101 protein-coding genes, 1 tRNA gene and 2 pseudogenes (1 of these 104 running past the window's edge) are annotated in these 115,343 nt (G+C 60.1%); 63 read left to right on the top strand and 41 right to left on the bottom strand.

Features of this window, described 5'->3' with window-relative positions:
- Positions 1-490, top strand: partial view of a hypothetical protein gene (locus tag QSK43_RS00520; RefSeq protein WP_332301929.1) — the final stretch only. Its footprint begins 1,256 nt before the window's first position; 490 of the gene's 1,746 nt are visible here — the last part of the coding sequence; its start codon lies off the left edge, out of view; the stop codon is at positions 488-490.
- Positions 491-567: 77 nt separating this feature from the next.
- A complete protein-coding gene (folD, locus tag QSK43_RS00515) occupies positions 568-1,467 on the top strand; it encodes a bifunctional methylenetetrahydrofolate dehydrogenase/methenyltetrahydrofolate cyclohydrolase FolD (protein ID WP_045021969.1) in 900 nt (299 codons plus the stop codon).
- A 6-nt stretch (positions 1,468-1,473) separates the two neighbouring features.
- Here the strand turns inward: folD and QSK43_RS00510 are convergent, their stop codons facing one another.
- Positions 1,474-2,499 carry a LacI family DNA-binding transcriptional regulator gene (locus QSK43_RS00510; protein WP_045021968.1) on the bottom strand — a complete coding sequence of 342 codons (1,026 nt, stop codon included), beginning with the start codon at positions 2,497-2,499 and terminating at the stop codon, positions 1,474-1,476.
- 275 nt (positions 2,500-2,774) lie between these two features.
- On the opposite strand from QSK43_RS00510, the gene QSK43_RS00505 reads away from it, so the two are divergent.
- The 8 genes and pseudogenes from QSK43_RS00505 to QSK43_RS00470 all read left to right on the top strand — a co-directional run bounded on the left by QSK43_RS00505 (position 2,775) and on the right by QSK43_RS00470 (position 10,503).
- Complete coding sequence (locus QSK43_RS00505; RefSeq protein ID WP_332301928.1) at positions 2,775-4,136, top strand: ABC transporter substrate-binding protein; 1,362 nt, start codon at positions 2,775-2,777, stop codon at positions 4,134-4,136.
- Positions 4,137-4,243: 107 nt separating this feature from the next.
- Positions 4,244-5,257, top strand: coding sequence for a carbohydrate ABC transporter permease (locus tag QSK43_RS00500; RefSeq protein WP_045021966.1), 1,014 nt, complete (start codon positions 4,244-4,246; stop codon positions 5,255-5,257).
- A 1-nt stretch (position 5,258) separates the two neighbouring features.
- A complete protein-coding gene (locus tag QSK43_RS00495; RefSeq protein ID WP_332301927.1) occupies positions 5,259-6,419 on the top strand; it encodes a carbohydrate ABC transporter permease in 1,161 nt (386 codons plus the stop codon).
- A gap of 37 nt (positions 6,420-6,456) precedes the next feature.
- On the top strand, positions 6,457-8,112 hold the full coding sequence (gene bglA, locus QSK43_RS00490) for a beta-galactosidase BglA (protein ID WP_332301926.1): 1,656 nt from the start codon (positions 6,457-6,459) through the stop codon (positions 8,110-8,112).
- A gap of 21 nt (positions 8,113-8,133) precedes the next feature.
- Complete coding sequence (locus tag QSK43_RS00485; protein WP_332301925.1) at positions 8,134-9,222, top strand: ABC transporter ATP-binding protein; 1,089 nt, start codon at positions 8,134-8,136, stop codon at positions 9,220-9,222.
- A gap of 244 nt (positions 9,223-9,466) precedes the next feature.
- The gene (locus QSK43_RS00480) at positions 9,467-9,823 is read left to right on the top strand and encodes a hypothetical protein (RefSeq protein ID WP_045021963.1); all 357 of its coding nucleotides are present in this window, start codon (positions 9,467-9,469) and stop codon (positions 9,821-9,823) included.
- A gap of 121 nt (positions 9,824-9,944) precedes the next feature.
- Positions 9,945-10,208 carry a type II toxin-antitoxin system ParD family antitoxin gene (locus QSK43_RS00475; protein ID WP_332301924.1) on the top strand — a complete coding sequence of 88 codons (264 nt, stop codon included), beginning with the start codon at positions 9,945-9,947 and terminating at the stop codon, positions 10,206-10,208.
- Positions 10,205-10,503: pseudogene (locus QSK43_RS00470) on the top strand (type II toxin-antitoxin system RelE/ParE family toxin). Before QSK43_RS00475 ends, QSK43_RS00470 begins: the two are co-directional and overlap by 4 nt.
- A gap of 61 nt (positions 10,504-10,564) precedes the next feature.
- Here QSK43_RS00470 and QSK43_RS00465 read toward each other — a convergent pair.
- The 7 genes from QSK43_RS00465 to QSK43_RS00435 form a co-directional block, all read right to left on the bottom strand.
- Positions 10,565-11,929 carry a metallophosphoesterase gene (locus tag QSK43_RS00465; RefSeq protein ID WP_332301923.1) on the bottom strand — a complete coding sequence of 455 codons (1,365 nt, stop codon included), beginning with the start codon at positions 11,927-11,929 and terminating at the stop codon, positions 10,565-10,567.
- Between the two features lie 193 nt (positions 11,930-12,122).
- Complete coding sequence (edd, locus tag QSK43_RS00460) at positions 12,123-13,943, bottom strand: phosphogluconate dehydratase (RefSeq protein ID WP_332301922.1); 1,821 nt, start codon at positions 13,941-13,943, stop codon at positions 12,123-12,125.
- Between the two features lie 123 nt (positions 13,944-14,066).
- Positions 14,067-14,765 (bottom strand): 6-phosphogluconolactonase, encoded by a 699-nt coding sequence (pgl, locus tag QSK43_RS00455; protein WP_332301921.1) that lies wholly within the window; start codon positions 14,763-14,765, stop codon positions 14,067-14,069.
- A gap of 10 nt (positions 14,766-14,775) precedes the next feature.
- Positions 14,776-16,251, bottom strand: coding sequence for a glucose-6-phosphate dehydrogenase (gene zwf, locus QSK43_RS00450; protein WP_045021959.1), 1,476 nt, complete (start codon positions 16,249-16,251; stop codon positions 14,776-14,778).
- 129 nt (positions 16,252-16,380) lie between these two features.
- A complete protein-coding gene (locus QSK43_RS00445; RefSeq protein ID WP_332301920.1) occupies positions 16,381-16,692 on the bottom strand; it encodes a hypothetical protein in 312 nt (103 codons plus the stop codon).
- A gap of 74 nt (positions 16,693-16,766) precedes the next feature.
- Positions 16,767-18,053: an NAD(P)/FAD-dependent oxidoreductase gene (locus tag QSK43_RS00440; RefSeq protein WP_332301919.1), complete on the bottom strand. Its 1,287-nt coding sequence runs from the start codon at positions 18,051-18,053 to the stop codon at positions 16,767-16,769.
- Positions 18,054-18,065: 12 nt separating this feature from the next.
- A complete protein-coding gene (locus QSK43_RS00435) occupies positions 18,066-19,502 on the bottom strand; it encodes a glutamine synthetase family protein (RefSeq protein ID WP_045021956.1) in 1,437 nt (478 codons plus the stop codon).
- A 129-nt stretch (positions 19,503-19,631) separates the two neighbouring features.
- Here QSK43_RS00435 and QSK43_RS00430 point away from each other — a divergent pair, with 129 nt between their 5' ends.
- Complete coding sequence (locus QSK43_RS00430) at positions 19,632-20,813, top strand: NAD(P)/FAD-dependent oxidoreductase (RefSeq protein ID WP_332301918.1); 1,182 nt, start codon at positions 19,632-19,634, stop codon at positions 20,811-20,813.
- Positions 20,814-20,951: 138 nt separating this feature from the next.
- On the opposite strand, the gene QSK43_RS00425 is transcribed toward QSK43_RS00430, so the two are convergent.
- On the bottom strand, positions 20,952-21,272 hold the full coding sequence (locus QSK43_RS00425) for a hypothetical protein (protein WP_332302227.1): 321 nt from the start codon (positions 21,270-21,272) through the stop codon (positions 20,952-20,954).
- 92 nt (positions 21,273-21,364) lie between these two features.
- Between QSK43_RS00425 and QSK43_RS00420 the strand changes: the two genes are divergently transcribed.
- Positions 21,365-22,237, top strand: a complete 873-nt coding sequence (locus QSK43_RS00420; RefSeq protein ID WP_332301917.1) for a LysR family transcriptional regulator — start codon at positions 21,365-21,367, stop codon at positions 22,235-22,237.
- A gap of 12 nt (positions 22,238-22,249) precedes the next feature.
- Here QSK43_RS00420 and QSK43_RS00415 read toward each other — a convergent pair whose 3' ends face one another.
- Together QSK43_RS00415 and aceA are read right to left on the bottom strand one after the other, a co-directional pair.
- Positions 22,250-22,507: an SMc00767 family acetate metabolism repressor gene (locus QSK43_RS00415; RefSeq protein WP_003515151.1), complete on the bottom strand. Its 258-nt coding sequence runs from the start codon at positions 22,505-22,507 to the stop codon at positions 22,250-22,252.
- Positions 22,508-22,590: 83 nt separating this feature from the next.
- Positions 22,591-23,880: an isocitrate lyase gene (gene aceA, locus QSK43_RS00410; protein WP_045021952.1), complete on the bottom strand. Its 1,290-nt coding sequence runs from the start codon at positions 23,878-23,880 to the stop codon at positions 22,591-22,593.
- Positions 23,881-24,133: 253 nt separating this feature from the next.
- On the opposite strand from aceA, the gene QSK43_RS00405 reads away from it, so the two are divergent.
- From QSK43_RS00405 to QSK43_RS00385, 5 genes are all read left to right on the top strand, one after another.
- A complete protein-coding gene (locus tag QSK43_RS00405; RefSeq protein ID WP_332301916.1) occupies positions 24,134-25,549 on the top strand; it encodes a helix-turn-helix domain-containing protein in 1,416 nt (471 codons plus the stop codon).
- Between the two features lie 152 nt (positions 25,550-25,701).
- A complete protein-coding gene (locus tag QSK43_RS00400) occupies positions 25,702-26,799 on the top strand; it encodes a polyamine ABC transporter substrate-binding protein (protein ID WP_332301915.1) in 1,098 nt (365 codons plus the stop codon).
- A gap of 124 nt (positions 26,800-26,923) precedes the next feature.
- Positions 26,924-28,081 (top strand): ABC transporter ATP-binding protein, encoded by a 1,158-nt coding sequence (locus QSK43_RS00395; protein ID WP_332301914.1) that lies wholly within the window; start codon positions 26,924-26,926, stop codon positions 28,079-28,081.
- A gap of 11 nt (positions 28,082-28,092) precedes the next feature.
- Positions 28,093-29,001, top strand: a complete 909-nt coding sequence (locus QSK43_RS00390; protein ID WP_332301913.1) for an ABC transporter permease subunit — start codon at positions 28,093-28,095, stop codon at positions 28,999-29,001.
- 4 nt (positions 29,002-29,005) lie between these two features.
- The gene (locus tag QSK43_RS00385) at positions 29,006-29,818 is read left to right on the top strand and encodes an ABC transporter permease (RefSeq protein ID WP_332301912.1); all 813 of its coding nucleotides are present in this window, start codon (positions 29,006-29,008) and stop codon (positions 29,816-29,818) included.
- Between the two features lie 312 nt (positions 29,819-30,130).
- Here QSK43_RS00385 and QSK43_RS00380 read toward each other — a convergent pair whose 3' ends face one another.
- Together QSK43_RS00380 and QSK43_RS00375 are read right to left on the bottom strand one after the other, a co-directional pair.
- Entirely contained in the window at positions 30,131-31,795 is a 1,665-nt protein-coding gene (locus QSK43_RS00380; protein ID WP_332301911.1) for an ABC transporter permease, read from the bottom strand.
- Positions 31,796-32,069: 274 nt separating this feature from the next.
- Entirely contained in the window at positions 32,070-35,837 is a 3,768-nt protein-coding gene (locus QSK43_RS00375) for an ATP-binding protein (RefSeq protein ID WP_332301910.1), read from the bottom strand.
- 371 nt (positions 35,838-36,208) lie between these two features.
- Between QSK43_RS00375 and QSK43_RS00370 the strand changes: the two genes are divergently transcribed.
- The 3 genes from QSK43_RS00370 to QSK43_RS00360 all read left to right on the top strand — a co-directional run bounded on the left by QSK43_RS00370 (position 36,209) and on the right by QSK43_RS00360 (position 38,826).
- Positions 36,209-36,285, top strand: a tRNA-His gene (locus QSK43_RS00370).
- A 169-nt stretch (positions 36,286-36,454) separates the two neighbouring features.
- On the top strand, positions 36,455-38,089 hold the full coding sequence (locus QSK43_RS00365) for a Ppx/GppA phosphatase family protein (RefSeq protein ID WP_332301909.1): 1,635 nt from the start codon (positions 36,455-36,457) through the stop codon (positions 38,087-38,089).
- Entirely contained in the window at positions 38,086-38,826 is a 741-nt protein-coding gene (locus QSK43_RS00360; RefSeq protein ID WP_045021943.1) for an RlmE family RNA methyltransferase, read from the top strand. The genes QSK43_RS00365 and QSK43_RS00360 overlap by 4 nt, the downstream gene beginning before the upstream one ends.
- A 99-nt stretch (positions 38,827-38,925) precedes the next feature.
- On the opposite strand, the gene QSK43_RS00355 is transcribed toward QSK43_RS00360, so the two are convergent.
- Complete coding sequence (locus tag QSK43_RS00355; protein ID WP_442967769.1) at positions 38,926-40,323, bottom strand: MDR family MFS transporter; 1,398 nt, start codon at positions 40,321-40,323, stop codon at positions 38,926-38,928.
- 192 nt (positions 40,324-40,515) lie between these two features.
- Here QSK43_RS00355 and QSK43_RS00350 point away from each other — a divergent pair.
- The 4 genes and pseudogenes from QSK43_RS00350 (at position 40,516) to QSK43_RS00335 (ending at position 44,742) form a co-directional block, all read left to right on the top strand.
- A pseudogene (locus tag QSK43_RS00350) lies at positions 40,516-41,516 on the top strand (MBL fold metallo-hydrolase).
- A 179-nt stretch (positions 41,517-41,695) separates the two neighbouring features.
- Positions 41,696-43,201, top strand: a complete 1,506-nt coding sequence (gene guaB / locus QSK43_RS00345) for an IMP dehydrogenase (protein WP_045021941.1) — start codon at positions 41,696-41,698, stop codon at positions 43,199-43,201.
- A 113-nt stretch (positions 43,202-43,314) separates the two neighbouring features.
- Positions 43,315-43,716 carry an MAPEG family protein gene (locus tag QSK43_RS00340; protein ID WP_332302226.1) on the top strand — a complete coding sequence of 134 codons (402 nt, stop codon included), beginning with the start codon at positions 43,315-43,317 and terminating at the stop codon, positions 43,714-43,716.
- A gap of 150 nt (positions 43,717-43,866) precedes the next feature.
- Positions 43,867-44,742, top strand: a complete 876-nt coding sequence (locus QSK43_RS00335; RefSeq protein WP_045021940.1) for a dienelactone hydrolase family protein — start codon at positions 43,867-43,869, stop codon at positions 44,740-44,742.
- Between the two features lie 172 nt (positions 44,743-44,914).
- Here QSK43_RS00335 and moaB read toward each other — a convergent pair whose 3' ends face one another.
- From moaB to QSK43_RS00315, 4 genes are all read right to left on the bottom strand, one after another.
- Complete coding sequence (moaB, locus tag QSK43_RS00330) at positions 44,915-45,460, bottom strand: molybdenum cofactor biosynthesis protein B (RefSeq protein WP_045021939.1); 546 nt, start codon at positions 45,458-45,460, stop codon at positions 44,915-44,917.
- Positions 45,461-45,486: 26 nt separating this feature from the next.
- A complete protein-coding gene (locus QSK43_RS00325) occupies positions 45,487-46,371 on the bottom strand; it encodes a 4-(cytidine 5'-diphospho)-2-C-methyl-D-erythritol kinase (RefSeq protein ID WP_332301907.1) in 885 nt (294 codons plus the stop codon).
- A 6-nt stretch (positions 46,372-46,377) separates the two neighbouring features.
- Entirely contained in the window at positions 46,378-48,222 is a 1,845-nt protein-coding gene (locus QSK43_RS00320) for a tetratricopeptide repeat protein (RefSeq protein ID WP_045022048.1), read from the bottom strand.
- A gap of 190 nt (positions 48,223-48,412) precedes the next feature.
- Positions 48,413-49,429 (bottom strand): polyprenyl synthetase family protein, encoded by a 1,017-nt coding sequence (locus tag QSK43_RS00315; RefSeq protein ID WP_332301906.1) that lies wholly within the window; start codon positions 49,427-49,429, stop codon positions 48,413-48,415.
- Between the two features lie 111 nt (positions 49,430-49,540).
- On the opposite strand from QSK43_RS00315, the gene QSK43_RS00310 reads away from it, so the two are divergent.
- From QSK43_RS00310 to QSK43_RS00245, 14 genes are all read left to right on the top strand, one after another.
- A complete protein-coding gene (locus QSK43_RS00310) occupies positions 49,541-49,771 on the top strand; it encodes a putative signal transducing protein (RefSeq protein ID WP_045021937.1) in 231 nt (76 codons plus the stop codon).
- Between the two features lie 6 nt (positions 49,772-49,777).
- Positions 49,778-50,578, top strand: a complete 801-nt coding sequence (locus QSK43_RS00305) for a tRNA1(Val) (adenine(37)-N6)-methyltransferase (RefSeq protein ID WP_332301905.1) — start codon at positions 49,778-49,780, stop codon at positions 50,576-50,578.
- Positions 50,579-50,704: 126 nt separating this feature from the next.
- Positions 50,705-51,571: a S49 family peptidase gene (locus tag QSK43_RS00300; protein ID WP_045021935.1), complete on the top strand. Its 867-nt coding sequence runs from the start codon at positions 50,705-50,707 to the stop codon at positions 51,569-51,571.
- A 20-nt stretch (positions 51,572-51,591) separates the two neighbouring features.
- Entirely contained in the window at positions 51,592-51,786 is a 195-nt protein-coding gene (locus QSK43_RS00295) for an NfeD family protein (RefSeq protein ID WP_004432742.1), read from the top strand.
- A 219-nt stretch (positions 51,787-52,005) separates the two neighbouring features.
- Positions 52,006-52,989 carry an acyltransferase family protein gene (locus tag QSK43_RS00290; protein WP_332301904.1) on the top strand — a complete coding sequence of 328 codons (984 nt, stop codon included), beginning with the start codon at positions 52,006-52,008 and terminating at the stop codon, positions 52,987-52,989.
- A gap of 117 nt (positions 52,990-53,106) precedes the next feature.
- The gene (locus QSK43_RS00285; RefSeq protein WP_045021933.1) at positions 53,107-54,069 is read left to right on the top strand and encodes a glycine--tRNA ligase subunit alpha; all 963 of its coding nucleotides are present in this window, start codon (positions 53,107-53,109) and stop codon (positions 54,067-54,069) included.
- Between the two features lie 107 nt (positions 54,070-54,176).
- Positions 54,177-54,560: a hypothetical protein gene (locus QSK43_RS00280; RefSeq protein WP_332301903.1), complete on the top strand. Its 384-nt coding sequence runs from the start codon at positions 54,177-54,179 to the stop codon at positions 54,558-54,560.
- Between the two features lie 121 nt (positions 54,561-54,681).
- The gene (locus tag QSK43_RS00275) at positions 54,682-55,233 is read left to right on the top strand and encodes a LemA family protein (RefSeq protein ID WP_332301902.1); all 552 of its coding nucleotides are present in this window, start codon (positions 54,682-54,684) and stop codon (positions 55,231-55,233) included.
- Between the two features lie 84 nt (positions 55,234-55,317).
- Positions 55,318-56,595: a 3-phosphoshikimate 1-carboxyvinyltransferase gene (locus QSK43_RS00270; protein WP_332301901.1), complete on the top strand. Its 1,278-nt coding sequence runs from the start codon at positions 55,318-55,320 to the stop codon at positions 56,593-56,595.
- 22 nt (positions 56,596-56,617) lie between these two features.
- Entirely contained in the window at positions 56,618-58,555 is a 1,938-nt protein-coding gene (locus QSK43_RS00265) for a DUF2207 domain-containing protein (protein ID WP_332301900.1), read from the top strand.
- A 98-nt stretch (positions 58,556-58,653) separates the two neighbouring features.
- Positions 58,654-60,807 (top strand): glycine--tRNA ligase subunit beta, encoded by a 2,154-nt coding sequence (gene glyS, locus QSK43_RS00260; protein ID WP_332301899.1) that lies wholly within the window; start codon positions 58,654-58,656, stop codon positions 60,805-60,807.
- A gap of 41 nt (positions 60,808-60,848) precedes the next feature.
- Positions 60,849-61,193 (top strand): type II toxin-antitoxin system RelE/ParE family toxin, encoded by a 345-nt coding sequence (locus QSK43_RS00255; protein ID WP_442967760.1) that lies wholly within the window; start codon positions 60,849-60,851, stop codon positions 61,191-61,193.
- Position 61,194: 1 nt separating this feature from the next.
- Entirely contained in the window at positions 61,195-61,509 is a 315-nt protein-coding gene (locus QSK43_RS00250) for a helix-turn-helix domain-containing transcriptional regulator (protein ID WP_332301898.1), read from the top strand.
- Complete coding sequence (locus QSK43_RS00245; protein ID WP_332301897.1) at positions 61,509-61,994, top strand: DUF523 domain-containing protein; 486 nt, start codon at positions 61,509-61,511, stop codon at positions 61,992-61,994. The genes QSK43_RS00250 and QSK43_RS00245 overlap by 1 nt, the downstream gene beginning before the upstream one ends.
- A 181-nt stretch (positions 61,995-62,175) precedes the next feature.
- On the opposite strand, the gene QSK43_RS00240 is transcribed toward QSK43_RS00245, so the two are convergent.
- Positions 62,176-62,688, bottom strand: a complete 513-nt coding sequence (locus QSK43_RS00240; RefSeq protein ID WP_332301896.1) for a plant virulence effector HPE1-like domain-containing protein — start codon at positions 62,686-62,688, stop codon at positions 62,176-62,178.
- Between the two features lie 155 nt (positions 62,689-62,843).
- Positions 62,844-64,115: a phosphoribosylamine--glycine ligase gene (gene purD / locus QSK43_RS00235; protein ID WP_332301895.1), complete on the bottom strand. Its 1,272-nt coding sequence runs from the start codon at positions 64,113-64,115 to the stop codon at positions 62,844-62,846.
- Between the two features lie 201 nt (positions 64,116-64,316).
- Here purD and QSK43_RS00230 point away from each other — a divergent pair, with 201 nt between their 5' ends.
- From QSK43_RS00230 to ubiA, 4 genes are all read left to right on the top strand, one after another.
- Positions 64,317-66,641 (top strand): Tex family protein, encoded by a 2,325-nt coding sequence (locus QSK43_RS00230; protein ID WP_332301894.1) that lies wholly within the window; start codon positions 64,317-64,319, stop codon positions 66,639-66,641.
- Positions 66,642-66,808: 167 nt separating this feature from the next.
- Entirely contained in the window at positions 66,809-68,065 is a 1,257-nt protein-coding gene (locus tag QSK43_RS00225; RefSeq protein WP_332301893.1) for a cyclopropane-fatty-acyl-phospholipid synthase family protein, read from the top strand.
- Positions 68,066-68,343: 278 nt separating this feature from the next.
- A complete protein-coding gene (locus QSK43_RS00220) occupies positions 68,344-69,144 on the top strand; it encodes a MipA/OmpV family protein (protein ID WP_045024133.1) in 801 nt (266 codons plus the stop codon).
- 118 nt (positions 69,145-69,262) lie between these two features.
- A complete protein-coding gene (ubiA, locus tag QSK43_RS00215; RefSeq protein ID WP_332301892.1) occupies positions 69,263-70,213 on the top strand; it encodes a 4-hydroxybenzoate octaprenyltransferase in 951 nt (316 codons plus the stop codon).
- 77 nt (positions 70,214-70,290) lie between these two features.
- On the opposite strand, the gene QSK43_RS00210 is transcribed toward ubiA, so the two are convergent.
- On the bottom strand, positions 70,291-70,857 hold the full coding sequence (locus QSK43_RS00210; RefSeq protein WP_045024112.1) for a DUF6101 family protein: 567 nt from the start codon (positions 70,855-70,857) through the stop codon (positions 70,291-70,293).
- Between the two features lie 367 nt (positions 70,858-71,224).
- Here QSK43_RS00210 and QSK43_RS00205 point away from each other — a divergent pair, with 367 nt between their 5' ends.
- Positions 71,225-73,660 carry a DUF1217 domain-containing protein gene (locus QSK43_RS00205; RefSeq protein ID WP_332301891.1) on the top strand — a complete coding sequence of 812 codons (2,436 nt, stop codon included), beginning with the start codon at positions 71,225-71,227 and terminating at the stop codon, positions 73,658-73,660.
- Positions 73,661-73,898: 238 nt separating this feature from the next.
- On the opposite strand, the gene QSK43_RS00200 is transcribed toward QSK43_RS00205, so the two are convergent.
- The gene (locus tag QSK43_RS00200; protein WP_045024108.1) at positions 73,899-74,849 is read right to left on the bottom strand and encodes a LysR substrate-binding domain-containing protein; all 951 of its coding nucleotides are present in this window, start codon (positions 74,847-74,849) and stop codon (positions 73,899-73,901) included.
- 202 nt (positions 74,850-75,051) lie between these two features.
- Here QSK43_RS00200 and QSK43_RS00195 point away from each other — a divergent pair, with 202 nt between their 5' ends.
- The gene (locus QSK43_RS00195; RefSeq protein WP_332301890.1) at positions 75,052-75,345 is read left to right on the top strand and encodes a DUF1127 domain-containing protein; all 294 of its coding nucleotides are present in this window, start codon (positions 75,052-75,054) and stop codon (positions 75,343-75,345) included.
- A 180-nt stretch (positions 75,346-75,525) separates the two neighbouring features.
- On the opposite strand, the gene QSK43_RS00190 is transcribed toward QSK43_RS00195, so the two are convergent.
- From QSK43_RS00190 to QSK43_RS00160, 7 genes are all read right to left on the bottom strand, one after another.
- Entirely contained in the window at positions 75,526-76,899 is a 1,374-nt protein-coding gene (locus tag QSK43_RS00190) for a glutamate--cysteine ligase (RefSeq protein WP_332301889.1), read from the bottom strand.
- A gap of 118 nt (positions 76,900-77,017) precedes the next feature.
- A complete protein-coding gene (locus QSK43_RS00185; RefSeq protein WP_332301888.1) occupies positions 77,018-77,755 on the bottom strand; it encodes a 16S rRNA (uracil(1498)-N(3))-methyltransferase in 738 nt (245 codons plus the stop codon).
- Positions 77,756-77,774: 19 nt separating this feature from the next.
- Positions 77,775-79,277: an inorganic phosphate transporter gene (locus tag QSK43_RS00180; RefSeq protein WP_332301887.1), complete on the bottom strand. Its 1,503-nt coding sequence runs from the start codon at positions 79,275-79,277 to the stop codon at positions 77,775-77,777.
- A gap of 160 nt (positions 79,278-79,437) precedes the next feature.
- Positions 79,438-79,878, bottom strand: coding sequence for an NUDIX hydrolase (locus QSK43_RS00175; protein WP_045024098.1), 441 nt, complete (start codon positions 79,876-79,878; stop codon positions 79,438-79,440).
- A gap of 280 nt (positions 79,879-80,158) precedes the next feature.
- Positions 80,159-80,932 (bottom strand): HAD family hydrolase, encoded by a 774-nt coding sequence (locus QSK43_RS00170; protein WP_332301886.1) that lies wholly within the window; start codon positions 80,930-80,932, stop codon positions 80,159-80,161.
- On the bottom strand, positions 80,929-82,275 hold the full coding sequence (locus QSK43_RS00165) for a glycosyltransferase family 4 protein (RefSeq protein ID WP_162484817.1): 1,347 nt from the start codon (positions 82,273-82,275) through the stop codon (positions 80,929-80,931). The genes QSK43_RS00170 and QSK43_RS00165 overlap by 4 nt, the downstream gene beginning before the upstream one ends.
- Positions 82,276-82,377: 102 nt before the next feature.
- Positions 82,378-83,151, bottom strand: a complete 774-nt coding sequence (locus QSK43_RS00160; RefSeq protein ID WP_332301885.1) for a FadR/GntR family transcriptional regulator — start codon at positions 83,149-83,151, stop codon at positions 82,378-82,380.
- A gap of 294 nt (positions 83,152-83,445) precedes the next feature.
- Between QSK43_RS00160 and QSK43_RS00155 the strand changes: the two genes are divergently transcribed.
- A complete protein-coding gene (locus tag QSK43_RS00155; protein ID WP_332301884.1) occupies positions 83,446-84,720 on the top strand; it encodes a DUF3422 family protein in 1,275 nt (424 codons plus the stop codon).
- Positions 84,721-84,747: 27 nt separating this feature from the next.
- Here QSK43_RS00155 and QSK43_RS00150 read toward each other — a convergent pair whose 3' ends face one another.
- The gene (locus QSK43_RS00150) at positions 84,748-85,647 is read right to left on the bottom strand and encodes a LysR family transcriptional regulator (RefSeq protein WP_332301883.1); all 900 of its coding nucleotides are present in this window, start codon (positions 85,645-85,647) and stop codon (positions 84,748-84,750) included.
- 105 nt (positions 85,648-85,752) lie between these two features.
- On the opposite strand from QSK43_RS00150, the gene QSK43_RS00145 reads away from it, so the two are divergent.
- The 4 genes from QSK43_RS00145 to QSK43_RS00130 all read left to right on the top strand — a co-directional run bounded on the left by QSK43_RS00145 (position 85,753) and on the right by QSK43_RS00130 (position 90,420).
- Positions 85,753-87,195 (top strand): FAD-linked oxidase C-terminal domain-containing protein, encoded by a 1,443-nt coding sequence (locus QSK43_RS00145; RefSeq protein WP_442967757.1) that lies wholly within the window; start codon positions 85,753-85,755, stop codon positions 87,193-87,195.
- 103 nt (positions 87,196-87,298) lie between these two features.
- The gene (glcE, locus tag QSK43_RS00140) at positions 87,299-88,513 is read left to right on the top strand and encodes a glycolate oxidase subunit GlcE (RefSeq protein WP_332301881.1); all 1,215 of its coding nucleotides are present in this window, start codon (positions 87,299-87,301) and stop codon (positions 88,511-88,513) included.
- 3 nt (positions 88,514-88,516) lie between these two features.
- Positions 88,517-89,833: a glycolate oxidase subunit GlcF gene (gene glcF, locus QSK43_RS00135; protein ID WP_332301880.1), complete on the top strand. Its 1,317-nt coding sequence runs from the start codon at positions 88,517-88,519 to the stop codon at positions 89,831-89,833.
- A 50-nt stretch (positions 89,834-89,883) separates the two neighbouring features.
- The gene (locus tag QSK43_RS00130) at positions 89,884-90,420 is read left to right on the top strand and encodes an RES domain-containing protein (protein ID WP_332301879.1); all 537 of its coding nucleotides are present in this window, start codon (positions 89,884-89,886) and stop codon (positions 90,418-90,420) included.
- Positions 90,421-90,466: 46 nt separating this feature from the next.
- Here QSK43_RS00130 and QSK43_RS00125 read toward each other — a convergent pair whose 3' ends face one another.
- On the bottom strand, positions 90,467-91,126 hold the full coding sequence (locus QSK43_RS00125; RefSeq protein WP_045024129.1) for an outer membrane beta-barrel protein: 660 nt from the start codon (positions 91,124-91,126) through the stop codon (positions 90,467-90,469).
- A 262-nt stretch (positions 91,127-91,388) separates the two neighbouring features.
- Complete coding sequence (locus tag QSK43_RS00120) at positions 91,389-92,165, bottom strand: L,D-transpeptidase (protein WP_332301878.1); 777 nt, start codon at positions 92,163-92,165, stop codon at positions 91,389-91,391.
- 236 nt (positions 92,166-92,401) lie between these two features.
- Here QSK43_RS00120 and QSK43_RS00115 point away from each other — a divergent pair, with 236 nt between their 5' ends.
- Complete coding sequence (locus QSK43_RS00115; protein WP_045024082.1) at positions 92,402-93,031, top strand: DNA-3-methyladenine glycosylase I; 630 nt, start codon at positions 92,402-92,404, stop codon at positions 93,029-93,031.
- Complete coding sequence (locus QSK43_RS00110) at positions 93,028-93,471, top strand: hypothetical protein (protein ID WP_332301877.1); 444 nt, start codon at positions 93,028-93,030, stop codon at positions 93,469-93,471. Before QSK43_RS00115 ends, QSK43_RS00110 begins: the two co-directional genes overlap by 4 nt.
- Positions 93,472-93,485: 14 nt before the next feature.
- Here the strand turns inward: QSK43_RS00110 and QSK43_RS00105 are convergent, their stop codons facing one another.
- The gene (locus QSK43_RS00105; RefSeq protein WP_332301876.1) at positions 93,486-94,529 is read right to left on the bottom strand and encodes a YeiH family protein; all 1,044 of its coding nucleotides are present in this window, start codon (positions 94,527-94,529) and stop codon (positions 93,486-93,488) included.
- A gap of 81 nt (positions 94,530-94,610) precedes the next feature.
- Here QSK43_RS00105 and QSK43_RS00100 point away from each other — a divergent pair, with 81 nt between their 5' ends.
- On the top strand, positions 94,611-95,528 hold the full coding sequence (locus tag QSK43_RS00100; RefSeq protein ID WP_332301875.1) for a LysR substrate-binding domain-containing protein: 918 nt from the start codon (positions 94,611-94,613) through the stop codon (positions 95,526-95,528).
- Between the two features lie 52 nt (positions 95,529-95,580).
- Here QSK43_RS00100 and QSK43_RS00095 read toward each other — a convergent pair whose 3' ends face one another.
- From QSK43_RS00095 to relB, 3 genes are read right to left on the bottom strand one after another with little or no spacing between them, the layout of a single operon-like run.
- Positions 95,581-96,345, bottom strand: coding sequence for a hypothetical protein (locus QSK43_RS00095; protein ID WP_332301874.1), 765 nt, complete (start codon positions 96,343-96,345; stop codon positions 95,581-95,583).
- 6 nt (positions 96,346-96,351) lie between these two features.
- Positions 96,352-96,621, bottom strand: coding sequence for a type II toxin-antitoxin system RelE family toxin (locus QSK43_RS00090; RefSeq protein ID WP_045024071.1), 270 nt, complete (start codon positions 96,619-96,621; stop codon positions 96,352-96,354).
- Complete coding sequence (relB, locus tag QSK43_RS00085) at positions 96,605-96,838, bottom strand: type II toxin-antitoxin system RelB family antitoxin (protein WP_045024069.1); 234 nt, start codon at positions 96,836-96,838, stop codon at positions 96,605-96,607. The genes QSK43_RS00090 and relB overlap by 17 nt, the downstream gene beginning before the upstream one ends.
- 156 nt (positions 96,839-96,994) lie before the next feature.
- Between relB and hisS the strand changes: the two genes are divergently transcribed.
- From hisS to hisG, 4 genes are all read left to right on the top strand, one after another.
- Positions 96,995-98,515: a histidine--tRNA ligase gene (hisS, locus tag QSK43_RS00080; protein ID WP_332301873.1), complete on the top strand. Its 1,521-nt coding sequence runs from the start codon at positions 96,995-96,997 to the stop codon at positions 98,513-98,515.
- Between the two features lie 278 nt (positions 98,516-98,793).
- Positions 98,794-99,162 carry a VOC family protein gene (locus QSK43_RS00075; protein ID WP_332301872.1) on the top strand — a complete coding sequence of 123 codons (369 nt, stop codon included), beginning with the start codon at positions 98,794-98,796 and terminating at the stop codon, positions 99,160-99,162.
- Positions 99,163-99,178: 16 nt separating this feature from the next.
- Positions 99,179-100,306, top strand: coding sequence for an ATP phosphoribosyltransferase regulatory subunit (locus QSK43_RS00070; RefSeq protein ID WP_332301871.1), 1,128 nt, complete (start codon positions 99,179-99,181; stop codon positions 100,304-100,306).
- Entirely contained in the window at positions 100,303-100,995 is a 693-nt protein-coding gene (hisG, locus tag QSK43_RS00065; protein ID WP_332301870.1) for an ATP phosphoribosyltransferase, read from the top strand. The genes QSK43_RS00070 and hisG overlap by 4 nt, the downstream gene beginning before the upstream one ends.
- Positions 100,996-101,058: 63 nt before the next feature.
- On the opposite strand, the gene QSK43_RS00060 is transcribed toward hisG, so the two are convergent.
- From QSK43_RS00060 to groES, 4 genes are all read right to left on the bottom strand, one after another.
- On the bottom strand, positions 101,059-101,505 hold the full coding sequence (locus QSK43_RS00060) for a DoxX family protein (RefSeq protein ID WP_332301869.1): 447 nt from the start codon (positions 101,503-101,505) through the stop codon (positions 101,059-101,061).
- Between the two features lie 142 nt (positions 101,506-101,647).
- On the bottom strand, positions 101,648-102,082 hold the full coding sequence (locus tag QSK43_RS00055) for a hypothetical protein (RefSeq protein ID WP_332302224.1): 435 nt from the start codon (positions 102,080-102,082) through the stop codon (positions 101,648-101,650).
- Between the two features lie 572 nt (positions 102,083-102,654).
- Positions 102,655-104,289: a chaperonin GroEL gene (groL, locus tag QSK43_RS00050; RefSeq protein WP_045024057.1), complete on the bottom strand. Its 1,635-nt coding sequence runs from the start codon at positions 104,287-104,289 to the stop codon at positions 102,655-102,657.
- A gap of 74 nt (positions 104,290-104,363) precedes the next feature.
- Complete coding sequence (gene groES, locus QSK43_RS00045) at positions 104,364-104,660, bottom strand: co-chaperone GroES (protein ID WP_045024055.1); 297 nt, start codon at positions 104,658-104,660, stop codon at positions 104,364-104,366.
- A 368-nt stretch (positions 104,661-105,028) separates the two neighbouring features.
- On the opposite strand from groES, the gene QSK43_RS00040 reads away from it, so the two are divergent.
- From QSK43_RS00040 to QSK43_RS00025, 4 genes are all read left to right on the top strand, one after another.
- Positions 105,029-105,877 carry a TIGR01459 family HAD-type hydrolase gene (locus tag QSK43_RS00040; RefSeq protein WP_332301868.1) on the top strand — a complete coding sequence of 283 codons (849 nt, stop codon included), beginning with the start codon at positions 105,029-105,031 and terminating at the stop codon, positions 105,875-105,877.
- 43 nt (positions 105,878-105,920) lie between these two features.
- On the top strand, positions 105,921-106,901 hold the full coding sequence (locus tag QSK43_RS00035) for a bifunctional riboflavin kinase/FAD synthetase (protein WP_332301867.1): 981 nt from the start codon (positions 105,921-105,923) through the stop codon (positions 106,899-106,901).
- A gap of 268 nt (positions 106,902-107,169) precedes the next feature.
- Complete coding sequence (gene ileS, locus QSK43_RS00030) at positions 107,170-110,142, top strand: isoleucine--tRNA ligase (RefSeq protein ID WP_332301866.1); 2,973 nt, start codon at positions 107,170-107,172, stop codon at positions 110,140-110,142.
- A 142-nt stretch (positions 110,143-110,284) separates the two neighbouring features.
- Positions 110,285-110,935: a hypothetical protein gene (locus tag QSK43_RS00025; RefSeq protein ID WP_332301865.1), complete on the top strand. Its 651-nt coding sequence runs from the start codon at positions 110,285-110,287 to the stop codon at positions 110,933-110,935.
- 52 nt (positions 110,936-110,987) lie between these two features.
- Here the strand turns inward: QSK43_RS00025 and QSK43_RS00020 are convergent, their stop codons facing one another.
- Positions 110,988-111,446 carry a nucleoside deaminase gene (locus QSK43_RS00020; protein ID WP_332301864.1) on the bottom strand — a complete coding sequence of 153 codons (459 nt, stop codon included), beginning with the start codon at positions 111,444-111,446 and terminating at the stop codon, positions 110,988-110,990.
- A gap of 71 nt (positions 111,447-111,517) precedes the next feature.
- Here QSK43_RS00020 and QSK43_RS00015 point away from each other — a divergent pair, with 71 nt between their 5' ends.
- The 3 genes from QSK43_RS00015 (at position 111,518) to QSK43_RS00005 (ending at position 115,064) form a co-directional block, all read left to right on the top strand.
- Positions 111,518-113,512: a pseudouridine synthase gene (locus tag QSK43_RS00015; protein WP_332301863.1), complete on the top strand. Its 1,995-nt coding sequence runs from the start codon at positions 111,518-111,520 to the stop codon at positions 113,510-113,512.
- Positions 113,493-114,050 (top strand): 16S rRNA (guanine(966)-N(2))-methyltransferase RsmD, encoded by a 558-nt coding sequence (gene rsmD, locus QSK43_RS00010; protein WP_045024041.1) that lies wholly within the window; start codon positions 113,493-113,495, stop codon positions 114,048-114,050. The genes QSK43_RS00015 and rsmD overlap by 20 nt, the downstream gene beginning before the upstream one ends.
- Before the next feature lie 87 nt (positions 114,051-114,137).
- Complete coding sequence (locus QSK43_RS00005) at positions 114,138-115,064, top strand: patatin-like phospholipase family protein (protein ID WP_332301862.1); 927 nt, start codon at positions 114,138-114,140, stop codon at positions 115,062-115,064.
- Positions 115,065-115,343: the final 279 nt, after the last annotated feature.

Here is a 115,343-nt window from a genome sequence, read left to right as displayed (position 1 = left end):
GATGATGGCGGGCGGCGGCGCGTTGATCGGCCTGCTGGGCAGCCTTTATCTTCTGAGCTACCGCCGTCATGACGAGGAAGAGGAAGCCGCATCCCTCTTCGAGGAAGATCTGGCACAGTCTCCGCAGTTCTCCGAATTCGAGCAGATCGCGCCGGATGTGTTCCATGATCTGGAGGAAATGGCCGCAAGCAGCGATTTCGGTCCGGAGAATGAGTTCGCCGATTATTATGCCGAGGCGGCAAATGATGCCGGAGACATGCCGCTGGACGAGCGCGTTCGGCAGGTGCTTATGGGCAACCGCAGCCTCAGGAATGCTGCTCAAACGTCGTCCGAGCTTCCGCCCTTGATCAATGAAGCCCTTGCCGGACACTTCGACCACGAGCAGGCCGAGGCCGAGGAATTGGCGGAATTAAGACGCGAGTTGGCGCTCGTGAGGGAGCGTCTCGCCGATTACGCCGAGCACTACGAAGACTACCGTAAAACTGCCTGACGACGCTGTGTTTTTGCTTGCATTCCTGCAAAGTCGGCACCATACGGGGCCAACGTAACCCAGCAGGAGCAGGACGCATGGCAGTTGTGATTGACGGGAAGGCGAAGGCGGCTTCGGTAACGGAGGCGGTCCGCAAATCGGCAGAAACGCTTGAGGCGGAACGGGGCGTGAAGCCCGGTCTCGCGGTTGTCATTGTCGGCAACGATCCGGCCAGCCACGCTTACGTGAACTCCAAAAGCAAGACGGCCAAGCAATGCGGTTTCAATTCCGTTCAGCACACGTTGCCGGAAGAAACGACGCAAGATCAACTGCTGAAGCTGGTCGGCGACTTGAACGCCGATGCGTCCATCCACGGCATTCTGGTGCAGCTGCCTTTGCCGAAACACTTCAATTCCGATGAGATCATCCAGTCGATCCTGCCTGAGAAGGATGTGGATGGCCTGAGCGTGCTGAACGCCGGCAAGTTGGCGACCGGCGATCTAGCCACTGGCCTCATCTCCTGCACGCCCGCCGGCGCCATGCTTCTGGTGCGCGGCATTCACGGCGATGATCTTTCCGGTCTCAATGCCGTTGTCATCGGCCGCTCGAACCTGTTCGGAAAACCGATGGGCCAGCTTCTGCTGAACGCCAATGCCACGGTAACGATGGCGCATTCACGTACCAAGGATCTCGCCACCGTCTGTAAGACGGCCGATATTCTCGTGGCGGCGGTCGGCCGCGCGGCGATGGTGAAGGGCGATTGGGTAAAGCCCGGCGCGACGGTCATCGATGTCGGGATCAACCGCATTCCCGCACCGGAAAAAGGCGAAGGCAAATCGAAGCTGGTCGGCGATGTCGCCTTTGACGAGGCAAGCGCGGTTGCCGCCGCCATTACGCCCGTTCCCGGTGGTGTCGGTCCGATGACGATCGCGATGCTGATGGCCAACACCGTCATCGCCGCCTATCGTGCGCTCGGGCAGACCGCGCCGAAATTCTGAAACCGGCTACTCTTTCGGCGCCGGTCCTGTCGAGGCGCGGACCACAAGTTCCGCCTTCCACAGTTCCTGTTGGGGTTCTGTCTGGTTGAACTTGATCCGGTTGATCAGGCGTTGCCCCACGCGTACGCCCGCCGCCCTGAGCGATGAGCGGGTGGTGGTGAGCGGCACGGAAAAATTGTCGGGCTTCAGCAGCGGCAGCACGTCGTCATGGGCGATCAGCGAAATATCCTTGCCTGGTTTCAAGCCGCGCTGGTTGAGCGAGCGGATGACGCCGAGTGCTAGTGCTGTACTGGCGCAAACGATGGCGGTCGGCCTTTCCGGCTGTGACAGCAGCGCCTCCATGCCGAGATAACCCTCCTCGTCGGTCATGCTGCCGTGTCTTGTGTTTTCCGCACGCAATGTCAGGCCGTTTGCCGCCAGCGCTTTTTGCACCCCGAGACAGCGCCGGAAGGTGAAGTCGTAACCTTCGGGGCCGTTCAGAAGCCCGATCCGCTTGTGGCCGAGCTGGAGCAGCAGCAGGGTCGCGTCGCGAAAGGCGCCCTCATTGTCCACGTCGAGATAAGGATAGTCCTCTTCCACGCCAAAGGAGCGGCCATGGACGAGGAAGGGCAACGAGAGCGACTGCATCATGGCGATACGGGCGTCGTTCTTTTTCATATAGGCGAGATAAATACCATCGACGCTGCCGCTGGCCGCCAGCCCGCGCAGGGCTTCCTGTTCCTTCTCCGGCTCCGTGGGCATGATGACGAGATGAAATCCGCTGCGGGACGCTTCTTCGCCGAGACCGCTCAGGAATTCGCCGAAATGCACATCGGACCGATGGTGCTCGCCGATCGGCATGACAAGGCCGATGGAGCCGACCTTACCGGTCGCCAGCCGCTGTGCCGCTGCATTCGGGCGATAGCCCGTCTTTTCGGCGGCTTCCATGACACGACGGCGCGTTTCGGCGTTGACCTCGGGATATCCGTTGAGCGCCCTGCTGATGGTCGTCTGCGAAATCCCCAGCAGTTGCGACAACTGTTTCAGGTTCATGTCTCTAATTTCCTCCGAGCATGCGCATCGGGAAAAGCAAAAGCCTCTCCTCAGCTCCCAAAGCGCTTTAGATTTTTACCAGTGCGCGCTGATTTTCTCAATCGAAAACGATAGCCGCCTTTCTAAATAAATATGACTATTCGCAAGCCGGTGCAGGAGGTCCAGCGAAAGAGCCTCTTGACTCTCTCTCGATGTCAATGAGATGAATAGGCAGCCAAAGCGCTTTGATTTATGGGGGGTGCTTTGAGCCGTTTATGTGATGGGAGGTAAATCACATGCAGAAGACCTTTTTGGCGACGGCGGCCTCGATAGTGCTGCTGTCGGGTGCGGCCTTTGCTGCCGATCTGAAATTCGCGCCGGGTGAGGACGCCAAGTTCAACTGGAAAAGCTACGAAGACTTCAAGGCGGCTCATGCCGACCTCAAAGGTCAGACGCTGACGATTTTCGGGCCCTGGCGCGGTGAGGATGAGGCGCTGTTCCAGACGGTGCTGGCCTATTTCTCCGATGCGACCGGCGTGAATGTCCGTTACTCCTCGTCGGAAAATTACGAGCAGCAGATCGTCATCGACACGCAGGCGGGTTCGCCGCCCAATATCGCAATCCTGCCGCAGCCTGGCCTTCTGGCCGATCTCGCCGCCAAGGGTTTTCTGGTGCCGCTCGGCGATGAGACCGCAAACTGGGTCAAGGACAATTACGGCGCCGGCCAGTCCTGGGTCGATCTCGGCAGCTACAAGGGCAAGGACGGCAACAAGGCTTACTTTGCATTTCCCTTCAAGGCCGACGTGAAGTCGCTCGTCTGGTACGTGCCTGAGAACTTCGAGGAAGCGGGCTATAAAGTGCCCGAGAGCATGGAAGACCTGTTCAAACTGACGGACCAGATCGTTGCCGATGGCGGCACGCCCTGGTGCATCGGCCTCGGGTCCGGCGGTGCGACCGGCTGGCCGGCAACCGACTGGGTCGAAGACCTGATGCTGCGCACGCAGCCGCTCGACGTCTACCAGAAATGGACGACCAACGAGGTCAAGTTCACCGATCCGGCCGTGGTTGCGGCAATCAACGAGTTCGGCAAATTCGCCAAGAACGAAAAATACGTCAGCGGCGGCGTCGCGGCCGTGGCCTCCACCGACTTCCGCGACAGCCCCAAGGGCCTCTTCGACATTCCGCCGAAGTGCTACCTGCACCATCAGGCGTCTTTCGTGCCGTCCTTCTTCCCTGATGGTACCAAGGTCGGAACGGACGTGGATTTCTTCTACATGCCGGCCTATGCCGCGAAGCCTGAACTCGGCAAGCCGGTTCTGGGCGCTGGCACGCTGGTCACCGTCACCAAGGAAGCGCCCGCCGCCAAGGCTTTCGTCGACTTCCTGAAAACCCCGATCGCCCATGAAGTGTGGATGGCGCAATCCAGCTTCCTGACGCCGTATAAGGGTGTGAATGTCGATGCCTATGCCAATGCGCAGATGAAGCGCCAGGGTGAAATCCTCACCTCCGCGACGACCTTCGGCTTTGATGGTTCCGACCTGATGCCGGGCAAGATCGGTGCCGGTGCATTCTGGACCGGCATGATCGATTTCGTCGGCGGCAAGTCCGCAGATCAGGTCGCCGCCGATATCCAGAAGGCCTGGGACGGCCTGAAGTAACGTCAATCCGGCTTGGCCCGGCGGTGATACCGCCGGGCCTTTGCCAACGGAACGACCCGACGACCGCATAAAATCAGCGCGGCGCGGAGAGGATCAAGGGAGGGAACATGGCTCAACAACTCGTTTCTGCCATAGGCGTCATGGTGGCCGGCGTTTTTGCCTGCGCCGCCTATTATTGGCTATCCGACAAACTGTTGCAGGTGATCTTTCCCGTCCGCTCGGGAGACGTGTTGCAGGCGTCGCGCAACCTCAATCGCCGCGCGGCGGTCCGGCCCTGGCTGTTCGTCGGCCCGGCCCTTCTCCTTCTTTTGGTCTATCTGGTCTATCCCGTCATCGCCACGCTGATCCTGTCGTTTTATGACCGGACCGGTGCCGAATTCGTCGGCCTTGCCAATTACCGCTGGGCGTTTTTCGATGCGGGTTTCCGCCAGTCGATCTTCAACAACATTCTCTGGCTGGCCGTGGTGCCGGCCGCCTGCACCTTCTTCGGTCTCGTCATCGCCGTCATGACCGACCGCATCTGGTGGGGCAACATCGCCAAATCCATCGTCTTCATGCCGATGGCCATCTCCTTCGTCGGCGCATCGGTCATCTGGAAATTCATCTACGAATACCGCGCCGAAGGGCAGGTGCAGATAGGTCTTCTGAATGCCGTCGTCGAGTTTTTCGGCGGCAATCCGGAGGTGTGGATTTCCATGCCGTTCTGGAACAACTTCTTCCTGATGGTTATCCTGATCTGGATTCAGACCGGTTTCGCCATGGTCATCCTGTCTGCGGCGCTGCGCGGCATTCCGGAGGAAACCATCGAGGCTGCGGTCATCGACGGCGCCAATGGCTGGCAGATCTTCTGGAAGATCATGGTCCCGCAAATCTGGGGCACCATCGCCGTCGTCTGGACAACGATCACCATTCTCGTTCTCAAGGTTTTCGATATCGTGCTGACCATGACCAACGGCCAGTGGAACACCATGGTTCTCGCCAACCTCATGTTCGACTGGATGTTCCGCGGTGGCGGCGATAGCGGCCGAAGTGCTGTCATCGCGCTCATCATCATGGCAGCCGTCACCCCGATCATGGTCTGGAATATCCGCCAGGCCAACCGCGAGATGGAGGGCCGCTGAGATGGATATCGTAAAACGTCTGCGCCGCGTCGGTCTGCCGCGCCTCATCGTCCACGCCAGCGTTCTGGTCGTCGTGCTTCTCTGGCTCCTGCCCACCCTCGGCATCCTCGTCAGCTCGCTGCGCGACAAGGACCAGATCACGGTGTCGGGCTGGTGGACGGCTTTCTCCAGCTCCGAACAGACGGCGGCGGTTCGCCTCGCCGATGCTGCCGTGCAGAAGCAGGACGGAAACCGCTATGTCATATCAGGCAACGTCTTCGAAAGCGGGCAGGGCGGCAAGATTGCGGCCTTCGGTGTCCGCGTGCAGGAGCCGACAGCCTTCAAGGCGGGTGAGGCGGCCGATATCGGCGACGGCGAGACGCTTCTCGTCAATGTCGACGGCACCTATGAATACAGCAAGGCCTCCAGCTTCGAAGGTGCGCGCGGCAAGCGGGTCTATCTATCCGTTGCGACGCCGCCGGTCTTCACGCTTGACAATTATCGCACGGTCCTGACCTCGGAAGGCATCGGCCAGTCCTTCGTCAACTCCTTGACGGTGGCCGTGCCCGCAACCGTCATCCCCATCCTCATCGCCGCCTTTGCCGCTTACGCCCTGTCATGGATGAACTTTTCCGGCCGCAATCTTCTGATTGCGATGGTGGTGGGCCTGATCGTCGTGCCGTTGCAGATGTCGCTGATCCCGCTTCTGAAACTCTACAACGAAATCGGCAATATCTTCGGCGTGCCGTCCAAGACCTATGCCGGCATCTGGCTGGCGCACACCGCCTTCGGTCTGCCGCTCGCCATCTACCTGCTGCGCAATTACATTTCCGGCCTGCCGAAAGAGATCATCGAAAGTGCTCGCGTCGATGGTGCGAGCGATTTCGAAATCTTCGTCAAGATCATCCTGCCGCTGTCCTTCCCGGCTCTCGCCTCCTTCGCCATCTTCCAGTTCCTGTGGACCTGGAACGACCTGCTCGTCGCCATGGTCTTCCTCGGCACGCAAAAGGACGAGCTGGTGCTGACCGGTGCGCTCAACGCGCTGCTTGGCTCGCGCGGCGGCAACTGGGAAATCCTCACCGCCTCGGCCTTCGTCACCATTGTCGTGCCGCTTGGCGTCTTCTTCGCCCTTCAACGTTATCTCGTGCGCGGCCTGCTCTCAGGCTCCGTCAAGGGAGGCTAATTATTCCATGAACGCCCATACCAGACAGGATGAGACAATGACCGCTCCGGTGACTTCCGCTTTGACGCCCAACAGGGATTGGTGGCGCGGCGCCGTGATCTACCAGATCTACCCGCGCTCCTATCAGGACTCCAACGGCGACGGCATCGGCGACCTCAAGGGCATCACCGACCGGCTGGCGCATATTGCCGGTCTCGGTGCGGATGCGATCTGGATTTCGCCCTTCTTCACCTCACCAATGAAGGATTTTGGTTACGACGTCTCTAACTATGTCGATGTCGATCCGATGTTCGGCACGCTTGCCGATTTCGACGGGCTGATTGCAGAGGCCCATCGCCTCGGCGTCCGCGTGATGATCGATCTGGTCCTGTCGCACACTTCGGATCAGCACCCGTGGTTCGTGGAAAGCCGTGCCAGCCGCAACAATGCGAAATCGGACTGGTATGTCTGGTCGGACAGCAAGCCTGATGGCACGCCGCCCAACAACTGGCTGTCGATCTTCGGCGGCTCCGGCTGGCAGTGGGATCCGACCCGCATGCAATATTACATGCACAATTTCCTGACCTCGCAGCCGGATCTCAATCTGCATAATCCGGAAGTGCAGGAGGAGCTGTTGAATGTCACCCGCTTCTGGTTGAAGCGCGGCGTCGATGGCTTCCGCCTCGATACGATCAACTTCTATTTCCACGACCTGCAACTGCGCGACAACCCGGCGCTGGCGCCGGAGCGCCGCAACGCCTCCACGGCGCCTGCGGTCAACCCGTATAACTTCCAGGAGCATCTCTACGACAAGAACCGCCCGGAAAACATCGCGTTCCTGAAGCGCTTCCGCGCGGTGCTCGACGAGTTCCCTGACATCGCCGCCGTCGGCGAAGTGGGCGACAGCCAGCGCGGTCTTGAAATCGTCGGCGAATATACCTCCGGCGATGACAAGATGCAGATGTGCTACGCCTTCGAATTCCTGGCGCCGGATGCGCTCACCCCGCAGCGTGTTGCCGATGTGCAGGCGGATTTCGCCAAAGCCGCACCGGAAGGCTGGGCCTGCTGGGCTTTCTCCAACCATGATGTCGTGCGCCATGTCAGCCGCTGGGGTGACCATGTCGAAGACAAGGATGCTTTCGCAAAGGTGCTTTCGGCGCTGTTGATGACGCAGCGTGGTTCCGTCTGCATCTATGAGGGTGAAGAACTGGGCCTGACCGAAGCCGATATCGCTTTCGAGGATTTGCAGGATCCCTACGGCATCCAGTTCTGGCCGGAATTCAAGGGCCGCGACGGCTGCCGCACGCCGATGGTGTGGGATGCGGGCCACGCTCAGGCCGGTTTCTCGACCGCCGACAAGACCTGGCTACCTATTCCTGCTGAACACAAGCAGCGCGCCGTCAGTGCCCAGCGGGGCAACGAGGCATCCGTGCTGGAGCACTACCGCCGGTTCCTCGCCTTCCGCAAAAAGCACCCGGCTTTCGCCAAGGGCGGCATCGAATTCCAGCCGGTGGAGGGTGACGTGCTGAGCTATACCCGCACGCTCGGCAACGAAACCGTTCTTTGCCTTTTCAATCTGTCCGCGACACCTGCAAAAGCGACGCTGCCGGAAGGGAGCTGGGAGGTTCTCGATGGCCATGGCTTTGCAAGCGGCCTTGAGGGTAAAACCGTAGAACTTCCGGCATGGGGCGCTTTCTTCGCCCGTTACGCCTGAAAAAATTGGGAGGAACGCCACATGACAAGTCTCGTTCTCAAGGATATCCGCAAATCATACGGGCAGGTAAAGGTTCTGCACGGCATTGATCTGGAGATAGAACAGGGCGAATTCATCGTTTTCGTCGGCCCCTCGGGCTGCGGAAAATCGACGCTTCTGCGGATGATCGCCGGTCTGGAGGAAATCACTGGCGGCGAGATGTATATTGATGGGCAACTGGTCAATGAAATCCCGCCTTCGCGCCGCGGCATCGCCATGGTGTTCCAGTCCTATGCGCTTTATCCGCATATGACGGTTTACGACAACATGGCCTTCGGCATGAAGATAGCCAGGGAAAGCCGCCAGGAGATCGACCGCCGCGTTCGCGCCGCCGCCGAAATCCTGCAACTGACTCAATATCTGGAGCGCCTGCCCAAAGCCCTGTCCGGCGGCCAGCGGCAACGCGTCGCCATCGGCCGGGCGATTTGCCGCAATCCCAAGGTCTTCCTGTTCGATGAGCCTCTGTCGAACCTCGATGCGGCACTGCGTGTCGCAACGCGCATCGAGATCGCCAAGCTCAACGAGCAGATGGCCGATACGACGATGATCTACGTCACCCACGATCAGGTGGAGGCGATGACGCTCGCGGACCGTATCGTCGTTTTGAATGCGGGCCGCGTAGAACAGGTCGGCCCACCGCTTGAGCTTTACGAAAACCCGGCCAACCTCTTCGTGGCGCGGTTCATCGGCTCGCCCGCGATGAACATCCTCGCGGCAAAAATCGTCGGAACCGGAGAGTGGACCTCCATCGAACTTGCCGGCGGCAAGACGCTCGCCGTCAATGTTCCCACACCTGCATCCGAGCAGGGCAAGGCTGCGAGCTTCGGTGTCAGGCCGGAAGATCTGAGCATCGTCACCGGCGATGATTATCTCTTCGAGGGCAAAGTCTCGATCGTGGAGGCTCTCGGTGAAGTGACCCTGCTTTATCTCGAGGCGCCCAAGGGGCAGGAGCCGATCATCGTCAAGGTGCCGGGCATCGTTTCCGTCGGCAAGGGCGAGACCCTTCGTTTTGCGGCTCCGCAGAAAAAGCTTCATCTCTTCAACGCCGAAGGCAAGACCTACCGCCTGTAATTGTCCCCGAGCACCCCAAGAGTCGGCCCCGGAACGGAAGACGTTCCGGGGTTTTTTCATGATTTTTTGTAGCTGTGGAAAAACGCCGGGAATGTGCCGCTTCCGGTCTGTTTAAGGCGACACTGATATAAATTGTTAAAGACTATGACCTAATCTTGGAGGCGTTTTAGAGCATGGGAGTCCGGGCGTGCAGAGCGGTGCAGGTGTTATCAAGAACAGTTACCTGACAAGGGAAGAATCCTTCATGTACGACCGCGAAGGCCGGTTTCGCATGGAAGATACCATGAATGCGGCGCGCATCGAATATACCGAGAAGGCCGTCATGCACATGGCCGCCCGCCGTTGCGACGTCACCCGCATCTCGCAGACCGAAGCGGTGCTGGCGCTGCTGACGAAATACAACCTGCCCGACCAGTTTTATCTGGATATCCCCGACGCCCGCGTCACCAAGATCGGCTGTGTGCTGTTGCGCGTCAATGTCAACAACACCATCCATGTTCGCTTCCTGCGCATGCTGACGCAAAAGGAACTGGACCGCATTTTCGTGTTCAGCACGCACCCTGCCCACAAGGACCGGAAGCTCGATGTTCGGTCGTTCTGAGTAACTCTCCAGCTATTGGCAAAACGGCTCGATCGGTGGTGTCCGTTGCTCACGTCGTCGTGTCCCATCATTGCTAACTATTATCACCAGATGGTATAAGGGGAGCGAAGAGGATATTGGCATGGCAAGCAGCGCTAATCTCGGTCATCACCTTGAAACCTATGTCTCCGATCTTGTGAAGTCGGGGCGGTATAACTCACGGAGCGAAGTGCTGCGGGAGGGCGTTCGGTTGGTGGAAGAGCGTGAAAAGAAACTGGCGGCTCTCGATGCAGCCATTGCACGGGGCATTGCCGATGCAGATGCGGACCGCGTCACACCGGTCGAAGATGTCGCATCGGAACTGGGTGCCAAATACCGGAAGATGGTGGAAGAACGCGGCTTGTGATTGTCGTTCTGACCGACGAGGCCAAAGTAGACTTCGAGCGCATCGGCGATTTTATTGCATCCGACAATCCCCGGCGGGCTGAAACATTCGTCGGCGAATTGCTTGACCGATGTTTAAGGCTTGCGGAAATGCCTCGGGCGTTCCCATTTGTGCCCCGTTACGAGAAAACCGGCATTCGCCGCCGCCCTTACGAAAATTATCTCGTTTTTATCGCATTGCCGAGACGCGCGTGGAAATTTTGCACATCTTGAACGGTGCCCAGGATTACGAATCCATTCTTTTCCCAAAAGACTAGCGGCAGACAGTCCCGCAATGATTGCCCCTGCGTTTGCGCCTTACCCGGCTAGGTCGCAGGTTCAAGAAAGCCCGCCCAGAACCGTTTGCTTCAGCTTCACATCCGGCACTTCGGCAAAGACAAGATCGCTGCGGCCGAAATAGGATTTCTGGTTGGTGGCGGACCAGTCGTTGCAGACGAGTTTGTAGCGCTCTCTCGTTTCCGGTTTTTCCGGCATGGCGTAAAGATAGTCGCCGGTGCGGTCGGCAAGCGGAATGTCACCATCCTGATTGCAACGCTTGAGGATTTGCGCAAGGATCTCGGCATCCACTTCCGTCACCATCAGCTTGCCGTCGAAACGCAGGGAAGCGTTGAAATCGTAGCGGCTGATATCACCCTGCGGCAGACCTGCGCCGAAGGAGGTGTGGCCGATGAAGCCGACATCCGCACCGGTTTTTGCGGCGATGAACTGCGCCACATGGCGTCCGGCCTCATCCACGGTCATCGCCTTTTCGGTTTTGCCGACGATCGCCCGTTCTTCTACCGTGAGATGTTCTTCGAGTGTCTGTTCGATCAGTCCTTTGAGCGCCGGAGAGGCGGGGACGCTGCTGTCGATGGCGACGGTCTCGATGGTCGGAGCCTTGCCGGAGGCAGCGATCGTCGCGATGGCCATGGAGGTGCACCATGAGCCGGTGTGGATATAGCGTGTGGCGCCCTGCGCATGGACGAAGTTCAGGTGATCGTGGCCACCGACCAGCAGGGTGCCATCCGGCAGCAATGGCAGGATGTCGCGGTCGGCAACGACGCCGGCGTGGCTGAGAACGATGTTGATCGCATCCCGCTTGACGATATCAGGTAGATTTTCCTTCGCCCATTCCACGGGCTGGGGAACATCCAGCATTTCGCGCGTCGCCTTCGGATAGGTGTTGATCGCGTTGGTGGCGAGGCCCGCAACGACGATCTGCCGTCCGCCCACACTCACCTCGGCGCTCGCCGGTGCGTAGGCAGCGCCGGTCCGCTTGTCGATGATGTTGGAAAGCACGGTGATGCCGAGCGCTTGGGCGCGGCTGACGAAATTGGCGAGATCATTGTCGATATCGGCCTCATGGTTGCCGATATTGATGACGGTGGGAGCGAGTTTTGCGAGTGCCGCCAGGAACGTCCACTCGATTTCGCCGCCCGAACGTGTCGCCACGGCATTACCGGTTTCGAACAGGTCACCGTTCAGAAGAATAATATGGGGCGCCCTGTCGGCGGCGATGCGGGTTTCTATTGCCGCGAGAAGCTGCCCGATGCGCTCATAGGCCGAATGCAGGTCGGCGATCACGATCGCGCGCAGGGCCACATCCTGTGCCGCAGCCGGCGCCGTCGCCACCATCAGTGGCAGCACGGCGGTGCCGGCCATGAGCTTCAGCACATCGCGGCGCTTGCTTGAGAAAATCGTCATATTCGGCCCCATCATCTTCAATTGCGCCATCGTCCCGCGGCTGGCTGAGAAGGCCCTATAGGGCGATCGTCACAGCCGCATGACAAGTTTGACGTTTAAGAGACGGGAAATAAAGCGGTTTCAACACCGGTTCTGCCGGGCAGAACAAAAGGATCGGAGGCGAAGGCCGGATCGGGCCTTCGCCTCCGGGCGATCAATGGAACAGAACGCTGGCGCCCTGATCGGCCGGGCCGACATTACGGCGGAAGGGGGCGAAAAGTTCGCGGCCCATGCCCCATTCGTTGCCGGAAAGATCGGCGCGCGCCGGTTCGCGCTTTGCCAGTTCCGCTGCGGAAACCAGCACTTCCAGCGAGCCGGAAACGGCGTCGAGGCGGATGATATCGCCGTCACGGATGAGCGAGATCGGGCCGCATTCGGAAGCTTCCGGCGTGACGTGGATTGCGGCCGGTACCTTGCCGGAAGCGCCGGACATGCGCCCGTCCGTCACCAGCGCGACTTTGAACCCACGGTCCTGAAGCACGCCGAGCGGCGGGGTCAGGCGGTGCAGTTCCGGCATGCCGTTGGCCTTCGGGCCCTGGAAGCGGACGACGGCGATGAAATCGCGGTTGAGCTTGCCGTCCTTGAACGCATCCTGAAGTTCCTGCTGGTCGTTGAAGACGATCGCGGGCGCCTCGATGATGTGGCGTTCGGGTTTGACAGCGGAAATCTTGATGACCGATTTGCCGAGATTGCCCGTCAGCATTTTCAGGCCGCCGGTTGGCTGGAATGGTGTTTCGATGCTGGAGAGAACCTTGGGATCGTGGCTCTGCTCGGGGGAGGGCTCGCGGGTTACCGCACCCTTTTCGTCAAGCTTGGCATCCACGGTGTAGGCTTCAAGACCATGTCCGAAGACGGTGCGCACATCGTCATGCACGAAGCCCTGCTTCAAAAGCTGCTTGATGAGGAAGCCCATGCCGCCGGCGGCGTGGAAGTGGTTCACATCCGCAAGTCCGTTGGGGTAGACGCGGGCGAGCAGCGGCACGATATCCGAGAGATCGGAAATATCCTGCCAGGTTAGAATAATGCCGGCAGCGCGCGCCATGGCGATCAGATGCATGGTGTGGTTGGTGGAGCCGCCCGTGGCATGCAGGCCGACGACACCGTTGACGATTGATCTTTCGTCGATCATCTCGCCCGCCGGGGTAAATTCATTGCCCTGTGCGGTGATGGCGAGCGCCCGCTTGGCGGCTTCGCGCGTCAGTGCTTCTCGCAGCGGCGTGCCGGGATTGATGAAGGAGGAGCCGGGCATATGGAAGCCCATGATCTCCATCAGCATCTGGTTGGAATTGGCCGTACCGTAGAAGGTGCAGGTGCCGGGACCATGATAGGATTTGGACTCGGCTTCCAGCAGTTCGGCGCGGCCGACCTTGCCTTCGGCATAAAGCTGGCGGATGCGAGACTTCTCGTCATTCGGCAGGCCTGTCGTCATCGGGCCGGCGGGAATGAAGACGGAGGGCAGGTGGCCGAAGGAAAGTGCTGCAATGACGAGGCCGGGCACGATCTTGTCGCAGATGCCGAGATAGACGGCCGCGTCGAACATGTTGTGCGATAGGCCGATGCCGGCGGCCATGGCGATGGCATCGCGGGAAAACAGCGAAAGCTCCATGCCCGGCTGGCCCTGGGTCACGCCGTCGCACATGGCTGGCACGGCACCTGCCACCTGCGCCACGCCGCCCGCTTGCGCGGCAGCCTCGCGGATGATCGCCGGAAAGGTCTCGTAGGGCTGGTGCGCCGACAGCATGTCGTTATAGGCGGTGATGATGCCGAGATTGCCAACCCGGTCGCCGGCAAGGAGGTCCTTGTCGGCGGGGGAACAGACCGCAAATCCATGCGCGAGATTGCCGCAGGAAAGAGTGGAGCGATGAACGCCTTTCGAAACCTGCAGCCGCAGCCGCTCGAGATAGGTCTCGCGGTAGGGCTTGGAACGTTCGACGATGCGGGCGGTAATGGCCTGAATGCGGGAATCGGCGGACATGAGCGTTCATCCTGTTCGTTGGTCGAGAACCGGCGTTCCGGGAGATGAAGGACCGGTTATCGTGTTTTCGTCTTCTTGTCGTCGGGCGCTGTCGCGGGCCGCTTGCGCGGCAACCGCGTCGGCTTATGGCGCCCAGTAAATATCCACGGCGGTTTCCGCCCGGTTCAGCACGGCGCGGATCGGCATTTCGTCCTCATCCTCGCCTGCCTGCGCTTTTTCGAGCGTCGCTTTTTTGGTGGCGCCTTCGATATGCAGCACCAGAAAGCCCGCATCGTGAAGGCTGGAGAAGTTGAACGTCAGTCGCTCTTCTCCCGCATTTTCCGCTGCCATGGTCAAAACGCCGCGCGGTTCGTCAAGGTCGAGCGCCTCGTAGAGATTGTCGCCACCGGGAAAGAACGACGCCGTGTGGCCATCTGTTCCCATGCCGAGCACAACGACATCGAACGGGTCGCAGATCGCCTCGGTCTTGACGGTCGCAAGCGTCGCCGCATCTTCAGGCGAGGCCGCCGGCTGGAACAGCGGCACGAAATAGGCCGCCTTCGCCTTGTTCTGCAAAAGGTTCTCGCCGACCAGACGATGGTTCGAGCGCTCGCTTTCCGGCGGCACGAAACGTTCGTCCACCAGCGTCACGCTGATGTTGCTCCAGTCGAGATCGTGGCGGGAAAGCGCCTGAAAGAACAGCTTGGGTGTGGAACCGCCGGAAACGGCAATGCTTGCCGTCCCATATTCTTTCGTTGCCGCGTCCAGGCGCTGGGCGACATCGGCCGCCAGGGCGTTCGCCAGTTCAGCGGCAGTGTCGAAGACATGCATTGTTTCGCTCATCTCCGCGCCCTCAATCAGCGTCATGCCAGGTGCGGCCATCGCGCTCGATCAGCGCGATCGAGCCGCTCGGACCCCAGGTCCCGGCAGTGTAGCCCTGTACGCCCTGCGCCAGATCTTCCCAGCTCTTGAGAATGGGGTCGACCCAGTCCCATGCCGCTTCCACTTCGTCGCGGCGCATGAACAGCGTCTGGTTGGAGCGGATGGTATCCATCAAAAGCCGTTCATAGGCGTCGGGGCTGCGCACGTTGAAGGCTTCGGCAAAGCTCATATCCAGCGAGACCTGACGCAGGCGCATGCCGCCCGGGCCGGGGTCCTTGATGAGGAGCGATTGCTTGACGCCTTCGTCCGGCTGCAGGCGAATGACCAGCTTGTTGGCCTCGATCTTGCCAGCCGCATCGTCGAAGATCGAATGCGGGATCTGCTTGAAGGTGACGACGATCTCGGAAACGCGGGTCGCAAGACGTTTGCCGGTGCGGATGTAGAAGGGAACGCCGGCCCAGCGCCAGTTGGCGATCTCGGCCTTGATGGCGACGAAGGTTTCCGTGTTGGAAACGCCGCCCTCAAGCTCCTCCAGATAACCCTTGACCGGTCCGCCTGCGGAAGCGCCGGCGCGGTACTGGCCGCGAACGGTGAGCTTCTCGACATTGCTGGTATCGATCCGCTTCAGCGAGCGCAGAACCTTCAGTTTCTCGTCACGCACGGCTTCCGCATTCATCGATGCGGGCGGCTCCATGGCAACGAGGCAGAGCAATTGCAGGATATGGTTCTGCACCATGTCGCGCAGCGCGCCGGCCTTGTCGTAATAACCCGCACGGCCCTCGAGCCCGACCGCTTCTGCGACCGTGATCTGCACATGGTCGATATGGGCCGAATTCCACAGCGGCTCGTAAAGAGCGTTGGCGAAACGCAGCGCCATCAGGTTCTGCACTGTCTCCTTGCCGAGATAGTGGTCGATACGGAAGATCTGTTCTTCCTTGAAGACATGGCCGATCGTGTCGTTGAGAATCTGAGCGGAAGCAAGGTCGCGACCGATCGGCTTTTCGACGACGATGCGGGTCGAGCGGGTGATCAGCTTGTGTTCGCGGATCTTGTCGGCGATATCGCCGAAAATGCCCGGCGCGACAGCCAGATAAAATGCGCGTATGCGCTCCTTGCCCTCATCGAGCAGTTTTTTCAGCAGGTCCCATCCATTGCCGGACTTGGCGTCGACGGGCACATAGAAAATCCGGTTGAGAAACAGCGCGACCTGCGCATCGTCATATTCGCCCGCCTTCAGATGCTCCTTCAGCGCGTCCTGCGCGAATTTGCGATATTCCTCGTGGGTCATGACCGAACGCGACGCGCCGATGATGCGGGTAGGCTCCGTGAACTGGCCTTCGACCTGACGGTGATAAAGGGCCGGCAGAAGCTTGCGCTCCGCCAGATCGCCGGTGCCGCCGAAAACGACACAATCAAAAGCTTCAACAGGAATAATCTGACTGCTCATATCGATTCTCTCGATCTTCAAGGGTTGGGGCATCCATAATCTAATCGATTTAAAAATGCCAGTCTCAGTTATGTGAAATTATGATTTTTGGCTTTCGCGGGATGAAACCGGTGCCGATATCGTCATTTGTTATGCCGGCTGGAAGGCAGTTTTTTTGAACATGCCCCTTGCCGGCGGTGGAACGGAAAAAAAGAAGAAAACGATAATCGCTGCAATTTTCACCATCCATGATCGCGGTGTCGGTTCATCGGCGTTGCATGACGCATCGACACTGTCCAGCAGCAGTTTCGCATCATGTCGTTGCCATTCGGGCACGCGGATTTCCATGCCTCCGAAAGCGACAGCCAAATGCCAGTTTACGGAAACAATATGCGCTGCCGGGACCGTGATGTGGATGCCGTAGGCGCGCAGAAACGAGCATGTCACCGCAGTTTCCGCCATCCCGTAACCGGTCGCAATCGTTATAAGCCTGTCGCTGGGTCTTTGCATCTGATCTCCGGAAGTAGGCAGCTTTCCTAAAACCTGTCCCGCAACGCATACCATGACAACGCCAGGAACAGCAGCGGCGCCCGCAGCGAAGCCCCGCCCGGAAAGGACGGTACCTTCAGCCGGGCAAAGGGCGCCAGCATGTCCTTTTTGCCGAGAACGAGATCGGCATAGAGCTTGCCGCAATAGTTCGAGAGCATCACCCCATGGCCGGAATAGCCACCGATGGAGGTGACACCGGGCATCACTTCCCGCACGAAGACCTGTCGCGGCAGGGTGATGCCGACGGAACCGCCCCATGAATGGGTGACATCGACATTTTCAAGCTCAGGATAGATTTCCGCGATCTGACGGCGGATATGGCTGGAAATATCGCGTGGCGTATCGGCGGTGTAGGCTTCGCGCCCGCCAAACAGCAGCCGGTTGTCGGCCGTCTTGCGGAAGTAGCGCACCACGAAACGGGAATCGGCGACGGCTTGCCTGCCGGGAATGATGTCGGGATAAGCGTCGAGCGGCGCGGTCGCGCCGATGAAAGAGCGGATCGGCATGATATGGGCGGCCGTCACCGGTTCCAGATTGCCGATATAGGCATTGGTCGCGATAAGCACCCGCGTCGCCGTCAGCGTACCGCTGGGCGTTTCGATGATCGTCTTGCCGCCGGACTGGTGGATGGATCTGGCGGGCGTCATTTCGTGAATATCCGCGCCTGCGGCTTTTGCCGCTTTGGCAAGGCCGACCAGCAGCTTCAGCGGATGGATATGGCCGGTGCCGGTGTCGTGGGTACCGCCGAAATAATGGGTGGAGCCGACACGTTTGCGCGCCTCCGCCCGCTCCATGTAGGAAATATGCGGATAGCCGTAGCGATTGTTCATCGCATCGACGCTTTTGCGGTAGTCGTCTTCGTAAGCTGCCTTGTGCGCCACATAGAGCTGCCCCGGCAGATATTCCATGTCTATGCCGTGGTCGCGGGCGAAGTCGAGGACGTAATGTTTGGCATTCTCGGCAATGTCGAATAGCACCTTCGATTGCTCGAAGCCGATCTGCTCTTCCATCTCGTCGGGAAACGAGCGCTGGCCGGTGCCGAACTGTCCGCCGTTGCGGCCTGACGCGCCGTCACCGAAACGATGCGCCTCGATGAGGGCGACGGAAACGCCGTTGGCTGCGAGATTGCAGGCAGCCTGAAGGCCGGTGTAACCGCCGCCGATAATCGCGACGTCCACCTGTTTTGACCCGTCAAGCGCCGGATATTCCGGCCGCTCGCCAACGGTTGCCTGATACCAGGAAATTCCCGGCGCAATCGGGCTTTGCCATGTCATGCTGCGAACACCTCACACGTTGAGAAGCAGGAATTCCCGCTCCCAGGGGCTGATGACCTGCATGAAGGTCTCGAATTCCCCGCGTTTCAGGCCCGCATAAAGGCCAACGAATTCATGGCCGAACACCCGCTCGAACTGTTCTTCGCCCTCAAGCAGCGCCACGGCTTCCAGAAGGCCGCGCGGCAGGTCGATGGAGCCTTCGTTTGCCGTCTCGGCGGTCGGCTCGGTCGGTTCGATATTGTTGACGATGCCCAGCCAGCCGCAGGCAAGCGAAGCGGCAAGCGCGAGATAGGGATTGGCATCCGAACTCGGCAGGCGGTTTTCGACGCGCCGCGCCTGCGGGCTTGAAATCGGCACCCGGAAGGCTGTGGTACGGTTGTCGTAACCCCAGGCATTGTTGACCGGGCAGGCCATGTCGGGCGTCAGGCGGCGATAGGAGTTCACGTAGGGCGCAAGCATCACCAGCGCATTTGGAACGTAACGCTGCATGCCGCCCACGAAGGAGAAGAACTCCTTGGAAGGGCCGCCGTCCTTGTTCGTGAAAATATTGCGACCGCCGTCGATTTCCACCACCGACTGGTGGATATGCATGGCCGAACCGGGTTGGCCCTGCATGGGCTTGGCCATGAAGGTGGCGTAGATGCCATGCTTCAGGGCAGCCTCGCGGATGGTCCGTTTGAATAGGAACACCTGGTCGGCAAGTTCGATCGGATCGCCGTGACGCAGGTTGATTTCAAGCTGGGCCGGGCCTTCCTCGTGGATCAGCGTGTCGATCTCGAGGCCCTGTTTTTCGGAGAAATGATAGATGTCGTCGATCAACTCGTCGAATTCGTTGATGCCGGCGATCGAATAGCTCTGTCCGCCGACGATCGAACGGCCGGAGCGGCCCTTCGGCGGATGCAGCGGATAATCCGGGTCGTCGTTCATGGCGACCAGATAGAACTCGATCTCCGGAGCCACGACCGGCTTCCAGCCCTTTTCACTGTAGAGCGAAAGAACGTTCCTCAACACGTTGCGTGGCGTGTAAGGAACGAAATTGCCCTCGACATCCACCACGTCGCAGATTACCTGCGCGGTCGGGTCGCTTTCCCACGGCACGACGGAGAGCGTGGAAAGGTCCGGCACCAGCTTCAGGTCGCTATCGCGCGGCTCGTAGCGGAAGTTTGCGGTCTCATCGGGATATTCGCCTGAGATCGTGTGGCGGTAGAGCGCGGAGGGCAGGGCGAGCGAGGTGTCGCCCGTGAATTTCGCCGTCGGCATCATCTTGCCACGCGCAACTCCGGCAAGATCGGGTGTTATGCACTCGATATCCTCGATACCACGCGCCCTCAACCATTGCGAAGCTTCGCGCCAGGAGGAAACGCCACGGGTGGAGGAGAGGTCGAGAGGAGGTTTTTTTGCCATGGTTGCCTGTTTTTTCGGGCGGAGCATGGTTTTCTTCGAGGGCATGTATCACCGGGTCTGTGTTTCGACTGGCGCCATCATAACCGGAGTTTGGCAATTGGCGAGGGGGAAAGCGCCATTGACAATGGGCGGCACTTCGAAAAGAGGAAAGGGAGAAGCAAACGGAAAACAACCATGGCAGACAAATGTGACGTGCTGATTTTGGGGGCGGGGGCCGCCGGCATGATGTGCGCCATCCGCGCCGGCCAGCGCGGCCGCTCCGTCATCATCCTCGACCATGCCAAGGCGCCGGGCGAGAAAATCCGCATCTCCGGCGGCGGCCGCTGCAATTTCACCAACATCCATGCCGGGCCGAAGAATTACCTCTCCGCCAACGCGCATTTCGCCAAATCCGCACTCGCCCGTTACACGCCGCGCGATTTCATCGCTCTGGTCGAGAAACACCGCATCGCCTGGCATGAAAAGACGCTCGGGCAGCTCTTTTGCGACGACAGCGCCAAGGACATCATCCGTATGCTGCTTGGCGAAATGCAGGCCGCGAAGGTGAAATTGAGGCTGGAAACCGCCGTCTCTGATGTCGCCCATGATGGCGGACGTTTTCGCGTGACGACCTCCGGTGGCGTTATCGAGGCGGAAAGCCTCGTCGTCGCAACGGGCGGCAAGTCGATTCCGAAAATGGGCGCGACCGGTTTCGCCTACCAGATCGCCGAGCAATTCGGCCTGTCGCTTCTCGAGACGCGCCCAGGCCTCGTGCCGCTGACGCTTGATCCTGCCGCGCTGGAAAAGTTGAGCCCGCTCGCCGGTGTCGCGGTCCCGGCTGAAATTTCCCACGGCAAGACGGCTTTCAACGAGGCGCTTTTGTTCACCCATCGCGGTTTGAGCGGCCCGTCCATCCTGCAAATCTCCTCCTATTGGAGGGAGGGCGATACGATCCGCCTGAAACTTGAGCCGGCGCGCGATATCCTCGCTTTGCTCAAAGAAGCGAAGCAGATGAACGGTCGCCAGTCGCCTCAGACCGCGCTCTCGGAAATCCTGCCGAAGCGGCTCGCCCAGCATGTGGTCGAAAAATCCGGCCTGACTGGCAATCTCGCCGATATGTCCGACAAGATCCTGGCGAAGTTGGCGAATGAGGTGCAGGACTGGCAGATCAAGCCGGCTGGCTCCGAGGGTTATCGCACGGCGGAAGTCACGCTCGGCGGCGTGGACACGACCGGCCTTGATTCCCGCAGCATGGCGGCGAAATCACTGGCCGGTCTCTTTTTCATCGGCGAATGCGTTGATGTGACCGGCTGGCTCGGCGGTTATAATTTCCAGTGGGCCTGGGCCTCCGGCCAGGCGGCAGGCGATTTCGCCTGAGACGGGCCGCCTTAACACCTTGTTAATAGGCGCGGAGTCATCCTGACCGAATGCCAGCAAAGCCGGAATAGCATTATGGTCCGGTTGCACATGATGTCATGCTGGAGGCTCTTTACAGGGCATGGGTCGGTTGAGTTTTTAGTCAGGAGCCCGCGCATGAACAGATCCGCACATCGCCGCCCTCGCGCCATTGCCATCGCCCGCGCCGAAAGCGAGAGCAGGCAGTTTATCTTTCGCCTCACCGCAATCGCAGCCGGTGCTTTGGCTGCCCTGATAGCTCTTTTTTACTGAGGCTCGGCTCCACTTCCTCGCCATTCCGACAATTGCGGCAAAAAACCGCCACGGCCGAGATGCGTCAGCCATATCGGCATAGAATTTCTCTTCCTGCCTGATGGCTTCCTGCCGCGTGCGCGGCTTTAGATTTTCAATGATAACCTGTGCTGCATAAAACGCGGGCATGTCGCTCATGTCATTCTCCTTGTTGCGGAAGACCATGATGCACGCCGTTTTTTGTTTTATCTGCGCAAGAAAATGCGCTACATTTTTCACTGATGAAAAACGTCACTTGGGATTCCTACCAGCTTTTCCTCGATGTATCCCGCAGTGGCGGCTTGACGGGTGCTGCGGCGCTGACGGGTTTGAGCCCGGCGACGATCGGGCGGCGCATGGTCGAGCTGGAAGAGCGCATCGGCAAGGCGCTGTTTCTGCGCAGCCAGACCGGATACGCGCTGACGGCGGATGGCCGCGCGCTGTTCGACCGCCTTCAGGGAATGGAAAACGCAGCGAAGGACATCGAAGGATGGCAGAAGGCGTCATCCGCCTCTTCCGTCGTGCGCATTGCGGTCGGCACCTGGAATGCCTGGCTGCTGGCCGTGAATTTCTCCGCCATCTGCACGGATCGCGATGATTTCCGCATCGATCTTTTCATTGCCGAACAGCGGGCGTCTTTGGCGCATCGTGAAAACGACATCGGCATTCGCGCCTTCGAACCGCAGGAACGCAACCTCGCCGCCATCAAGACGGGAGAGGTGGCTTATGCGCCCTACAGGCTGCGCAACGCCGCCGCTTCCGTTGCCGACCGCTGGTTGGCGGTGGCGGAAGAAAACGCCATTTCCGCCTATCTGCGCTGGCCGCATGAAAACCGGCGCGACGATATCGTGGTGACCGTCAACAGGCCGACCGCGCTGCTCGATCTCACGCTGGCCGGGGCAGGGGTCGCGGTGCTTCCCTGTTTCGTGGGCGATGCGGACGCGCGGTTGATACGCGAGGGCGGCGAGATCGAGACGCTTCGTCACAACCAGTGGATCGTGATGAACAATGACGATCGCCACCGCCGCGATATACGGACGGTGGCGGACCGGATGACCAGGTTGATCAAGGGACATTCTGATTTATATGCCGGGCGCAAGAGCCGCCCAGCTTGAGCGGCGGCCTTGTCAGGCGGCAGCGCTTCCCTGCGCGACGATGACCGGGATCAGAAGATCGCCCCAGTTGCCGCCGCCGCCGTGGTGGCGGGCCGAGCGGACCAGCTCGACAGAAACACCGGCCTCGACGGCTTTCATGACGGCCTGGTTAAGGCGGTGCAGATCGTTGGCCAGCATGCGGATGGCGACCTGCTGATCCTGCGTCATGGCGGAGGACTGCTCCTCGGCGCGTTCCTTGACGTGGGTCTTGATGGGGTTGTGAGCATTCATGGCATTTCTCCTCTCGTTATTGTCCGGGGTTTTTGACTGGATTTGCAAGCCCTTCCCGGCGTCGGGAAGGGCGTTTTTTCGGTTTATTCCGCCGCCGGGCGGAACTGGTCGTGCTCGGTGGATTCTTTCATGGCGGTGGTCGAAGACGTGCCGCCAGAGATTGCCAGGGATACGGCGTCGAAATAGCCGGTGCCGACTTCGCGCTGGTGCTTGGTGGCGGTGTAACCATTGATCTCGGCTGCGAATTCCGCTTCCTGAAGCTCAGAATAGGCCGCCATCTGCCGGTCCTTGTAGCCGCGCGCCAGTTCGAACATGCCGTAATTCAACTGGTGGAACCCGGCCAGCGTGATGAACTGGAACTTGTAGCCCATCGCCCCCAGTTCCCGCTGGAACTTAGCAATCGTCGCGTCGTCGAGGTGCTTTTTCCAGTTGAATGACGGCGAGCAATTGTAAGCGAGCTTCTTGCCCGGATGCGCCTTGTGCACGCCCTCGGCAAATCTGCGCGCCTGTTCGAGATCCGGCTTGGAAGTCTCGCACCAGATCAGGTCGCAATAGGGTGCATAGGCCACCGCGCGGGCGATGCAGGGTTCAAGACCGTTCTTGACCTGATAGAAGCCCTCCACGGTGCGGCCGGCATCGTAATCCACGAAGGGCTGGTCGCGCTCGTCGATATCAGAGGTCAGAAGCTTGGCTGCCTCCGCATCGGTGCGGGCGATGACCAGCGTCGGCACACCCATGACATCGGCTGCAAGACGCGCCGCCGTCAGGTTGCGAATATGCGCCGCCGTCGGGATCAGAACCTTGCCGCCGAGATGGCCGCACTTCTTTTCAGATGCCAGCTGGTCCTCATAGTGAACACCGGCTGCGCCCGCCTCGATGAAGGCTTTCATGATCTCGAAGGCATTGAGCGGCCCGCCGAAACCTGCCTCCGCATCGGCAACGATCGGCGCGAACCAGGTGTCGACCGAAAGGCCTTTGCCTTCCGCCGTCTCGATCTGGTCTGCGCGTTGCAGCGTGCGGTTGATACGCTTTGCAAGCTCCGGCGCCGCATTGGCGGGGTAGAGCGACTGGTCCGGATACATGGCCGAGGCCGTATTGGCATCGGCTGCAACCTGCCAGCCGGAAAGATAGATCGCCTTCAGCCCGGCGCGCACCATCTGCATGGCCTGATTGCCGGAAAGCGCGCCGAGCGCATTGACGAAACTCTCCTCGTTGATGAGCGTCCACAGCCGGTTCGCACCCATCTCGGCCAGCGAATGGCGGATTTCGACGGAGCCGCGCAGCCGCTCCACGTCGGCGGCGGTGTAGGTGCGCTCGATGCCGTCGAAGCGTCCCTGCGGTGCACCCGGAACTAGTTTGTAAAAATCCGTCATACTTCTCTCTCCCATGACAAATGTGGTTTCGGAAACGTGCTGCCTTCAACTTCGTGAAGCGCCGTTCGATGTGACTACATTTACATTTTCGAGAGTTTGAACGCCAGAACAAACATAAAAACAGTGACTTGAAAGAAGTTATCCTGTAGGGTGCGTGACAGGGTGGAGTTGTAAAATTGTAAATTTTGTAAAAGTCTTCCGCCCGGTGAATTTGTAACAGGCTTGTATGTGTCGAGGACACAGAGGTGAGGCGGTGTCGGAAAACAAGATTTTTGCTGGTCCGCGCGTGCGCCGCATTCGCAACGGTCTCGCGCTGACGCAGACGGCGATGGCCGAGGCGCTGGCGATCTCGCCATCCTATCTCAATCTCATCGAGCGCAACCAGCGGCCCCTGACCGTGCAGCTGCTGCTGAAGCTTGCCTCCGTCTACAGGGTCGATCTGGACGACTTGCAGGGAGAAAGCGCCGGTTCCGCCGGGCAGTTGCGCGAGGTCTTCGCCGATCCGCTGCTGGCGGGGGAGGTGCCGTCGCCGCAGGAGCTGATCGAGGTTGCCGATGCTGCGCCCAATGCGGCAAGCGGCGTCGTCAAGCTTTACAGGGCTTACAGAGAGCAGGCCCAGCGCCTTTCCGACCTGTCGGATCTTCTGGCGCGGGAGGGGCATGAGACGGCGCTTTCCTCGACCCGCCTGCCGATCGACGAGGTGCGGCACGTCTTCGAAACCCGCCCGGCCTATTTTCATTCCATCGATGCGGCGGCGGAAGAACTCCACAAACAATTGTCGGCGGGCGACGATCTCGCCTCTGGCCTTCGCGCATGGATGCAGAAAAATCACGGCATCGTGGTCAGAACCCTGCCGGTGCATGCCATGCCCAATCTGCGGCGGCGTTACGACCGGCACTCCATGCGGCTGTTTTTATCCGAGCGTCTGTCGCAGCCGGACCAGCTCAGGGAAATGGCGATGGAAACCTGTCTTCTGGCGCTCCGCGACGAGATCGGCGCGGAGCTTGACGGGCTTGGCCTGACGGGCGAGGAGGCGAGGCGCATTGCCCGCTTCGAGCTGGCGCGTTATGCCGCCCATGCTTTGATGATGCCCTATGGTGCGTTTCTGAGCGCCGCCCAACGCGCGAAATACGATCTCGACGTCCTGCGCTCGCGTTTCAACGTCTCGTTCGAACAGGCCGCCAACCGCCTCGTCAGCCTGCAACGGCCGACGGCTGCGGCAATCCCGTTTTTCCTGATGGAAATCGACAATGCCGGTAACCGGTTCCGTATGGCGGGTGCCGGCGGTTTTCCGAGGGCGCGTTTCGGCGGTCTCTGTCCGCGTCTTAATGTCCACGCCGCCTTTGCCCAGCCGGGACAGGTGCTGGTGGAGGCGGTGGAGATGCCGGATGGCGACGCCTTCCTGACGGTTTCGCGCACGCTCGAAGGTCCGCTGGCGGGTTTTGGCGAAAGGGTGCGGCGAACGGCCGTGCTGTTGGGCTGCGATCTGGCCCAGGCCGGAGAGACGGTTTACGGCGCTGCCGGCTCAGGTGGGCCGACCGTTGCCGTCGGTCCCTCGTGCCGGTTGTGCGAAAGGCAGGGCTGTCTGTCACGGGCGGAAGCGCCGCTGACGCGGCCGCTCGGTCTGGACGAAATGGTAACCGGTCTTAGTGTTTTCGACTTCCAGTAGGTGTTTCGCAGCGCTTTTCGAAAGGTGGAACACATTCGGTTGAAAATGCTGTGCTGCACATTTCCCGCTTGCTCCCTTTTGTTTTCCTTTCTAGTCTCTCAAAAAAAAGGGGATCACGCTTCCGTCGTGAGGTTGCGTAAACAGGAGACATCATGAAAAAACGTTCGCTCCGCCTGACTTTGGCCCTTACCTCCGCGCTCGTTGCAGCAGGCTCGGCAATGGCCCAGGAAAAGGTCGTTCACGTCTATAACTGGTCGGATTATATCGACGAATCGATCCTTACCGATTTCACCAAGGAAACCGGCATCAAGGTCGTCTACGACGTGTTCGACAGCAACGAACTCGTGGAAACGAAGCTTCTGGCCGGCAGCTCCGGTTATGACGTGGTGGTGCCGACCGGCCCCTTCCTCGCCCGCCAGATCAATGCCGGCGTTTTTCAGAAACTCGACAAGTCCAAGTTGCCCAACCTCAAGAACTTGTGGCCGGAAGTTTCCGAGCGTCTGGCGAAGTACGATCCCGGCAACGAATATGCCGTAAACTACATGTGGGGCACGACCGGCATCGGTTATAATGTCGCCAAGGTGAAGGCCGCTCTCGGCGATGTTCCGGTCGACAGCTGGGATATTCTCTTCAAGCCGGAAAATGCCGAAAAGCTGAAATCCTGCGGCATCAATATTCTCGATGCTTCGGACGAAACCTTCGCCATCGCCATGAATTATCTCGGCAAGAATCCCGACAGCAAGGAAACGGCCGATCTGGAAGCGGGCGGCGCGGTCTATTCGAAGATCCGCCCCTATGTGAAGACCTTCAACTCCTCCGCCTATATCGATGAGCTGGCGAATGGCGACAGCTGCATCACCATCGGCTGGTCGGGCGACATCCTGCAGGCGAAAAGCCGCGCCGAGGAAGCCAAGAACGGCGTCGAGGTGAATTATATCATCCCGAAGGAAGGCACCTATATGTGGTTCGACAATCTTGCCATCCCGGCGGATGCCAAGAATGTCGAGGAAGCCCACACCTTCATCAACTATCTGATGCGGCCGGAGATCATCGCCAAGGCGTCCAACTACGTTCAGTATGCGAACGGCAACTTCGCCTCGCAGGCCCTGATGGACCCGTCCGTCGCCAAGAACCCCGCGGTCTATCCAGATGCCGAGACGATGAAGAAGCTCTTCACCATCTCGCCTTACGGACCGAAGGAACAGCGTGTCTTGAACCGCGTCTGGACCCAGATAAAAACCGGCAGCTGATAGCTCCGCACGCTGGTTGAGAAACGGCCGGCGGGCCCGTTTCTCTCATCCCTTTGCCGGCAGGTCATGCACCCTGCCGGCGCTGCCCGCCTTCCAAAATCAAACGGATTTGAGGGTAGGGTGGATGGCGAAAACTCTGGGGCCGGTCAAACGTAAATTTAGCCCTTGGGACAATCCCGATGCGGTTCCCTTCATCCGTTTTGAAAACGTCACCAAGCGTTTTGGCGACTTCGTCGCCGTCGATAATCTGACGCTCGATATTTACGAGCGCGAGTTCTTTTCGCTGCTCGGCCCTTCCGGCTGCGGCAAGACCACGCTGATGCGCATGCTGGCCGGTTTCGAGGAGCCGACCGATGGGCGCATTCTCCTTCAGGGCAAGGATATTTCCGGCGTGCCGCCCTACAGGCGTCCGACCAACATGATGTTCCAGTCCTATGCGCTATTCCCGCATATGTCGGTGGAAAAGAACATCGCCTTCGGTCTGGAGCAGGATGGTCTGCCCAAGGCGGAAATTGCCTCCCGTGTGGAGGAAATGCTGCGTCTCGTGAAACTCAGCGAATTTGCCAGGCGCAAGCCGAGCCAGCTTTCGGGCGGCCAGCGGCAGCGGGTGGCGCTCGCCCGTTCGCTTGCCAAGCGGCCGAAGGTGCTTCTCCTGGACGAGCCGCTCGGCGCGCTCGACAAGAAGCTGCGCGAAGAAACCCAGTTCGAGCTGATGGACATCCAGACCAATCTCGGCTTGACCTTCCTGATCGTCACCCATGATCAGGAAGAGGCGATGACCGTGTCGGACCGGATCGCGGTCATGGACAAGGGCATGGTCGTGCAGGTGGCGACGCCGGCCGAGATTTACGAGGCGCCGAACAGCCGTTACGTGGCGGATTTCATCGGCGACATCAATATCTTCGACGCGAACGTCGTCGCCAATGCTTCCGACGTCGGCAAGCCGGGGCTGGTGACGCTGGATTGCGACGGACTGGCGGTTTCCGTGGAACAGGAATGCACCGCCGCGACCGGTAGTCGGGTGGCCTTTGCCATTCGCCCGGAAAAGGTCCGCATCTCGATCGATCAACCCGCCGATAGCGCCATCAATTCCGCCTATGGCGAGGTCTGGGATATCGGTTATCTCGGCGATTTTTCGGTGTTCATCGTCAAGCTTGCCGATGGCCGTGTCATCCGCGCGGCACAGGCGAATGTCTCGCGTCTCGTGGATCGCCCGATCACATTCGGTGATATGGTGTGGCTTAACTGGAAACCGGATTCCGGTCTTGTGCTAACGCGCTGAGGGAGGCTTTCATGGCGATCACCACTCCCGAAAACCGGCAAAGCCCCTGGCGATGGCTGGTCGTTGCAGTTCCCTATTTCTGGCTGCTGCTGTTTTTCGTTGCGCCGTTTTTGATCATTCTCAAGATATCGCTTTCGGATACGGCGATATCCATGCCGCCCTATACACCGGTCTTCGAAGGATTTTCAAAACTCGGGGCCTTCTTCTCGCAACTCGATTTCGAAAATTACCTGTTTCTGACGGAAGACCCGCTCTACATCGACGCCTATCTGTCGTCGCTGCGCATCGCCTTCATCTCCACCTGCCTGCTTTTGCTGATCGGTTATCCCATGGCGCTGGCCATGGCGCGCGCGCCGTCATCCATCCGCCCGACGCTGGTGATGCTGGTGATCCTGCCGTTCTGGACCTCGTTCCTGATCCGCGTTTATGCCTGGATCGGCATTCTTAAACCCGAGGGCCTGTTGACGGTGCTGTTCCAATGGCTCGGTTTTCTCGGGCCGGACCAGCAGGTCAATATCTTCCGCACCGAGACGGCGATCTTCATCGGCATCGTTTATTCCTATCTGCCCTTCATGGTGCTGCCGCTCTATGCGGCGCTGGAAAAACTCGACAATACGCTGCTGGAGGCGGCCGCCGATCTCGGTTGCCCGCCCTGGAAAGCCTTTTGGAAGATTACCTTTCCGCTGTCGCTGCCGGGCGTCGTCGCCGGCTCGATGATCTGTTTCATCCCGATAACAGGCGAATTCGTCATTCCCGATCTGCTCGGCGGCGCGCAGACGCTGATGATCGGCAAGACGCTCTGGACGGAATTCTTCGGCAATCGCGACTGGCCATTGGCATCCGCCGTTGCCGTGCTGCTGCTGCTGTTGCTGGTGGTGCCCATCGCCATTTTCCAGAACCAGCAAAAGAAGGTGGGGTGAGGCCATGAAGCGCGGAAAATTCGACATCACCGTCCTGACCCTCGGTTTTGCCTTCCTCTACATCCCGATCATCATCCTGATCGTCTATTCCTTCAACGCCTCCAAGCTGGTCACCGTCTGGGGCGGGTTTTCGCTGCAATGGTACAGATCCATGTGGTCGAACCAGGGGCTGATGGATGCGGCCTGGGTAACGCTTCGCGTCGGTATCCTGAGCGCCACCATCGGCACCATCCTCGGAACGCTGGCGGCGTTGTCGCTCACCCGCTTTGCGCGGTTTCCGGGACGGATGCTGTTTTCCGGCATGATCTATGCGCCGCTGGTCATGCCGGAGGTCATTACCGGCCTGTCGCTGCTGCTGCTGTTCGTGGCCGTCGGGGTGGATCGCGGTTTCTGGACGGTGGTCATCGCCCACACCACCTTCACCATGTGTTACGTGGCGATCGTCGTGCAGTCGCGCCTCCTGACTTTCGATCGTAGTCTGGAGGAGGCGGCGCTCGATCTCGGTTGCCCACCGGTCAAAACCTTCTTCCGCATTACCCTGCCGCTGATCTTCCCCGCCGTCATCGCCGGTTGGATGCTGGCGTTTACGCTGTCGCTCGACGATCTCGTGATCGCGAGTTTCGCCACCGGTCCCGGTGCAACCACGCTGCCGATCAAGATCTATTCGCAGGTTCGCCTCGGCGTGACGCCGGAAATCAACGCGATCTGCACCATCCTCATCGGACTTGTCACCATCGGCGTGATTGCTGCTTCCATCGCCTCCAAACGTACCGAACTCCAGCGGATGAAGGACGAACACGCAGCGGCGCGAAACTGATCGGATCTGTCTCTCCGGTTTCTACGCGTTACTGTTGAAGTCGTAATAAATTTAGAAACCTATAATTTAGTTTTGGCCCTTTACGGTCTCAAAATAGGAATTATCGTCGGTAATTGATCGATTTTGGTTTTAACCGCTTGTTAATAGGAGTTGGCGGAAAGTAAATCCCAACGCAGGGCTGTCAAATTTTTGATAGCCGGGATTGATAATTTCCATATGGCGAGGTTGTCCCCTTTCTCTCGTTAAAAAAAGCACAACTAATACAGGCGGTCGCAAGGCCGCCTTTCTTTTTGCCGTCACGCCGGTTGCCGTTCAGCGGTTTTCGGGATGATCCATCGATTTCGACACGAGAAGCACGGGGATAAGCCCGGCGATGATGATGATGATGGCAGGCACGGCGGCGTCCTGCACCCTCGAGCGGGATGCATCCTCATAGACCAGCGTTGCGAGCGTGTTGAAGCCGAAGGGTCTGAGCAGGATGGTTGCGGGCAATTCCTTCATGGATTCGATCAGCACCAGAAGAAAGGCGGTCAGTGCCGCAGGCCGCATATTCGGCAACAGCACCCTGAACAGCGTCTGCAACCGGTTGCGCCCGAGCGTTCGTGAAGCCATGTCGATATGTGGCGAAAGCTTCTGGAAACCGGCATCGAGCGTGCCTTCCGCCATGGTCATGAAGCGTACCGAATGGGCGTAGATGATGGCGAAGGCGGTGCCGGAAAGCAGCAAACCGCTTGAAAACCCGAAATGCGACCGGATCAGCCCATCGACACGATTGTCGAGACCGGCCAGCGGAATGAGCACGCCGATGGCGAGCACCGTTCCCGGCACGCCATATCCCATGGAGCCGAGGCGGGCGGCCACCCTGGATGTGCGCGAACGTTCGGTGCGAATGGCATAGGAAAACACGAAAGCCGCAATCAGCGTGACGAAGGCGGCGGAAAGCGAGACTTCGAGACTGTGCCCGAGCGCTTTCAGCAGCTTCGGTGCAAACAGCGCATCCAGCCTCTTTGCGGCGTAACCGCCAAGAACGATGACGGGAATGCAGAAACCGCTGACGACCGGAACAAGGCAGAACAGGCTCGCGGACCAGCGCCGCCAGCTATCGAGGCTTTTCAGCCGATGGCGCTGCGCCATACTTGTGGCTTTTGGCGCGGCAAAGCGCTGTTTTTCGCGGGCGTTGCGTTCGATGAAGATCAGCGCGCCGACGATGAGCAGGATGACTGCGGCGATCTGTGTCGCATTGGCGAGGTTGCCGCGATTGAGCCAGGTCTCGTAAATGGTGAAGGTCAGCGTCTGGACACCGAGATATTCGACGGCGCCGATATCGTTCAGCGTCTCCATCAGGACCAGCGAAAGGCCGATGGCAATCGCCGGCCGCGCCATCGGCAATTGCACGGAAAAGAACACGTTCAGCGGTTTTGCGCCAAGCGTGCGGGCCGCTTCGGCCGCAAACCGCCCCTGCATGGAAAAGGCGGCGCGGGCGGACAGATAGACATATGGGTAAAGCACCGAGCTCAGAACGATCACCGCGCCGCCGAGCGAGCGTATGTCTGGAAACCAGTAATCGCGGATGCTGTGATAGCCGAAGGCGGCGCGAATGGTGCTCTGTACCGGGCCGGTGAAATCGAGAAACTCGCCGAAAGCATAGGCCGCCAGATAGGAGGGAATGGCGAGCGGCAGGACAAGTGCTGCGGACAATACCCGTCGCAACGGAAATTCGAATGTTGTGACGAGCCAGGCGCAGGCGATGCCGAAGAATGCAGTCGTCGCGGCCGTCATCCCCAGCAGCAGGAAGGTGCGAAACCCGGCACGCGGCAGAACATTGGCAAGAAGATGCTGCCATCCCTCCGTACTGCCGGTCAGCGCCATCCAGAAGATCGCCAGAACGGGCATGGCGGCGATGGCTGCGACGACTACCGCCGCTATGGGCAACACTGAAACGCGTTTTATCGCTGGAAGGGAAGCCGTCATGGGCATGCGAGCCTGCTGTCTTGCGAGATACGGAGGGCGCCACGCACGTCACTGCACAATATAAAACGCGAAGATTTACTGTGACACCGCATGCATATTTCCCTCATTCCTGTGCTTGTCACAGGAATCCAGCCGACGCGCGTCTGCGCGGCGAGAGGAGTCCTTCCAGCCCAAGGACTTGGACTGGCTAGATTCCTGTGACAAGCACAGGAATGAGGGAGGAGACGATAGTGCTAGAAACCGTCTACCCCCTTTGCCGCATTGCTACGCCCGCATGACCTCAGTTGGCAAGAACCCGCTGCGACGGAAAGGTAATTTCCACCAGCGTTCCCTCATTCGGCGTCGAGGTGATGGAGAAGTTCGCACGGTTGGCGTCCACCATCGCCTTGGTCAGCGGCAGCCCAAGCCCGGTGCCGTCGCCCCGCACGCGCTTGCCCGACGACGCCACCTGCCGGAACGGCTTCATGGCCTGTTCCAGCTCCGCCCGCGTCATGCCGATGCCGGTATCGCGGATGCGCAGCGCTACGCTGCCATTGGCCTCATAGGCCGTTGAAACCACGATCTGGCCGCCCGACGGCGTGAAGCGGATGGCGTTCGACAGGATGTTGAGCACGATCTGCTTGATCGAACGCAGATCGGCGACGATCTGCGGCACGGATTGCGAAAGCGCCGTGCGGATGATGACGCGCTGGTTGTTGGCCTGCGGTTGCACCAGCGATACCGCTTCGGCCACCGTCTCGTTCAGCGGCACGGCGATGAAATCCACATCCATCTGCCCGGCTTCGATCTTGGAGATGTCGAGGAGATCGTTGACGATGTCGAGCACATGCCGGCCCGAGCGGCCGATGTCATTGGCATATTCCACATAGCGCGGATGGCCGATCGGCCCGAAACGTTCGGTCGCCATCATGTCCGAAAAGCCGATGATGGCGTTTAGCGGCGTGCGGATTTCGTGGCTGACTCGCGCCAGGAAATCGGTCTTGTGGGCATTGGCGGTTTCCGCCGAGCGCTTGGCGTTGCGCAATTCTTCTTCCGTGCGCTTCCACTGGGTGATGTCGCGCATGACCACGCAATAGCCGTGCGAGGATTTGAGCCGGCCGATGGTCATGAACAGCGGCAGAAACCCGCCGGACGCCTCGCGGCCGATCACTTCGCGGCCATCGTTCAGCACGCTGGCGACGCCGTTATTGGCAAGGCCGGAAAGATAGTCCAGCACCGCGCGCTGGCTCTCATGCGCAAACAGCGTGACGAAGGGTTTGCCGGCGATTTCGCCGTTATCATAGTTGAACAACGCGCTGGCGGAGCGATTGAGCGAGCGGATTTCACCGTCGTCTCCCAAAAGCACCACGCCATCCGTTGCCGTTTCCAGAATGGAATGCAGTTCCTCGACTTCGCCCTGCAGCACGGAAACACTGCTTGCTTCCGCATTCGCAGTTTCGGTCGCTGCCGCATTTTCATTGGCCGCCGTAACTGACGCCTGCTTTTCTTCCAGCGGCACCAGCGACAGCATCAGCGCCGTGGTTTCTTCCCAGCGGATGGATTGCAGCCGCGCCTTGACCGGAATGATATCGTTTTCCGCGCTGACGACCACCATGCCGCCCTCATGGTCCGGCATATCTTCCAGCTCGTGCCGTTGCAGCAGTGCTTCCAATCCGCCGACCTCTTCCAATTCATCGAGAGAGCCGTAGCCCGTCAGCCGCAGGAAATCCGGATTGGCGTGGATCAGCCTGTCGCCAGCATGCACCAGGAGCGCCACAGGCATCTGGTCCAGCGTTTCGGCGCTCAGCGCATTGGCGGGGCGGGGCGGCGGGCTGACCATCGCGGCGGCGATATCGGCCACCGGCTGTGCATCGCCTACCGCGTCTTTCTTTTCTTCGAGCGCGTTTTCATCCGCAGGCTTGTGAATGGCCGCAGACCGTTCGCCACGAACATAGTCCGCGAAAAGATCGTCGTCCTCCGCCGTTTCCGCCGTCTCGACGACCTCTGCCGCAGCGGGGTCCACTTGTGTCCCGGCGTCGATATCGTCGTGGGTGTCCTGCTCGGCGCGCGCGGCGGAACGGGCTTCTTCCTCCGTCTTCCGGTTTTCGTCCGGAACGGCATCCGTGGGCGCCAGCGTCCGGCCAATTTCCCGGAATGCAGCCTGTTCGCCCGCGGTCAGGCCCTCGCGGGAACGCCCGCGACGCTCTTCCAGATGAACAACCTTGTCGGAATAGGGTGGTTCGACCTCTGGTTCCGGCGCGGATTCGGCTGCCAATACCGGCACTTCGAACTCCGGCGGGCTGAAATCGTGGCGCTGTTCTTCGCCCGAAATCTCGGCCGGCGCATCGGCTTCCGCCGCCAAGGTTTCGTCGCTACCGGCTGCGTGATCACCGTCATCGAGAAACGCCAGCAGGTCATGGCTTTCGTCCTCGGCAGCCGGCTGTGGCAAGGCTTCGATTCGAGCATCCTCTTCCTCGTCCAGGAAGGTGAGGCCGGTGGCGTGGGGATCCTCAGCGGCATCGGCCAGCCGCACGATGCCGAAACCACGGAAACCGTCAAATTCGCGCGAGCGCGTATAGGTGGGCAGGGCGGCGAGATCGATCGGCACCATGAGGGAGGTGGCCTCCACCGGCCAATAGATCGTCTTGCCCGACCATGTGTCGCGGCGGCCGAGAAGTTCGCGAATCTTGCCTTCCGGGTCGAGGTTGAAAAGCGCTGCCACATCGGCGAAGCGCATGCCCTCGACAGCTGCCGCTTTCGCGCCCACCGCCTCCGCGAATTCATGCGAGATCGAGCTGAAGCGCCCTTCTGCATCGATCTTCCAGACGAAACGGGACGCGCGTCCCCCTGCGTTGAAGACAAAAGATGGTGCGCCTTCCGCCGGTTCTGTTTCCGCCGGCAGATCTTCTTGCTCCGGTGTCGTGGCCTGCGCCGTCACCGTTTCGGCAATTTCATCTTCTGCCGGTGCACTTTCTGCATCCGGTGCATTTTCGGCATGGTCCTCGCCAGTCGCCCGGCCGGTTGCCGGAACCTCCAGCTCATCCTCATCCAGTTCGAAAAGATCGGCAATATCGTCGGTCATGGCTGCATTCGCAGCGCTATCGGCATCCTCCACGGAGATATCCGCCGGGGTATCCGTTTCTTCTATTGCTGCCGACATTGGCGGAATGGTTTCCTGATCCTGATCCACCGCCACTTCGTCTTCGGAGTCGACAGGCAGTTCCTGCACGTCCTCCACATCCTCCACATCCTCGATACCGGCGACGGCGTCGAGCACGGAATCGAAGGAGGCAGCCGCTGCGGCAACAGGCGCGGTCTCGGCAACCGGCAAAACCGGTTGGGCGGCGGCCGGGGTTTCCTGCGGCTTGTCTTCGGCAAAGCCGTTAACGGGATCGAGTGTCCCGAGTGCGGTCTCGACCACGAACAGCAGGTTGAGTTCTGGCGATGTGGTGATCTGGCCGGCGGCGGCGGGCATGTAACCCTTGCCGGTCGGCACGGGCCGTTTGACGAGGTGGCCTGCCTGACCCGCGGCCATCCTCACCAGCGTCTTTGCCGTATGCGGCGTGATGCCGAGCGACGCAAACTTGGGCGAGGCGGCAACGACCTCGTTGTCGCCATTGATGACAGCGATATGGATGTCGGGATCGTCAAAGCCTTCAATCATGCGCCTTGCGCATTCCGCCGTGTCGGGTGCTGCCTGATCGGTGAGGGCGGAAAAAAGGATCGCGGGCTGGCCAGGTTCGGCCTCGATGATTTCCGCCTTGGCGGTAACGGCAAGGCTGCGAAAACCCGCATTGACGCGAATGGTAAACGGCAGGCTGTCGCCGGTCCTGGAAAGCCGCGTCGCCGTCGTCGCCAGCTGCCGGAAGGTCACGTCCTGCCGTTTGGGGCCCTGTTCCAGAAAATCATAGACCATCGGCGTGCCGAACAGCGCCGCACCCCGTCCATTGGCCCAAAGCGCGTTCCGAAGGTCAAGCGAGAACAAAGCCATCGCCTCGCCGCGTCCGAAACCTTCACGCACCCGTTCATGTACTGCTATGTCGATAAAGGGATATTGGACGGCGGGCATGACGAAACCTATTTTGGCACTACCGGACCTTGCGAGGCTTTCTGCTTCCTCATGAAGCTGAAACGTAAACCCGCGCAGGCACCACGTTAACAGAATTTTAAATAACTTCACAGGGCGGCGGGGTCCACCGCCGCCGGAATGAATCGCCAAATAGAGTTAACATGAACAGGCCCGGCCGCACCCGTTCTGGCCCCGTTCCGGTCCGCCCCCGATTGCAGGCGGCGTGGCCGGCCGCCGACTTTAACCAGCCCCGGCGCAACGAAATCGGCTTGCCTTTCCAAGCCTTTTTTCGCAAAATTCGCCGGGGGACTTGCAAATGGCGATAACACCTTTTATGTCACCCCCCGTAGCGCCGGTTCGGCGTTTGATGTGCGGTTGTAGCTCAGTTGGTTAGAGCGCAGGTTTGTGGCACCTGAGGTCGGAGGTTCGAGACCCCCCAACCGTACCATCTCCAATTTTCCGAACCCCCCCGAAAATCATTGCAGTGATTTCAGACTCTGATCCGAGTTTGTCCGCGCGTGGGCCTTTTACGGCACCCGCACCCTGCTGTTTCCAGGCTCCCAAAAACCATTTGGCTAAAATCGCTTGCGCTGGTATTGTCCACCCAACGAAACCTTATGAAAGCCAGCAGCATAGCGTCTACGCTTGTGCGCGGCGAAATGGACAAGACAGTGATCGACCCCGGAAACGGCCCAAAGCCGTCGGACCAAGGGGCGTCGGTGGCAAACAAAGGGAAAGCGAAGCGATCCCGTCGTGGCAAGAAAAACAGGCGTGACGGTAAACCCCGTGACGTTGCTGTGCTGTCGCACGATGTTGCCGCGGATGTTCCGGCCGGTTCCCCCTATGTATCGGCTCTCGAGCCGGATGCCGAGCCGCGTAAAAGAAAGCGCCGCAGGCGTTCCCGTGGCAAAGGCACCTCCCAGCAGACGCCGCCCGCCAGCATCGAGCTGGGTGAGGCTTCAACAACCGCAGCGGACCCCACAAATCCATCCCTGGTGCCGCCCGGTGGCGTCCGAAAATCGCGCAACCGCAAGCGGGCTCACCGCGATCCGCGTGGTCGCGACCCGCAGGGCCGTCCGCTGGTTCCGTCCCATGCGCCCCGACATGTCGGCAAGCAGAACGGTCGCGCCAATGGCGCGTCTCAGGACCAGCACCGGCAACAATCTGAAATTTCCGCCCGTCACGGTGCCCGCCACCAAGAGAATGGCCCCGAGTCGCAGACGGATATGTATGCGGCGCTCGATCTCGGCACCAATAATTGCCGCCTGCTGATCGCGCAGCCGACACGGCCCGGCCAGTTCCGGGTCGTCGACGCCTTTTCGCGCATTGTCCGGCTGGGCGAGGGGCTGGTATCGACCGGCCGTCTTTCCGACGAAGCGATGGATCGCGCGGTGGAGGCTCTCAAGGTCTGCTCCTCGAAACTTGCCGGCCGCCCGATCAGGCGCATGCGGCTCATCGCCACCGAAGCCTGCCGGGCTGCATCCAATGGCGAGGAGTTTCTGGAGCGGGTTACCCGGGAAACCGGGCTCAAGCTTGAGATCATCAGCCGCGAGACGGAAGCCCGCCTTGCCGTGTCTGGTTGCGCTTCTCTGGTAGGGCGCGAAGCACGCTCCGTGGTGCTGTTCGATATCGGCGGCGGATCGTCCGAAATTGCCGTCATCAAGGTCGGTGAAAACCGGTCCAACCGGCTCGCCAACCACATCACCCACTGGACGTCGCTTCCTGTCGGCGTCGTCACGCTCTCGGAACGCCATGGCGGCCGCGATGTGACGCCGGATGTTTTCGCGGCCATGGTGCGGGAAGTCGAAGGGCTGCTCGACGCCTTCCATTGCCCGCCGCTGGCGCCGCTTGCCCATCACGAAGATTTTCACCTGATCGGAACCTCGGGCACGGTGACGACGCTTGCGGGCGTTCATCTCGATCTGCCGCGATACGATCGCCGCAAGGTGGATGGCCTCTGGCTTTCCGATGCCGAGGTGACGGCCATGCAGGACAAGCTTCTGGCCTGGGATTTCGCCGGCCGCGCCGCCAATGCCTGCATTGGCCCTGACAGGGCCGATCTGGTTCTGGCCGGTTGCGCCATCCTTGAGGCCATTCGCCGTCGCTGGCCTGCGCGGCGCATGCGCGTCGCCGATCGCGGTCTGCGCGAAGGCCTGTTGACGGATATGATGGCGGATGACGGCGCATGGCGGCGTAACCGGATAAGGCGCATGCAGATGGCACGGCAGGACAGAACGGAAGGTTTGACATGAGCAAGGCGCCCACAAGCACCAATCGCACTGGCCGAAAGATCGGTCAGAAGGTCAGGAAGACCAAGCTCAAGGCCTCATCGCGCCGTTGGCTTGAGCGTCATATCAACGACCCCTATGTGCAGCGCGCCAAGCTGGAAGGCTATCGCGCCCGCGCCGCCTTCAAGCTTCTGGAAATCAACGACAAGCATCAGATCCTGAAGGGTGCCACCCGCATCATCGACCTTGGTGCGGCACCCGGAAGCTGGTCGCAGATCGCTTCGAAGGTGACTGATTCCACCGAGGACGACATTCGCGTCGCGGCCATCGATTTTCTCGAAATCGATCCCATCCCCGGCGTCAAGATCCTGCAACTCGACTTCCTCGATCCGACCGCGCCGGACAAGCTGATGGAAGCCGTTGGCGGCACGCCGGATCTGGTGCTGTCGGACATGGCGGCGCCAACCACGGGCCATCAAAAGACCGACCACATTCGCACCATGCATCTTTGCGAAGTCGCAGCCGATTTCGCCGTTCAGGTGCTGGCGGAAGGTGGACATTTCCTTGCCAAGACCTTCCAGGGCGGCACGGAAAAGGCATTGCTCGACATGCTGAAGAAGAACTTCAAGCAGGTCCTGCATATCAAGCCGGCATCGTCACGGTCTGAATCGGTCGAAATGTTCCTGCTTGCCAAGCACTTCAAGGGCCGGACGGCTGCGACGCAGTCCGTTATGCATGTGGATGAGGCGGACGAAGACTAACGCATCGGACAGAAAATCATCTTCGATTTTCGTCCGTAACGATGTGCAGTTCAAAGAGTTGGAGCGCCGTGTGTCCCCGAAGGATGCACGGCGCTTTTGTCATTCTGCCGGTTGCGAGACCTTGCCGCGGTGGCCGGAGACGGCCGCGCCCGCATTGTTGTCCATGCGGATGATCGGCACGATGGCGAACAGCGAAATAAGCGCCACGATGGTGAAGGCGATGTGGAAATCGGCAAGCTGGAGATGCGAGCCGGACATCATGCTGCTGACTTCCAGAATGGAAGCGGCGAAAGCCACGCCGAGCGCAAGGCTGATCTGTTGCAGCACGGACGCCATGGAGGTCGCCTGGCTTGCCTGGCTGTCCTCGATGTCGGAATAGCTGAGCGCGTTCGATCCGGTAAAGAAGAACGAGCGGGCAAACCCTGCGGTGACCAGAAAGATCATGATAAGCGGGTAGGGCGTTTCAGGCGTGAAGAAGCTGTTGGCGAGGGTCGTGAAAGCGCCGACGACGCCGGCCCCGATCAGCGTCGATTTGAACCCCGTTGCCGCAAAGACGCGTTTTGCCATGAATTTGGTGGTGATGGCGCCGATCGCGCCCGCAAAGGTGATCATGCCTGATTGAAACGGATTAAGCCCGAAACCGATCTGCAACATCAAGGGCATCAGGAAAGGTATCGCCCCTGTCGAGATGCGGAAGACCGTGCCGCCGACGGAAGCCGCCCGGAACGTCGCGTTGCGGAAAATCCGGAAATCCAGAGTGGGGGCGGGGTGGTGTGCTGCGTGGCGCAGATAAAGAAAGCCGCTGATGAAGCCGATAACCGTCGACGCGATGCCGATGGCGGGCGGCAATGCCGGAAGGCTGACGACCGAAACGCCAAAGACCACACCCGAGGCGGCAATGCCGAACAGTACGAACCCCTTGCCGTCCATTGGCGGCGGATTGGTGGTTTCGATTTCCGGCAGGAAGATCGTCGACAGCCAGATGCCGATGATGCCGATCGGCACGTTGATCAGGAAAATCCAGTGCCATGAAAAATAGGTGGTGATGAAACCGCCGATCGGCGGGCCGGTGAGCGGCCCCACGAGCCCCGGTATCGTCAACAGCGCCATGGCGGAAACGAGTTCGCTGCGTTTGGTCGTGCGCAAAAGGACGAGACGGCCGACGGGCGTCATCATCGCCCCGCCCATGCCTTGCAGGAAACGCGAGAGCACGAATTCGAACACCGACGACGAGGCCGCGCAGCAGAGCGAGCCCACCACGAAGACGCCGATGGCGATACGGAAGATTTTCTTCGCGCCGTATTTGTCGGCCATCCAGCCGCTGACGGGAATGAAGATCGCCAATGCCACCATATAGGCCGTCAGCGCGAGCTTGAGCGTGATCGGGCCGACATGGAGATCGGCCGCAATCGCCGGAAGCGATGTGGCGATGACGGTGGAGTCCATCTGCTCCATGAAGAGAGCGACTGCCAGGATCAGGGGAATGATGCGGTTCATGAGGCTGCCTGCGGCTTTCCGCTGCGACAATGATGTCGCATTTCTCCTACGCCTGATGGGCCAACTTGCCAACACGTTAATTATCGATTTCCGACGTTCCGATCAAACCTGCGTGAGGGTGGTTTCCTTGCAACTTTCTCGCTCTATTGTCCGTTGGGCAAAGTGACTTTGGCGATAATCGGGAGAAAAATGATGACTCAATCATTGGGCATGAGCAGACGCGGCCTTATCGGTGTGGCGGGAGCAAGCGTTCTCGGCGCGCCGCTTTTGATGGCACGCACCGCAACGGCGCAGACGAACCAGCCGCAAACTTCCATGGAGATCACACACGCCATGCCGCCTGAAACCAATCGCTTCAAGCTTGGTAATTTCGAAGTTCTTGTCGTGAAGGACGGCGCGCGCGCCGCGCCCAATCCGGGCGAGACCTTCGGCACCGACCAGTCGGCTGAGACCGTCGGCAAACTGCTGGAAGACAATTTCCTGCCGAAGGAGCAGTTCGTCAATTCCTTCTCGCCGGTCCTCGTCAATACCGGCACGGATCTCGTGCTGTTCGACACCGGTTTCGGCGAGGCCGGCCGTGACGCCGGCAACGGCCGCCTGATCGAAGGCATGGCGGCCGCCGGTTACACGCCGGAGGATGTGACCGTGGTGGTGCTGACCCACATGCACGGCGACCATATAGGCGGCTGATGGAGAAGGGCGCACCGGCTTTCTCCAAGGCGCGTTATGTCTTCGGCCAGACGGAATATGATTTCTGGACGGACGCGAAGCGGGTCGGCACGCCTGCCGAAGGCGGCCACAAGGGCGTCGTCGCCAACGTCAAGCCGCTAGCGGAAAAGGCGACCTTCATCGGCGACGGCGCAGATGTGGTTTCCGGCATTACCGGCATTGCGGCGTTCGGCCATTCGCCGGGACACATGATCTTCCGCGTCGAATCGGAAGGAAAACAGCTGATCCTGACGGCAGATACCGCCAACCATTTCGTCCTGTCGCTGCAAAGGCCGGACTGGGAGGTCAAGTTCGACATGGACAAGGCGGCAGCCGCCGCAGCCCGCAAGAAGGTCTACGACATGATCGCCACGGACCGGTTGCCCTTCCTCGGTTATCACATGCCTTTCCCGGCTGTCGGTTATGCGGAAAAGCTGGATACGGGTTATCGTTTCGTGCCGAAATCCTATCAGTTCGATATCTGATATCTGCTGCAATGCAGCAACAGAAGAAGCCCGGAAGGTCATTCCGGGTTTTTTCTATTCCCTTCCTGTCATGAACGTGTTACCAGCCCTCGCCAACTTCCAAGCAATCCTTGCAGGGCGCCGGGGTGAACTTTTCGTTCCGGAACGGCCACGCATTTTCATTATGAAGGAATTTGGTCATGGCACGCATCATTCAAACACCCACTGGTTTGGACGCTCTCACATTTGACGATGTGTTGCTGCAACCCGGGCATTCCGAAGTCATGCCGGGACAGACGAATATTGCCACCCGCATTGCCCGCGATATCGATCTCAACCTTCCGATCCTCTCTTCCGCAATGGATACGGTCACCGAAAGCCGTCTTGCCATCGCCATGGCGCAAGCCGGCGGCATCGGTGTCATCCACCGTAACCTGACCCCCATCGAACAGGCCGAAGAAGTCCGGCAGGTGAAGAAGTTCGAAAGCGGCATGGTCGTCAACCCGGTCACCATCGGCCCGGACGCCACCCTTGCCGAAGCGCAGGCGCTGATGAAGGCGCATAGCATTTCCGGCATTCCGGTGGTTGAAAACGGTGGTTCCGGCGGCCACAAGAATGGCCGCCTCGTCGGCATCCTGACGAACCGCGACGTGCGGTTCGCTTCCGATCCGCAGCAGAAGATCTACGAACTGATGACCCGCGAAAACCTGGTCACGGTCAAGGAAAGCAGCGTCGATCAGCAGGAAGCGCGCCGCCTGCTGCACAAGCACCGTATTGAAAAACTGCTGGTGGTGGATGGAAAAGGCAATTGCGTCGGCCTCATCACCGTCAAGGATATCGAGAAGTCTCAGCTGAACCCCTACGCCACCAAGGATGTGCAGGGCCGTCTTCGCGCCGCCGCCGCCATCAGCGTCGGTGCCGATGCCATCGAGCGTGCCGAGCGCCTGATCGATGCCGGTGTCGACCTTCTGGTGGTTGATACGGCACATGGTCATTCGCAGCGCGTGCTCGATGCCGTTTCGCAGGTCAAGAAAATGTCGAACTCCGTTCGCATCCTTGCCGGCAACGTTGCGACTGCCGACGGCACCAAGGCGCTGATCGATGCCGGCGCCGATGGCGTCAAGGTCGGTATCGGCCCCGGCTCCATCTGCACCACCCGCATCGTCGCCGGCGTCGGCGTTCCACAGCTTGCCGCGATCATGGCCTCGGTCGAAGTGGCCAATGCCGCCGATATTCCTGTTATCGCCGATGGCGGCATCAAGTTCTCGGGCGATCTGGCGAAGGCCATTGCCGCCGGTGCCTCCGCCGTCATGATCGGCTCGCTTTTGGCCGGCACGGATGAAAGCCCGGGCGAAGTGTTCCTCTATCAGGGCCGTTCCTTCAAGGCCTATCGCGGCATGGGTTCCGTTGGTGCCATGGCGCGCGGTTCCGCCGACCGTTATTTCCAGGCGGAAGTGCGCGACACGCTGAAGCTTGTGCCGGAAGGTATCGAAGGTCAGGTTCCCTACAAGGGACCGGTTTCCGGCGTCCTGCACCAGCTGGCCGGTGGCCTGAAAGCCGCCATGGGTTATGTCGGCGGCAGCAACATCAAGGAATTCCAGGAACGCGCCACCTTCGTGCGCATCTCCAGCGCGGGCTTGCGCGAAAGCCACGCCCATGACGTGACGATCACCCGCGAAAGCCCGAACTACCCCGGCGCGGTTTGATCTTTCGAGGCGAATCCGTAAAAGGATACTGAGTATTTGGCGCTCCCCGATTCATGCCGGATCGGGGAGCGTTTTTTATGATTGGAGGAGAAAGCATGTCGCCGACCACCGCAATGTTCTGGCCGATGATCGCCCATGCTTTTCTTGTCTTCGCCCTCTACGCATTGCTTCTCTATCGGCGCAAAACATGCACGCTGACAGATCGCGAAGCCGCCCTCAGATATTGTGAAACGGGCGAGGAGGGGCGCGAAAGCCGTCTGGTCAACAGGAACATCGTCAACCAGTTCGAACTCCCTGTTCTCTTTCATGCCATCTGCCTTCTGCTTTATATTACTGACGCAGATAATATCGTCACCGTCGTTCTGGCCTGGCTCTTCGTCATATCCCGCTATGCGCATTCCTACGTGCACGTCACTAGCAATCGCCTGCGTTATCGCGCTCCGCTCTTCGGCATCGGTTTCGCCATTCTGGTCTGCCTTTGGGGTTGGCTCGCCATTTGGCTGGCTCTGGAGTGACCGCCGCCGTCCCGGCGTTTGGGAACCGTCGACCACCGAGGAAATAGCGCTCACGTAAATGTGTGGCGTCGCTTGCGCCCGCCTCATTCCCCATGAGATGATCTGCGTTATCCTGCTTGATACATCCGTGCGTTCAAGGAGGACAGGACGATGGACAAGCCGAAGATTACGCAGGCCATGATCGACGCTTACGATGAATATACCCATCTCAGCCTCGACCGCCGCAAATTCATGGAAAAGCTCACCCTGCTTGCCGGGTCGGGTGCGGCTGCGGCTGCAATCGCGCCGCTTCTTTCGGCCAACAGCGCCCGTGCGGCAATCGTCGCTGCGGATGATGCGGGGATTGTTGCCGAAGAGGTGACGTATCCCGCCCCCGCTGGCGAGATGAAGGGTTATCTCGTCACGCCGAAATCGGTTTCCGGCCCCATCGGCTCGGTCATCGTAATCCACGAGAATCGGGGCCTCAACGACCACATCCGCGATGTGGCAAGACGCGTGGCGCTCGCCGGTTTCCGGGCGCTTGCGGTTGATTTCCTGTCGCCGCAAGGCGGCACGCCCTCGGATGAGGATAAGGCGCGGGAGATGTTCAGCGGTCTCGACATGGACGCAACGGTTGCCAATGCCGAGGCAGGCCGGGTGTGGCTTGCCGCAAGGCAGGGTGCGAACGGCAAGGTCGGTGCAGTCGGTTTCTGCTGGGGTGGCGGGCTGGTCAACCGTTTCGCCACCAAATCGGCGGGCCTGAATGCCGGTGTCGCCTATTACGGCCAGCAACCGCCAGCGGCCGATGTGCCAGCCATCAAGGCGCCCTTGCTTTTACAATATGCGGGTCTGGATGAGCGCATCAATGCCGGTATAGATGCCTATAAGAAGGCGCTGGAGGAAAACGGCAAGACCTTCGAAATCTTCGTCTATGACGGCGTCAACCACGCCTTCAACAACGATACCTCCTCGGCGCGATACGACAAAGCCGCCGCCGATCTTGCCTGGGGCCGCACGACGGAGTTCTTCAAAAAATATTTGGCGTGATGGGTTAGTAGTGGGTTCTCGACGCTGCCGCTTGTTTCTTCTCCCCGCCGGGGAGAAGGTCGCGGCAGCGGGATGAGGGGGCAAAGGTGCGGTCTATCGCTGAGGTTGCCCCCTCATCCGACCCTTCGGGCCACCTTCTCCCCGGCGGGGAGAAGAAACAAGTGGCACCCAATCAAACGCCGCCAGCCCCGCGTTTCAAATGCTCATCGAGCCGGGGCATGATTTCCACGAAGTTGCAGGGCATGTGGCGGTAGTCGAGCTGGGCTTTGAGGATGCCGTCCCAGGCATCCTTGCAGGCGCCGGGAGAACCGGGCAGCACGAAGATGAAGGTGGCATTCGCCACGCCGCCGGTTGCCCGCGATTGAATGGTGGCGGTGCCGATCTTTTCATAGGAAATGCGATGGAAAATGGCGGAAAAGCCGTCCATGCGCTTTTCGAATAACGGTTCCAGCGCCTCGGGCGTCACGTCACGACCGGTAAAGCCCGTGCCGCCGGTGGTGATGACCACATCCACACCCTCGGCAAGTGTCCAGTCGCGTACGGTGTTGAAAATGGCGGCCTTATCGTCGGCCACGATGGCGCGGGCGGCGACATGGTGCCCGGCTTCCTTAATCCGCGCGACAAGCGTATCGCCGGACTTGTCATTCTCCAGCGTGCGGCTGTCCGATACGGTCAAAACCGCGATGCCGAGGGGAATGAAGGGTCTTTCGCCAGCCATGGCCTTATCCTCGAATTGTGTGGTCTTCAGATGGTCCGCGTCGCCTGAAAATACCAGCCGGGGCGTTTGTTTCGAAGCGATGTTTCCGCTTTTCGGGCAGCCTCCAAGGAATGAAAAACCCCGAAACAGGTGGCGCCCGAACCGGACATGCGCACGAGGGAAGCACCTTCCTGCGACAGCATCCCGGCGATTTCACCAATCTCCGGCAGCAGCGCCTTGGCGGGCGCTTCCAGATCATTGCGGCTTTGTGTAAGAAAATCCACCCATCCGGCTGCTTTCCGTTCCGGCAGGGGCGGATTGGTCTTGTCGAGCAATCGCCGGAAAATCTCCGGCGTCGAGACGGCTTTCAGCGGATTGGCGAGCAGCAGAAAGAGTTCCGGCAGATCGGAGACCGGCTCGATGTCCTCGCCGATACCCCGCGCGATAAGTGCACGGCTTTCAAGGCACATCGGCACATCCGCGCCAAGCGCCAGCGCGATCGGTGCGAGCCTTTCAGGAGCAATCCCGGCATTCCAGTGCCGTAACAATGCCCGCAGCGTCGCCGCCGCATCAGCCGAGCCGCCGCCGATGCCGGAGGCGACCGGCAGGTTCTTTTCGAGATGAATGGCGACCGCGCGCGCGGGTTGACTCGTTGCCACAAGCGCATCGCGCAACAGGTCCCGGGCGCGGATAACGAGATTGTCGCCGCCATCGCCCGCCCGCAGAAGGTCGCTGAAGGGACCGGAGATCGAGAAGGTGTCGGTATCGGCATCGCGAACGCGGATCGCGTCGCCCGCTTCGGTGAATGTCACCAGCGTTTCGAGCAGATGATAACCATCCGCCCGCTGACCGGTCACATGCAGTGCCAGATTGATCTTGGCCGGGGCCGCCTCGATTGTTTCGACAGCCCCGGTAACGTCATCCGCCCGCATGCCGCGTCAGGATTTCTTGTCCGGAGCAGGGGTGGTGGGGGCCGGTGCTGGCGGAGCCGGCGGTTGCGGCGCGGCTTCCTTCTTGGCAGTGTTTTCGGCGTCCTTTTCCAGCGGCGGCAGGCCGTTGGCGATCTTTTCCTTCACCTTGGCCTTGTCCAGATCGTCGTTGTCGCCAATCAGCGCACGGTTCCACTGATATACGGCCTCGATCTTGCGGCCGACGCGCCAATAGGCGTCGCCCAGATGATCGTTGATGGTCTGATCACCAGCCTTGAGCTCGATAGCCCGTTCCAGTTCCGTCACGGCCTGGTCAAACGCGCCTAGCCGGTAATGCGCCCAGCCCAGCGAATCGACGATATAGCCGTCATTCGGCCGAAGCTCGACCGCGCGGCTGATCATCTTCATCGCTTCATCGAGGTTGATGCCCTTGTCCACCCAGGAATAGCCGAGATAATTGAGCACCTGCGGCTGTTCCGGGTTGAGTTCGAGCGCACGCTTGAAGTCCGGCTCGGCCTTGTCCCATTCCTTCAGGCGCTCATGGGCGATGGCGCGCTGGAAGAACACGGTCCAGTCCGATTTCTGCGGCACGGCACCGATCACTTCGACGGCCTTGTCGTAATTTTCGGCCATGGCCTTGTAGTCCTTGGCGTCGGAAAGCACGCTGCCATAGGCGAGATAAGACCGGATGTCCTTCGGGTCGGATTGCAGCAGGGATTGCAGGTGTTTGCGCGCTTCGTCCACCTTGTCCGTCTGCGCCAGCGTCAGCCCGAGCTGAAGCTCGGAGATGCGGTACATCGGCGAATCCTTCGGCACGTCGCGGTAGAAGGCGATGGCGCGGTCGGGCTGTTTCATCGCCTCGGCAAGTCCGCCGAGAAGGATCAGCGTATCGGCGCTTTGCGGATCGAGCGCCCGCGACGTCTGAAGGTAAAGCGTGACGATCTCTTCAGCGCCTTCGCGGTTCAGCGCGCCCGCGATCGAAAACATCACGGAAGCGGCGCCTTCGACGGCATTGGTGATCTGCTGCTGCGGTTTCTCACCATTCTCGATGGCCTGGCGAAGCGCTTTCAGCGGCGCGTAATTCGGCGCAAAAGTATCGCCGACCGCAATCGCGTCCAGCGCCTTCTGCTTGTTGCCGGCGGAAGCCTCCAGTCGTGCAAGCGCCATCACCGCCCGCATATAGGTGTCGGAAGCGGTTGCCCCGCCTTCGCGGTCCGTCACCGCTTCGTTCAGGCTCTTGCGGGCGGCATCGGTGTTACCAGAGACAAGCGCGATCGCCGCCGCATTGTACTTCTGGAAAATCGAGATCCAGCCTGGACCCTTCATATTGTTGACGAGCGCCAGCGCTTCCTTCGGCTTGCCGGAACCGGCGCGCGCCCAGGCGGTCAAAAGCGTGTTGACCATGCGGTCGAGATCGTTCGGGCCGGTATATTTCAGGATTTTCTCGGCCTTGACGAATTCCTTGTCCTTGATGGCGTCGAGACCGCGCACGATGGTCGTTACGCGTTCGACGGAGCTGTCGTCCTTCATCGAATCGGCGATCTTGGCGCCGGCCTCGAAATTGCCGCTCAAAAGTTCGGCGATCATCAGGCGCTGGCGGATTTCAAAATTGGCCGGATCGTATTCCAGCGCCTTCTTGTAGAGCGAAATCGCGGTGGGATAGTCCTGATCGACATCGGCATTGCGCGCGGCGAGGAAAGCACCGGAGAAGGTGTTTACCTTGGCAGGATCGAAAGTAACGGCCTTGGTTTCCGTTTTCGTCTCCGCAAAGCCGGGGCTTGCACCCGCGCCAAGTGCGAGAGCGGCGGCGAGAGCCGCGCTGCAGAGAAGACGAAGTGCTGGTTTACGCCGCATGAGGGAACCCTTGCCTTTGTGCAGAAGCACGGAAAAATCAGTTTCCATTGTTTGGTCACGATAGAATGGCTTTTTTGAAGCAACCCCGCAACAAATTATGGCCCGGGCCACAATCTCTCCTTGCGGGGCGTCTGGTGCGAAACGTCGGGCGGATGGTCTTGTCCATCCGCCGTTCGCCCCGCCTCTGGCGTCAGTTGAGACGCTCGATGCAGAAGTCGATGACTTCCAGAAGCGCGTTTTTCCACGGGCTCTGCGGCAGCGGCGCGAGGGCGTCGCGGGCAATGGTGCCGTAATGCGTGGCGCGGCCGATCGTGTCGCCAAGACCGTTGTATTTGGTGATGAGGCCGAGCGCCTTTTCGAGGTTCTCGTCGCTGCTTTCGCCTTTTTCGATGGCGTTGCGCCAGAAGGCGCGCTCATCCGGCGTGCCACGACGATAGGAAAGAATGACCGGCAGCGTGATCTTGCCCTCGCGGAAATCATCGCCGGTATTCTTGCCGAGATCGGCGGATTTGCCGCCATAATCCAGCACGTCGTCGACGAGCTGGAAGGCGAGGCCGAGATTCATGCCGTAGGATTTGAGGGCGCTGCGGCTTGCCTTGTCGGCTTTGGCGACAATGGGGCCAACTTCCGCCGCCGCCGCGAAAAGGGCGGCTGTCTTGGCGCGGATGACCTGAAGATAGTCGTCCTCGGTCGTTTCCATGTTCTTGGCGACCGAAAGCTGCAACACTTCGCCTTCGGCGATCACGGAAGCGGCGGTGGACAGCACGTCGAGCGCGTCCAGCGAGCCGACATCCACCATCATCCGGAACGCCTGGCCGAGCAGGAAGTCGCCGACAAGAACGCTCGCCTGGTTGCCCCAGATGGTGCGGGCGGTGGACTTGCCGCGGCGCAGGTCGCTTTCGTCCACCACGTCGTCATGCAGAAGCGTCGCCGTGTGCATGAATTCCACGCTGGTGGCGAGCTTGATGTGATTGTCGCCCTCGTAACCGAACAGGGAAGCCGAGGCGAGCGTCAGCATAGGCCGCAGGCGCTTGCCGCCCGACGAGATCAGATGATTGGCCACTTCGGGTATCATCTGGACATCGGAACCGGCTCTGGAAAGGATAAGCTGGTTCACCCGTTCCATGTCGGCACGGGTCAGGTCGACGAGCGGCTTGACGGATGCGAGTTTGTTTTTGCTTTCTTCAAGCGGTATGACGACGCCCAAGGGACAGGACTCCTGTTCGAATTTGAATTCGACAATAAAAACTGGCGCCTGTCGCGGCAAGGGGCGAATTGCCGCTAGCCATTCAAAAAGTTGGGAATTTAGGGCTTATCCATGCGTGAACTGATCCGAACCAACGATGCCGTGCTGTTGTCCTTCGCCGAAAGCCTGATGAAGGACGCCGGTATCCACTGCCTAATTGCCGATCAGGCCATGAGCATTCTGGAAGGTTCGCTCGGTCTTTTGCCCCGAAGGTTCCTTGTGGAGGAAGACCGTGCCGGTCAGGCCCGCCGTATTCTCACGGATGCCGGACTGGGCGACGAATTGCGCAACGAAGAGGCTTAAGCGGACGTGGGCGGCGATATTTCGGAAACTCTGGATGCGTTTCACCGGGGCCGGTTTCACATCATCCAGCCCAAGGGCAGGGGGCACCGGGCCGGCATGGACGCCATGCTTCTGGCCTCGCTGGTGGCGGACGAGCGCGCCAGCCGCATTGCCGATCTCGGTGCTGGCGCGGGTGCGGCCGGCATCGCGGTTGCAGCCCGGCTCGAAAAGGCTGAAATAACCCTGTTCGAGCGCTCGCCGGAAATGGTGGAATTTGCCCGCCGCAGCCTGGCATTGCCGGAAAACGCCGCTTTTTCCGCGCGTGTCAGCGTGCGCGAGGCCGATGTGACCCTGCGTGGCAAGGCCCGTGTCGGGGCCGGTTTGCCGGACGGGCATTTTCACCACGTCATCATGAACCCGCCCTATAATGATGCGGGCGACCGCCGCACGCCTGACGCGCTGAAGGCCGAGGCCCACGCCATGACGGACGGTCTGTTCGAGGACTGGATCAGGACCGCAGGCGCGATCACGGTTCCGGGCGGGCAGCTTTCCCTGATTTCACGGCCGCAATCGGTGGCGGAAATCCTGGCTGCATGCGGTAGCCGTTTCGGCGGCATAGAGATCACGCTCATCCATCCGCGACCGGGCGAGGATGCGGTGCGTATGCTCGTCACCGGGATCAAGGGTTCGCGCGCGCGGCTGTCATTTCGGACGCCGCTTGTCATGCACGAGGCCGGCAGCCACGCTTTCACGCCCTTCGTCGATGATCTGAGCAATGGCCGCGTCGCCTATCGCCGTAATGTGAAGGCAATCAGGTCCGGCCTATAAATTCGCCGTGACGCCGGTCGCAAGCCATTGTGTTTTCCCGGGCGATACATACATCCCTGACGTACGGTGGTTCCCGACGTAGGGGGCATCCGTGACGAACATGCAATTGCTTGTGAGGATTGAGTTGTGGGTTTTCTGAAGTATCTGGTACCGAAACGTTTCCGCAAAAAAGAACTCGTCATTCCGGTCGTGCGGATGCACGGCGCCATTATGGCGGGTGGCAACCAGTTTCGTCCGGCTCTCAATCTCGCCTCCTATGCGCCTCTGCTGGAAAAGGCCTTCGCCATCAAGGATGCGCCGGCCGTTGCCATTTCCGTGAATTCTCCCGGTGGTTCGCCTGTGCAGGCACGGATGATCTATAATCGCATTCGCCAGCTCGCCGAGGAAAAGGACAAGAAGGTCCTGATCTTCGTGGAGGATGTGGCGGCCTCTGGCGGCTACATGATAGCGCTTGCCGGCGACGAGATCATCGCCGACCCGACCTCCATCGTCGGTTCGATCGGCGTCGTCTCGGGCGGTTTCGGTTTTCCGGAAATGCTGAAGAAGCTTGGGGTGGAACGCCGCGTCTATACCGCCGGCGAGAACAAGGTCATCCTCGATCCCTTCCAGCCGGAAAAGGAAGGCGATATCGATTACCTGAAGTCGCTTCAGGTCGAAATCCACAATGTTTTCATCGATATGGTCAAGATGCGCCGTGGCGCGAAGCTAAAGGGCGATGAGACGATCTTCTCCGGCCTGTTCTGGACCGGCATGCGCGGTCTGGACCTCGGCCTGATCGACGGTTTGGGCGACATGAGAGACGTCCTGCGTCGCCGCTACGGGACAAAGGTCAGGCTTCAGCTCGTCACCGGCGGGCGCTCGCTGTTCGGCAAAAAAGTGCCGGGCGTGAATGCGGCGCTCGGTCTCAATGCCGAACGGCTCGCAGCAGGCGCCGTATCGGGGCTTGCAGAGGTCGCCGAAGAAAAGGCATTGTGGTCGCGTTTCGGTCTGTGATGTCGCGGGAATAGGGCCTTATGGCGCAGCTTATTACAATCATTCTTCTGGTGGTGGGATCCGTCATCCTCTACCGCCGTTTCGTTCGTGATGCCGAAAAGCTCTCCGCGAAATCGAAACAGCGCGAGAAGGAACGCGAGACCGGCGCGATCGGCACGCTGATCAAGGATCCTGAAACCGGTGAATACCGCGTGAAGCGCGAGGACGAGGCGTGATCGACCTCTGATGGTGCTTTGGCAGCTCCGTCTTGCACATGGCATCACTGATATGGCGTTAACCCAGTCATCAGCTTTTCCTGACGGGCAATAGTTTGTTCGGGCGTCTTCCATGGAAATATGCAAGTAACGCGCAGTGATATTTGAAAGCGCTGCATGATGTCTACTTGAACCGGTTCCGGTTGTGGCCCTCGTGCAGCCGGCTGCGCGGGGGCATCGTTGCAAAAGGTTCATTCCATCCAGTTTCTGCGGGCTCTGGCGGCGCTGTCCGTGTTGTTTTTCCATATTGTCGGACCGTCATTCACCATCGGCGCCGCAGGCGTGGATGTATTTTTCATCATTTCCGGCCTGATTATGGGAATGGTCGCCGACAAGGCGCCACCCGGCCAGTTTTTATACCATCGCCTTCTGCGCATCGCGCCTTTGTACTGGGCCGTTACGCTTGTCATGTGCCTCGGCGCGATGGCTGGTGTCTTTTCCACGTTCAGTTTCACGGTCGAGCAGCTGTGGAAATCGCTGCTGTTCATCCCCTACGCCAATGAGGCGGGCGAAGTGGCGCCGCTGGTGATCGTGGGCTGGACGCTCAATATGGAAATGTTATTTTATCTGGTCTTCACGGTTGGTCTGGCCGTGCGCGCGCCGATCGCGGTTACGGTCGCCGTCCTGTCCGTCATGGCTCTGTCGGGGCAGGTTGTGGATTGGCAATCCCCGTTGATGCAGATCTGGACATCGCCGCTCTTGCTGGAGTTTCTTGCCGGCCTTCTGCTTTCCCGCTTCGTTTCCGTCGGATTTCGCCATGGCGCGGCGGCGCTTGGTGTGGCCCTTGCGGGTTTTGCGCTGGCGGCTGTCATCGGCGAGCAATTTGGCCTGTTGCGGATCCTGAACTGGGGCGTGCCGGCCTTTTTGCTTGTTGCAGGATGCCTATGGATCGAAAAAGCCGGAGCGTGGCCGGTGCGATTACTGAAACCGTTCGAGATCGTCGGCGATGCCTCCTATGCCCTTTATCTTTTGCACGGGCTGGTGATTTCCATCGTCCATAAAATCATTCAACCCGGCCTGATGGCAGGCGCGGTGATCGTGATCGTTGCTTTGGTCGTGTCGATAGGTGCGCACCTCCTCTTCGAAAAGCCGCTTGTAAAACTGTTCAGGAAACTCGGACAGGCGGGCGGCGGCGGTGCCAGGTCAAGCCGGGTGGCCGGCTGAGGCAGAAGCGCCGGTCAGGACGGGCCGGTGCGCATAAATCCTTGACCCCTTCGCCATGCCGTGGCACCAGTCCGCATCCAAAGTAAGTCAGTGCTTACTTGTCCTCCTAACGCCGCGATGACTGCAATGACCGATATTCCAGACCATATGAACCCCAAGCGTTCCTTCCAGGCGCTTATCCTGACGCTGCACAATTACTGGGCCGACAAGGGCTGCGCGGTGTTGCAGCCCTATGATATGGAAGTGGGCGCGGGTACGTTTCATCCGGCGACGACGCTGCGCGCACTCGGGCCACGGCCGTGGAAGGCCGCCTATGTGCAGCCGTCGCGCCGCCCTTCCGATGGTCGTTACGGGGAAAACCCCAACCGGCTCCAGCATTATTACCAATATCAGGTCATTCTGAAGCCTAACCCTTCCAATCTTCAGGAACTCTATCTCGGTTCGCTGAAGGCGATCGGTCTCGATCCGCTGCTGCATGACGTGCGCTTCGTCGAAGACGACTGGGAAAGCCCGACGCTGGGCGCCTGGGGTCTCGGCTGGGAATGCTGGTGCGATGGCATGGAAGTGTCGCAATTCACCTACTTCCAGCAGGTCTGCGGCATCGAATGCTCGCCGGTCGCCGGCGAACTGACCTATGGTTTGGAACGTCTGGCCATGTATGTTCAGGGCGTCGACAATGTCTACGACCTGAACTTCAACGGCCGCGAGGGCGAAGAGAAGATTTCCTATGGCGACGTCTTCCTTCAGGCGGAGCAGGAATATTCCCGCCACAACTTCGAATTTGCCGATACCGGCATGCTGCATCGCCATTTCATCGATGCGGAAAAGGAATGCCAGGCGCTTCTCGCCGCCGGTGCGCCGGGCGACGACGCCAACCAGCGCCTGCATAAATGCGTGTTCCCGGCCTATGACCAGTGCATCAAGGCAAGCCATGTCTTCAACCTTCTGGATGCGCGCGGCGTGATCTCGGTGACGGAACGCCAGAGCTACATCCTGCGTGTGCGCACGCTGGCGAAAGCCTGCGGCGAAGCCTTCCTGCTGACGGATGCAGGCGGGCTGAACTGGAACAGGGCCGCCTGATTTCAACGGCAAGCTCTCGTCAAAAGTTTTGGTGAATTTGAAAGGCCGTTCTTGACGGCCTTTTATTTTGTGTGATTGGTATGCCGAATATAGCGATGGATTTAAGCATGAGTAATATTAGAAATTTTTGTTTTTTATTCGCATTTACACTCGGATGTCTCCTCGGCAATGCTGCGGCTGCCGAAACGACTGAATGGATGAGCGGCAAGGATGCCTTTGCCCGCGCCGACAAGTTGCGTTCGTTCGGAATGATCGTCACCCGCATGGAGTGCAAGGACAGCGGCCAGCGCTCTCTCGATGTGGGTAGCGCGCTCGTCCGCATGCACTACACGCGCAATACGAAAATGCTCGACTGGGTTATAGACGGCTGGAATCATCTGGAAGGAAACAAGGAGTATTGGGCCGAACGCGGCTACAGACTTGCCTCCTATACTCTGTTCGTACGCAAGGTATCCGGCCTGAAATTGTATTGTACCGTCTTCTATAAATAACGGATGTTTGCTTCCCGCAGCGTGTCTCTTCTGGCAAAAACGCAGAGAATGACCGAAGCCTCATGACTTTGTGGCGATGAGCGGCTATCGTTGCGTGCAACGAAGCTGGGAATCGCAATTCATGTTCATCACGCTGGCAATCATCGCGGCAATCGCGCTCTATGTCGTCCTCATCTATAACGGCCTCGTCAAGGCGCGGCAGATGAAGGAAGAGGCGTGGTCGGGCATCGACGTGCAGCTGAAACGCCGCGCCGATCTCATCCCCAACCTCATCGAGACCGTGAAGGGTTACGCGGCGCATGAAAAAAGCACCTTCGAGGAGGTGATTGCCATGCGTAACCGGGCGCAGGCCGTGCCGGCAGGGGATGTCGAAGGTCGCGCCCAGGCGGAAGGCATGCTGTCGCAGGCGCTTGGCAAACTCTTTGCGCTCGCCGAAGCCTATCCCGATCTCAAGGCCAACACGAACTTTCTGGAATTGCAGCGCTCGCTGGAAACCATTGAAGGCGAACTCCAGATGTCCCGCCGTTATTACAATGGCGCCGCGCGCGATCTGAACGTCAAGGTGGAAAGCTTCCCCTCCAATCTGGTCGCCGGCCAGTTCGGTTTTGCCAAGGCGCCCTATTTCGAGATCGACAACCCGGCCGACCGCGCCGTGCCGACCGTGAAATTCTGATACGGCTGTCACCGGGGTCAGAACCCTCCCGCTCAAATTCCAATAGTCCGGCTCTCCGCCGCATTCTTTGACAAGACGACGATCATGATCGAACTGACCATAACTCCGCCCGGCCACCCGCTCTCCGGTAAGGTCGAGCCGCCCGGCTCCAAATCCATCACCAACCGCGCGCTTCTCCTCGCTGGTCTCGCCAAGGGCAAAAGCCGTCTGACCGGCGCGCTGAAAAGCGATGATACGCTTTATATGGCCGAAGCCCTGCGCGCCATGGGCGTGAAGGTAACCGAGCCGGACGCCACGACCTTTGTGGTGGAGGGTACTGGCGTATTGCAGCAACCGGAAAAGCCGCTTTTCCTCGGCAATGCCGGCACGGCGACGCGGTTCCTCACGGCGGCTGCCGCTCTCGTGGACGGTGCCGTCATCATCGATGGCGACGAGCACATGCGCAAACGCCCGATCATGCCGCTGGTGGAAGCGCTGCGTTCGCTCGGTGTCGAGGCGGATGCGCCGACCGGCTGCCCGCCCGTTACCGTCTGCGGCAAGGGCACAGGTTTCCCGAAGGGCAGCGTCACCATCGACGCCAACCTTTCCAGCCAGTATGTGTCCGCACTTTTGATGGCCGCCGCCTGCGGCGACAAACCGGTGGACATCATCCTCAAGGGCGAGGAAATCGGCGCCAAGGGTTATATCGATCTCACCACATCAGCCATGGAAGCCTTTGGCGCCAGGGTGGAGCGGGTCAGCAACGCCATCTGGCGCGTGCATCCGACCGGCTACACGGCGACAGATTTCCACATCGAACCGGACGCCTCCGCCGCCACCTACCTCTGGGGTGCGGAGCTTCTGACCGGCGGTGCTATCGATATCGGCACGCCCGCCGACAGGTTCACCCAGCCGGATGCCAAGGCCTATGAGGTCATGGCGCAGTTTCCGCATCTGCCCGCTGAAATCGACGGTTCCCAGATGCAGGACGCCATTCCGACCATTGCGGTTCTGGCCGCCTTCAACGAGACGCCGGTGCGTTTCGTCGGCATCGCCAATCTGCGCGTCAAGGAATGCGACCGCATCCGCGCCGTCTCGCTCGGCCTCAATGAAATCCGTGACGGTCTGGCGCATGAGGAAGGCGACGACCTGATCGTGCATGCCGATCCGGCACTGGCGGGCCAGACGGTCAATGCCTCCATCGATACCTTTGCCGATCACCGCATCGCCATGAGCTTTGCGCTCGCGGCGCTGAAGATCGGCGGCATCGCCATTCAGAACCCGGCCTGCGTTGCCAAGACCTATCCGGACTACTGGAAGGCGCTCGCTTCGCTCGGCGTCAACTACACCGAAAAGGAAAGCGCTGCCGAGCCGCAGCATTGAAACTGGCTGGAGGAAACCGCCCGTGAAGACCATCGCCGCAAGACTTCTCGCGCTGCTCGTCTTCTTGGGCGCGGCCTTTCCGGCCTTTGCGGAAGAGTTTATCCGTTCCTACCATTCCGTCGTGGAAGTGGCGACGGACGGCAAGCTGGCGGTGACGGAAACCATCACCGCCCGCGCCGAAGGCCAGAACATCAAGCGTGGTATCTTCCGCGATTTCCCGCTTTATGCGCTGGATGCGAATGACCGCCGCACCAAGGTGGATTTCAACATCGTCTCGGTGGAGCGGGACGGCGCGGCGGAAGACTGGCGCACCGAAAGTGTCGATGGCGGCATCCGCATCTATACCGGCAGCGCCGACCGTTTTCTGCCGACCGGCGAGCATATCTTCCAGATCACCTACACCACCGCCCGGCAGATCCGTTATTTCAGCGATTATGACGAACTCACCTGGAATGTCACCGGCAATGGCTGGCAGTTTCCGATGGGCGAAATTTCCGCGACCGTGGTTTTACCGGAAGGCGTGAAGGCAACCGAAACGGCCGTCTTTACCGGCGCTTATGGCGCAAAAGGCAAGGATGCGCGGGTCCTGAACGAAGGCAACGAGGTATTCTTCGCCTCCACCCGTCCGTTTTCGGTGGGCGAAGGCATGACGGTTGCCGTCAAGCTGCCGAAGGGCGCAATCGCCGCGCCTGACACTTCGCAGGAGGCGGGCTGGTGGCTGCGCGACAATCTGGCCATCCTGCTTTCGGGCGGCGGGCTTTTCGCCATTTTGCTGTATTATCTGAGGGCATGGTTCGCCATGGGCCGAGATCCGGCCAAAGGCGTGGTGGTGCCGCGCTGGGATGCGCCGGAGGGTCTTTCTCCGGCTCTGGTCAACTACGTTGATAACCGCGGTTTTTCCGGCGCGGGCTGGACAGCGCTCTCCGCTACAGCACTTGATCTCGCGGTAAAGGGATATGTCGTTCTGGAGGATTTGAAGAGCGCCATCGTCATCCGCCGCACGGAAAAGGAAACCGCTGCCGATCTGCCGACCGGGCAGAAGACGCTGCTCTCCTCCATTGGCGGTCCGGGCAAGACGCTGACCATCGACAAGGCACATGGTGCGGAAGTCGAAAAGGTCGGCAAACAGTTCCGCGCGGCGATAGAGAAAGAGCATCGCGGCAAATATTATCGCGGCAATGCCGGTTACACGGTGTTCGGCGTCTTCCTCAGCATCGCCATCATCGTCGCGACGCTGGTGTTCGGTGATCTCGATGAAAACGCCATTGCCGCCGTTCTGGTCTTCGGCTTTTTCGCCTTCTTCTTCAGCATCCTGTCGATCGGCATCGGCCGGCAATTCTCGCGCGGCGCACCGTTGAGGAAACGCATCGGCGGCATCGTCATGCTGGCCTTCGCCGGTTTCGTTGCGTTCTCGGTCATCGGCGGCATCGCCACGCAAATCCTGCTGGATGTGACGCATGATACGAAATCGCTGGCGCTGGCGGCCATCGGCGGCATCGTGCTCACCAACGCGCTTTTCCTGTTCCTGATGGGCGCACCGACGCCGCTCGGCCGCAAGCTGATGGATGGCATCGAGGGGCTCAGAACCTATCTGACGCTGGCGGAAAAAGACCGGATGAACACGGCGGGCGCGCCCGCCATGTCGCCGCAGCATTTCGAGAAATTGCTGCCCTATGCGGTGGCGCTCGGCGTGGAAAAACCCTGGAGCAGCACTTTTGAGACCTGGCTTGCCACAGCCGCCGCCGGTGCCGTCGCGGCAAGCTATGCGCCCGGCTGGTATGCGGGCAGCAATTACGGCAGCTTTGGCGACAGGATCGGCGGGTTTTCTTCGGCGATGGCGAGCACCATCGCCTCCACCATTCCGCAGCCCGTCAGTTCCTCCGGCTCGAGCTTTTCAGGCGGTGGTGGCGGCGGATTTTCAGGCTCTGGCGGCGGTGGCGGCGGCGGCGGCGGCTGGTAACGCCCGCCAGCGGTAATTTAACGGATAGCTGGTGACTTTTGCCGCTGGTCTTGCTAAGTCCGCGACACTCTTTTGCAACAGATTAAAGTCCTTATCCCATGCCCGATCTTCTGCTTGAACTTCGCTCCGAGGAAATCCCCGCCCGCATGCAGCGCAAGGCGGCGGGCGATCTGAAGAAACTCGTCACCGACGCTTTGGTGGAGAGAGGGCTGACCTACGAGGGTGCGCGTGAATATTGGACGCCGCGCCGCCTGACGCTGGACATTCGCGGCCTCAACGCTCGCTCCGCCGATGTGCGTGAGGAAAAGAAGGGACCGCGCACCGACGCGAACGAAAAGGCCATCGAGGGCTTTTTGCGCGGTGCCGGTCTCGATGATATTTCGCAGGCTCAGGTCGTTTCCGATCCGAAGAAGGGCGATTTTTACGTCGCCATCATCAACAAACCCGGCCGTCCGGCGGAAGAAATCATCGCGGAAGTGATGCCCGGCATCATCCGATCCTTCCCCTGGCCGAAATCCATGCGCTCCGGCCCGGCCTCCATGCCGAAAGGTTCGAGCTATGCCGGCATCGAAGGCAAGGGCTCGGAGAGCCTGCGCTGGGTGCGTCCGCTGCAATCCATCGTCTGCCTGTTCGGCCCCGAACATGATGAAACGCAGGTCATTCCCTTCGTGATCGACGGCATCGTTGCCGGCAACATCACCTATGGCCACCGTTTCCATGCACCCGGCCCGATCACCGTGCGCCGTTTCGAAGATTACGTGTCGAGCCTTGAAAAGGCGAAGGTCATCCTCGATGCCGACCGCCGCAAGGATATCATCCTGCACGATGCCAAGGACCTGGCATTCGCCAACGGTCTCGACCTGGTGGAAGACGAAGGCCTGCTGGAAGAAGTCTCGGGCCTCGTCGAATGGCCGCAGGTGCTGATGGGCGCCTTCGAGGAAGATTATCTGCAAATCCCGGCGGAAATCATCCGGCTGACCATCAAGACCAACCAGAAGTGTTTCGTCACTCGCAATCAGGGTGCGGAAGAGGGGCTTTCCAACCGCTTCATCCTGATCTCGAACATCGAGGCCAGCGACGGTGGCAAGGAAATCATCCATGGCAACGGCAAGGTCGTGCGCGCCCGCTTGTCGGATGCCCGACATTTCTGGAACCGCGACCAGGGCGATCTGCCCGATCTGGAAACGCTGAAGGAATCGGCTGCGAAATTCGGCCTCGATCTCAAAAAGCCACTCGACCAGCGCATGGCCAAACTCGATGCGCTGAACGTGACCTTCCATGCCAAACTCGGCACGCAGGGTGAGCGCGTGAGCCGCATTCGCGAACTGGCGAAGGCGTTGGCTCCGGTCGTCGGTGCCGATGCTGATCTGGTGGACCGCGCTGTGGTACTGGCGAAAGCCGACCTGCGCACCGAAGCCGTCGGCGAATTCCCCGAGCTTCAGGGCTTGATGGGCCGTAAATATGCGGCTTTGCAGGGCGAAAACGAAAGCGTCGCGGCTGCCATCGAAGATCATTACAAGCCGCAGGGCCCCTCCGACCGCCTGCCGGCCGACAAGGTCGCCATCACCGTTGCCCTGGCGGATAAGCTCGATACGCTCGTCGGCTTCTGGGCCATCGATGAAAAGCCGACCGGTTCGAAGGACCCGTTTGCGCTGCGCCGTGCGGCGTTGGGCGTGGTACGCATCCAGCTCGAGCGGAATGTGCGTCTGCCGCTTCTAAGCGTCGTGAAGGACCCGGATCTTATCTCCTTCTTCCACGATCGCCTGAAAGTCTATCTGCGCGATCTCGGCGCCCGTTACGATCTGATCGACGCCGTTCTGACACCGGAATCCGATGATCTGCTGATGATCGCCCGCCGCGTCGAGGCGCTCACCGCCTTCATCACCGGTGAGGATGGCAAGAACCTTCTGGCAGGCACCAAGCGCGCCACCCAGCTTCTGGCCGCCGAGGAAAAGAAGGGCACTGTGGTGGCGAACAGCGTTTCGGGAGAACTGCTGAAGCTCGACGCCGAAAAAGCGCTTTACGCGGCGATCAAGACGGCTTCTGCCGATGCCGCCAAGGCGGTTGAGGCAGAAGATTTCCGCTCCGCCATGCAGGCGCTTTCGACGCTTCGCGCCCCGGTCGACAGGTTCTTCGAGGATGTGCTCGTCAACGACGAGGATGCGGCCATCCGCGCCAACCGTCTGGCGCTGCTGAAAGCCATTCGAGAAGTCACCGGCACGGTTGCGGATTTCTCGAAGATCACCGGATAAGATACAGTTGCCAATGGTAATGTTTATGTTACCATTTTGCCATGAAGGTCGTTGAATATCTGGACCGGAACGGATCGAGCCCATTCGGGCGATGGTTCGCGAAAATCGATGCACGTGCAGCGTCGAAGGTGACGATGGCCGTGACCCGAATGGGGCAGGGCAATGTTTCCAATGTGAAATCCGTTGGCTCCGGTGTTCTCGAATACCGGATCGATTACGGCCCCGGATATCGCGTCTATTTCGGTCGCGATGGCGATGAATTGGTGATCCTGCTGATTGGCGGAACCAAGGTGCGACAGCAGAACGATATCGAGGCGGCCAAGACCTTCTGGCAGGATTACAAATCCAGAAAGGGCGCCCGAAAGGGTGTCGAGACGGGTGATTGACATGGCGCTAACGCGGGAATTCAAACAGACGGTCAAGGCGCGGGTGGAAAACGATCCTGCCTTCCGCGCCGCTCTTTTGTCGGATGCGGTGGAACTGCTGCTGGAGGGGGATGTCGAAACCGGCAAGGCGGTGTTGCGAGATTTCATCAATGCCACGATCGGTTTCGAGACATTGTCCGAACAGGTGGATGTGCCCGCCAAAAGCCTGATGCGCATGTTCGGTCCCAAGGGCAATCCCCGTGCCGACAATCTGTTCAATGTCATTCATGTGCTTCAGAAGAGTTCCGGCATTCACCTGGCTGTCGCAGCGGCGTGATGGTCGGCAAGATCCTCATCAGCGCCTGTCTTCTCGGCCAGCCCGTCAGATATGACGGTAAGGGCAAACCTCTCATCCACCCGGCGATAGACCGCTGGCGGCAGGAGGGCAGGCTGGTGACGATCTGTCCGGAAATGGCGGGCGGTATGCCTGTGCCGCGCCCGCCGGCGGAAATCGAGAAGGGCGCGTCCGGTCTCGATGTGCTGGAAGGCCGTGCCCGTGTCATGGAAGCAACCGGCGGCGATGTCACAGCGGAGTTTATTGTCGGTGCTGAAAAGGCGCTGGCCCTTGCAGAGGCCAATGGCTGCACACACGCGCTCCTGATCGACGGCAGCCCGTCCTGCGGCTCGGTCGCGATCTATGACGGTTCGTTTTCCGGCGTCAAACATGTGGGCAATGGCGTGACGGCGGCGCTGCTCGAAAAAGCCGGTATCGCCGTATTTTCACCTGCCGATATCGATCGCCTGGATGCTCTGACACGTTAAAAGAAAAGCGCCGGAGTTCCTCCCGGCGCTGTACGGATAACCGTAGCTCTATGAGCTTACCTGACAGAATAACGGACGAAGAATTTAATATTCACCGGATGGTTGGCGCGCACCCGCGTAAAATGCAGCGATTGCGCGATTATCTGACTTTTGTCATCAAAAAAGTCGCGGGGGCAGCGGCTCAGTTGCCGCGTAATTTGAAGTCCGGGAATTTGGGCGCGGCAATTACCGAGGCGCTTGCCGGTGCCGCGGCTTTGTCCGCGGAGATTTCCTTGACGGCCGCCGTGGTCGTCGTCACGTCGATGCCGGCGGGCGTCGAAGCCGTTTCGTCGGGATGCGCTACGGCCTCGCCCTCATCATAGGTCGCAATTGCGGTGCCGGGGATCTCTTCCGGCATCCATGCGGGATTGGTGCTGACGAAGGTGACGGGCGCGCCGCCAAGCCAGGCCTCGGTGCGCACCAGCGCGCGCTTGCCCTCGACTTCGCGCATTTCCGTGTGCTGTGTACCCGGCTCGATGGAGGGGATGGCATAGCCCTGTGGGGTGGTCTTGTCCTTCACGGGCTGGCAACCGGCGCAATCGAGACGAACGAAGCTGCCGTTGCCGGTATGCGCACCGTTTATATATTCGATGGAAGACGCCATCGCCGACCCGCCGGCCAGTGCGACTATCGCTGTCAGAAGAAGACGACGCATCGAAAAACCCCCGAATGACGGCGCAGTCTCTCGATTGAGATACGATGCGCCATTCAATGTTCGGCAAATATTATCGGTCTTTCGTTTCCATCAGGTCAGCAAACTTGGTAAAAATTGAACGAAGTACGCGCTCCGAACGCTATTTGCCCTAGATGTCAGGCCTTTTCACGCGCCACGGCCTGCCAGCCGATATCGCGGCGGCAGAAACCGTTTTCCCATTCAACCTTATCCGTCAGCGCATAGGCGCGCGCCTGCGCTTCCGTCACATTCTTCCCGAAGGCGGTAACGTTCAGCACACGGCCGCCCGTCGCCACCAGCCTGCCGTCCTTCAGCGCCGTTCCGGCGTGGAAGACCTTCGCCTCTTCGCGGGCATCGGGAATATGTGCGATCGGTGTGTTCTTGTCGTAGGCGCCGGGATAACCTTTGGAGGCGAGAACGACGGTCAGCGCCGCATCGTCGCGCCATTCGGCTTCCACCTTGTCCAGCGTGCCGGTGGCCGTGGCGTAGAGGATCGGCAGAAGATCGCTTTTCAGCCGCATCATCAGTACTTGGCATTCCGGATCGCCGAAACGCACATTGTATTCGATCAGCTCGGGGCCTTTCGCGGTGATCATCAGGCCGGCGAAAAACACGCCGGAGAAGGGATTGCCGTCTTTCGCCATGCCTGAAATCGTCGGTTCGATGATCTCCTTCATGGTGCGCTCCACCATGGCTGCCGTCATCACCGGGGCGGGGGAATAGGCGCCCATGCCGCCGGTGTTCGGGCCGGTGTCGCCGTCGCCCACACGCTTGTGGTCCTGCGCGGTGGCGAGCGCCAGCGCTGTCTTGCCGTCCGAAAGGCAGAAGAAGCTCGCCTCCTCGCCATCAAGAAAGGCCTCGACCACCACTTCGGCTCCGGCAGAGCCAAAAGCGCCGTCGAAACATTCGTCGATGGCGGCAAGCGCTTCCGTCTCTGTCATCGCGACGGTCACGCCCTTGCCGGCGGCAAGCCCGTCCGCCTTGATGACGATGGGCGCGCCCTGTTCGCGGACATATTGCTTGGCCGGTTCGGCGGTCTTGAAACGCTGGTAAGCGCCGGTCGGAATATCGTAACGGGCGCAGAGATCCTTGGTGAACCCCTTGGAGCCTTCAAGCTGGGCGGCAGCTTTCGAAGGGCCGAAGGTGGCGATGCCGGCTGCGCGCAGATCATCTGCCAGACCCGCGACCAGCGGTGCTTCCGGGCCGATGACGACGAAGTCGATCGCCTTCTCCTTTGCAAAGGCGATGACGGCCGCGTGGTCTTCGACGTTCAGCGACACCAGCGTCGCATGGTCGGCGATGCCGGGATTGCCGGGTGCGGCGTAAAATTCTTCGAGCAGGGGAGACTGGGCGATTTTCCACGCCAGTGCATGTTCGCGTCCGCCGGAACCGATCAACAGAACTTTCATGGTCAATATCCCTGCAATCTCGCCTGTAACCTTGTTTGTCGGGCGTTAAGGGCAGGGGGGCGAAAGGTCAAGGAGAAAGCGCCGCAAATGTCCGTCTTTCCCTTGAACTCAGCCTTTCCTGTGGAATCGTTGCTGCCTCTTGTTGTCACGCCACAATCAGACATTATGTTCGCCGCTCCAGATGTGACATCAGAGAACCTCATGACCGCAGATAATGCCCGCCTCGCCACGCTCATCGCCTCCGAAATCAACGCCCGCGCCGATCAGGTGAAGGCGGCAGTGGCGTTGCTGGATGAGGGAGCGACCGTGCCCTTCATCGCCCGTTACCGCAAGGAGGCGACGGGAGGGCTGGATGATACCCAGCTTCGAACGCTGGCGGAACGCCTCGTTTATCTGCGTGAATTCAATGCGCGTCGTGCTTCCATCGTCGAAACCATTACCGGTCAGGGCAAGATGACGGACGCTCTGATGGTCAAGATCATGCAGACCGCCACCAAGGCGGAGCTGGAAGATCTCTATCTGCCCTACAAGCCGAAGCGCCGCACCCGCGCGGAAATCGCCCGCGAGCGCGGTCTTGGTCCCCTTGCCGAGGCGATCTGGGCGAACCGCGCAGCCGACCCGGCAAAGCTTGGCGAAGCCTATGTTCAGGGCGAGGTGGCTGACGTGAAGGCGGCGCTCGAGGGCGCGCGCGACATCGTGGCGGAAACCATGACGGAAAACGCCGATCTTCTCGGCCGCCTGCGCGATTACATGCGTCAGAACGCGACGTTCCGCGCCAAGGTGGTGGACGGCAAGCAGGCGGCGGGTGAAAAATTCTCAGACTATTTCGATCATTTCGAGCGTTGGTCGACGGTACCGGGTCACCGGGCGCTGGCCATGCTGCGCGGCTGGAACGAGGAAGTGCTGACATTGACCATCGATGTCGATGCGGATGACCCGTCTCCGATCAAGCCCGCGCAGCGCTCCGTCGCTGCCGCCTTCGATATCCGCAATGCCGGCCCGGCCGATCAATGGCTGATGGACGTGGCGGGCTGGACCTGGCGGGTGAAGCTCTCCATGTCCCTGTCGCTCGATCTCATGCGTGAATTGCGCGAGCGGGCGGAAGAAGAGGCGATCAACGTCTTTGCCCGCAACCTCAAGGACCTGCTGCTGGCCGCACCTGCCGGCTCGCGCTCAACCATGGGGCTTGATCCAGGCATCCGCACCGGCGTCAAGGTGGCCGTGGTGGATGGCACCGGCAAGCTGCTCGATACTTCCACGGTCTATCCTTTCCAGCCGAGGAACGACGTGCGCGGCGCGCAGGCTGAGCTGGCCTTGCTCATCCGCAAGCACAATGTCGAACTGATCGCCATCGGCAACGGCACCGGTAGTCGCGAGACGGAAAAGCTGGTCGCCGATCTTCTGGCGCAGATGCCCGCTTCGGCTTCCGGCGCAAAGCCGACCAAGGTCATCGTTTCGGAGGCGGGCGCGTCGGTCTATTCCGCTTCGGAACGGGCGGCGGCAGAATTCCCCAATCTCGACGTTTCGTTGCGCGGAGCCGTTTCCATTGCGCGCCGTCTTCAGGACCCGCTGGCGGAACTGGTGAAGATCGAGCCGAAATCCATCGGCGTCGGCCAGTACCAGCATGATGTCGATCAGGGCCGCCTCAGCCGTTCGCTCGATGCTGTCGTGGAAGATGCGGTAAATGCCGTCGGCGTCGATCTCAACACGGCCTCGCCGCCGCTTCTGGCGCGGGTTTCCGGCCTCGGCGCGTCGATTGCCGATGCCATCGTCGCCCATCGTGACCAGACCGGTCCCTTCGCCAGTCGCAAGGACCTGCTGAAAGTGCCGCGCCTGGGCCAACGCACCTTCGAGCAATGCGCGGGCTTCTTGCGCATCACGAACGGCAAGGAGCCGCTGGATTCGTCTTCCGTGCACCCGGAAGCCTATGGCGTGGCGAAAAAGATCGTCGCCGCCTGCGGCCGCGACCTGCGTACGCTGATGGGTGACAGCGCTACGCTGAAAGCTCTCGACCCGAAGCGCTTCATCGACGAGAAATTCGGCCTGCCGACCGTCAAGGACATCATAGCCGAGCTGGAAAAACCCGGCCGCGACCCGCGCCCGAGCTTCAAGACGGCGACTTTTGCCGACGGAGTGGACGAAATCACCGATCTAAAGCCGGGCATGCTGCTGGAAGGCACCGTCACCAATGTGGCCGCCTTCGGGGCTTTCGTGGATATCGGCGTGCATCAGGACGGGCTTGTGCATGTGTCGCAACTGGCCGACCGTTTCGTGAAAGACCCGCATGAGGTCGTGAAAGCGGGCGATGTCGTCAAGGTGCGAGTCGTGGAGGTGGACGTGAAGCGCAAGCGCATCGCTCTCACCATGCGCAAGGACGGCGGCGAGGCGGCACCCCAGCCGATGCGGGAAAAAGGCAATGCGAGCGCCATGCGCCATGCGAATTCCAAACCGCAGGGACACAACGAGGGGTCGCAATCCGGTGGCGCTCTCGCCGCTGCTCTGGCCGAAGCGATGAAGCGACGCTGACCTCAGGTTGAAATAATTTTATGGAAAAGCCCTGCCGAGAACCTCGGCAGGGCATTTTTGTTTGATGAAATCGTTCAATTTTTTTGAAATGAGGCTATCTTGAAACTTGTAAGGAAAGGAATACGGTCAGTAAAAATGATAAGTGAGACTTAGCAATTGGGGGTGCCATGGCGTCGTCTCTGCATGTTCTTCTGGAAAAGATAATCAAGATCGGTGATCTCACCGTCAACAGCCCGGGTGGCAGCCGTAAATTTGGTGACGGCACGGGAAAAAAGTTGGTTCTGAATTTCACCGATGAAGCCGCCATGCAGGAGATTGCCGCCGATCCTGCGTTGAAACTCGCCGAGATTTATATGGAAGGCCGTATGAAGATCTCGGAGGGTGACATCTACGACTTTCTGGCGCTGGTCAAAGGCAATACGCTAAGCGAGGCACTGTCCTTCGGCATGATCTGGCGCGGTATCGTGCGCATCGTCACCGCCCGCATCAAGATGCATCTGCCGGTCAACCACAACAAGAGCAACGTCGCCCATCACTACGATCTGAGCGCCAAGCTTTTCGACCTCTTCCTTGATGAGGACTGGCAATATTCCTGCGCCTATTTCAATCCGCCTGGTATCAGCCTTTATGAGGCGCAGGTCGCCAAAAAACGGCATATCGCCGCCAAGCTGATGACGGAACCGGGCCAGAGCGTGCTGGAGATCGGCTCCGGCTGGGGCGGAATGGCAATGTATATTGCCGAAAGCGCCGGTGCTGACGTGACGGGCATCACGCTCAGCGAGGAGCAGTTGCGCGTTTCCTGCGACCGTGCGGCAAAGCGCGGGCTTGCCGGCAATGTCCGCTTCGAATTGCAGGATTACCGTTATCTGCCGGCCTCGAAAAAATTCGACCGCATCGTCTCCGTCGGCATGTTCGAACATGTCGGGCCGACCCATTATCGCGACTATTTCGACAAGGTGGCGGAGGTGCTGGACGACAATGGCGTGATGGTGCTGCATTCCATCGGCCAGCCAAGTCCGGCACTGGCGACCAATCCCTTCATCGAAAAATATATTTTCCCCGGTGGTTACATTCCATCGCTCGGCGAAGTGCTGCCGGCGATCCAGAAGTCCGGGCTGCTGGTGAAGGATATCGAAATCCTGCCCATGCACTATGCGCACACGCTCAGGCACTGGCGTGAACGTTTCGTGGCGCGCAAGGCGGAGGCGATAGCACTCTACGACGAACGGTTCTTCCGCATGTGGGAATTTTATCTGGCAGGGTCCGAAATGGCCTTTACCCACGAAAATTTCCATATTTTCCAGATTCAGCTCGCCAAGCAGCGTGACGCGGTTCCGCACAATCGCGACTACATCGCCCGCAACGAAGCGAAACTGCTGGAATTCGAAAAGACGCGGCCGCCGCTGGAGAAGGTGGCGTTCTAAGGACGGCGTGAGCGGCATAGTCGTGGCTTGTTTACAGAGCTCAGTCCAAACTCGACGTCATCCTCGGGCTCGTCCCGAGGATCCAATCACGTATCGTGAAATCAAATGGTTGCAGATGCCCGGGACAGGCCCGAGCATGACGGTAGAGAGGTTTTCGGACATCGCTACCACCCTCGCGGCATGAGGGTTGCCCTCTTTGCTGCTGGTTAATGGAATGGAAACGGAATCCCTCTAATTCTACGCTCACCTGTTTGTATTGCGTTTCTGGGGTTCCTTTCATGTTCAAGCCATCAGCGGCAGTCGCCGCTTGTGTTCTATCGCTTTTTGCCGTCGGCAACGCTCATGCCGAGGGCTGGTTTTCCGGCGACTGGTATCTGAAACTCGGCGGTTCGGGTTTCTCCGCGCCGAAATATCAGGGCGACAACAAGAACGAATTCGGCTTTTCGCCGATCATTTCGCTTGGCCGTCAGGGGCAGGGCGCGCGTTTCACCTCGCGCAACGACAGCGCCTCGATCTCGCTGCTGGACAATGGCCCGATCAGCATGGGTCTTGCCGGAAAGCTGGTATCCCCGCGTAACCAGAAAGATTCCGACGATCTGAAAGGCATGACCCGCATCAAGCGCGGCGGCGAGCTTGGCGGTTTCGCCGAAGCTTATCCCACTGACTGGTTGCGTATTCGCGGCGAAGCCCGTCAGGGCATCCGCAGCCATAGCGGCGTGGTCGCCGACCTCTCGGCCGATGTCTTCACCGATATTGCGCCCGGCATCCAGATTTCCGCCGGTCCGCGCGCCACATGGGTGAGCAGCAAATATAATGAGCGTTATTACGGCGTTAGCGCCGCCCAGACGGCTGCCGGCGCGCCATCGCCCTATAGCCCTGGCGGCGGCCTGCATTCCGCCGGCGTCGGAGCCGCCATCACCTGGAAAGTCACCGAAGCCGCCGAAATCGGCTCGTTTGCGGAGTATCGCCGCCTGACGGGCGACGCTGCCGACAGTTCGCTGGTGCGCGAGCGCGGTTCGAAAAACCAGTTCGTCGTCGGCGTTCAGGCAAGCTACAAATTCGGCTTCACGCTGCCTTGAAGTAACGCGATATAGCCATCCAAAGCCCCGTCGCGAAAGCGCTGCGGGGCTTTTTTGCGTCTGCGGCCAAGTGCTGAAATCGATTCCGATTTGCCCGCCGATGCTGTAGAACATCTGCATGGTTCACAGCGATTTGTCAGACCGCGTTTCGGACGCGCCATCCAACAACTGGGTCTATCGGATTTTGCCGAGGCCTCTCTGGCCCTATGCACAACTTGCACGGTGGGATCGTCCCATCGGCTGGCAATTGCTGATGTGGCCGTGTTTCTGGTCCGCAGCACTGGCGGCCAATGCCGCAGTGGCGAGCGGTGGTTTCTCCTGGGCCACGCTGATCTGGCATCTGGTGCTGTTCTTCATCGGATCGGTGGCGATGCGCGGCGCGGGCTGCACCTATAACGATCTCGCGGACCACAAGATCGACATGGCCGTGGCGCGCACCCGCTCCCGGCCCCTGCCGTCCGGCCGGGTGAGCAGGACGCAGGCGAAGGTCTTCATCGTGTTGCAGGCGCTCGCCGGATTTGTGGTGCTTTTGCAGTTCAACGGTTTTGCGATTGCCGCCGGTATCTTTTCGCTGGTCTTCGTGGCGATCTATCCTTTCGCCAAGCGCTTTACCAACTGGCCGCAGTTTTTCCTCGGCCTTGCCTTTTCCTGGGGCGCGCTGATGGGCTGGGCGGGACAGTTCGGATCTGTCTCCTGGCCGGCTGTCCTGCTTTATGTCGGCTCCATCGCCTGGACGATCGGTTATGATACAATCTACGCCCATCAGGACAAGGAAGACGACACGGCGGTGGGGATAGGTTCGACCGCGCTGCTGTTTGGGGATAATACACATCGCTGGCTGGTTTTTCTTTATGGCACAGCCCTTGCCATGATCGCCCTGTCGTTCTGGGGGGCGGGTGTTAACGTCATCGCCTATAGCGGCCTTGCCGCTGCCGCGATCATGCTCTTCCGGCAGGTCTGGGTGCTGGATATCGATGACGTGGCGCAATGCCTGATGCTGTTCAAATCCAACAATCGTGTCGGTGTGCTGATTTTCGCGGGCCTCATTCTGCCGCTTCTGCTGGCATAAGGCTGCTGGAAGGCAAGATGCAAAAAAGCCCGGCCGCGTTATTCGCGCCGGGCTTTTGATTGTTTGGCTGAAGATTATCAGCTGCGGGCGATGATTTCCTTGCCCTCGATCTTCATGCTCATGCCGAGCGAACCGGTGGAGCGGCGAACGAGGAAGCGCGGACGGCGCTCCGCGAAATAGGAATGGCGGCGGCGCGGACGGGTATTCTGGGTGCGCACCTTGCCGAGATGTTCTTCCAGCGGACGGGCGACGCCGTCTGCTTCGACCATCAGCATGGGAATGCGGTATGCTTCCGACCAGCTGCGCCAGTCGGCGGCGATGTCGCAGAGGTCATGAGCGACCAGAAGCGGAACGCAAAGGTCCGGATCGTCATGGTGAAGTTCCAGCGTCACGGTAACCTGACCATCACCATGGTCGATGGCGCGGGCGGCAACGCCCTTGAAGGCACGGGCGGGCAAAGCGAAGGATAAAGGCAGGCCGGAAGAGGACAGGACCTTTCTCAGAACGGCGCCCCGTTCATCGAGCGTGACGGCGATGTCGGTCGCGCCGTTACCTTTGCCGTAGGTGACCTGTTGCGGAAAACGTGCCGGGTCGAGTCTGAGTGTGGCGACGGCCCAGTCGGGCTTCAGAACGGTCTTGGTCATGTTTATTCTACCCTTGTTTTACCTGAGAGCCGGTTTCCGGTCTTCTCATCGGGACTTTTCGTCCTCTGATGCCAGGAGAATATCCGCCGCATGTTCGAGACTGCTTAAAAATCGCGGTTAAGAAAACTTTGCATTCCCAAATGGTTAGCAAAACCCACTGTGGCATGGTTTCGCTTAGGTAAAGCCGATTGAGACAATGCGATTTTTCTCGGCGCTGAAAACGTGCTCTTTCAAGCTACGGGCAAGGCGCGTCATGCACAGTCGCGCCAAGGCTTGCCGTGCGTCCGGATGGAGGTGCGGTGCGTGGATTTTAAAAACCGGAGCGCGCCGTGTCCAAGGGGATGCGCGATGCTCCAGGGGGCATCGAATGGTATCGACTTTTCTTAGCTACGACCTGATCAACCGCGATATGAAGGCAAGCATTTCACGCGTGTCGCAGCAGGGAATGATCGAGCGGCAGACGACGTATTACAAAGAAAACATCGGTGATGTGAAAAGCGTCGATGAGTTCCTCAACGACTACCAGCTCTATTCCTACGCCATGGACGCCTTCGGTCTCGGCGAGATGACCTATGCCAAGGCCTTCATGAAAAAGGTGCTGGAAAGCGACCTGAACGACCAGAACAGCTTCGCCAACAAGCTGACGGATGAACGCTACCGCGAATTTGCCGCATCCTTCAACTTCACGCAGTCCACCGCCACCGTGCAGACGGAGGCGCAGCTCGACAAGATGATCGGGCTCTACGATACGTCGATCACCAATCTCGACGACAGCCTTGCCGAGGAAACCCGTTATTACAAGGCGATCATTGGAACCGTCACGAATGTGGACCAGCTGCTTCAAAACGATAGAGCCCGCGCCTACATTTTCGAAGTCTTCAGCATCGATGAGAAGACATATTCCTACGCCCAGATCAAAGGACTGATGACGAGCGACGTCGCCGATCCCGACAGCTACCTCAACCAGAAATTCGGCGCCGCCTATAATGATGCCGTCGAAAAACTGGCGATGAAGGGCAATATTGAACTGCATGCCCAGGTCACCGCCCGGATCACGGCGATCGACACCGCGCTTGCGGGAACAGATTTGAGCGACGAAGATCGCACGAAGCTCGAGGCCGAAAAGGTCACACGGCAGGATCAACTGACGCAGCTCGAAGCCGTGCTGCCGCCGAAAGACGAGTGGGAAGTGAAACTTGCCGCTATCAAGGCGGAGCAGACGACGCTGTCAAAAACCGTCACGCAATATAACAGTATGACGTACATTGCTGCCGCCTTCGAATTCAAGAACGATGGCACCGTGGCGGCCGGCGGCGCGCAGAAGGCCGACAATATCAAGATAATGACGGATGCCTATGTGGGCAGTGCGCCGCGCGTGACGCCAACCGTCGCCACGTTGAACAGGGATTATTTCGAATCGAAGATCGGCTCGATCAAGACCGTAACCGAATTGACCTCGGATGCGCGCCTTCTCAACTACATCAAGGTCGCCTTCGACCTGAACGACCTGACGATCGTCAAAGCAACGATCGAGAACATTTTGACCAGCGATCTCAGCGATCCGAACAACTATATCGTCAAGTTCGGCAATGGCGACAAACGTTACATCGCATTGCGCGAAGCGTTCAATTTCAAGGCGGACGGAACGCTGCCGGATGGCACGACGCCGCAGACGACAACCCAGACCGCTACCACGACAAATGGCTACATGATCCATTACAACGACAAGGACGATGCCGCCGACGAAAAGGCCTTGAAGTTGTTCAAGAGCGATATTGCCAATGTCAAATCCGTTGCGGACTTCCTGGAAAGCAGCGCGGTCTACACCTATGCGCTGAAGGCCGTAGGCCTCGATCCGGCGAAGGTGAATATTGCGGATGTCCGAAAAGCCCTGACCAGCGACCTGCAGGACAAGAAGAGCTATGTCTATGCGCTGAAGGATGACCGCTACGTCAAACTGGCGGAACTTTTCAACTTCAAGTCTGACGGATCGCCCGGCTCTCCGGTTCTTGCGCAGTCCGAACTCGAAATTCAGACCATGTCGGTCGACTACATCAAGAAAAAATCGGCTTTCGGGACCGAGAAGGACAAGGATGCCGCCAAGAAGGAAGCGGAATATTTTCGGCTGGAGATACAGAAGGTCAAGACGCTCAAGGACTTTCTGGGCAATGATCGCCTGACGAAATTCGCGATGGAATCGCTTGGTATCGATCCGACGAAGGTCACCAAGGACCAGCTGCAAAAGATGTTCGCGTCGAAGCTGGACGACAAGGAGAGCTATCTCAACAAGGAGATGGACCCGATCTTCCGCCGTCTTGTCACCGCCTTCAACTTCGACACGGACGGCAATATCCTGCGTGAGGATCGCAGCTCCATCCAGACGCGGCGCGGCCTTTACGAGACGCTGGACAATTATCTGACACAGACGCTGGAGACGCAGGCGGGTGAAGAAAATGCAGGTGTGCGTCTGGCGCTCTATTTCAAGCGGATGGCGGCGGGAATGACATCCTATTATTCCATTCTGGCGGACACCGCGATCCAGAACTTCATCACGACTACCTTTGGTATTCCCGACGAACTTGGCAATGCGCCGGTCGATACGCAGGTGGGGATGATGAAGAAATATTTCGACATCGAGGATTTTCAGGATCCTGAAAAGGTCAAGAAACTGATCGCCCGTTTCACCATCATGTACGACGACAAACAGAACACCAACCCGATCATGATGCTGTTCAACGGCAGCGGTTCGGTGGGCATCAGCGGCGACACGCTACTGGCCGTCGCTTCGCTGCGTGCGCGATAGGCGAACTAGAGGATGGTCAGTTGAAAGACCGTGCTTGCCCGGTGGAAGGTTGATTACAAAGGCGAAAAACATCTTCTCCGTCATGCCGGACTAGATCCGGCATCCAGCCACGGCGCGTCTGCGCCGTGAGGGAAGTCTTTCGCGATCAAAGACTTGATCGCGCTGGACCCCGGAGCAAGTCCGGGGTGACGGGGGCGAGGATGCTGCTGTCTCGCACGCCAGCATTCGCGCTATCCGCTCACCAGCCCGGCAGCATATTCCCGGCACGCAGGCGCGGCATCTTCGGGTAGGTCTTCACATCATTGTCCAGCTCGTCGGCGACGTTCATCGGGGAGATGTTGTCGAGGCAGGCGGTGATGTGGTCGGTGATGGCGTTCACCAGCGAGGGCGACAGACCGGGCCGCTTCATCAGGCCGATCTGGACCGGCGGCAGGGGCGGAAAACCGTCTGAGGCGGTCAAAACCTTCATGCCGGTGCGCAGCGCCGATTCCGGCAGCACCGAAACCGCCATGCCGGCCAGCACGGCGGCGGCGACGACGGTGGAGGACCAGCTCGTGAACAGTACCTGATACTCCCGCCCGTCGGCATCGAGCGCCGAACAGGCAAGCTGACGCCAGTGACAATCGCGCCGCCCGACGGCCAGCGGCACGGGTGCGTCATCCTTCAGCGGGTGGTTTGCGGAGGCGACCCAGCAGAGCGGTTCGGTACGCACGACATCGGAGGAACGGGCGCGGGGATTGTGGGTGACGAGCGCGATATCCAGTTCGCCGCGCGCCATCTTCTCCGAAAGGCTCGCCGAAGGTTCGCAAACGATATAAAGCTCGACATTCGGATGGGTCTTGGCGAAACGCCCGATGATTTCAGGCATGTAGCGGTCGGCATAGTCATCAGGGGTGCCGATCCGCAGCGTGCCTTCCAGCCTGTTGTCGTCGAAGGCCGCGATCGCCTCATTGTTGAGGCGAATGATGCGGCGGGCGTAATTCATCAGTTTTTCGCCCTCCGCCGTCAGGCGGTTGCCGCGCCCGTCCTTGGCGAAAAGCTGTTTGCCGATCCGTTCCTCAAGCCGTCGCATCTGCATGGATACGGCGGATTGCGTCTTGAAAACGCGATCTGCGGCCTTGGTAAAGCTGCCCGTATCGATAATGGCGATGAAGGTGTGCAGCTGGTCTATGTCGAGAGGTGCGGACATGTATGCTCATCCATCAGAATGATTGATGCCTCACATTAGAAACATTCGTTGGACTGATCAATAGTCTTGCGACATTTTGGTACTCAGCAAATCAATATCAACCTGGGGCGGACATATCGTCAGCCCCCAACCCAAGGCAGCTTCCCGCGCGTGGTGCGTCGGGAGCGACGCCGCATCGTGCCGTTACGGAAGGATAAGTATCATGCGCACGGCAGAACGGAAAATGGAACTGGAACTCGCAACCGACCGGCAGAGCGACACCCTGCGTCGCATGGTTGTCGTCGTTGCTTCCGCCGTGAAAACGTTCGCGCAGCGCATCTACAATCGTATCGTCGCCAATGGGCTGACGGAGCTCGACGACCGCCTGCTCGCCGATATCGGGCTGGCGCGATCGGATGTGAGGGACGCGCTCGATACGGGCTTGTTCGAAGATCCGACCGCCCACCTGACCCGCGCAGCACGCTTGCGCTCGGTTACGCGGTTCAAAACGCTCTAGGCTTTTGTTCGTGCAATTCCGGCGGAACCTCCAGCGGCCGGAATTGCTCTCGAACCGATAAGGTTTTCCCCGCAGGGTGATTTGCCAATAACCCTGCCTTTGCCCGGTGTCAGGCCCCTCGGCCGCACCGGGTTTTTTTATCGCATTGCTTTGCTTGCGCGCAGTTTGACTGGAAATGCGTCAATACTGATATTCATCGAACACCGGCAGAACCGATCCGCCCCAGCGACCGTTGTAAAGCGCGAGCAGGTCTTCGGCGAGCGTGGTCTTCTTGGCCAGAACCTCGTCCAGCGATGACAGGAACACGGTTTCATCCTGACCGTCGCCGTTCAGGCGGTTGCGGTTTTTGAGGCCGGTGCGGGACATATCGAGCACCTCGCGGGCGATACCGAGCAGCGGCTTGCCGGCAATCTCCGCCGCCAGCCCCTTGGCCGGTACGGTATTGCGAAGCGCGATCACCTCGTCGAAACTCCAGTCGGCCGTCAGCGCATCGGCCGCGTCTAGCGCTTCCTGATTATAGAGAAGACCGACCCAGAAGGCGGGCAGGGCGCAGATGCGTCTCCACGGGCCGCCATCGGCGCCGCGCATTTCCAGAAAACGCTTCAGGCGCACATCGGGGAAGAGCGTGGAGAGGTGGTTCGTCCAGTCGCCCATGGTTGGTTCCCACTCGGCGATTTCGCCCTTCAGCACGCCGTTCATGAACTGGCGGAAGGTGACATGGGTGCAATCGTGATATTTGCCGTCGCGCACGATGAAATACATCGGCACATCAAGCGCCCATTCGACATAATCCTTGAAGCCGAAATCATCATTGAAGGTGAAAGGCAGCACGCCGGAGCGGCGATTGTCGGTGTCGCGCCAGATATCGCCGCGCCAGGACAAAAGGCCGTTCGGCTTGCCCTCGGTAAAGGGCGAAGAGGCGAACAGTGCGGTTGCCAGCGACTGCAGCTTCATGGAAACGCGCATCTTCTGGCGCATATCCGCTTCTGAGGAGAAGTCGAGATTAACCTGGATCGTACAGGTGCGGTACATCATGTCGAGACCCTTGGTCCCAACCTTCGGCATGTAGCGCGTCATGATTGCGTAGCGCGATTTCGGCATGCGCGGCGTTTCGTCGGAACTCCACAGCGGGCTGCCGCCAATGCCGAGAAAACGGATGCCCATCGGCTCCGCCACCTCGCGCAGGGTCGCCAGATGCTGGTTGGATTCCTTGCAGGTCTGATGCAGGTTTTCGAGCGGCGCACCCGAAAGCTCGAACTGGCCGCCCGGTTCGATGGAGATGGCCCCCATGCCGTGCTGTTCGCCAAGCCCGATGATGTTTTCACCATCCATGATCGGCTCCCAGCCGAGCTTTTCCTGCATGCCCTTCAGAAGCGCGGAAATGCTGGCCTCACCGACATAGGGAACCGGCTGGTTGTCCTTTCGGAAAAAGGCGAATTTTTCGTGTTCGGTGCCGATGCGGAAATCGGCTTCAGCTCGGCAACCGCCCGCCAGATAGTCTGTAAGCTCCGTGACGGAGGAGAGGGGGGTCTGGTCGGTCGTGTCGCGTGCCATGGCTTACCTTGTTGTGACGTCTCTGTTGCGGCGAGGCATATGAGTGGCAGATAGAGCCGGATCGCATCCGGAGGCAAATGAATTTCTTTTAAAGATGCATGAAGCGCAATGCTGCCGTTCAGTTCCAGTCGCCGATAGCCGCCTGAATGACTGCAAGAGCTGCAACCGCGGCGGTATCGGCCCTGAGAATGCGAGGCCCGAGCGGAATGGGGGTGATGAAGGCAAGGCTGCGCAGAAGCTCCCTTTCCTCTTCGGAAAACCCGCCCTCCGGGCCGACCAGTAGAGCGATTTTGCGCTCCTTGATCGACTGCAAAACAGGCAGCGGATTTTGTCCCGCATCGCCTTCGTCGCAATAGATGATGCGCCGGTCGTGCGGCCATGTCTCGAGCATGTCTCTCAGCTTCACCGGCTCGGCCACTTCAGGCAGAGACAGAATGCCGCATTGCTCGGCAGCCTCGATGGCGTTGGCGCGCAGCTTTTCGGTATTGTGGATCTTGCCCTGAACATGCTGCGTCATCACCGGTTGCAGCAGGCCTGCCCCCATCTCGACAGCCTTCTGCACCAGATAATCCATCCGCCCGACTTTCAGCGGCGCAAACAGGTAGTGCAGATCCGGTGCCTGCGGCTGGGGTCGTGTCTGTTCCAGAGGGATAAGGACGATTTTCTTGCGGCTCGGGAAGGAAAGTTTCGCCTTCCATTCGCCGTCGCGACCATTGAACAGCAGGATTTCCGCGCCGTCGGTCATGCGCAGCACATTGGCGAGGTAATTGAACTGTTCGGTCGTCGCATCCTGTGCCACCCCCGCATCAAGCGGGGTTTCGACGAACAGGCGTTGCATCCGGAAATTTGCGCGCATGGGACTTTCGGTTTCAGCGTCAGAGAAAGAGGAAAGACATCAGCCAATAGAGCAGCGCCGCAAGCGTCGCGCTTGCGGGAACCGTCACCAGCCAGGCGGCAATGATCGTCATGAAGTGGGAGCGCCGGACAAGGTAACGGCGGCGTATCTCGGAAGGATTGTCCGCATATTTGTCGGCCCGGCGGGTTTCGCCGCCGGATTGGAGGAGTTCCTGCCGCCGTCGCGACGCCTGCATGTACCATTCGCGGAAGAAGCCGACACCGAACACCGCCCCGATGGCCGTGTGGGTGGTGCTGACCGGCAGGCCGAAGCGCGAGGCGACAAGAACGGTCAGCGCAGTGGCCACGGAAACGCAGAAGGCGCGCATCGGGTTGAGCTTGGTGATCTGTTCGCCGACAAGGCGGATGAGGCGTGGGCCGTAAAGAAGAATACCGCAGGAAAGCCCGAACGCCCCGACCAGCATCACCCACAGCGGTGCGCGGGCGGATGTCTGCACCGCTTCGTCGTGCAAAGCCCGCACGATGGCCACCACCGGGCCGATGGCGTTCGAAACGTCATTTGCCCCATGTGCGAAGGACATCAGCCCGGCGGCGAGAACGAGCGGCCATTGAAACAGCGTTCGCAGCGACTGGTTGCGGTTCTCTAGCCCCACTGACTGTTTGCGGATGATCGGCACGCAGAGCCGCCAGGAGACGAGGCCCGCAGCTAGTCCGATAGCGCTCGCCTGGCCAAGCGACACATGCATGAGCTGCCGTAATCCGACCCAGATGAGGTAGGCGGTGAAAACGCCCGCCATCAAACCGATGAGAACCGGCACCCAGCGCCGCGCAGAACTGATCTTGTCCTCGCGGTAGATGATGAATTCCTTGATGAAGGCGAGAATGGCAATGGCGATGGCGGCACTGATGAAGGGTGCGAGCACCCAGGCGAAGGCGATGCTGCCGAGCGACAGCCAGTCCACCGCTTTTGCTCCGTAGGCCGCCATTCCCGCCCCGGCGACCCCGCCCACCACCGTATGGGTGGTAGAGATCGGCGCTTTCGTCCAGGTCGAGATATTGACGAGAAGGCCGGCGGCGAGCAGAGCGGACAACATCGCCCAGGAAAAAGCCGTCCTGTCGGGAATGGTCTGGATGTTGATGATGCCGCTGGAAATGGTCTCGACGACGTTGCCGCCGGTGATCAGCGCACCGGCGATCTCGCAGATGGCCGCGATGATCAGCGCTGCCGCAAGCGGCAGGGCCTTGGCGCCGACCGCAGGGCCGACATTGTTCGTCACGTCGTTCGCGCCGATGTTGATCGCCATATAGGCGCCGATGGCGACGGCGGCGATGATGATGGCGGCACCCGACGTGCCAGTGACGAAAACGCCGGCGAATATGGCGGCCAGAACGACGAACATCACCCCCGCGCCAAGCCCGGCAAGCTGCTGCGTGACGTGCAGCGTCGCCTCTTCGACACGGGTGATCTTGTCGAGATCCTTGTCGAGCGTCGACTTCATCTTCGGTGACGGCTTTATTGCCATTCAGACCTCGTTCGCCAGCATTCCTTTTCGTCCGGCAATTTCGCGGGCTGAAGGCAATTACAGAAAGACTGTTACATCTCGCACATCTTTCCAAAATGAAAGACGGTAAAAGCCATGTTGGAAAAACAAACCGCAAATTGCCACTATCAGGGCATTCGCGCTATTTCGAAAGCGCCATTCGCTTGTCGAAAGCCAGCATAAGCGCCTTCAGTTCCGGTTCGTTAACCCGCGCGGCCGCCTCTTCGGGGCTGACCCATTCCAGCCGCCGGGACTCTTTTTCCGGAAAGCTGTCCTGCAACTCCGCCACTTCGAGCAGATGCACCTGAACCTTGCACAGCACATTGATGCCGCTGTTCAGCTTTTTCTCATATTCATAAAATCCGAAGGGGGCCTTATCTACCCTGCCTTTGACGCCGGCTTCCTCATAGGCTTCCTGTTCGGCCACCGCATGGGCCTTCTTGTTGGCCATGGGCCAGCCTTTGGGAATGACCCAGCGTCCGGTATCCCTGCTTGTCAGCAACAGGACTTCCGGTTCCGGATGTTTTTTGGAAAATCGATAGCACAGCGCTGCATATTGCTGTCGCGGCGGTCTGCGCAACATCAAGCCAACATCTGTCGCCAATCGATTCAAAATCTTCAATCCGAATAAGTCCTTATTATTGGTCAGCCATAGTTGCTAATATAGACATCCCGCATGCTGCGCCAATCCCCCATTGCCCTTAACCCACTACTGTCTTCACGCTGATGAAGCCTGTGGGGCAAAAATGGAGGCGGCAGTTTTGCGAACGGGAATTTCATCCGGGTGGTTCCCCAGACAAGCAGCTGATTGCGGCAATACCGCATCTGTCTGCTTTCACGTTGTCCGGAGTGCTAAACCGCTATCAATCGGTGTCGGAATTGCGTTGACCGGGATGCAGTCCCAGTCCCCAATGCCGGAGACCTTCGATTACACCGTTTGCTTCCGTCGCGCTCGAGAGGAAAAAACGGCTGTCTTGATCCGCCAGCGAGACAAGCTCCGGCAGGGCATTACCCACGATCACGCCGCGAACGCCGTTCAATTCGAACATTGCCCGGTCATTGCCAGTATCGCCCGCCACGACTGATTCGTCGAGGCCGATACGCAGTTGTCCACATAACCATGCCAATGCCGCGCCCTTGTCGGCGGCCTTCGGCAATATATCGAGGTCACGATTGCTGGAATAAACGATCCGCGCATCGATATCCGCCGCCACAAGTGCGGTTTCGATCTCGCCGAGCGTCTTTTCCTCCGCGTCATGCAGGAACCAGCTGGATTTGAGGCCATGCTGGTATCGTTCCGCCTGCATGGTCACGCCCGGCAGGCCGGCCATGACATCCGCGATCTTTTGCCGGTCGAAACCCGTGCCGAGCGAATGCGTATAGGCGCTTTCCAGCTCGCTTCGCTCCCTGGCGTGCAGCATGGTGCCGACGCCGCCAATGATATAGTCAGGCCGGGGCAGGGGCACCTCTTCGATGAGCGCAAGCTGATCGTCGATCAGCCTGCCGCTGTTGAAGACGAGGACCGGACGAAGATCGTCCGGCAGCGATTGCCAGAAATCGCGGAACCGGCGCGTGGCGTCATTGTCGCCGACGACGGTTCCGTCGAGATCGGTGGAGAAAAGGCGAAGCGGTCTCAATCGCCGTCGTTCCATGGTTCGGCCCAGTCGGATTCTTCCAGAACCGGCATCATCGTCCTGCCTTCCACCAGCGCCAGCAATTGCTGGGCGATACCCGTCCAGGTGAAGAGGCTGCGCGCCTTATGCGCGCCCATGCGGGAAAGCCGTCCGTAGAGCCGTTCATGCTTGAACGGCTTCATCATGGTGATGCCGAGATCTTCCTTGTCGAAGGGATCGGCAAACAGCGCGTGGCGGCCATAACTGACGGCGCGGAACAGCCCGCCATGGATCGTCACGACGGTCGGCGTGCCGCTGGCCATGGCCTCGATCGCGGTCATGCCGAAGGGTTCGTAACGGCTTGAAAGCACGAAAAGATCGGCTGCCCGATAGATATCAGGCAAATCCTCGTCCTCGACATAACCGGAGAACGCCACCTTGTCTTCCAGATCGAGCGATTTGACCCGCTCTTTCAGCTGGTTGAGGATGGTCGTTTCCTGCTCGTCCATATTCTCGCCACCGACGGCCAGATGCAGCCTGGCTTCCGGTTCCCGCTGCGCCAGCACGGAAAATCCGTCGATCAGCAGGTCGTAACCCTTGTTGGTGGCAAGGCGTCCAAGCGCCAGCACCGTCTTGCCTTCAAAGCCGAAACGCTGCCGGATCATCTGCCGCGTCGCATCGGAGACGGGGAAGAAGCGGTTGTCGTCGTAACCCGGCGGGATCATGTGGATATGCTTGCGTTTCAGACCATAATCCTCGATCAGAACGTCAAGCTGCACCGGGGTCGTGGCGATCACCATGTCGCAGCTGCGATAGATGATGAGTTCGTGCTGGATGCGTTCCCTGAAATTGAACTCCAGTTCGAACGTATCGGCCTTTTCCGGATAGTCGGTCTCCATCTGGCGTTTTTTCCAGAGGCCGAGCGAATGCGGTGTGTGCAGATGCGGGATTTTCAGCGCTTCGGAAAGCCGCTGTCCGGCCACGCCTGCATCCCAGTAATGGCTGTTGATGAAGGAGTAGTTGAGGTCGTTTTTCTTGATGAAGCGCAATGCGTTTTCGCACCATTCCATCAGGTGGCGGTGCAGATATTCCTTGGGAATGAAATCGCGGCCGCCGCAGGGAATGCGCACCACACGGACGCGCTCGTCAACTTCGTCGAATTCCGGCTGGTCTTCGAAGCGGCGGGTATAGAGATCGACAGTGTAACCGAGCTGGCCGAGTTTGCGTGCAAGCTCAAGCACATAAACCACCTGTCCCCCGGTGTCTGCCGCGCCGAGTGGCGGGTGCGCGGCGACATAGCCATGCGTCGATATGAGAGCTATCCGCGGATAACGTTCAGTTTCGCTCGTGGTTGTCATGGGTCCCATCTTGGTAAATTTTTCCAATTAACCCGATAAAAAGACCGAAACGGACAAAAGGTTCCATAAAAATGTGAATAAAAGCGACTGCGTATTTCGTCTGGCGACGGTTTAGGCGTTTCGCTGCTGTTGCCGCAGACGTGAAATACGGTCCCATTCCTGAGCCTGATGCGCCTTCGATGTGGTGTCGACGATGAAGTCGATATGGGCTTCCGCCGCCGCCCTTGCCGCCGCCGCATCACCGCCCGCAATGGCGTCGTGGATGGCGATATGCTGTCTCAGCACCTCGTCATGTGCGCCCGCCACGGTGAAGATGAGATGGCGGTTATAGAAGATGTCGTCACTCAGGAGCCGGTAGCAGGACCGCAATGTGTGCATCAGCACGATATTATGCGCCGCCTCGCCAATGGCGTTGTGAAATTCCACATCACCCGTCAGCTCGTCCTCGAAATGGCCCGCCTCATGGGCGAGACGCATTTTTTCGACGATGGCCGCGAGGTTGCGCCTGTCCGGTTCGGTCGCGCGCTGTGCCGCAAGCTCGGCGGCCATGCCCTCGATATAACGGCGATATTCGAGATAATCCCGCGTCGCCCGGCTGTGGCGGGTGATCAGTGCACTCAAGGGGTCGGAAAAGACCGGGCCGACAATATCGGCGACATAGGTGCCGCCGCCATGCCTGCTGGTGAGAAGGCCGCGCGTTTCGAGTTCCTTCAACGCTTCCCGCAGGATCGGCCGCGAAACATCGAGCCGTTGCGCCAGTTCCCGCTCGCCGGGCAGCCGGTCGCCGTCGCGCAATATGCCATCGAGGATCAGCTCCTCGAAACGTAAGATCACCTCCTGCGATGTGCGGCTGTGCTCTATTCGGGCGAATAGTGTTTCGTCCATCGCAACATTCTCCGGCGAAATCCCGCCCCGTATTCGATGGGGCAAATTATCAGCGAAGCATCGCACTGGTCAAATATTCTGTCCAGTTCTGCCGCAAGCTTTGCGCCAAGCCTGCGGCAACACGGCATCTGCCTTTTTAAACTGGCTTTTGTTAAAGCTGCACCCGGACAGGGTGGTGATGGCGGTTTTTTTGCCGTCAGGTGCATCAAAACAATTACATTGGCCTCGATTGCGGTGTCATCATCGCGATGGATGCTCTAGAAAACCGGCGAAGCAGGCGGGGACGATATCGCAATGGCCAAGGGTAGATTTGCTTTCGCAAGCGCGCCGGAAAGGTCGCTGGCTCTCGGCGAGGTTCATGCGCGCCCGACAGTGCTTTTGGCCCCGTCGCGCATCATCGTCCAGCTTGCTTTCATGATGGATGGCGGCTCGGCCGTGCATCACTCGGTCATTGCGGAAATGTCGCGCAGCCGTGGCGTTGCGCCGCCGGAACGCGATGCCCGCCATCACGCCATGCCCTGGGGGCAGGGCACGCTGCGCTGGGAGCGGCATACCGAATTCTCGACCTGGTTCTGGGACGGCCCCGCGCCGGAAAAATTCGGTGGCGACATTGTCGGCGACCCCTTCGGCGACGGCTTTTCGCCGCCCGGCTCGCTGATCTCAGGTGTGCGGCTGGAAATCCGTCCCGAAAGCGGAACGCTCGCCAATGCGGAAACCATGTTCGAACCGACGAGCCTCTGTCACAGCGACGTGCGCGATGGTCAGGCGACGATCCTCACCGATTTCCGGCAGGATCGCGATGGGCTGACGCAGATATTGGTGATTGACCGGGGCTTGAGCGATTATAGCCGCGGCGCGCTGGTGCAGCGGCTGCTGGATATCGAGACCTATCGAACGCTCGCCATGCTCGGCCTGCCGATGGCGCAGACGCTGTCGCCGGAAATCCGCCGCATCGAGGACGGTCTGACCGGAATTACGCAGCGCATGAAGAACGGCGCGCGCGACGAGGCCGATGCGCTTCTGGCGGAGATGACCCGGCTTGCGGCGGAACTGGAAGCCAACGCCGCGCTCAGCCTCTACCGTTTCGGCGCGAGCCGCGCCTATGACGGCATCGTGCGTGAGCGCATCCGTGCGCTTGCGGAAACGCCGGTTCAGGGGCACGAGACCATGGGTAGCTTTCTGGAGAGGCGATTGGCGCCGGCCATGCGCACCTGCCAGTCCGTCGAGGAGAGACAGGCCAACCTGTCGCGCAAGCTCTATCGCGCCACGGCTCTTGTCAGAAGCTGGATCGACGTGGAGCTGGAGCGGCAGAACACGGTGCTCCTGAACACCATGAACAAGCGCGCCGCCATGCAGCTTCGCCTGCAGCAGACGGTGGAAGGGCTGTCGGTGGCCGCCATCTCCTATTATGTCGTCGGCCTTATCGGTTATCTCACCAAGGCGATCAGCCACGACGTGCTGCCGGTCGATCCCGCCGTCGTCACCGGTCTCTCCGTCCCCTTCGCCGTGCTCGGCGTCTGGTGGGTGGTGCGCCGCGTCCGTCGCTCCCATGTCGAGGGTGGCCACTGACAAACCGACCACTGGCAGACCGGGCCTTCAGCCCTCTTCCCAATAGGGTGACGGCCCATAAAGCCCGGCCAGATAGTCAATGAACAGCCGCACTTTCGCGGGCAAAAACTGCCGGCTCGGATAGACCGCAGAAAGCGTGACGTTTCGCGATCCTTCATAGGCGGGCAGAACCTGCACTAGCCGACCGGCGCGCAATTCGTGGCCGATATCCCAGGTGGAGCGCAGCGCGATCCCTAGCCCTGATATCACCGCCTCGCGGATCACCTCGCTGGAATTGGTGACCAACATGCCTTCCGGGCGGATGCTGAGCGCGCCGCCCGGTCCTTCCAGCCGCCAGATATCGTTGTTGTGGGCCGGCAGGCAGCGGTGCTTCTTCAGGTCCTCGATCGACGCCGGCATGCCGTGGGCGGCCACATAGTCCGACGAGGCGCAGAGCACCCGACGAACCGGCGCCAGACGGCGGGCGACGAGGCTGGAGGAATTGAGATCGGCGATACGGATCGCCAGATCGTAGCCGCCTTCGATAATATCGATGAATTCATCGCTGAGCACCAGATTGACCGACAGGTCCGGGTGCCGCTCCATGAATGTCTTCAAATGCGGCGCGATATGCATGCGCCCGAAGGAGGTGGGGGCGGAGACTTTCAGCGTGCCGTTGACGGTATTGGCCCGGCCGGACACGAAATCCTCGGCGTCCTCCAGCCCTTCCAGCACGGCAAGCACCCGCTCGTAAAAGCCCTGGCCTGCTTCCGTCAGCGAAATTCGCCTTGTGGTGCGCTGGAAAAGCCGTGCGCCAAGCTTTTCTTCCAGCCGCTTGATGCGCTTGGAAATGACGGCGGGCGAAAAGCCAAGCTCCTTGGCGGCCAGCGACATGCTGCCGGAGGCGGCAACGCATGCGAAGACTTCCAGATCGCCCAGATTTGTCACAGTTGCCTCCCGATTGTTTCCGTAATGGAAAAAATCCATAACATTTGATTGCGCTCCTTCAAAGTGGTAAAGAAACAATACCACTTGGCAAGATGTGCATGGAGGATGAGGGCGGTGACGCAGCCGATCAAGTTTCTGGAGCCGCGTGCGGCGGTTTTATCAAGCCGTGACCGCATCATATCCGATCTGAAGGATATTCTTCCGGAGGACTGTCTCGTGCACGAGCCGCGTGAGCTTGTGCCTTTCGAGACCGATGCTTTCGTTTCCTACCGCCGCCTGCCGCTGGCCGTCGCCTTGCCGAAGACGACCGAGCAGGTCGCAGCGGTGCTGAAATATTGTCACCGTTACGGCATTCCGGTCGTGCCGCGTGGTGCTGGCACCTCGCTTTCCGGCGGTGCGATACCACAGGAAGATGCGGTGGTGATCGGCCTTTCGAAGATGTCCTCGATCCTCGAACTCGATTTTTACAATCGCACGGCAAGGGTACAGGCGGGCGTCACCAATCTCTCCATTTCCGACGCAGCCGGTGCGGAAGGCTTTTTTTATGCGCCGGACCCAAGCTCGCAGCTTGCCTGCACCATCGGCGGCAATATCGGCATGAATTCCGGCGGTGCGCATTGCCTGAAATACGGCGTCACCACCAATAATCTGCTCGGCGTGAAAATGGTGCTGGTTGACGGCACGGTGCTGGAGCTGGGCGGCAAACATCTCGACGCCGCCGGGTACGATCTGCTCGCCCTCGTCTGCGGCTCGGAAGGCCAGCTCGGCATCGTCACCGAAGCGACGGTGCGGCTGATCGCCAAGCCGGAAGGCGCGCGCCCGGTGCTGTTCGGGTTCGAAACCTCTGAAAGTGCGGGCTCCTGCGTGGCCGATATCATCGGTGCGGGCATCATACCCGTCGCCATCGAATTCATGGACAAGCCGGCAATCGAGATTTGCGAGGCCTTCGCCAAGGCCGGATATCCGCTGGATGTCGGCGCGCTTTTGATCGTCGAGGTCGAAGGCTCCGATGCGGAAATGGACGCCATGCTGGCCGATATCGTCGCTATCGCGAAAAAACACGGCGTAAAGACGGTGAGGGAATGCCAGTCGGCCATGGAGGCGGCGGCGATCTGGAAAGGTCGCAAATCCGCTTTCGGCGCGACGGGGCGTATCGCCGATTATATCTGCATGGACGGCACGGTGCCGCTCTCTCAGCTTTCTTACGTGCTGAAAAAGACGAGTGAGATCACCGACCGGCTCGGCCTGCGTGTCGCCAATGTTTTTCATGCGGGCGATGGCAACATGCACCCTCTCATCCTGTTCAACGCTAACGACCCGGACGACGCCGCCCGCGCCGAAGAGGCGGGCAACGAGATATTGAAGCTCTGCGTCGATGCCGGCGGCTGCCTCACCGGCGAACACGGTGTCGGCATCGAAAAACGCGACCTGATGCGGCATCAATTTGGCGAGGCCGATCTTGCACAGCAGATGGCGGTGCGCGCTGCTTTTGATGAGGACTGGTTGATGAACCCTTCTAAGGTGTTCCCGTTGGAGGGACGGGTATGATGGGTGTGAATTATATGACGTCGGCAGAGGGGGGGATCTCTTGCTCGGAGGGGTATATCGCACACTCGGAGCGCGCTCCCTCTCGCTCAAAGGCTGCCACTCCATGCTGACGCCCTACGCAGAAACCCAAGCCGCCGACATCATCCGCGACCACGCGGCCCGAAAGACCCCGCTGAAAATCTTCGGCGGCAATAGCCGCGCCGGTTTCGGCAACGCGGTGGCGGCAGAAACCATCCTCACCTCCCGCGCCATCACCGGCATCGTTTCCTACGTCCCTGCCGAAATGGTCATGACCGTAAAGGCCGGAACACCGCTCGCCATCGTTGAAGCCGCCCTTGCCGAAAACCGCCAGATGATGGCCTTCGAGCCGATGGATCACCGCCCGATCATGGGAACTAAAGGCGAGCCGACCGTTGGCGGCGTTTTCGCCGCCAACGTCTCCGGCCCGCGCCGTTTTGTGGCGGGTGCTGCGCGCGACAGCCTGCTCGGCATCCGTTTCGTCAACGGTCAGGGAGAGATCATCAAGGCTGGCGGCCGGGTGATGAAGAATGTCACCGGGCTTGATCTCTCGAAGCTTCTGGCGGGTTCACACGGCACGCTCGGTTTCCTCACCGAAGTGACCTTCCGCGTGCTGCCGAAACCGCCTTCGGAGAAAACGATTGTCGTCTCCGGTCTGGATGACGAGGCGCCGACGCGGATCATGGCGGCGGCGATGGCGATGAGCGTCGAGGTTTCCGGCGCCGCACATCTGCCGGAAAGCGTTCGCGCCCATTTCATCGATGGCGCTCTGCCGGAAGGTCCGGCGACAATCCTGCGGCTGGAAGGTCTCGGGGCTTCTGTCGAGGCGCGCGCGGCCAAACTCCTCTCCGTCATGGATCGGGTCGGGCCGTGGACGCTGCTGGAAGGCGAGGAAAGTGCTGTTTTATGGCGGCAGGTGCGGGATGTCGCGCCCTATGCGGGGCAAGACGCCAAACCGCTCTGGAAAGTCTCCGTTGCACCGACTGAAGGCCACAAGCTGGTTTCCGCCCTGCGCATGGAAGCGGGCGTCGATGCCTTTTACGACTGGCAGGGCGGCCTCGTCTGGATGCAGATGGAGGCCGACCCGGAGGCGGAATTGCTGCGCGGCGCCATCCGGGCGCTCGGCGGCGGGCATGCCACTTTGATGCGGGCGAGTGACGCAATACGCGCCACCGTGCCGGCATTCGAACCACGCCCGGCGGCGGAGGCCATATTGTCTGCGCGCATCAGGGAAAAGCTCGATCCGGCGGGCATCTTCAATCCTGGCAAGATGGCCAGAACGATAGAGAGGGCCGTCTGAACCATGCAAACATCCTTCACGCCCGAACAGCTGGCCGATCCGCATGTGGCGGAATCCGAAAAGATCCTGCGCAAATGTGTGCATTGCGGCTTCTGCACCGCCACCTGTCCCACCTATGTCACGCTCGGCAACGAGCTGGACAGCCCACGCGGCCGCATCTACCTCATCAAGGACATGCTGGAAAACAGCCGCCCGGCGGACCGCGAAGTCGTCACCCATATCGACCGCTGCCTGTCGTGCCTCGCCTGCACCACCACCTGTCCTTCCGGCGTGGATTACATGCATCTGGTCGATCACGCCCGCGCCCATATCGAACAGACCTATAAGCGCCCTCTTATGGATCGCCTGATCCGCAATCTTCTGGCGGCGGTTCTGCCCTATCCCGGTCGCTTCCGGCTGGCCTTGCATCTGGCAAGGATCGCGCGACCTTTCGCCGGGCTGCTTGCGAAGTTTCCGGCGCTGAAACCGCTGCAATCCATGCTCGATCTCGCGCCCGCTGCCATCCCTGCCGCCTCCACGTCCTCCCGCCCGGGTGAACGGGCGGCGGAAGGCCAAAAGCGTGGTCGCGTCGCGATCCTTACCGGCTGCGCCCAGCCGGTGCTCGACCCTGGTATCAATGAGGCGACGCTCCGTCTTCTGGCGCGGCTCGGTGTCGAGGTTGTCGTGCCGAAAGGCGAAGGCTGCTGCGGATCGCTCGTGCATCACATGGGCCGGGAGGCGGAGGCGCTGGCCGCCGCCCGCCGCAATGTCGATGTATGGACCCGGGAGATGGAGAGTGGCGGTCTTGACGCCGTCATCATCACGGCCTCCGGCTGCGGCACCACGATCAAGGATTACGGCCATATGCTGCGGCTCGACCCGGCCTATGCGGAAAAAGCCGCGCGGGTATCGGCGCTCGCGAAGGACATCACCGAATATCTCGCCACGCTCGATCTGCCACAACAGGAAAGCCGGGGTTTGACGGTCGCCTATCATTCCGCCTGCTCCATGCAGCATGGCCAGAAGATCACGATGGCGCCGAAACAATTGCTGAAGGCGGCGGGTTTCACCGTGCGCGATCCGGCGGAAGGGCACCTCTGCTGCGGGTCGGCCGGAACCTACAACATCATGCAGCCGGAGATTTCCGGAAAACTGAAGGCGCGCAAGGTCAAGAACATCGAGGCGACGAGGGCGGATGTCATCGCCACCGGCAATATCGGCTGCATCACGCAGATCGCCACCGGCACGCAAATGCCGATCCTGCACACGGTGGAGCTGCTGGACTGGGCTTATGGTGGACCGCCACCAAAAAAAATCGCAGGTGTTACGTCACGTCATTGATATCCGAGCCCTCTAAATAAACATTCGGGATTGGCTTGAAGGCGTTTGCAATGACGGAAAAGTCGCGTTGGTTAAGCGAGGTGCGGGGCCGCTTTTTTCGCTCGGTGGCGGCTGACAGATTGGACAGCGTGCTCACTCCCAACCCGGAAAGCGCCGGGCGTTACCATCGTCCCGGTCAGCCCACTCTCTATATGAGCCCTTTCGCGGAATGGTCGATCATGGCGATTTCCGGTTACATGCGGGAGGATCAGCGTCCACGGTTTCTGGTCCCGGTTATGGTCGGACCGGCCATGGTGGTCGACCAGCGTGACGAGCAGGCATGTGAAGCATTGGGAATCGATCGCTCCCTATCCAGCAAATCGTGGCGTGATGCGCTTCTTGCCGGAGAGGAGCCGCCATCGTGGAAAAACGCCGACCTGGCAAGGACAACAGGGGCCGACGGCTTGATCGATTGCTCGCGTATGATCGCCGGCGGATGGCATCTCAACCTGTTCCGCTGGAACCATCGTGGTGGCCCGCAGGTGGAGGTTTGCGGCGAACCGGTCGAAATCCGGCTTTCGCAGAACGGGGCCAAATGGGGCCTTTGAACGCGTGCCGGATTTCAGGGGTGTGGGAAGCCCGGGTTCCGATGCTTCAGAACTTGTAGGCGACGCCGAAATTCACTGCATTGGTCATGATATCGGTCTTGAGCTTGCCGCCATTGTCGATATCCACGTCGATAAAGGAATAGGTGCCCTTATATTCCACGAAGGTCGACCAGTTGTCGGTGATGCGGTAGCTGAGGCCGGCCTGTGCCTGCAGGGTTGCGCCGCCGAGTTGGTATTCGAAGGTTTTACCCGAAGGGCGGGTCACTTCCACATGCGGCACGTTGATGCCGATGCCCGCGCCGACATAGGGCGTCACTGGCCATGTCTCCAGCGGGAAGCGGTAGAGCGCGTTCAGCGTCAAGAGGTTCAGGCCATCGGTGAATTCGAAATGCGACCAGCCGGAGCGGGCAAGCGTCTGATCGTCGGCATAGACCTTGTCATGTGTGAAATCGAGCGAGAGGCCGAAATTGTTGAGTTGGCCTTCCTCGAACCAGTAGGTGCCGCGCACCCCCCAATAGGGCGGGCTGGAAAACGACTTGCCTTCCCACCCGGCCCGGAAGTCCGGCCCGTCCGAAACCGTCACGTCGCTGTGTGGCGCGCTCTGCCAGCCGCCGTAACCGGAAATTTCAAATTCTCCCGCCATGGCGGTTGAGAGGGAAATGCTGCTGAACAACAGGGCGCAGAGAAATGAGGCGTGGCGCGGCATGGGGAGAATCCAGATTGACATCTGAAATGCACCAAACCGTTTTTCGGTAACATTTGAATGACAGAAACGAAAAACGGGCGGTCGTTTGACCACCCGTTTCAAGGCCGTTCCATCATCCCCCTGAGAGAGGTCCGGCGCCTGGCGTCCCCCGCCAAGTCTCGTCAATCAATCTAGCAACGATTGTATCGCCCCGGGACAACAATTCAAGCGCGATGCGCAGCCACGCCGACCAGGAGCCAGCGTATTACCGGCACCGTTGCCGTCATATCACAATGACTGTCGTTCCGACGTTTACGCGCTCGTAAAGATCGGTGACATCCTCGTTGCGCATGCGGATGCAGCCGGATGAATTGTTGCTGCCGATCGTCCAGGGCTGGTTGGTGCCGTGGATGCGATAAAGCGTGGAGCCGAGATACATGGCGCGGGCACCCATCGGATTGGCGGGACCGCCCTCCATGAAGGCCGGAAGGTAATGCCCCTTCGTCGCTTCGCGGCTGATCATCTCCTTCGGCGGGGTCCAGCTTGGCCATTCCGCCTTGCGGGTCACCTTGTGCGTTCCGGCCCATTCGAAACCGGGCTTGCCGACGCCGACGCCGTAACGCCGCGCCTTGCCATCCGCCATAACGAGGTAGAGGAAGCGGTTGGGCGTGTCGATGACGATCGTGCCGGGTTGTTGAGTGGTCTGATAGCTCACGATCTGGGGCAGGAACTGTGGGGCGATCTGCCTGCGCACCGGCGCGTTCGGACGAACGGCGGCGTTCTGCACCCGTGCCGGGCGCTGCGAGGTGACGCCGGAGCTGGGACGTTGCGGCATCGCGGCCTGGCGCTGCTGAAAAAACGGCTGGCGTGCAGCAGGTGCGCGTGGATAAACCACAGGCCGCACATTGCCGCGTCCACCGAGCTGTGTAACCCAGGGGGCGGAAAGGTCCGGGCTGACGACGACCGGCGGGCGCTCGCGGTAACGCTCACCGGCTGCGGCGGCCGGGGCGGCGAGGGTGGAAACGAGGCTCAGCGCCAGAAAAACGGACTTCATCGTCATCGGGTGGACTCTCTCTGCGGGATGTCGCAACAATAGCAATCGCGGGATCATTCACCCGCCTTGCCGGACACGTTCGCACCTTGACGCAAGTGAATCGTAAATGGCTGTTCATTAAAAAGCGCTTCATTAGCGCAACCTGCATTTAGGGTTAGCGCCCGGTTTTGAAACGTGGTGAATGAGTGGTAAGTGCCGGGCCGCGCCGGTGATTTGCAGGAGCGGAAAAGGGTTGTTGCGGAATGAACGAAGCGGGACTTGAAACGGGCGCGGATGGCCGCGTGCGGTGTTTCTGGCAGCAGGGGCTGGAGGACTACAGCCGTTACCACGATGAGGAATGGGGTTATCCCGTCACCGACGATCGCCGCCTGTTCGAAAAGATCTGTCTGGAAGGGTTTCAGTCGGGCCTGTCCTGGCTGACTGTTCTGCGCAAGCGCGAGGCGTTCCGCCTTGCCTTCGCCAATTTCGAGTTCGAAAAAGTGGCGGAGTTCGGGGAAGCCGAGATAGAGCGCTGCGTTGCGGACAAGGGCATTATCCGTCATCGCGGCAAGATCGTTTCAACGATCAACAATGCTCGCCGCGCCCTGGAGCTGCGGCACGAATTCGGTTCTCTCGCCCGTTATTTCTGGAGTTTCGAGCCCGCCGCCGTAGAAAGGCCGCAAAAGCTGGACTATGCGACGTTAAGGGCCAACCCCACCAGCGCCGCGTCCATTCGTCTTTCCAAGGATTTGAAGAAACGCGGCTGGAGCTTCGTCGGCCCGACGACCGTCTATGCATTCATGCAGGCCATGGGTATGGTCAACGATCATATCGAAGGTTGTCATTGCCGCCAGCCGATAGAGGCCATGCGGCGGGAGTTTGTACGTCCATGAAGGTAACGTCCCTTCTTCTGGCTCTTACCATGGCCGTGGCGGCCGTGCCGCATCAATCCTTCGCGGAAAGCCGCAATGTCGACGGCATCTGGCTGGATGACGGCGAGAGGCTTAAGGAAGTCGGCCTGCCGCCGGCCGGGCCGCTGAAGCTCGATGGCTGGACGCGGCGCGGGCGCGGCGATGTCTACCGCCTGAAGGTCAAGGCCGGACAGACGATGAAGGTCGAGCTTGCCTCCTCCAGCGAATTCGTACTGATGGCGATCTTCGATTTTTCGACGCCGAATGAGGATGCTATCTTCTTCAGCGATTCCGAAGGTAAGACGGCGACGCTGACGCCGAAGACGGATACGGAATGGCTGATCCGTCCGACACTTATTTTGGGATCACCGCGCCGCGGGCTGGGCGCGCATTATATCCTGACGGTCAGCACCGGAAAATAACACCCAGCGTATCTTCAGGCCGTCTGCGTCAACGCGATCAGACCGAAGCTCAAAATTCCAAGCAGCACGAGCGAGAGGCTGGCGGCGACGATGACCTTGCCGCCGGCATGGCGAAGGCTGCGAATATCGACCGAGAGACCAAGTGCCGCCATCGACATGATGGTGAGGATGTTGGAGAGCGAGGCGACGGGGGCGAGCAAAGCTTCGGGAATGAGCCCGAAGGACCGGGCCATGATCATCAGCACGAAGCAGATGATGAACCATGGCACCATCTGCTGTAGCTTCAGGCGTTGCGTGCCGGACTGACCGTGGATGACGGAAAGGGCGGCGATGACCGGCCCCAGCATCAGGACGCGGATGAGCTTGACGATTGTGCCGGTCTGCACTGCGACTGCGCCGAGCGGCGCGGTGGCGGCCAGCACCTGCGGCACCGCATAGACCGTCAGGCCCGCAAAGATGCCATATTGAGTGGCGTCGAGACCGAGAAGCTGCGGCAGGAACGGCATCAGCAAAACGGCGACGACACCAAGGACTGCCGTGAAAGCGATCGAGGCGGCGACATCTTCCGGCTTGGCACCGATGGCGGGTGCAGCCGCCGCGATGGCGGAATTGCCGCAGATGGAATTGCCGCAGGCAATCAGCGTCGCGAGTTTCGGCGGCAATCCCAGCATTCGCCCGGCAGCATAGCTGACGATCAGCGACAGCGCGACGATCACCGCAATACCACCGATCAGCAGGCCGCCGGCACCTTTCAGGATGGCAAGGCTCAAGGATGCGCCGAGAAGCGCCACCGCGATCTCAAGCAACGTCTTGGCGCTGAACTTGATACCGGCCGAAGCGACCGCCGGCAGCGACACCAGCGAACGGACAAACGTGCCGATCAGAATGGCAAGCACGAGATCACCAAGCCATGCGTGCCCCGCAAACCGCACCTGAAAACGCTCCGCCAGAATGGCCGCGCAGCTGACCGCCGCGCAGAGCAGAATGCCCGGCAGAAGCGAGGTGAACCAGCGCAGGGAAAACTGAAAGGGGTGGGTGAGAGTGCGATGCTGTGCCATGGCCAGACAATGCCGTAGCGACATGTTTTATTCTATCAAATAATATGGCATATATTATTCGATAAAATCGAACGGAATGCCATGACCTTCGAACAGTTGCGCATCTTCATCGCCGTCGCCGAACGCGAGCATCTGACCAGGGCCGCGCAGGCGATCGGTCTGACCGCCTCGGCCGTCAGTTCCGCCATCAAGAATCTCGAGGCCTTTTATAATGTCGAGCTTTTTCATCGCGTCGGCCGCAATATCGAGCTGACCGAAAGCGGGCGGGTATTTCTGGGGGAAGCGAAGGCGACGCTGGCGCGCGTCAGAAGTGCGGAACTTATCCTGTCGGAGATGGGCGCCCTGACGCGCGGCGAAATCACCGTTTGCGCCAGCCAGACGATAGCAAGCTATTGGTTGCCGCCGATCCTGATGCAATTCAAGAAGCTCTATCCGGGCGTCACGGTGAAGCTCGATATCGGCAATACGAAAACGGTAACGCAGGCCGTGCTCGACGGCCTGGCGGAGGTCGGTTTCATCGAAGGCAGGATAGACGAACCCGCGCTGATGGTGCAGCCCGTGGTATCCGACAAGCTTCTGGTCGTCACCGGTTCGGCCCATCCTTTCGCCGATGGCCGTTATCTGACTGCTCTCGATATGCTTTACGGAACATCCTGGGTTTTGCGCGAGCAGGGCTCCGGCACCCGTTCCGCCTTCGAGGCGGCGGTGCGGCAGATGGGCGTCGATCCGGCCGATCTTTCTGTCATGCTGGAACTGCCCTCCAACGAGGCGGTGGTGATGGCGGCGCGCTCGGGCGGTGCCGCGACGGCAGTCTCCGCCTCCGTCGCGTCCCTCTTCCTGCGGCAGGGATTGCTGGTCCGCTCAGGCATCGATCTGCCCGCCCGTAACTTCGCCCTGTTGCGTCACAAGGAACGGCACACCAGCCGCGCGGCGATGGAACTGGAGCGTCTCAGCCGCGCCGCCTCGGAGGATTACAAGGCCGGTCTCGCCGGCTTGTAGGCCCGAAAGCGGTCCGGCATCGTCTGGCTGACTGCGTTGGCAGCAGGGACGATCACGTCAATTCACGGGCAACGACGTGATGAACGATGCGATAATCCCTGCTTTCTTCCCCAAACGGGGCAAGCGGCCATTCCCACGCGGCGGCGGGCGCAGAAATACCGACGCCATGCAGCAAGTCCTCGTGCTGGTGTACGCTGCCGTCCTTGCCGATGACATCGAAGGATGTGTCCGTCACGAGGCACACCTTGCAGGGAAGGGCGGCCAGCGCGTCCAGATGGGTCTGAACGAGCCTCGGCAAACGCTCATCCGGCGCGGCTGCAATTTTCTCCCGTTCCAGTCGATGCCGCGCGCCGGTGCCGATCTGCGACAGGAGATTGGCCGAGACGACGAAATCGAGATAGGGCACCCGCCGCAGGAACTCGAGCGGCTCCGGTTCTTTCCCGGCGACGACATCGTCGAAACCGGAGAGGTCGCGGTGGGCAATGCGCACATTCTTTTTGGAATTGAAGCGCAGCTTGGCCTGCACGCTGGCAAGGTGCACCAGATCGACCAAGACGACTGTGTCGAACATCGCCACCAGCGCGCCATAGGGCACGTCGCGCAGCAGGCCCGACCCCAGCACCACCGCCGTTCGTTTCTGTTTCAGCTTTCTCGCTGATTGCAGCACGAATTGCCGGCTGTTGTTCTCATGTTCCGCCCACGCCATGGCGCAGCGGTTGGCGCGCGCCCAGAGGTTCACGGAATAGCGGATATGCGGCCGGAAAGGCTTCGGCGTCACCGCCTGCGTGGCGGCATATTGCAGGGCTTCGAGGATCATGGATGCCTAACGGTAAATATCGCGACGATGGCCGATTTCGACCACCAGCACGACAAGCTTGTGGTCCTGTATATCGCAGATGATACGGTAATCGCCGACACGGTAGCGCCAGAAACTGCCGAGTTCTGAGCCTTGCAGGGCGGCGCCGGTCCTGCGGGGATTGTCGTCTTGGACGATCCGGTCTGCGAGAAAAGAAACGATGCGATTAGCCTCGCTCTTCGTCAGTTTTTCCAGTTGCTTGAGGGCGCGGTGCTGGAATTCAATTTTCCAGGTCAAGATCGCGCATCACTTCTTCCAGAGTATAGGTGCGCTCTTTGTTCGCAATACGCCGCCGCGTCGCCTCTTCGGCGAGATAAAGATCTTCCATATCCTCGATATGTTTCTCGATCGCCTCGCGGATGTAAAAAGCGGATGTGCGGCCGGTGCGCTCGGAGAGCGCTTTCAGCCGTTCATAGGTCTCGTCCGGCAGGCGAATGGCCGTCTGTTTGCTCATGGTTTCGTCCTTTCCAAGCCGAAATGGGATACATGCATCCCATATAACACCACTCGCCTCGCAGGACCAGCAGAACCGGAGCCTTTGCGGCTTGCCGCACCGGGCTTCATCCTCTAATACACCGGCATAATTTCAGGAAAATATCGGATCGGCATCATGAGCGAAAAGCAGAAAAAGCCTCAGAAACTGAAAGCCCGCCTGCCGCGCGGCTTCGTGGACCGTTCGGCTGCCGATATCCATGCCGTGAATGAGATGATCGACAAGATCCGCAAGGTCTACGAACTTTACGGTTTCGATCCCATCGAGACGCCGCTGTTCGAATATACCGATGCGCTCGGCAAGTTCCTGCCCGATAGCGACCGCCCGAACGAGGGTGTGTTTTCGCTGCAGGACGACGACGATCAGTGGATGAGCCTGCGTTACGATCTGACCGCGCCGCTCGCCCGCCACGTCGCTGAGAACTTCAACGAAATCCAGCTGCCGTACCGCACCTATCGCGCCGGTTACGTCTTCCGCAACGAAAAGCCTGGCCCCGGCCGCTTCCGCCAATTCATGCAGTTCGATGCCGATACGGTCGGTGCTGCCGGCGTGCAGGCCGATGCCGAAATGTGCATGATGATGGCCGATACGCTAGAAGCACTGGGTATTCAGCGCGGCGACTACGTCATCCGTGTCAACAACCGCAAAGTGCTCGATGGCGTCATGGAAGCCATCGGCCTGGGCGGCGAGGAGAATGCCGGTCGTCGCCTGAACGTGCTGCGCGCCATCGACAAGCTCGACAAGTTCGGTCCGGAAGGCGTGAGACTGCTGCTCGGTCCCGGCCGTAAGGATGAGTCCGGCGACTTCACCAAGGGCGCGGGTCTCGGCGACGAGCAGATCGAAAAGGTTCTGTTTTTCGTCGGCATCAAGGATTATGCGGAAAGCGCCGATGATCTTGCAAAACTGGTTGCAGGCACGTCGAAAGGCGCGGAAGGCGTTGATGAACTGAACATTATCGGCGCTCTGGTCTCGGGTGCCGGTTACGATGCGACACGCATCAAGATCGATCCCTCCGTCGTGCGCGGTCTCGAATATTATACCGGTCCGGTCTATGAAGCCGAGCTGACCTTCGATGTCACCAACGAGAAGGGTGAAAAGGTCGTGTTCGGCTCGGTCGGCGGCGGCGGACGTTATGACGGTCTTGTCTCGCGCTTCATGGGTCAGCCGGTTCCGGCTACGGGCTTTTCCATCGGCGTCTCGCGCCTGATGACGGCCTTGAAGAACCTCGGCAAGCTCGGACAGGTCAAGCCGCTGGCACCGGTTCTGATCACCGTCATGGATGGCGATGTGGAGAGCATGGGCCGTTACCAGCGCTTCACGCAGGCGCTGCGCGCCGAAGGCATCCGTGCCGAAATGTATCAGGGCAACTGGAAGAAATTCGGCAACCAGCTGAAATATGCCGACCGTCTCGGCTCCCCCATCGCCATCATCCAGGGCGGTGACGAGCGCGCGCAAGGCGTGGTGCAGATCAAGGATCTAATCGAAGGCAAGCGTCTTTCCGGCGAAATCGAGGACAATGCCAGCTGGCGCGAGGCGCGGGTGGCGCAGGAAACCGTGCCGGAGGCGGAACTGGTGGCGAAGGTTCGCGAGATATTGGCCGCACAGGCTGAAGATTTGCTGCGGGCGCAAGGCAAGTAATGTGATGCGCACCGTTTACCCCCCACTGCCCTGCCGGGCATCTCCCCCACAAGGGGGGAGATCGATATGCGGCTATGTACCGGCCATCTCGACGCTTGCGAATAAAGCGGCGGGTGTCCGCCTTGCTGATCTCCCCCCTTGTGGGGGAGATGCCCGGCAGGGCAGTGGGGGGTATCTCGCGGCCCGATCCTCATATTTGAGCCTTCTCGATCGAAAGAGCCAAATTTTCCAGAGAATCGTCGCAATAGTTCACCGCGCCGCCGAAGGGCGCTAGGGCCATGGCTATACTTGCGCTCGATCACGTTCAACTGGCGATGTCTGCTGGTCGGGAGGATGAGGCGCGGGCATTTTACTGCGACCTGCTAGGCTTTACGGAGCAGGCAAAACCCGCCAATCTTGCCGCGCGTGGCGGATGCTGGTTCACCTGTGGCCCGATAAAACTCCACCTCGGCGTCGAGCAGGATTTCAGGCCGGCAAGGAAGGCCCATCCGGCCTTTCTGGTCGATGATCTCAAGATCTTGCGAAAAACACTTGAAACTGCGGGCTGCCATGTGGTTGAGGATGAGCCGCTTGAAGGATATCACCGGTTTTATGTCCATGATCCCTTCGGAAACCGCATCGAAATGATGCAGCCGCTCGAACCGTGACGAAAAGTACCGTTCCATGCCCCTGATCGACATGCCGGAATTTTCCGGAGAGCTACTGGAAGAATTCGCCGCGCGCCGCACAAGCCGTGTGAACACGCCCGTCATCCAGCCCGCCGAACCCTTTCTGGATATGGCGGGCGAGGATTTGCGCCGGCGTATTTTCATGACGGAGAGTGAGACGGGTGAGAGCCTGTGTCTGCGTCCCGAATTCACCATCCCCGTCTGCCTTCGCCATATCGAGACGGCGACGGGCACGCCGAAGCGTTATTCCTATCTGGGCGAAGTCTTCCGCCAGCGCCGTGAGGGTGCGAACGAATTTTATCAGGCTGGCATCGAGGATCTCGGCGATACCGATATCGCCGCTGCCGATGCCCGCGCCGTCATCGACGCAACAGCTATCCTGAAGCGCCTGCTGCCCGGTCGTTCGCTTGCGGTCACGCTGGGTGATCAGCAGGTATTCGAGGCGGTGGTCGCAGCACTCGGCCTGCCGCTTGGCTGGCAAAAAAGGCTGGTGCACGCTTTTGGCGATATGGCGCAGCTGGAAGCGCTGCTGGAAAGCCTCGTGCACCCCAAGCCCATGACCGGCCTCGATGCGCGGGTCGCTGGCCTTCTGGCGACGGGAGACGAGGCGGTACTGGTCGAGTATCTCGACACGGTGATGCAGGAAACCGGCTATTCCACCAATGCCAGCCGCTCACCGCAGGAAATCGCCCGCCGTCTGCGGGAAAAGCTGGCGCTCGCCGCTACGCGCCTGCCGGATGAGAGTTTCGAGTTGCTCAAGCAGTTTCTGGCCCTACAGGCACCCCTGCCGCAGGCCTCGCAAATTCTGGCAGAATTCGCCGCAAAGGCGAAACTGAAACTGGACGGCGCGCTTTCCGCTTTCGACAACCGTGTCGCGGCCCTTGCCAATGCCGGCGTCGATCTCGAAACGGTAACCTATGGCGCGGCCTTCGGTCGTCCGCTCGATTATTATACCGGCCTTGTTTTCGAGGTCGCGGAAGCGGGTAGCGATAGCGTGCTGGCCGGTGGCGGCCGTTTCGACCGGCTGCTGACGCTGCTTGGCGCGCAGGAAAAAATACCGGCCGTGGGCTTTTCGCTCTGGCTGGATCGCATCGAAACGGTGCGCGGGAGCAAGAAGCCATGATCACCATTGCCTTGCCCTCCAAGGGCCGGATGAAGGAAGACGCCTCCGCCGTTCTGGAACGCGCCGGGCTGAAGGTTGCGGCTGTCGGCAATGACCGGTCCTATCGTGGCCGCATCGAAGGGCGCGACGATATCGAGATCGCCTATCTGTCGGCCTCCGAGATCGCCCGCGAGATCGGCGCGGGAAGCGTGGATTTCGGCGTGACGGGGGAAGACCTGGTGCGCGAAGGGCTGACCAATGCCGATGCGCAGGTGGAATTCTGTGCCCGCCTCGGTTTCGGCCATGCCGATGTCGTCGTCGCCGTGCCGGAAATCTGGCTGGATGTGGACAGCATGGCCGATCTCGGCGACGTGGCCTCGGAGTTCCGTGCCCGCCATGGCCGTAGGCTGGCGATCGCCACCAAATACTGGCGGCTGACGCAGCAGTTCTTTTCGCGCCAGCACGGCATCCAGCTTTATCGCATCGTTGAAAGCCTAGGTGCTACCGAAGGTGCACCGGCGGCGGGGCAGGCGGATATCATCGTCGATATCACCTCCACCGGTTCGACGCTGAAGGCCAACCATCTGAAAATCCTGTCGGATGGCATCATCGTCCGCTCGGAAGCCTGCTTCGTGCGCGCCCGCAAGCCGGAGCATGAGGGCGATGCGGCGGTTCAGGAGATCGCGGCGCGCATAAAAGCAGCCGTCTGAAACTGCAAAAAGAAAAAGCCGCCGGATCGCTCCGGCGGCTTTTTTCTTTGTCGGTCTGTTGACTCAGGCGTGGGCCAAGGCCACGCCGCGCTTGGCGTCAACGGAGTAGGCACCGGGGCCGAAGGCCGCGAGCAGGATGTAGGCGCCGGCGAGGGTGATGTTCTTCACCAGCATGATGCCGTTCAGCGCATTGATCCAGCCGAGAGCCGGGTCAGGCCAGCCGGGAACGGCAACGGTGCCGCTGTGGAATACGAGGCCGGTGAACACGCAGAACGCGGCAAGCGCCCATGCGGCGATCCTGGTCTGGAAGCCAACGAGAATGGCAAGGCCAGCAACGAATTCGAACAGGCCGGCAAGATAGGCAAGCGCGGTTGCGGCAGGCAGGCCTGCACCGGCGATCATGCCGGCGGTGCCGGCCGGATCGGTGAGTTTGCCGAGGCCGGAATAGATGAAAATGAAGGAAAGCAGAATGCGGGCAATGAGAACGAGAACGTTCTGGCTGCTGGACATGGATATCTCCGGTAAATGATCGGCGTGTCGCCGGTTGAGCTGCAAGGCAATGTCTGGAGATACCAATGACTGAAAATCACCCATCTATAAAGATGAACAATAGAAGACGAATTGTCTTCATTTTGTGAACACTCGGCGACGCTCAGGCGGCGAAGCGCATATCCTCGAAACGCGGAAACAGGAACAGGCCGGATATACGCCCTTGCTGGCCGACCTCGAAACCGGAGGATTCGCCCATGCAGATGAGCGGTTGCCACATTGCCGGCAGGGTGAACAGGCCGGTGGAGAAGCAGAAGCGCGAGGGTGCGGCGGAAGCCTGTTCGAAAAGTTCGAGGACGCGGTCGTGGTGGCCACGGTCATAACAACGGATCAGGCTGAGCAGGCCGCATTCGCCCTGTGGCAGGCCATGCATGAACGATGCATGTTCGCCAAGCTTGATGACGCCGCTCGAAAGATCACCGCTCCATTCCTCCGAAACAAAGAAATGCGACAGGGTATGGGTATCCGGAATGGTTGTCGCGGCCGCAGGCAGAGCATCGTTGCGTCTTGATATTTCGAACAAATCGCGCCCCCGCATGAACATCGTATCAGCGCCGCAAGTCCAGGCTTCGCTGCAAAGTTGATCTTTCATCGCCACCCGCGGTCGAACGTGGTTGCCAAGCATCGAACCCCTTCAATGCTTGCGTCCCGTCGCGGCACCCTTATGGGGCGAACTTATAGTTTATTTTCTTCTGCCTACAACAACCTGTCAGAGAGAAAATCAAAAATAATATGTATTCCTTCATCGTATTCGTGAAATATACGAAAAAATCAACTAAACGTCGTACTTATAAATTGGAGGGGATGAAGATCCGCCCCATTGACGATTGCGATTCGTCCCTCGTGGCGACCGATTATTGCACACGCCGCCAAACACAAGCCGGCTAACGTTGCCACTGTTTCAAAAAGAAACAATATTTTTTAAGCCGATGCCCGGCAAAGAAAAAGGGCGATCCGAAGACCGCCCTTTCGTATTCCAGTGACAGGACTGATTGGAAGTCCATGCCGCCTGTCTGGTGCGCTTGCGACGCCAGACCTCTAAAAGGCATGGGCGGCAAAGAAAAAGGGCGATCCGAAGACCGCCCTTTCGTATTCCAGTGACAGGACTGATTAGAAGTCCATGCCGCCCATGCCGCCGCCAGGCATCTGGGGCATTCCCGAATCCTTCTTCGGAAGTTCGGCGATCATGGCTTCGGTGGTGATCAGCAGAGAAGCAACCGAAGCTGCGTTCTGCAGAGCCGTGCGAACAACCTTGACCGGGTCGACGATGCCGAGCTGGATCAGGTCGCCATATTCGCCGGTCTGGGCGTTGTAGCCGTAGTTGTCTTCGTTCTTCTCGAGGATCTTGCCAACAACGATGGAAGCTTCGTCACCTGCGTTTTCTGCGATCTGGCGAACCAGAGACTGCAGAGCCTTGCGCACGATGTTGATGCCGGCTTCCTGGTCGTCGTTCACACCCTTGACGGTGATCTTCGTGGAGGAACGCAACAGGGCAACGCCGCCGCCCGGTACGATGCCTTCCTGAACAGCAGCGCGCGTCGCGTTGAGAGCGTCGTCGATGCGGTCCTTCTTTTCCTTCACTTCAACTTCCGTCGAACCGCCAACGCGGATCACGGCAACGCCGCCAGCGAGCTTGGCAAGACGTTCCTGCAGCTTTTCGCGGTCGTAATCGGAAGTGGTTTCTTCGATCTGCGCCTTGATCTGGGCAACGCGGCCTTCGATGTCCGACTTCTGGCCGGCACCGTCGACGATCGTGGTGTTTTCCTTGGAGATCGAAACCTTCTTCGCCTTGCCGAGCATGTCGAGCGTGACGGTTTCGAGCTTGATGCCGAGGTCTTCGGAAATGACGGTACCACCGGTCAGGATGGCGATGTCTTCCAGCATGGCCTTGCGGCGGTCGCCGAAGCCCGGAGCCTTGACGGCAGCGATCTTGAGGCCGCCACGCAGCTTGTTGACGACGAGCGTTGCAAGAGCTTCGCCTTCGACGTCTTCAGCGATGATGACGAGCGGCTTGCCGGTCTGAACGACAGCTTCGAGAACCGGCAGCATGGCCTGGAGGTTCGAAAGCTTCTTTTCGTGCAGAAGGATGTAAGCGTCTTCGAGGTCCGCAACCATCTTTTCCGGGTTGGTCACGAAGTAGGGCGACAGGTAGCCGCGGTCGAACTGCATGCCTTCGACGACTTCGAGTTCGGTTTCAGCGGTCTTGGCTTCTTCAACGGTGATGACGCCTTCGTTGCCGACGCGCTGCATTGCTTCAGCGATGTCGAGACCGATCTGACGTTCGCCGTTTGCAGAGATCGTGCCGACCTGTGCGACTTCTTCCGAAGTGTTGATCTTCTTGGCCTTGGCCTGAAGGTCCTTGACGACTTCTGCAACAGCAAGATCGATGCCGCGCTTCAGGTCCATCGGGTTCATGCCGGCAGCAACTGCCTTTGCACCTTCGCGAACGATGGCCTGGGCCAGAACGGTCGCGGTGGTGGTGCCGTCACCGGCGATGTCGTTGGTCTTGGAAGCGACTTCGCGAACGAGCTGTGCGCCCATGTTCTCGAACTTGTCTTCCAGTTCGATTTCCTTGGCGACGGAAACGCCGTCCTTGGTGATGCGCGGTGCGCCGAAGGACTTCTCGATAACGACGTTACGGCCCTTCGGGCCGAGGGTGACCTTCACTGCATCAGCAAGAACGTCGACGCCCTTGAGCATCTTTTCGCGCGCTGAGCGGCCGAATTTGACTTCTTTGGCTGCCATTTTCAAAACTCCTGGTTTCGAACGGCCGGACGGGGTCCGGCTTGAAATTTAAGGAAACGATGGGTTCGGCTAAATCAGCCGATGATACCCATGATGTCGGCTTCCTTCATGATCAGAAGGTCTTCGCCGTTGAGCTTGACTTCGGTGCCCGACCACTTGCCGAACAGAACGCGATCGCCAACCTTGACGTCGAGAGCGACGATCTTGCCGGCCTCATCGCGTGCGCCGGAACCGATGGCGACGATTTCGCCTTCCTGCGGCTTTTCCTTGGCGGTATCGGGAATGATGATGCCGCCCTTGGTCTTTGCTTCGGACTCAACGCGACGAACGACGACGCGATCATGAAGCGGACGGAAATTGGTGCTTGTCATTGCCTAATCCCTCGATCAAATGACTTCACGAGCCGTGGAGGCTCGCGTGATGGGTGTTAGCACTCCCTTTGTTGGAGTGCCAGCGAAGCGGAGATAAGGAGGCGTCCTTCCGGAGTCAAGAACGCGCCGTCGGAAAAATTTCACGCCCTATGGTTATCAGCGTTCCATGACAGAAATTTCCACGCGCTGACGGGCGTGGGCAAACCGCCCCTTTCCGCGGGCCATTGTCGTCTCAGGCGTAGAGCGCTTTTATGTTCGGACAGTGGCGGGTGGGTTGATGGCAGGCCCTGCGCCGCTTTTTTCCTTGCCATTAGCGTCCTGCTTTGCCATTTGACGCACACCCTTTTCTCGCATCCGGAAAGCACATCATGGCCCATCGCATTCTCACCCTCGGCGAAATCACTGATGGGTTCGACGTTATTCTTTCGGATGTCTGGGGCGTGCTGCACAATGGTGTCAGCGCTTTTCCGGATGCGGCGGTTGCACTGCACGAAGCGCGCAAGGCCGGCAAGACGGTGGTGCTCATCACCAATTCGCCGCGTCCCGCCCCCGGCGTCATCGCGCAGCTTCGCGTGCTCGGCGTACCGGATGAGGCGTATGACCGCATCATCACCTCCGGCGACGTCACCCGTGGCCTGATCGCGGAAGGCCCGAAAAAAGTCTTTCTGCTGGGTCCTGATCGGGACATGCCTTTGCTCGAAGGTCTCGATGTCGAACGTGTCGGGGAGACGGATGCGCAATCCGTGGTCTGCACCGGTTTCTTCGATGACGAGACGGAAACGCCCGAAGATTATACGGAAATGCTGAAAGGCTTCATCGCCCGCAAGGTGCCGATGATCTGCGCCAATCCCGATCTGGTGGTGGAGCGCGGCGAGCGCATCATTCCCTGCGCCGGCGCCATGGCCGCTTATTACGAACAGCTCGGCGGCGAAGTCCGCATTGCCGGCAAGCCGCACGCGCCGATCTATGAAGCCTGCCTGGCTGCGGCCAAAGAGGTGCGCGGCGCCTTCGCCAAGGATCGCGTACTCGCCATCGGCGATGGCATGCCGACGGATGTAAAGGGCGCGATTGCGAGCGGCCTCAACCTTCTTTATATCAGCGGCGGCATTCACGCCGCCGAATATACGCTGAATGGCCAGACGGACGAGGCGCTTCTCAACGCCTATCTGAAGGGGCAGGGCGCTGCTCCCGGCTGGTGGATGCCCCGCCTTGCCTGAGAAACGTCTGGCTTAAGCTGGCGTAAAAAATGGATCGACTGCCATGACCGTCTTTCACCGCAATGAAAAAAAAGAGCCGTTGCCGGAAGCTCTTCGCGGCGGCGTCATCGCGATCGGCAATTTTGATGGCGTCCATCGCGGCCACCGCGCCGTACTGGACCGCGCGCTGGAACTGGCCGAGGCGCGCGGCGTTCCGGCACTGGTGCTGACCTTCGAACCGCATCCGCGTTCCATATTCCGCCCCGAAACGCCGGTTTTCCGGCTGACGCCTGCGCCATTGAAGGCACGCATCCTCGAGGCCATCGGTTTCCGCTCCGTCATCGAATATCCCTTCGACCGGGAATTCTCGCAGCGCTCGGCGGACGAATTCGTCAATTCCATTCTGGTCGACTGGCTGGGCGCCAGCGCGGTCGTCACCGGCTTCGATTTTCACTTCGGCAAAGGCCGCGAAGGCGGTCCGGCATTTCTGATGGCTGCCGGCAAGCACCATGGCTTCGACGTGACGCTGGTGGACGCCTTTCGCGACGAGGGCGCGGATGTGGTCTCGTCAAGCCGTATCCGCTCGCTTTTGTGCGAAGGTGACGTGGCGGGCGCCGCAGGCCTGCTCGGTTACCGCTTCACGGTGGAGAGCGAGGTCATCGGCGGCCAGAAGCTCGGGCGCACGCTGGGTTACCCGACGGCCAACATGGCGCTCGCGCCGGAAACGGAACTGAAGGCAGGCATCTATGCCGTGCGGTTCCGTCGTCCCGATGGTGCGATCCACGATGGCGTCGCAAGCTTCGGTTACCGCCCGACCGTCACCGAAAACGGCGCCGCGTTGCTGGAAACCTATGTCTTCGATTTTTCCGGCGATCTCTACGGTGAGATCTGTTCGGTGTCCTTCTTCGGGCACCTGCGCGACGAACTGAAATTTGACGGCCTGGAACCGCTGGTCGCGCAGATCAGGCGTGACGAGGAAGAGGCGAGGGCGATGCTGTCAGGCGTGCGGCCGCTGAGCGAAGTGGACGCGAAGATCGCATTTTGAGCGGGCAGGTAATGCCATCCCCGATCGTCGTCGCTTTTCACTTCCTTTTTGCCGGAAAACCGCATAAACAACCGGCCATGTCCCAATACCGGTTGCTGTTTACAGTTCAGATTGGCCGAATTATTGGCCCGGCCTTCCGCCCGCTCTGAAGAGCCGGAAGGTCCGGGATTTTGGCGCTTGTCATGGCATTTGTGATGGCGCTTTCCGTATTTGCCCTCTTTGAAATTGAGATGGCGCGGCCGAAACGGCGCGCAACAACGGTACAATTATGAGCGACACCGCAGAAAAATTCGACTATTCCGCCACCCTCTATCTGCCGCAGACGGATTTTCCGATGCGCGCCGGCCTGCCGCAAAAAGAACCGGAAACGGTGAAGCGCTGGCAGGACATGGGCCTTTACAAGAAGCTGCGCGCTTCCGCCGCCGGCCGCGAGAAATTCGTGCTGCATGACGGCCCGCCCTATGCCAATGGCAACATCCACATCGGCCATGCGCTGAACAAGATCTTGAAAGACGTCATCACCCGCTCGTTCCAGATGCGCGGCTACGACGCCAACTACGTTCCGGGCTGGGATTGCCACGGCCTGCCGATCGAATGGAAGATCGAGGAAGCCTACCGCGCCAAAGGCAAGAACAAGGACGAGGTTCCGGTCAACGAATTCCGCAAGGAATGCCGTGACTTCGCGAGCGGCTGGATCAAGGTGCAGTCGGAGGAGTTCAAGCGTCTCGGCATCGAGGGCGACTTCGACAAGCCCTATACGACGATGAACTTCCACGCCGAAGCCCGCATCGCCGGCGAACTCTTGAAGATCGCCAAAAGCGGTCAGCTTTATCGCGGCTCGAAGCCGATCATGTGGTCGGTTGTCGAGCGCACGGCGCTGGCGGAAGCCGAGGTCGAGTATCATGACGTTGAGAGCGACATGATCTGGGTGAAGTTCCCGGTGGTGAAGTACCACGGAATCAACACATGGCAGGACAAGGGAAAGACGTCGCTTGACGCAGATTGGCAGCGTAGTTTTGACCAATCTCCACTCAAGGGTTCTTCTGTCGTTATCTGGACAACCACGCCTTGGACGATCCCCGGCAACCGTGCGATTTCTTTCTCTTCGCGAGTCCAGTATGGCCTTTACGAAGTCAAGGAAGCGGTGAACGAATTCGGCCCACAGCCCGGTGAAAAGCTGATCTTCGCCAAGAAGCTTGCAGGCGAAGCCGCAGCAAAGGCCAAGGTGAATCTTGAGCTTATCGACGATATAAATAGCGAAGCGCTATCAGAACTGATCTGCGCCCATCCTTTGGCGTCGCTCGGCTACACATTCCCGGTTCCGCTTCTCGATGGCGATCACGTCACCGACGATGCCGGTACGGGTTTCGTGCACACCGCGCCAAGCCATGGCCGCGAGGACTTTGATGCCTGGACGAACAGCGTCCGCACGCTCGAAGCACGCGGGATCGACACCAAAATCCCGTTCCCGGTCGGTGACGATGGTTTCTACACCGAGGACGCTCCCGGTTTCGGCCCGTCTGCCGAAAGCGGCGCTGCCCGTGTCATGGACGATAACGGCAAGAAGGGCGATGCCAACGACCGCGTCATCAAGGCGCTGATCGCGGCCCATAACCTCTTTGCGCGCGGCCGTCTGAAGCACAGCTATCCGCATAGCTGGCGCTCCAAGAAGCCGGTCATCTTCCGCAACACGCCGCAATGGTTCGTCTATATGGACAAGGAACTCGGCGACGGCACGACGCTGCGTTCGCGTTCGCTTGACGCCATCGACCAGACCCGTTTCGTTCCGGCGTCCGGCCAGAACCGCCTGCGCGCCATGATTGAAGGCCGGCCCGACTGGGTTCTGTCGCGTCAGCGCAGCTGGGGCGTGCCGATCGCCATCTTTGCCGACGAGAATGGCGAGGTCCTGGTCGACGAGGCCGTCAACGCCCGCATCATCGAGGCCTTCGAGGCTGAAGGTGCTGATGCCTGGTTCGCCGCAGGAGCCAAGGAACGTTTCCTCGGCAACGACCACGACCATGCCAAATGGCAGCAGGTCATGGATATTCTCGACGTGTGGTTCGACAGCGGCTGCACCCATACCTTCACGCTGGAAGACCGCCCGGACCTGAAATGGCCGGCGGATGTCTATCTCGAAGGCTCCGACCAGCATCGCGGCTGGTTCCATTCGTCGCTGCTGGAAAGCTGCGCGACCCGTGGCCGCGCGCCCTATAACGCCGTTGTCACCCATGGTTTCACCATGGATGAGCAGGGCCGCAAACAGTCGAAATCGCTCGGCAATGTGGTCGCCCCGCAGGAAGTCATGAGCCAGTCGGGTGCGGATATTCTGCGCCTGTGGGTCATGACGACAGACTATTGGGAAGATCAGCGTCTCGGCAAGGCGATCATCCAGACCAATGTCGATGCCTATCGCAAGCTGCGCAACACCATCCGCTGGATGCTCGGAACCCTTGCCCATTATGAGGGGGAGGAGGTCGCCTATGCCGATCTGCCGGAGCTGGAAAAGCTGGTGCTGCATCGCCTGTCCGAACTGGATGGCGTCGTGCGCGAAGGTTATGATGGTTTCGAATTCAAGAAGATCACCCGCGCGCTGATCGACTTTGCCAATGTCGAGCTTTCGGCCTTCTACTTCGACATCCGCAAGGACACGCTTTATTGCGACGCGCCATCGTCGCTGAAGCGCCGGGCATCGCTGTCGGTCATCGCCAAGCTGTTCGATTGCCTCGTCTCGTGGCTCGCGCCCATGCTGCCCTTTACCACCGAGGAAGCGTGGCTTTCTCGCTATCCGGATGCGGAATCGGTGCATCTTGTCCAGTTCCCGGAAATCCCGGCGGAATGGAAGAACGATGCGCTGGAAGCGAAGTGGGAAAAAATCCGCAAGGTCCGCACGGTCGTCACCGGTGCGCTCGAAGTCGAGCGCCGTGAAAAGCGCATCGGTTCCTCGCTTGAGGCCGCACCCGTCGTGCACATTGCCGATGCCGATCTTCTGGCGGCTCTGGCAGGGCAGGATTTTGCCGAAATCTGCATCACCTCGGCCATTTCGGTGGTCGGTGACGAAGGCCCCGCCGATGGTTTCCGCCTGCCGGAAGTTGCCAAGGTCGTGGTCGAGCAGAAGCTGGCGGAAGGCGCAAAATGCGCCCGCTCCTGGCGCATCACCACCGATGTCGGTTCCGATCCGGACTATCCGGAGGTTTCGGCTCGCGATGCGGCGGCACTGCGCGAGCTTGCCGCGCTTCGATAAGGAAAATATCCGGATGAATTGCGCTTTAGCTCTTCATCCGGTACACCTGCCTGAAAATGGCCGGATTTGCACGGCAATGCGGGCTACCGCCTGCCGAAAGACGATGTCTGGCGCAATGGGACGGACGGCTGGAAGGGTTTTTATGAAGACGATGAAGGCTTTTGGGCAGGATAACGCGCAGGGTTTGGGCATGTTTCGCACGGTTGCCGGTCTTACGGCGATAGGCGTGCTGCTTGGCGCCTGCACCAGCCCGACCTACGGTACGGGCAAGTCGGCCGCCGAACAGCTTGTCGACGATCTCGGCAGCGCGACCTCGATCACCGGCGACCAGAGCAAGCGCAACCTGAAATACAGCCCACGTCCGGGCCTTGTCGTTCCTGCCCAGTCCCGCGCCGAACAGCTGGCCGCGCCGCAGCAGAACATGGCAAGCCGCGAAAACAACCCGCAATGGGTCGAATCGCCGGAAGAGACCCGCGAACGTCTGCGCGACGAGGCGGATGCCAACAAGAACAATCCGCACTACCGTTCGCCGCTGCTCGCCGGTAACGGCACGGCCGGCCAGATGACCGAAACCCAGAAATGGGAAGCCTTCCGCAAGGCCAAGGCCGAGTCCCAGGGCGGCTCCGTCGTCAACGCCCAACGCAAGTTCCTCACCGATCCGCCGGCGGAATATCGCAGCGTTCCGCAGGATCAGCTGACCGATCTCGGTGAGCCGGAACAGAAGAAGGAAAAGCGCCGCAAGAAAGAAGCGGCTGTCGCCAATACCGGCAAAAGCTGGTGGAACCCCTTCTGATAAAATGAATGGCTGATGGCCTGCGGGAAAGCCTGTGCCTCCCGCCGGCCTCTTATTCGTCGAGACGTTTCTCGCGAAAGAATTGCCGCAAAATTGCAGCGCTTTCGCTTTCCGCAAGCCCCGAATAGACCTCCGGCGCATGGTGGCATGTCGGCTGGCTGAAGAAGCGCACGCCACTATCCACCGCGCCGCCCTTGGGGTCTTCCGCCCCGTAATAGAGACGACGGATGCGGGCAAACGAGATCGCCGCCGCGCACATGGTGCAGGGCTCCAGCGTGACATAAAGATCGGCGCCGGGTAGACGTTCCTGTTCCAGCGCCTCGCAGGCCATGCGGATCACGGCGATTTCGGCGTGCGCCGTCACATCGTTCAATTCACGGGTGCGGTTGCCGGAACTGGCAATGACGCGGCCGTCCAGAACCAGGACTGCACCGATCGGAACCTCCTGCCGCTGACCTGCGGCACGGGCTTCCGCCAGCGCCAGTTCCATGAAATGCGTCCTTTCGGCCATTGCGTTTCAATTTCCTCTTAACCCTTGTGCTTGGACCTGATAGGACAGCCCAAACAACAGGCAAACAGCAAATGACTTTTAAAGACAAGCCGAAGCGTGACGGTGGCAAGACTTTTAGCCGCGACAAGAAGCCGAAAGGCCCCGGCAAGCCCGCCATCGAGCGTGAAAAGAAACCGGTAGAAGCCAAGGCGGCTCCGGTGCAGGAGGCCGTTATCGGCACCAAGCCCGAGCGTATTTCCAAGATCATGGCGCGCGCCGGTGTCGCTTCGCGTCGTGATATCGAGCGTATGATCATGGAAGGCCGCGTGTCGCTGAACGGCGTCAAGCTGGACACTCCGGTGATGAACGCCACGCTTTCGGACAAGATCGAAGTGGACGGCATGCCCATTCGCGGTGCCGAGCGCACGCGCCTGTGGCTTTACCACAAGCCCGCCGGTCTGGTGACGACCAATTCCGATCCGGAAGGCCGCCCGACCGTTTTCGACAATCTGCCGGGTGAATTGCCGCGCGTCCTGTCCATCGGCCGCCTCGATATCAATACCGAAGGCCTGCTGCTTTTGACCAATGATGGCGGTCTTTCCCGCGTGCTGGAACTGCCGACAACCGGCTGGCTGCGCCGTTACCGCGTGCGCGCCCATGGCGAAGTCGATCAGGCCGCACTCGACAAGCTGAAGGACGGTATCGCCGTCGACGGCGTGCTTTATGGCGCGATCGACGCGACGCTCGACCGCACCCAGGGCCACAATGTCTGGATCACCATGGGTCTGCGCGAAGGCAAGAACCGCGAGATCAAGAACGTGCTCGGCGCGCTCGGTCTCGAGGTCAACCGCCTGATCCGTATTTCCTACGGTCCGTTCCAGCTCGGTGATCTGGCTGAAAGCAAAGTGCTTGAAGTGCGTGGCCGCATGCTGCGCGACCAGCTCGGCCCACGCCTGATCGAACAGTCCGGCGCCAATTTCGATGCGCCGATCTATGATGCACCTGTCGCCGACGACGAGGAAGAAATCGCTCCCAAACGTGCCGCCAGGCCCGAATGGGCGAAGGGCGACGCTCCGGAAGGCAAGCCACGTTTCGACAAAACTGCCGGCAAGCCGGAAGACCGCCGCGAAAAGGCGCTCGGCCGTCTCGACACCAAGCGCAGCGACAAGCCCGCCGGCAAGTTCGGCTCCAAGCCTGCTGGGAAATTCGGCGCGAAAACCCGTGGCGAGGATGAGGGCGAAGAGCGCCGCAGCCCCCGCCCGCCCGCCGGCACCAGCCGCACGGCCAATGTCTGGATGGCGCCCGGCGCAAAGCCCACCCGTGACGGCAAGGAGCGCAAGTCTTCCGTCCGCGCGGAAGCGGAAAGCCTGTTCAAGAAGCCATCCGCCCAGGCGGAAGCGCGCCGCAACGTCGTCAGGCACGCCGACGCCGAGGGCGAGTGGATCCGTTCGGATTCCCCCCGCGAAGAAGAAAATGGTCGTGGACGCGGCGATGGCCCGCGTGGCGGAAAGAGCTTTGGAGACCGCGCCCCGCGCGGTGAAAAACCCTTCGGCGACCGTCCGTTCCGTGACAAGCCGCGCGAAGCGGGTGATCGTCCGCGTGGCGACCGTCCGCGTGGCGAGAAGAGTTTTGGAGATCGCCCTGCACGCGGCGGAAAACCGTTCGGCGACCGTCCGTTCCGTGACAAGCCGCGCGAGGAGGGTGACCGCCCGCGCAGCGACCGCCCCCGTGGCGAGAAGAGCTTCGGAGATCGCACCGCACGTGGCGAAAAACCTTTCGGTGACCGTCCGTTCCGCGACAAGCCGCGTGAAGAGGGTGAACGCCCACGCAGCGATCGTCCGCGCGGCGACCGGCCTTTCGGTGACAAGCCGAGAGGCGCGAATCCGGGTGGAAAACCGGGCGGCAGGCCCGCATCGGGCAAGCCATCCTTCGGCAAGCCGGGCGAGCGTTCGGGTTTTTCGGGCAAGGGTAAAGGTCCCGGCGGCGGCAGCGGCGGCCCCGGTGGCGGCAAGCCGGGCGGCAAAGGCCCGAGTGGCAAACCTTCTGGTGGCAGGGGAATGACACGTAATGCGGATCGTAGGCGGTGAGTTCCGCGGCCGAAATCTGGCCGCGCCGAAAACAAATTCCATTCGTCCGACAATCGACAGGACACGGGAAAGCCTCTTCAACATTCTGAGCCACGCCTATCCGGAAAGTCTTGACGGTACGCGCGTTCTGGACGTTTTTGCCGGAACGGGCGCGGTCGGGCTGGAGGCGCTTTCGCGCGGCTGTCGTGTGGCGCTCTTCGTCGAAAACGGCGTCGAGGGCAGGGGGCTGTTGTGGGAAAACATCGATGCGTTGGGATTGCACGGGCGTGCCCGTATCCTGCGGCGTGACGCGACCAAGCTTGGCGGCGTCAACAATATCGAGCCTTTCGATCTTCTGTTCGCCGATCCTCCCTATGGTCAGGGGCATGGGGAGAAGGCTTTCGCTGCTGCTCATGGTGGCGGCTGGCTGGCACCCGGCGCACTCGCCATTCTGGAAGAACGCGGCGATGTCGTGGTCAATGTCGAGCCGGTGTTCAAACCGCTCGAAAGCCGCATCTTCGGCGACACGAAAATGCATTTCTACCGCTACGAACCCTGACGGGAGCACTTTCCGTCAGGCCACGGTCTTGTCTTGTTTGCCGAATAGGCAGAGCGTTTTCCGTGGAAAGAGTTTTGGGTATTTGGCATGGAGCAGGGTGTAAACGAGAGCGTCACGATCGTCCGCGCCGGGGAAGAGGTCCTTGAGGCCGACCGGGCGGGCGGCCATGAGCCGACGTTCGGACTGGCGCTCGGCGGCGGCGGCGCGCGCGGCATCTGCCATATCAACATCATCGAAGCGTTTGACGAGCTCGGCATTCGCCCCGTGGCGCTTTCCGGCTCCTCCATCGGCTCCATCATCGGCGCGGGCATGGCGGCCGGCATGTCCGGCCGGGAAATCCGCGAATTCACGCTGGAACTCATGGGGCGGAAGGGTTCGGTCGCAAACCGGCTCTGGAGCCTCGGCCCGGCGTCGATGCGCCATGCGGTAGACGGTTTCCGTCTCGGCCAGTTCAATCTCGAACTTATTCTGCACGCCCTGATGCCGCAGGTCCTGCCGAAGGAATTTTCGGATTTCGCCATTCCGCTGAAGGTGGTGATGACGGATTATTACGCGCAGACCGAAGTGGTGGTGGAGACCGGCGAGGTCATTCAGGCGCTGGCGGCTTCTGCGGCCATTCCGGCGCTGTTCATGCCGGTGCGCGTCAACGGCCGCATCATGATCGATGGCGGCATCTTCAATCCCGTGCCCTATGAGCACCTGATGGATCAGGCCGATATCGTCATCGGCGTCGATGTGGTCGGTGGTCCCGAAGGCGATGGCACCACCATGCCGAACCGGCTGGACAGCCTGTTCGGCGCCAGCCAGCTGATGATGCAGGCGGCCATCGCCTTAAAACTCAGATTGCGCCCGCCGCATATTTTCCTGCGCCCGCCGGTACACCGTTTCGGCGTGCTGGATTTCCTCAAATCGGAGGAAGTGCTGAATGCATCCGCCAGCATCAAGGACGATCTGAAACGGCAGATCGAAATGCAGGTGGAGCTGTTTCATCGCGGGCAGGGCGTGGAAGCCTGATTTGTACTCGGTATTCGCTATCGAGCGAGCGTGTACCCCTTGTTTCTTCTCCCCGCCGGGGAGAAGGTCGCGGCAGCGGGATGAGGGGGCGAGGGTAGAGATATTCGGCAACGTTGCCCCCTCATCTGACCCTTCGGGCCATCTTCTCCCCGGCGGGGGCTGTTGCAAAACCGTTGAACTATGATTCACTGTCTTTATCGACGGAGGATTGTTTGATGGTTGAGAAGAGCGCCGGTCAATTCAGTTTTGCGGATGCGCTTGTGACGGTGCGGAGTGGTC

This window comes from Rhizobium sp. GR12, from assembly GCF_036596185.1.
GTDB lineage: Bacteria > Pseudomonadota > Alphaproteobacteria > Rhizobiales > Rhizobiaceae > Agrobacterium > Agrobacterium nepotum.
Note: the sequence above shows the minus strand (reverse complement) of the source record. Positions and strands in the feature narration are given on the sequence as shown.

Coding starts and splice junctions, on each gene's coding strand:
- QSK43_RS00480 (WP_045021963.1), top strand. CDS start 9,467: ATGTACGACCGCGAAGGCCGGTTTCGCATGGAAGATACCATGAATGCG.
- QSK43_RS00155 (WP_332301884.1), top strand. CDS start 83,446: ATGGCCAAGGGTAGATTTGCTTTCGCAAGCGCGCCGGAAAGGTCGCTG.
- QSK43_RS00015 (WP_332301863.1), top strand. CDS start 111,518: ATGACTTTTAAAGACAAGCCGAAGCGTGACGGTGGCAAGACTTTTAGC.
- QSK43_RS00365 (WP_332301909.1), top strand. CDS start 36,455: ATGAAAGCCAGCAGCATAGCGTCTACGCTTGTGCGCGGCGAAATGGAC.
- QSK43_RS00340 (WP_332302226.1), top strand. CDS start 43,315: ATGTTCTGGCCGATGATCGCCCATGCTTTTCTTGTCTTCGCCCTCTAC.
- QSK43_RS00390 (WP_332301913.1), top strand. CDS start 28,093: ATGGCGATCACCACTCCCGAAAACCGGCAAAGCCCCTGGCGATGGCTG.
- QSK43_RS00115 (WP_045024082.1), top strand. CDS start 92,402: ATGAACGAAGCGGGACTTGAAACGGGCGCGGATGGCCGCGTGCGGTGT.
- QSK43_RS00070 (WP_332301871.1), top strand. CDS start 99,179: ATGCCCCTGATCGACATGCCGGAATTTTCCGGAGAGCTACTGGAAGAA.
- QSK43_RS00465 (WP_332301923.1), bottom strand. CDS start 11,929: ATGACGATTTTCTCAAGCAAGCGCCGCGATGTGCTGAAGCTCATGGCC.
- QSK43_RS00130 (WP_332301879.1), top strand. CDS start 89,884: ATGACGGAAAAGTCGCGTTGGTTAAGCGAGGTGCGGGGCCGCTTTTTT.
- QSK43_RS00225 (WP_332301893.1), top strand. CDS start 66,809: ATGGCGTCGTCTCTGCATGTTCTTCTGGAAAAGATAATCAAGATCGGT.
- QSK43_RS00445 (WP_332301920.1), bottom strand. CDS start 16,692: ATGGCGGAAACTGCGGTGACATGCTCGTTTCTGCGCGCCTACGGCATC.
- relB (WP_045024069.1), bottom strand. CDS start 96,838: ATGAGCAAACAGACGGCCATTCGCCTGCCGGACGAGACCTATGAACGG.
- QSK43_RS00435 (WP_045021956.1), bottom strand. CDS start 19,502: ATGCCCTCGAAGAAAACCATGCTCCGCCCGAAAAAACAGGCAACCATG.
- glcF (WP_332301880.1), top strand. CDS start 88,517: ATGCAAACATCCTTCACGCCCGAACAGCTGGCCGATCCGCATGTGGCG.
- edd (WP_332301922.1), bottom strand. CDS start 13,943: ATGTCCGCCGATTCCCGCATTCAGGCCATTACCGCCCGCATCGTCGAA.
- QSK43_RS00375 (WP_332301910.1), bottom strand. CDS start 35,837: ATGCCCGCCGTCCAATATCCCTTTATCGACATAGCAGTACATGAACGG.
- QSK43_RS00240 (WP_332301896.1), bottom strand. CDS start 62,688: ATGCGTCGTCTTCTTCTGACAGCGATAGTCGCACTGGCCGGCGGGTCG.
- QSK43_RS00160 (WP_332301885.1), bottom strand. CDS start 83,151: ATGGACGAAACACTATTCGCCCGAATAGAGCACAGCCGCACATCGCAG.
- QSK43_RS00255 (WP_442967760.1), top strand. CDS start 60,849: ATGAAGGTCGTTGAATATCTGGACCGGAACGGATCGAGCCCATTCGGG.
- QSK43_RS00505 (WP_332301928.1), top strand. CDS start 2,775: ATGCAGAAGACCTTTTTGGCGACGGCGGCCTCGATAGTGCTGCTGTCG.
- QSK43_RS00310 (WP_045021937.1), top strand. CDS start 49,541: ATGCGTGAACTGATCCGAACCAACGATGCCGTGCTGTTGTCCTTCGCC.
- QSK43_RS00325 (WP_332301907.1), bottom strand. CDS start 46,371: ATGCGGGCGGATGACGTTACCGGGGCTGTCGAAACAATCGAGGCGGCC.
- QSK43_RS00220 (WP_045024133.1), top strand. CDS start 68,344: ATGTTCAAGCCATCAGCGGCAGTCGCCGCTTGTGTTCTATCGCTTTTT.
- QSK43_RS00295 (WP_004432742.1), top strand. CDS start 51,592: ATGGCGCAGCTTATTACAATCATTCTTCTGGTGGTGGGATCCGTCATC.
- pgl (WP_332301921.1), bottom strand. CDS start 14,765: ATGAGCGAAACAATGCATGTCTTCGACACTGCCGCTGAACTGGCGAAC.
- QSK43_RS00425 (WP_332302227.1), bottom strand. CDS start 21,272: ATGCCCGCGTTTTATGCAGCACAGGTTATCATTGAAAATCTAAAGCCG.
- groES (WP_045024055.1), bottom strand. CDS start 104,660: ATGACAAGCACCAATTTCCGTCCGCTTCATGATCGCGTCGTCGTTCGT.
- QSK43_RS00105 (WP_332301876.1), bottom strand. CDS start 94,529: ATGGCACAGCATCGCACTCTCACCCACCCCTTTCAGTTTTCCCTGCGC.
- QSK43_RS00250 (WP_332301898.1), top strand. CDS start 61,195: ATGGCGCTAACGCGGGAATTCAAACAGACGGTCAAGGCGCGGGTGGAA.
- QSK43_RS00380 (WP_332301911.1), bottom strand. CDS start 31,795: ATGCCCATGACGGCTTCCCTTCCAGCGATAAAACGCGTTTCAGTGTTG.
- QSK43_RS00415 (WP_003515151.1), bottom strand. CDS start 22,507: ATGAATGCTCACAACCCCATCAAGACCCACGTCAAGGAACGCGCCGAG.
- QSK43_RS00195 (WP_332301890.1), top strand. CDS start 75,052: ATGCGCACGGCAGAACGGAAAATGGAACTGGAACTCGCAACCGACCGG.
- QSK43_RS00200 (WP_045024108.1), bottom strand. CDS start 74,849: ATGTCCGCACCTCTCGACATAGACCAGCTGCACACCTTCATCGCCATT.
- glyS (WP_332301899.1), top strand. CDS start 58,654: ATGCCCGATCTTCTGCTTGAACTTCGCTCCGAGGAAATCCCCGCCCGC.
- bglA (WP_332301926.1), top strand. CDS start 6,457: ATGACCGCTCCGGTGACTTCCGCTTTGACGCCCAACAGGGATTGGTGG.
- QSK43_RS00420 (WP_332301917.1), top strand. CDS start 21,365: ATGAAAAACGTCACTTGGGATTCCTACCAGCTTTTCCTCGATGTATCC.
- moaB (WP_045021939.1), bottom strand. CDS start 45,460: ATGGCTGGCGAAAGACCCTTCATTCCCCTCGGCATCGCGGTTTTGACC.
- QSK43_RS00500 (WP_045021966.1), top strand. CDS start 4,244: ATGGCTCAACAACTCGTTTCTGCCATAGGCGTCATGGTGGCCGGCGTT.
- QSK43_RS00360 (WP_045021943.1), top strand. CDS start 38,086: ATGAGCAAGGCGCCCACAAGCACCAATCGCACTGGCCGAAAGATCGGT.
- QSK43_RS00495 (WP_332301927.1), top strand. CDS start 5,259: ATGGATATCGTAAAACGTCTGCGCCGCGTCGGTCTGCCGCGCCTCATC.
- folD (WP_045021969.1), top strand. CDS start 568: ATGGCAGTTGTGATTGACGGGAAGGCGAAGGCGGCTTCGGTAACGGAG.
- QSK43_RS00165 (WP_162484817.1), bottom strand. CDS start 82,275: ATGGGACCCATGACAACCACGAGCGAAACTGAACGTTATCCGCGGATA.
- zwf (WP_045021959.1), bottom strand. CDS start 16,251: ATGAGCAGTCAGATTATTCCTGTTGAAGCTTTTGATTGTGTCGTTTTC.
- QSK43_RS00125 (WP_045024129.1), bottom strand. CDS start 91,126: ATGCCGCGCCACGCCTCATTTCTCTGCGCCCTGTTGTTCAGCAGCATT.
- QSK43_RS00110 (WP_332301877.1), top strand. CDS start 93,028: ATGAAGGTAACGTCCCTTCTTCTGGCTCTTACCATGGCCGTGGCGGCC.
- hisG (WP_332301870.1), top strand. CDS start 100,303: ATGATCACCATTGCCTTGCCCTCCAAGGGCCGGATGAAGGAAGACGCC.
- QSK43_RS00395 (WP_332301914.1), top strand. CDS start 26,924: ATGGCGAAAACTCTGGGGCCGGTCAAACGTAAATTTAGCCCTTGGGAC.
- aceA (WP_045021952.1), bottom strand. CDS start 23,880: ATGACGGATTTTTACAAACTAGTTCCGGGTGCACCGCAGGGACGCTTC.
- glcE (WP_332301881.1), top strand. CDS start 87,299: ATGCTGACGCCCTACGCAGAAACCCAAGCCGCCGACATCATCCGCGAC.
- QSK43_RS00075 (WP_332301872.1), top strand. CDS start 98,794: ATGGCTATACTTGCGCTCGATCACGTTCAACTGGCGATGTCTGCTGGT.
- guaB (WP_045021941.1), top strand. CDS start 41,696: ATGGCACGCATCATTCAAACACCCACTGGTTTGGACGCTCTCACATTT.
- QSK43_RS00430 (WP_332301918.1), top strand. CDS start 19,632: ATGGCAGACAAATGTGACGTGCTGATTTTGGGGGCGGGGGCCGCCGGC.
- QSK43_RS00355 (WP_442967769.1), bottom strand. CDS start 40,323: ATGAACCGCATCATTCCCCTGATCCTGGCAGTCGCTCTCTTCATGGAG.
- QSK43_RS00005 (WP_332301862.1), top strand. CDS start 114,138: ATGGAGCAGGGTGTAAACGAGAGCGTCACGATCGTCCGCGCCGGGGAA.
- rsmD (WP_045024041.1), top strand. CDS start 113,493: ATGCGGATCGTAGGCGGTGAGTTCCGCGGCCGAAATCTGGCCGCGCCG.
- groL (WP_045024057.1), bottom strand. CDS start 104,289: ATGGCAGCCAAAGAAGTCAAATTCGGCCGCTCAGCGCGCGAAAAGATG.
- QSK43_RS00055 (WP_332302224.1), bottom strand. CDS start 102,082: ATGCGGGGGCGCGATTTGTTCGAAATATCAAGACGCAACGATGCTCTG.
- QSK43_RS00020 (WP_332301864.1), bottom strand. CDS start 111,446: ATGGCCGAAAGGACGCATTTCATGGAACTGGCGCTGGCGGAAGCCCGT.
- QSK43_RS00095 (WP_332301874.1), bottom strand. CDS start 96,345: ATGATCCTCGAAGCCCTGCAATATGCCGCCACGCAGGCGGTGACGCCG.
- ubiA (WP_332301892.1), top strand. CDS start 69,263: ATGGTTCACAGCGATTTGTCAGACCGCGTTTCGGACGCGCCATCCAAC.
- ileS (WP_332301866.1), top strand. CDS start 107,170: ATGAGCGACACCGCAGAAAAATTCGACTATTCCGCCACCCTCTATCTG.
- QSK43_RS00270 (WP_332301901.1), top strand. CDS start 55,318: ATGATCGAACTGACCATAACTCCGCCCGGCCACCCGCTCTCCGGTAAG.
- QSK43_RS00400 (WP_332301915.1), top strand. CDS start 25,702: ATGAAAAAACGTTCGCTCCGCCTGACTTTGGCCCTTACCTCCGCGCTC.
- QSK43_RS00230 (WP_332301894.1), top strand. CDS start 64,317: ATGACCGCAGATAATGCCCGCCTCGCCACGCTCATCGCCTCCGAAATC.
- QSK43_RS00320 (WP_045022048.1), bottom strand. CDS start 48,222: ATGCGGCGTAAACCAGCACTTCGTCTTCTCTGCAGCGCGGCTCTCGCC.
- QSK43_RS00060 (WP_332301869.1), bottom strand. CDS start 101,505: ATGTCCAGCAGCCAGAACGTTCTCGTTCTCATTGCCCGCATTCTGCTT.
- QSK43_RS00175 (WP_045024098.1), bottom strand. CDS start 79,878: ATGTTGCGCAGACCGCCGCGACAGCAATATGCAGCGCTGTGCTATCGA.
- QSK43_RS00510 (WP_045021968.1), bottom strand. CDS start 2,499: ATGAACCTGAAACAGTTGTCGCAACTGCTGGGGATTTCGCAGACGACC.
- QSK43_RS00100 (WP_332301875.1), top strand. CDS start 94,611: ATGACCTTCGAACAGTTGCGCATCTTCATCGCCGTCGCCGAACGCGAG.
- QSK43_RS00475 (WP_332301924.1), top strand. CDS start 9,945: ATGGCAAGCAGCGCTAATCTCGGTCATCACCTTGAAACCTATGTCTCC.
- QSK43_RS00180 (WP_332301887.1), bottom strand. CDS start 79,277: ATGGCAATAAAGCCGTCACCGAAGATGAAGTCGACGCTCGACAAGGAT.
- QSK43_RS00190 (WP_332301889.1), bottom strand. CDS start 76,899: ATGGCACGCGACACGACCGACCAGACCCCCCTCTCCTCCGTCACGGAG.
- purD (WP_332301895.1), bottom strand. CDS start 64,115: ATGAAAGTTCTGTTGATCGGTTCCGGCGGACGCGAACATGCACTGGCG.
- QSK43_RS00120 (WP_332301878.1), bottom strand. CDS start 92,165: ATGACGATGAAGTCCGTTTTTCTGGCGCTGAGCCTCGTTTCCACCCTC.
- QSK43_RS00245 (WP_332301897.1), top strand. CDS start 61,509: ATGGTCGGCAAGATCCTCATCAGCGCCTGTCTTCTCGGCCAGCCCGTC.
- QSK43_RS00285 (WP_045021933.1), top strand. CDS start 53,107: ATGACTGCAATGACCGATATTCCAGACCATATGAACCCCAAGCGTTCC.
- QSK43_RS00210 (WP_045024112.1), bottom strand. CDS start 70,857: ATGACCAAGACCGTTCTGAAGCCCGACTGGGCCGTCGCCACACTCAGA.
- QSK43_RS00275 (WP_332301902.1), top strand. CDS start 54,682: ATGTTCATCACGCTGGCAATCATCGCGGCAATCGCGCTCTATGTCGTC.
- hisS (WP_332301873.1), top strand. CDS start 96,995: ATGAGCGAAAAGCAGAAAAAGCCTCAGAAACTGAAAGCCCGCCTGCCG.
- QSK43_RS00205 (WP_332301891.1), top strand. CDS start 71,225: ATGGTATCGACTTTTCTTAGCTACGACCTGATCAACCGCGATATGAAG.
- QSK43_RS00040 (WP_332301868.1), top strand. CDS start 105,029: ATGGCCCATCGCATTCTCACCCTCGGCGAAATCACTGATGGGTTCGAC.
- QSK43_RS00185 (WP_332301888.1), bottom strand. CDS start 77,755: ATGCGCGCAAATTTCCGGATGCAACGCCTGTTCGTCGAAACCCCGCTT.
- QSK43_RS00385 (WP_332301912.1), top strand. CDS start 29,006: ATGAAGCGCGGAAAATTCGACATCACCGTCCTGACCCTCGGTTTTGCC.
- QSK43_RS00440 (WP_332301919.1), bottom strand. CDS start 18,053: ATGACATGGCAAAGCCCGATTGCGCCGGGAATTTCCTGGTATCAGGCA.
- QSK43_RS00145 (WP_442967757.1), top strand. CDS start 85,753: ATGAGGGCGGTGACGCAGCCGATCAAGTTTCTGGAGCCGCGTGCGGCG.
- QSK43_RS00335 (WP_045021940.1), top strand. CDS start 43,867: ATGGACAAGCCGAAGATTACGCAGGCCATGATCGACGCTTACGATGAA.
- QSK43_RS00280 (WP_332301903.1), top strand. CDS start 54,177: ATGAGTAATATTAGAAATTTTTGTTTTTTATTCGCATTTACACTCGGA.
- QSK43_RS00025 (WP_332301865.1), top strand. CDS start 110,285: ATGAAGACGATGAAGGCTTTTGGGCAGGATAACGCGCAGGGTTTGGGC.
- QSK43_RS00485 (WP_332301925.1), top strand. CDS start 8,134: ATGACAAGTCTCGTTCTCAAGGATATCCGCAAATCATACGGGCAGGTA.
- QSK43_RS00035 (WP_332301867.1), top strand. CDS start 105,921: ATGACCGTCTTTCACCGCAATGAAAAAAAAGAGCCGTTGCCGGAAGCT.